The following is a 115,343-nucleotide window of genomic DNA, read 5'->3' on the forward strand; positions in this document are numbered from 1 at the left end:
TATGCGCGCTATCGTACTTCCCGTTAACATAACGGGTGTACCCATACGGCGTCGTCAAAATCCCCTCGATGGGCTTCACGAATGGCCCGCTGAACAGAAACTCCGGCTCGGACTTGCTGCGCGCCAGATCGATCTTCTTCTGATCGGCTGCAATCCGCGCCGTATCCTGCTTCATGCTCTCCATCTCAGACGTGACCTTCAGATACTGGGTTTCGAACTTCTTCGGCACGATGGTCAGCGTCTGATCGCCGATCGGATACTTGCCCGGCTTCGCACTCATCGAAATCGGCAAGTAGGTGAAATACCCCGCTCCGTATGGCTGGAGCGTGTACGTTTTGTTCAGCCAGGTAATGGTCCCTGGCTCAGCGGAGCGCACAAGCACCGCATCTCCGGGTGCCGCGCTTTCCGGCACGAGCTTCCATTTGGCGCTCATGATCCCTTTGGCCGCTTCCTTCGTAGCGTAAAGTTCCCTTTCCTTGGCAAGCTGCTGTAAATGGCTCTTCTCTTTGAGGATGGCTTCCTTGACCTCCGGGGTCATACCATCCACCCAAGTCTGTCCCCCGTCTGCGGTAACGAGCAGCGGATTCTTCGCATCCTTGCTGCTCGCGGGCAGCGCCCAGCCAATACGGGGCGTCAGGAACTGCGTTTGCTTCACTGGAAACGTTGCAGCTCCTAAAGTAACTGTCGGCATAGGGCTGGAACCAGACGAACCGACCCCGCCTTCCGCAACCGGCTCTAAACTTAAAAGCTCCGCTATAGAGCTATCAACCGCTGTTTCGGCAGCCGCTGCGTCACCTGTCGCAGGCTGCCACTGGCCTCCGCCATCTTCCGTGGCAGCGACACCGTCGGCATACTTCACCCAGCCATGGTCCAGATCCACCATGCGGAACTCTAAGGCCTCTCTGGGCGGAGGCGTCGGCGCCGGTGTTGCTGCGGCCGGCATATCTTTCACAGCCTTCCATGAAGAGAAGGAACCGAACGGAGATTTGCCTATTGCTACCACAGCACAAGCCGCGAGCAGACATGCGCCAACCAAGAGCGGCCAGCGGCGTTTTTTTGATTTCACAGCATCTATTCCTCCCTCGCTTGCGATGGGCTAGTCTTCCAATACGACTCCATAATAACATAAAAAAACCGAAGACAGCAGTGTCTCCGGGCTTTTGTTCTACTATATTTGCACGCCTTTTTTGAGCGTTTTCTGATCACTGCTCGTGTTATTAACTAAAGGAAGTAACTTGACGCTTCGAACCATGGTGGACTGACACAAGTGACAAGTCGGAACGTGATCGAATGTAAAATTATCTCGCATCCAGCCTTTACAGCCTTCTTGTTCACAAGACCATATCGTCACATTTTCTAGAGGCATCTCTTCAAAGGACTTTTTTCTGGAATACATGATGAACCTCCTCAGCGTTTTACTTAAGTTACACTTCAATAGCTAAATTGAAAAAGACTGCCATTACACAAGTAAAGGCAGTCTTTTAAATTATATTACAGTTTTACAACGTTTTCTGCTTGTGGTCCGCGGTTGCCTTGAACAACGCTGAACTCAACTTGTTGGCCTTCATCCAAAGTTTTGAAGCCGTCGCCTTGAATAGCGGAGAAGTGAACGAATACATCGTTGCCGCCTTCAACTTCGATGAAACCGAAACCTTTTTCTGCGTTAAACCATTTTACTGTACCAGTAGCCATGAGAAATACCTCCAAAAATTATTAACATGTTTTTTATTCTTCAAAGAGAAAAAATTCACACATTGCAAAAGGTTCACTAACAAAAATGAAAACCCTTTACAATATGTGAATTCAGGTTCTTTTTGTCGATTGGATTCATCATAACATATCGCATTTGAAAACGCAAACTATTTCCAATTCTTACATGCTGATGAAATCGCTTTCCCACAAGTTAATAAAAAACTCCCTTGCGGGAGTTATTCATGGCGATCCTCGCCAAATAAGACGCCTTGTATTTCATTGTTAACTTCTACGTTAAGCCTCGTCTTGAAATAATCAACGACAGCATCGACGGCTTTTTCGGCTTGGAATTCCGATATACCCGCTTCTTTAGCAACATGATCTCGAACGATATGCTTCATATGAGCCCTCTCCTCTTCAAATAGAAATTACAACAGGATTCATTATCTGCAAACAGCAGGCGGGTTATTCAGGTAAAACTACCCCAACTTTAGTCTAGGTACGTACTTAGTCCCGGGACCGTTTGCCGCTTAAACTATGGACTCTATACTGAATGTATCGTAAGCACTTAGGAGGGTTTTCATTTTGTACAGCATAAGTATTGAAACCATATTGTTAGCATCTTTGCTGCTCGTCATTTTCACTTGGATCGGGAGCGTCAAAGCTTCCCGACTGCTTTATAGCCGCACTATCGAACGCATGCACCGCAAAACACGCAAACTGCTGTTCTGGTCATGGTTTCCTGTCATTCCGGCCGCTGCTATTCTAGGCGCTATTGCTTGGATGCAGCAAACGATGTCCCCTGCCTTTTGGATCGATCATGTGCTTATTCAAGCTCCGCTGGTCCTTCTGCCTCTGCTAATCATCTGGCTTGTATCTGTGCCTAAACTGTTCAAACTGCGCGCACTTACAAAGCCAATGCCAGAAGAAAGCGATGCAGTAATCCCCACGGATGCTAGTGTGCATCAGAGAGCCGCCAGTCCCGGACTCATCCTTCCTTTTCAAATGATGGCGCTAGCCGCTTTGACTTCGTTTTATTTCGCCTTAGTTCCGGCGCTGCCTTTCAAATGGCTCGATATTTCCGTTCCGCTAGCGGTCTTCGTACTGGCAACGGCAGGACTTTGGTTAAGACACCGGATTCGCTTCCAGCAAGTAAGCAAGATGGAAACTTATGCAGCTCCTGCCTTTTGGAAACGCAGCTTAGCCATGCTCACTGTATTCGCTGTGCTGGGGGCATCAGGCTATTACCTCTTTACGTATGCAATGGACAAAAGCGAGCTGCCAGCCGAAATTGACATGGCAAGCGGAACGCATGATTATGGCGGGACGCTCATCGACATGAGCCTGCATAACCACAGCGCGATGGCAGAGGCGGCCAGCTCCCCGAGCCAAATAATCTCTGTCGCCGACCTGACAGGTCTGCGCAAAGGGACGCCCGATCGTCGTTTCACACTGACCGCTCAGAAGAAAACCGTCACGCTGAGCTCTGGCAAAACCGTCGATGCCTGGACATACAACGGGCAAATTCCCGGCCCGGAGCTCCGCATGAAAGAGGGAGAGCTGATCGAGGTTACGCTCCTCAACCAAGATATCGAGCAGGGCGTTACGGCGGATTGGCATGGTCTGGATGTGCCGAACGCAGAGGACGGCGTTGCCGGAGCCACGCAACATGCGGTCATGCCCGGCGAATCGTATACGTACCGCTTCCGCGCCGAACAGGCCGGCACATTCTGGTACCATTCGCACCAGGACTCCCGCGAGGCCGTCAGTATGGGACTTTTCGGGGTGCTGATCGTGGAGCCAAAAACGGAACCTTTACAGCCGGTGAAAGACATCACCGTCATGACGCATCGTTGGCAGGGCGCTGCGATAGCAATCGGCGCATCCGACCAACTCGAATGCATGACGATCGCCCCAGGAACGCCTGTCCGTATGCGGTTGATTAACACGGACGATTGGGTGAATCAAACCTATACGCTCGTTGGTACGCATTTCGAAGTGGCGGCCATTGACGGAAGGGATCTGAATAAACCGGATGTGTTGACCAATACCCGCGTGGTCGTGCCTACCGGCGGCCGTTACGATATTACCTTCGTGATGCCGGAGCGTCCCGTATACCTTCATATAGGAGAGAATGGCAACGGCGGCATTCTAATGTCCTCCGATGGCAGCGGGGACCTTCCGGAGATTGGGCAGACCGTTCCCTTTAATCCCTTAACTTACGGAAGCCCAGCGGCAACCGCTTTTAACGCTCACAGCCGCTTTGACAGGGAGTTTACTTTAATTTTGGATAATAAACTCGGCATTTTTAACCGCAACTTCGGTTTCCTCTACACATTGAACGGGGAAGTATTTCCGGATACACCGATGTTTATGATGAAGGAAGGGGATCTTGTCAAAACGACCATCCTGAACCGCGGGGATGTCGCGTATCCGATGCACTTGCAAGGGCATCATGTGCTTGTCCTGTCGCGCAACGGCAAACCTTCAACCGGGAGCCCTTGGTGGTCGGATACGCTGGACGTCCAGCCTGGTGAGACGTATGAGGTCGCCTTCGTCGCCGATAATCCGGGATTATGGATAGATCCAGTAAAAAGAGGGAGGGCATGTAGGGTTTGTGTCACTTTATATAACATATTGTTGACAAACGAGAGAAATCCGTTTACGCTATAGGAAAGCAGGAACAACAAAAACCGAATACACTCTTTCGTATAACCTTAATAATCGGATTAAGGGTCTCTACTTAGAAACCGTAAATTTCTAGCTACGAAAAATGTGCGCCTTTGCATATTTTTCATGGCTAGTTTTTTTGCGTTCCCAGCTTCATATAATAATAAAGAAGCAGGAGGTTTATGCCCATGGCGACGATTCTTATTAAAAACGCAGAAATAGTAACGATGAACCGTGACGGGGAAATTTACATCGGAGACATGCTCATTGAAGACGACAGGATTAAGGCCATCGGTCCTAACTTGCATGTGGATACGGCGAAGGTGGATAAGGTCATTGATGCCACGAACCGTACGGTTATTCCGGGCTTCGTGCAAACCCATATTCATTTGTGCCAAACGTTGTTTCGCGGCAAAGGGGACGACCTGGAGCTGATGGATTGGCTGAAACAGCGGATCTGGCCCTTGGAAGCCTCCCATGACGAGGAATCCATCTATTATTCCGCCTTGCTCGGGATCGGCGAGTTGATTCAAAGCGGTACGACGACCATCGTGGATATGGAGACGGTGCACCATACCGACTTTGCCTTTCAAGCCATCGCATCGAGCGGAATCCGCGCCTTATCCGGCAAAGTGATGATGGATAAGGGCGATGAGGTCCCGTTCCCTCTGCAAGAGAAAACGTCCGAATCGCTTCAGCAAAGCGTAGATTTGCTTGAGAAATGGAACGGTCACGACGGCGGCCGAATCCAATACGCGTTTTCTCCGCGATTCGTCATCTCGTGTACGGAGGAGCTGCTGCGCGAGGTTCGCAGCTTGTCCGAGCAGTATCAAGTGAAGGTGCATACGCACGCTTCCGAGAATCTCGGCGAGATCGAGATTGTGCAAGCCGAGACCGGCATGCGCAATGTCGTTTATCTCGACCATCTGGGCTTAGCGAATGAGCGCCTCATTCTGGCTCATTGCATTTGGCTGGATGACGAGGAGAAGCGCATCATCCATGAGCGCGGCGTCCATGTCAGCCACTGCCCCGGCTCCAACCTGAAGCTGGCTTCGGGTATCGCCGAGACGCCTGACATGCTGAAGCTCGACATTTCCGTCTCGCTGGGCGCAGATGGCGCGCCGTGCAATAACAATCTCGACATGTTCAACGAGATGCGTTTGGCGGCGCTCATTCAGAAGCCCGTGCACGGACCGACGGCGATGAACGCGCAGACGGTCTTCCGTATGGCGACCATCGGCGGCGCCCGCGCGGTCGGTATGGAGAAAGAGATCGGGAGTCTGGAAGTCGGCAAGAAAGCCGACCTGGCGATCCTCGATCTGATCAACTTCCACACGTATCCGTCCTTCGACGTGGACCCGATTTCGCGCATCGTATACTCTGCGACACGCGCCGATGTGGAAACGACGATCATTAACGGCCGGATCGTCATGGAGAACCGCATCATGCGGACCATCGACAAGGACATCGTCCTGCCGGAAGCGAACCGCTCGATACAGCGGTTGCTGAAGCGTGCCAACTTGCGTTAACAGACACAGGCGTGTTAACCAACCGGCGTTCGAATGCTGGTTGGTTGGCACGCCTTTTTTTGGGCATACTCCGCCTATTGCCGCCGCAACCTCATGTAAGCAATGCACCCCATTATTTACCCCACAGCAGCTTCCCAGCCTCCAGCTTCGTAAGCTTCGCAACATCCCGCGCTGCATCCTGCTTCTGAACAGCTTCCTTCTGCGTTTGGGTAGCCGGTTCATTCCGGATGATCGCATCTAAGTTATCGTAAGCCACTTTCTTGATCAATGCAGGATCGCCGATAGCATCCAAAACACGGTACATCGCCTCGATAGCCGCTTCTTCGCTGGCAAGGCCATAACCGGAATCAGTGCTTAGCATAAACTTGTCCGGGAATTGCCGGATAACGGGCAGAAAATCCTCGATCCGATTCGCGCTTTCCAAATTGAACACGGTAAACCCGGCAAAAAAGTCCATATAAATATTATCATGCTTCTCTAGTAATCTTTTGATATTCTCAGGTGAGTTATAGGCGTTGGCATGGCCGAAAATAAAGATCGTTTTCGGATGGGCAGACAACGCTTCTTCCAATTTATCTATGACGAAGCCATTCGGAGGATCCATATGGAGCAGAATCGGCGCCTGAAACTCAGCACACAGGTCATAAATTTGCGGGAGAAAGCCGTCCATGGGGTCCTTCGCCTTCCATTCTACCTTCGACACGACCGGAGAGTTATAGGAAGCTGCGGCGATTTCGCCAAGTCCAAAATAGCCTTGTTCGAGATTTTCCCTTACGACCTGAAGACTGGATGGATCATGCAGATCAAAGCCGGAAAAGTAAGGAACGAAGAAGTCAGGGCTGTCCGTATAGGCTTTCCATGCATAGGCATCGGTTCGAATCGCGCTCGACTCCGAAACATCCCCAAAGAGAATAACGCGATCCACCGCGTCCTTTTTCCACATACTTGGCATGTCCAAATACCTGAAATCACTCGCATCATGGTTATGCGCATCGGCGAGCGGTACTGAGCCATACTGCCTGAGCAGATCGTCAAAGCTTTTTCTCGCAGACGCTGTTACCGCGACCTCTGCCACTTCGGCTGTCGCCGCCGGAGATGGCAAAACTTGCGCCGACCTGCTTGTCCTGTCCCAGTAATCAAAGGAACCCAAACTCCAAATCCCAACTCCAATACACACGCATGCCACGCTTACAATCGCGACACTTCTTGCCCTCATTTTCGGCATCCCAAACACTCCCTTGTTCATTCCCCTTCATCTTTAACCTCCCAAATTATACCACATCTCCCACAATGTAAAATATATACAACGAGCTGATCCGAGATTTGTGACGGCTGTAAACAAGTTCCCATTTTCAGTTTCAGCCATATACTATTGCAAACATTTATGAACAGGGAAGGGGACTCCTATGACTCACGTCTCAAAACCTCTTTTACAAACCGACGCTCAGGTGAGACTGGCCGGGGGAGCCAATCTGCCCGAACAAGGTATCCGGCTCTTGCAAACCCACAATCCGCGAGTGCTCAAGATTGTACCCATGACTGCTCAAGTTGGCGATATCCGCGTCAATTCGGCGACAGACCGCGTTTATTACGTTCATAGCGACAATCAAGTAGGCGTTCTGGACGGTAACACTAACCATGTGATGGGCAATGTACAGACAGGTGACGGCACCGCATTCCTGGCAGTGAACCCACGCACCAATCGGGTCTATGCGACTAACTTCCGCGCTGCCACCGTCTCCGTGATCAACGGAATCACGAATCGCCTGATCACGAACGTGTCTGTCGGCAAGCACCCTTTCGGCATCGCCATCCATCGCGGAAGCAACCGCATTTATGCTGCCGATACGAACGGAACCATCAGCGTTATCGACGGCCGCACGAACCGTATCCTTCAAACTTTAAAGGTTGGCGGATCGCCGGCTCTTGTCGCCATTAATGAACGAACGAATCGCATCTTTGTCACAAATGTAGGCAACGATTCCGTTCATGTCATCAATGGCTCTACGATGCGCTTGATCAAGACAATCAAAGTCGGAAACAACCCTATTATTACACCGGCTGTCCTTCCACAGACAAATCGGGTCTTCGTGGCTAACAACCTCAGCCGCTTTGCTTCGGTTATATCGGGCACCACCCTTGGGAGAAGCACCCCCATTCAACTCGGAAGGCTTCAAAGCGATATTGCCGTAAACCCTCTCACGAATCACATCTATATAACGAGCGCTCAACAGACGAGTAAGGGCAAGCTGTACATTATAAATGGACAAACGAACAAGGTTATTGCTTCCATATCGATTCCTACTTTCTCTTCACTCCTCGTCAACCCATTGACGAACCGCTATTATGTCGGAGATACGGAGACCCGCGATTTGTTCGTCTATAGCGGGCTAACGAATACGCTGCTTGCTAAGCTGCGCACCGGGCGTTCCGCCGGGAACATGGCTTTGAATACGCGAAGTAACAGGATCTATGTCGGAAACGAAAAATCGATTACGGTCGTTCAGGATTCGCGTTAACAAATAAGCCTCCAAAAACCCACATCACGTGGGCTCTTGGAGGCTTATTTTTTTATTCGACAGAAAATAAATATTTCGAATATTCACTCTATAAATAACGTTTCAATTCAAAAGTGCTCGTCAAAATCAATTAAACTGTCGGTAATCATTTTTCAAGACATTTGGATAGGCTAAGTCAAACAGCTCATTCATTATAAATAAATGATCTATTTCAAATACCTTATTGCGGTCGCGACATTATTGTACATCACTGCTGTCCTCCTCATAATTATCAGACAAAAAATGAATAAACCCCTAAGTAGACCCACGAAACAAGAGATCTCCCAATTTCATTATATTAGATTAAAAATTCAATTTATTTAAAACTAGTAATAAATCCCAAAAAACTTTAAAAAAACGCAAAATCAATGCAATAATTAAGGGCAAAAAGAGGGAGGAACACAAGCAAACCCTGGCTGTAAGCCGACCAAACCGAGCCGCGGACCACTGGTTGGTGTGAGATAGGTGCCAATCTGTGCAGGGCATGGGCATCCATATGGGTTATTTTCTCCATTGTTCGATTGTGAATGAATTGTGTTCATTACTCTCATTCTTCAGGTGACTGATACCTTCTATACTAAGCATAAAGGTGTTTTTGACATGAAAGGCGGTTATTCCCGATGAAAGCTGAACCACAAAAAGTCCAATCCCGTAAAATAACAGCGCCCTTCACTCTGAAAGGCCGCTGGGAATCACCACTAGCCGGGTATCTGTTTATTTCCCCTTGGCTCCTTGGCTTCCTGCTGCTGACGCTCTGGCCAATGGTGCAATCGATGTACTACTCTTTTACCAAATATACGCTGTTAGACGCGCCGGAATGGATCGGCTTGCGCAATTATGAGCGCATTTTCGCAGATGACGAGATTTTTCGCCAATCTCTGAAAATAACGATTCTTTTTGTCGTATTATCTGTTCCCCTCAAACTTTTCAGCGCGCTTATGGTCGCCATGATACTCAATAAGAAAATCAAAGGAATCTCGATATATCGAACGTTCATCTATTTGCCGTCTTTGATTGGCAGCAGTATCGCGGTCGCGATTCTATGGCAAAATATATTTGGCATAGAAGGCTTCATCAACAGATTTCTAGTCATGCTGGGTTTTAGCGGCAGCAGTTGGATCAGCAATCCCAAAACGGCTCTAGGCACATTGATTATCCTGGTCGCTTGGCAATTCGGCTCGTCCATGGTCATTTTCCTTGCCGGCCTCAAACAAATCCCAACCGAATTATACGAAGCATCCTCCGTTGACGGCGCTTCGAAACTGAGACAATTTTTCCGCATTACCTTGCCCATGCTGTCCCCTGTGCTGCTGTTTAATCTCGTGTTGCAAACCATCGGCTCTTTCCAAATGTTTACTCAGGCCTTCATCATTACCAAAGGCGGCCCTATCAACTCGACGTTTATGTACGCTTTGTACCTCTATGAGCGCGCCTTTTCCCGCTATGAGATGGGTTATGCATCGGCGCTGGCCTGGATTCTGCTCGTGGTCATCGGAATCGTAACAGCGTTAATTTTCGCCTCATCCCGCTATTGGGTATTCTACGAAACAGAAGGAGCGAAAGGTAAATGAGAAACCCATTGATCTCTATCCGCACGTTAAGAACTCATTCCCTCTTGGCCTTATTTAGCTTAATCATGATCTATCCCATGCTGTGGTGGTTTGGGGCTGCCTTTAAATCCAACGCGGAAATGAGCTCACCCTCCTTTTGGCCGACCAAGTGGTTGTGGAGCAACTTCAGCGATGGCTGGGTCGCGATTCCTAAGTTTACTTTTACTCATTTCTATTTAAATACGTTTGAGCTCATTGCCGGAGTGCTTGTCACATCCATCCTCTCCTGCAGCTTCGTGGCTTTCGGCTTCGCGCGGTTGGATTTTCCGCTGAAAAATTTCTGGTTTTCGATCCTTATGGTTACGCTTATGCTGCCTAGCCAAGTGACTTTGGTGCCGCAATACATCATGTTTAATGCCTGGGGTTGGGTGAATACCTACCTGCCCTTCTATGTTCCTCATGCCTTAGCTGGCGGTATCGGAGGACCTTTCTTCATCTTCCTGCTCGTTCAATTTATCCGCGGTATTCCGCGGGAGCTCGACGAATCGGCCAAAATGGACGGCTGCAGCTGGCTCGGCATCTACTGGCGCATCATCCTCCCGCTTACGAAACCAGCCCTGGTCACAGTCGCAATCTACTGTTTCCTCTGGAATTGGGACGACTTCTTCGGACATTTGCTGTATATTAACTCGGTTGATAAATACACGGTCGGACTTGCCCTAAAGCTGTTCGTGGATAGTCAATCTGCGCTTCCATGGGGACAATTGCTGGCGATGTCGCTGGTCTCCATCGTTCCTTCTCTCATCATCTTCTTTATGGCGCAGCGCCATTTTGTCGATGGCATTGCCTCGGGTGCTGTGAAAGGCTAAAATGAATTAACTATGTAAAAGGTTGCGAAATTGGCAGCCTTTTTCCAGTTTAACAGACGCTTATGAGGGGGATCAGCTTTGTTTACTATGTTCAAGCGAGTCCGCATCGGCCGGCTGTTCTTCGGCAGCTTCGCCGCATTCATCGCCGTGCTTCTGCTCGTCACCTCATGGATTAGTTACAGCCTCACGTCGCGTGAACTGGCAGACAATACCGCCAATTATCAGCAGGATCTATTAAACGAGTTAAATAAACGTCTAGTCATTCAGTTGAACTCGATAGAGCAAATGTCTCTGGCCGCTTATCGGAACATCGATATCATCGGGTATGATCAATTGGAAAGTGACTTATTTGAGCGCAATCGCCGAAAGACGGATTTAGAGAAATTGCTTGCCGGCATTACCTACAGCACCATGATGGTTCAATCGGTTTATTTGTATACAGAACATCCTTTTGCACCGGATTCACAAGGCCCCATTCAGGTCTTCAATTTGGAAAAAGTACGGGAAGAAGACTGGTTCCCGGAAATTCAGAATAACGATTCCGCTTGGATCAAAGAACGCACGATTCAGACGATGAAAGGCCAGATGCCTGTCATCGGCTTTGCTAGGAAGCTTTACAATAACTCCGGCATTTACTACGGAATGCTTCTGCTCAATGTGAAATCATCCGAAATTCAAAATCTGATTCGCGGCGAAACGGAAGGCCGAAGCCGGTTATTATTTGATGCAGGCGGCAGGGAAATTGCTGCGATCGGGGACTCCAACCTGCAAGAGAGCGAGCTGGAGAAATTAAAATTAGTTAGCGAGAAGTCTGGAAGCGCCCGTCTGTCAGCCAATAAACAGAGCGATTCCCTCCTGGTTTGGAGCAAATCGCCTTCCAACTGGATGCTGGTTGAGGTTACGCCTTGGAAGAACATCATTAACGGGAGTATTCAATTAGCCTTGATCCTGCTAACCGTCGGGCTTTCCGCAATTATTATCGGCTTTTTCGTGACGTATTTTATTTCCAGGCAGTTTACCAAGCCTATCAAATTACTTCTTGCCTTCATGGGCAAGCTTCCCGACCGGGGTTTTACCACGGACTTGCCGAAAGACTACACCAATGAGTTCGGAAACCTGTTTAACGGCTACCGCAAGCAGATGGAACGTATTGAAGAGCTGATGGATTCCTTGAAGGCTCAGCATAAACGCCAGCGTGAAGCGGAAATTCAAGCGCTGCAAGCGATGATCAATCCCCATTTTCTCTATAATACGCTGGATCAATTGAACTGGTTGGCCATAGATTCGGGTCAAGACAAGATCTCCAAGATTCTTTCCTTAATGGGCAAAATGTTCCGCATCGGCCTGTCCAACGGGGAGACGCTCATTCCGATCGCCGACGAGATCACGCATGTCGAATGCTATTTGCAAATTCAACAAATCCGCTGGGGAGATCGATTATCGTTCACCCTGAACGTCGACGAATCCGCAAGAGACCTTTTTATACCGAGATTAACGCTGCAGCCTTTTATTGAAAATGCCATTATTCACGGCTTCCATGGCAGGAAAACAGGGGAGATCCGAGTGAGTGTACAACTGGTCAATCAAGACATCCAATTCTACATTTGGGATAACGGCGTCGGGCTGCGTCCGGACTGGAATCAACCGAAAGTTAGGAAAACAGGCGGCTACGGCGTACGCAATGTGAAGGAACGAATTGATGCCTATTTCGGCCCGCCCTACGGCGTTCAAATGGCCAAATCTGAGGGCGGGGGTACCGTAGTCACGGTTCTGCTGCCGCAAATTCAATACAAAGAACAGGTGGAGGAGCGGTATTATGTGGAAAATACTGATCATTGACGACGACTTTCAAGTGCTCGAAGGGATGAAGAAAGCGATCCCCTGGGAAGCGATCGACGCCGAATTCGTAGGGGAGGCCAGCGATGGCGCCGAAGGGCTGGAGATGATCGGCCGAACTAAGCCGGATATCGTCATTACGGACATTTATATGCCTGTCATGAACGGCCTTGAAATGATTGAAAGACTGCGGGAAGCGAACTTTCCCGGCGAATTGATTATCCTCAGCGGATACACCGATTTCCAATATGCCCGCCAGGCTTTGCGGCTGCAGGTCAGCGATTATTTATCCAAACCGGTTACCGTAGATGAGCTGCGGACTGTTCTGGAGAAAGTCATTAAAGAACTGGAAGCGAAAGAGCTTATTAAGATGGAACAAGAAGAAATCAAAAAAAGGCTGATGCTCTATGAGCCCTTCGGCCAACAGGAATGGCTGAAGTCAGTGATTACCGGCACTTTCCAGAAGTGGGCTGCCGCTCTGAATCCTCCTCCTTCCGAGCAGCAGTACTGGCTTCACCGCAATCACCTTGTCATGGGCATTGAGCTGATGAGCACGATTCGCACGGCGAATCTATCGCTGATCGACTGGAACTTATTCCGTTTTGCGTTGGCTAACATTATACAAGAAATTTTGACGGAAGATTGGCCTGAATCGGACTTCATTGAGCTTCACAGCCACCATGCAGCGATTATGTTTCATATCGAGCGTTCGGAACCTATGGACACAGCCCTCGCCCGGATCAAAACAATTGGCGACCGTATTGCGGTCTGTATCCTTACGTATCTTCAGCTCAACATCCGGATCGGATTAGGTCAAATAAAGGCCGCTTGGCAAGAAATATCGGATTCCACGGAGGAAGCGTTTCTGGATTTGCTGCAGATGACCATTATCCCTTCGCCAGGCAAGCCGTCCTCCTTGCCATCGAATCTGGCGATCCGGCCCATAAAATTTTACCAAGAGCTTGCGGAAGCCATTGTCTATTCGAAAGAAGAAACCGCGGCGCAAATTGTAGACGCCTATATTCGCCAACTGCAAATAATGCCATCGATTACGCCGGCATACTTGCAGTATTTATGTACGGAGCTATGGACCATCTTCGCCTATTCCTTGTACAGCGTTGGCATTGTGCTGGATGAGCTTTTTCCAGAGGCGCACCTGCCGTCCGAAATTAGTCAGATCCAAACGCCTGCCCAATTGCAGGAGTGGCTGCGCGCCAAAATTCATATCATCGCAACGAGCCGGCACTGGAGCGAGAACTCAAAGCATAAGGAAGCCGTGGATTTCATGATTCAATACGCCCATGACCACTATGCCGAAGAGGTTTCCTTGGAAGATATGTCGAAGCAGCTGTACTTGTCCCGGAACTATCTAAATCAAATTTTCAAAAAGGCGACCGGCGAAACATTCACCAACTATTTGATCCAGGTACGGATGAAAAAAGCGCAGGCCCTGCTGGCCGAAGGCAAGCATCTCATCTATGAGATCGCCGAAAAAGTCGGCTACAAGAACGTTCCTTACTTCAGCTCCATTTTCAAAAAGTATACGGGCATGAGTCCTAGCGAAGTCGGTAAAAGCGGATAGCTCCCATTTAGGCTGCTTGACATCCGATTTGTGATCAAAAGTGAAAGAAGTGTGTTCATTACTCTCCTTCTTCATTGTTTCCGTTACTCCTATAATGAAATTGTAGAGATGATGAGGTAGCGAAAGGGGATTATCTATGAAAGTGCAGATGAGACAATGGAGCATGCTCGGTATGACTGCCATGATAGCGCTGTCTTTAAGCGCATGCGGTTCAGGAAATACACCAAGTACGACACCAAGCAGCACAGCTGCTGCAACCAAAGCGCCAGCCACTGCAAGCACTCAGCCCGTTAAGCTTCGTATTGTATGGTGGGGTTCGCAAGCAAGGCATGACGCTACACTGAAAGCGCTGGATGCTTATACGAAAAAACATCCGAATGTGACCTTTGAACCGGAATTTTCGGGTTTTGACGGCTATGCAGACAAACTGGCTACCCAAGCAGCTGCCAAAAATGCCCCTGATATCATCCAAATGGATCCGGCTTGGCTTTCCGAGTACGCGGGCAGAAACCAGCTTGCCGACTTATCCCAAGGCATCCGCACGGAAGATATTGATAAATCGCTCGTAGACTCAGGCAAGTTCAAAGATAAACTGTACGCTATTCCTCTAGGCAATAACGCAACCGGTATGATTTACAACAAGAATGCCGTAGATAAACTTGGTATCACCCCGCCCAAAAACAACTGGACATGGGATGAGTATTTCCAATTCGGTAAAGATGCCAAAGCCAAGCTGGATAAAGATAAATACGTTTTAATGGACTATACTTATGATTATACGACATATTCCGCTTATCAAATCAGTCAAGGCAAAGGCTATCCGATCACCGTTGACGGCAAATTCAATATCGACAAAGACACCTATTTAACTTTTGTTAAAAAATATACCGAACTTCGCACGGCCGGCGTCGTCCCTCCCGCAGAAATCGCGTCCACGGATAAAGAGTCCGACGCGAAGCTGGATTTGATGAATAATGACAACGTGCTTATGAAACGTACCTTCGCCGCTCTTCTGCCTGGGTATGAAGGTGTTAAGCCCGGCGTTTATTCGCTAGTGAATCAGCCTAAAGGAACACAGTCCAGCGGCTGGCTGAAGCCTTCCATGTTCTGGTCCGTGAGCGCAGATTCCAAGTATGCCGAAGAGTCCAAGAAATTCATCGACTGGTTCGTGAATGACAGCGAAGCGGCCGATATTCTGACGACGACAAGAGGCGTGCCGGTTTCCAAGAAAATGCTCGAATATTTAACGCCGAAGCTTACCCCTGCAGATAAAATGCAAATTGAGCTCATTAAGACGGTTGCTCCCGACGCTCAACCTTTTAATCCCGGAGCTAAAGGTTGGAGCAACTATACCGCTAAGGATTTCAAAACGATCGGCGAAAAAGTCATGTTCAACAAAATTACGCCGGAAGCGGCTTATGACGAGCTAGTGAAAAAAGCCAAAGAGTATCAATAAACTTTCATAGGAATGCAAGGGCTGTCCCCTAAGTAGATAAATCTACTTGCGGGCAGCCCTTTTTAGCGTTTGATATGCTGAAAGCATGCGGTAAGCCGCTCTTGAGGGCGACGGTGCGCAGCGCCTGCTGCTTGCCGCGGCGCATCAGGCGCTTCCAGAACGGCCTCTGCGGCCTCTGCGGCCTCTGCTCTCTCCTCCGTGTCGAGCACCCGCAGCCTCCTCATCTACGGCCTACATCCCTCTCTCATCGATCAGGCGTAGTGAGAGGGAACTATGATCCGCTATGTTGCGTTGAAACGCAGATTTGGCCTATCTTGGGGAACTATGGTCCTTTATTTTCCTGATTCAGGTTATATACCTGCTCGCGCGGGCACAATAAGACCCTGTAGTTCCCCCTGCATGCAAAAAGCAGCAGATTTAACAAAAATAAGGCCCTGTAGTTCCCATTCGCACATTGGGGGGCGCGGGCTGAAGTGTGGTTCGTGGATGCGGAATGTCGACGCGGGATTGCAGCACCCTCAGCAACAAAAACGCAAAAAAAGAACGACCCTTAACATAATGTTAAGAGTCGCTCTCCGAACTGCTATCTATGCAAGCTAAAGCTTACAGCTTTACAACGTTCTCAGCTTGTGGTCCGCGGTTGCCTTGAACAACGTTGAACTCAACTTGTTGACCTTCGTCCAAAGTTTTGAAGCCGTCGCCTTGAATTGCGGAGAAGTGTACGAATACATCGTTGCCGCCTTCAACTTCGATAAAGCCAAATCCTTTTTCTGCGTTAAACCATTTAACTGTTCCTACTGCCATGGGTAATACCTCCAAAGTTTTAATTAACATGTCTTTTTTCTTGTTTCGAACAAAAAAATTACACATTGGAAAAGGTTTCACAAACTAAAATGATAACCCTTTGCAATAAGCAATTCAGGTTTTATCCCAAAGACTATTAATACTGTACCACACAAATTTGGGTAATGCAATTATCCTTCGGAGGCATTTCTTACTAAGGATAAGAGTTCCTCTTTATCCTCTAATTTCAAGGCAATTGTTAGCGCCATTACGACATCTTTCGACGGTTGAATTCGACCGTTTTCGATACCATTCAGGATGGAATAACTGACGCCAGCTTTCTCGCCAAGCTTGCGAAGCGTCAGATTTTGCTGTTGTCTCAACTCTTTCAGCCTTGTGTGAAACATTTAGCCCATTCCCCCTTCGTCTACTTCCCCTGCTGCCGGCGAATTTCTGCTCTAATTTTGTCGAATGGGTCCTGCCAGTCGGGCGGCTTGATCGTTTTGCCAAGTTCGTTCTTATGGACTAGACCGTCCGGCCATACCTTGGACATGTTCGCGTGATGCACAATGTCAAAAATCGGCCCCGGCTCGACCCCTAACTCGACCAAGGTGCCCAGAACGAAATATAGCTCATCGATCATCGCATCCACTTCGTCTTCCAGCGTCGTTGCTTCTTTAAACTCGTCCAGCTCCTCTTGCATCCAAGCCAAACGGGCTGCCTTGCGGCTCTCGGACAAGCGCTGCGGGGTCGTACCTACCGGGTGCTCAAAAATCTCGTGAAACTTCTTCACATCGTCGAATGCATTCTTCAAGGTCATTTCGTTGTTCCTGCTCCCTTACGTAAGTTTACTTCTATATACCATTAAAGAGAGCCAACGGTCAATTACAAACGACGACCTGAGATGAACCGACTTCCCCAGTAGCCTGTATTTATATCACTAATGACGACACCGGAGCTCGTTGTGTTGCTGATGAACTTGCCATTGCCGATATAGATGCCGACATGATTAACGGTTCCTGGTTTTGACGTACTGAACAGGACGAGATCGCCTTTGCGCAGGCTCGATTTGGTTTTAACCGCTGTTCCAACCTTGGCTTGGGCTTTCGAACCCCATGGAATATCGATGCCGTTTTTCTTAAATACCAGCTGTGTAAAAGATGAGCAGTCCAAGATTAAACGCTTCGTATCCCTTACGCCGAACTTGTAACGAACTTTACCGATATAGGATTTCGCTGTGCTCACAATTTGATCGGATTTGCTGGCGCTCACAGCACTATAGGCTGTAGATGCCGCGGTATCCGCAGCCGCATGAGCAGATTGCGGCTCAAGGAGCATCGTACCGGAAGTTAATAAGGAAAAGGCCAGGCTGATCCCCACTAACGATTTGCTAAGGCGGTTCTTTTTCACTAGTTGCATGATTGGATATCCTCCTTCATGGATCGTGGTGTTGGGCTTATTTGGCCCTGTATCCACCATATCACATAGGAACTGCCCGGTATTTACCAGCAGAAAAGGATATCCAAGCGGCGTCTAGCTTTATCCGCAATAATTAGAATTCGATGAGAATTTTCTTTGCCTTTCTTCCTTGACAGCAAATTATACCGAGTTAGGTGTCTGTTCCAGACGGTACTCGGACGGCGTCACGCCATACTTTTTGCGGAATACCTGGGAGAAATGACGCATGTCCTGATAGCCAATCCGGTCGGCGACATCCGCCAGCTTCAGCTTAGGATTCATCAGGAGCTGCTTCGCCTGTTCCAGGCGGAGATGGGTGACATATTCCTTGAACCCCTGCCCCGTCTTCTGCTTGAACAACTGACTGAAGTAAACCGGGTTCAGGTAAACGATCGCCGCGACCTTCTCCAGCGACAGGTCGTCATGATAATGCGTGCGAATATATTGCAGCGCGACGTCGACAGAGCGGTCGCTGCCGCTCGCATGATGTTCGTAGACCTGCGTCGTAGAAGCTTGACGCATGCGCTGCACTTCCGCCGGCACCGCCTCGATGCGGTCAATCTTCTCCGAGCTCATAATCTGAAAGGGCACCTTCAGATATTTGACGAGGTGGCTGCGCAGCTCATCGACGAGCGCAGGCAAGAGAGCTGCGTCCGGCAAGGTGACGAGGCCGAGCAGGCTTTTGCCGTCGTGCACCGTCACGAAGCCTTTGCCGTAGCGCTCGGTCAACTCGAGCAGGACGTTCTCGATAATGAAATTTTCGAGATAAACGGCCTTGTCGCTCTCCATTTTCACCATGATGAGGTGGAAATACGGGTGCTGCTCCATGAAAGGGTCCATATCGATGCGGCCGGTATCCAGCCCCTGCGCAAAGCGGTGGAAGACGGCTTCCTGCAAATATTTCCGATTCGCCTTCAGGAGCTCTGCCTCTTCGATCAACTCGGTTTCATGAGCGATTTCATCGCCGAGCTTTCGAATCATCTCGCTCAGCACCTCTTTGCCGATAGGCTTCAGCAAATAATCCTTTGCTCCAAGCCGCACAGCCTCCTGTGCATACGAGAATTCGGAATACGCCGAAATGACCACCCATTTCACATGCGGGTGCCGGCTGCGGGACAGATTCATCAGCTCCAGACCGGTCATGCCCGGCATCAGAATGTCGGTTAGGACGATTTGAATGCGCTGACTCCTCAGCAAGGCGATCGCCTGCTCGGCATTCGCCGCGAGATGAACCCCATGTTCGGGGAACCGGGTCTGCAGCGTGCGCTGAATGCCCTCACGAATGACGGTTTCGTCATCCACAATGAGAATGTCCATGGTTTTACTCTCCTCTCCGAGGAAGCGGCATCGCGATGATGACGGTCGTTCCTTCCCCCTGCTTACTATGAATGCGGAGTCCATACATGTCTCCGAACATGAGCACGATGCGGCGGTGCACATTGGTAAGCCCGATGCCTCGTCTTGTTCGGCCGGTTGGATCTGACGCCTGCAAGGCATTCTGGGCCTGTTCGGTTCGCAAAGAAGTCATCGCTCCTTCGATGTCCGTTGCGTCCTTAATGAGCTGCTCCTGCATGCTCGCAAGCGTGCTCTCCTCGATGCCAACGCCGTTATCCTCAATGACAATCCGCAGCTCCTGCTCGCCAAGCTCCGTGTAGACGCGAAGCACACCGGGCCGGTTGAGCGGCTCCAGCCCATATTTCACAGCATTCTCAATGATGGGCTGAAGCGTCATTTTCGGCAGAACAACATCCAGACACTCCGGCGCAACGTCCAGAACGGTGCTGACCCTGCCTTCCAGGCGGTTCTCGATGATCGTCATGTAATGACGCATTTGATCCAGCTCTTGGCGCAGCGTTGTCTTCGAGGCTTCCTGCCAGTCACTGCTGTAGCGGAACATGTGGGACAAGGCTAAGATAACTTTGCCCAGCCGGTCGTTCTCGCGCTCATCCAGCATCCAATAAATCATATCCAGCGTGTTATAAAGAAAATGCGGGTTCACCTGGGACTGCAGCGCCTGCAGCTCTGCATTCTTCTCACTCACCGTGGCAAGGGTCATACGCTCGATAAGCTCATCCATCCGGTTCACCATCCGGTTAAAAGAAGAAACTAACGAATTGATTTCTTCAAACGATTTGACCGTGACGGAGCCTTTGAAATTCCCCATCTCCACCTGCTTCATCTCACGGATCAGCAGCTTGAGCGGCGAGGCAATATTGCGGGAAATAATGCTCGCCAGCACCAAAGATAAGAAGACAAGCGCCAAAATGACCAAGTACAGATATTCCCTTGTTTTCACAACCTCGCCATTAATATCCCCTTTAGGAGTCAAGCCGAACACGGTCCAGTCAGCCATTTTCGCCTTGGCCGAAACAATCAACTGATCGGTCCGGTCATCGACGATAATCTCATTGCTTCGGGGGCGCGGCAGCCCTCCGAAAGATGGCGGACTGCCTTTTTCCCCCGCCGTAGTAGCAATCATGTGATCTTCCCGGTCGACAATGTACACCTGGCTGTTCGGAGAGATCCTCACGTTCGAAAGCGCGGCAAGAATCGGCTGCGGGTTCGTTTCGATAACCAAAACGCCAATCACCCGGTGGTCCGTTAAATCGTACAGCTTGCGCCCAAACACAAACAAGGGATCGCGCTGAAACCGGTTGATCATCGAGCCCTGAGACAGGCCGAGCCAAACCATTTCTCCCGATGATTCCTGCAGCTTGTGGTACCACTCTGTGCTGGCATAATTCGTTTCTATGACACTATCGAAGCCTCGTTCATAATTATAGTTTTTCCCCGCGTTCGTGATGACATGAATGCCTACGATATCGTCCCGGGAATAATAGGCGGCGCCCAAAATGTTCGTAATGGTCCGTTCATTAATAATGTTAACCGCTTCGTCCTTGCTTGTGTCCCGGTCATGGATTAGCCTTAGCATCTCATAATTGCTGTTCAGCGACTTCGAAATGCTGTCATAACCTTGAAGCAGCAAATCAAAGAGGCCGACGGTTTGAGAAATATTTTTCTCCGCCAAATCGCTGATTTTACTATGAATGATGTCCGTTGTTTTCTTGTAATAGACGACGCTCACCAATGTTGAAAGGATCAGCATGCTCGAGATAAAAAGCAGAAACAGCCGGTTATGTATGGAATGAAAGCCCCGTGTCACGTGAGAATTCGGTCCCCTTTCCTTAGTCGTTTCAGGCTATCATACCACAGGCCGCCTTCCAAACAGCAAAAAGCGAGAGGTGAAGTTAACCCTTCACCGCTCCCGCTACCATCCCTTTTGTAATTTTATCGGCTAATAAGAAATAAATGATAATGACCGGCAGCGCGCCCAGTACCAGAAACGCCCCGATAGCCCCGTAGTTGACGGAATATTGGCTGACGAAGCTGTTCACGCCGAAGGGCAGCGTTTTGAGCCGCTCGGACGAAATGAACGTCGCCGCGAGAATGTACTCGTTCCAAATATTAATGAACGTCAAAATACAAACCGTCATCATCGGAGGAACGGAAATCGGCAGAACAATGCTGCGGAAAATCCGGATAACCCCCGCGCCGTCCATGACTGCGGACTCTTCGATCTCAGACGGAATCGACTTCATGAACCCGCTCAGAATAAAGACCGCAATCGGCGTCTGAAACGCGATATAAGGCAATATGATCGACAAATGCGTGTTCAGCACATGCAGGTTTTTGAAAATAATCATGAGCGGCAGCAGCGTCGCTTGCAGCGGCACCATCATCCCGATCAGGAAGATCACCATGACGAGCTGGCCGTATTTCCAGCGGAATCTGGCGATTGCGAACGAAGCCAATGAAGCCAGCAGCAGGACGCATACCATTGTCACCGACGTTACGAACAAACTGTTTTTCAAATATTGAAAATAGTGGCCTGCGCCAATCGCATCCGTGAAGTTCTTCCACATGAGCGTGTGAGGCAGCGCGAAAAATTTGCCCGACAGAATCTCTTCATTGCTTTTGAGCGAGTAAATAAACAACCAGAGCAGCGGATATACTTGCGTAACCACGAGTAGAGACAGGAACGCGATTACAATGATTTTTAAGATAGAGAGGCTTTTGCGTCTCCGTATTGTGACAGGTTTAGCCGAAGCTATTTCCCCAGCATGATTCATGGTGACACTCCCCTCCTTCATGAAAATCTTCTCTCTAAGCGGTTAAAAATAAAGTTGATAATGACGGTAGCAACGAGGCACAGGCCGACCAAGAAAGCGGCAATCGCGCTTCCGTATCCATATTTCATGGAGAGGAAAGACATGTTGTACATATGTGTCGAGATGACGTCCGTCGCGTGCGCCGGGCCGCCAGCGGTCATGACCATGACCATGTCGAATGCTTGCAGCGAGCCGATGAAGGCGAGGACAATCGATATTTTGAAAATCGGAATGTTCATAGGGAAAGTAATGTGCCAGTCGGCCTTAAGGCCCTCGGCTCCGTCAATCCTGGCCGCCTCATAAATATCCGCGGGGATGTTCTGAATGCCGGTAAACTGGATTAAAGTGTGGTACCCCAGGTACTGCCACAGGGCCACGAAGTAAAGGGAATACATCGCAATCTTCGGATCCGTCAGCCATGATCTCGTCCAACTATGAAGATTCAGCATGTCGAGAACCTGGTTCAGCATCCCCCCCATTGCCGCAGGGTTATAGATTGTTTTCCACAACTGGCCGATAATAACGACCGACAAAATGACCGGTAGGAAGTAAGCTGAAACGAGAAAATTCGGTTTTTTGATAAAACGGTTCAACAGAATGGCCACAGCCAAAGCAATTGGAATTTCAGCCATTGAAAATACAGCAAACATCAGCGTCCGTTTCACAGACGGCCAGAAAACGGGGTCTGCAAAAAGCAGCGTATGAAAATTTTTCAAACCAACAAATGTGGAATCGCCGATACCGTTCCAATCGAGCAATCCGCTGTACATCGATACGAGAATCGGAACGAAAACGAGACCGACATAGATCAGCAAACACGGCAGTACAAACATGGCAATCGTCCACTTGGAGACTCTTAACACATTCACTTGGCTCGCCTCCTTCATGGGATATACCAATCGGAACTTACCCTTTTGCCACTTGCGGCGCTTAGGATAAATTCCGATTTGGCTGCTAATTCATCTTATTTTTTGTTTGTGTCGTATGCAGTTTGGTGTTCTTTGGCAACTTCAGCAGGATCTTTCTTCTGCACGAAGAGGTTTTGGATGCTTGTTAAGTGGCCTTGTGCTGTTCCCGGGTTCATCGTGTTATCGAACGCAAGGTCGCCGCCTTTTACTTGTTTGAACATGCCCAGTACTTCCATAGCCATATCGGAGTATCCTGCGGCTTTGAAGTCGCCGTCAACTTTTTGCGCGATACCTACTGCGCCTTTAACCGCGAAAGCTTCTTTTGGGAAGTTCAGCATGAAGTAGTTCAAGAAATCTTTGGTTTCTTTCAAATGTTTGCTGTTAGCAGAAATAGCGAACGCGCTTCCCGGAGCAAGCATGAACTCGTCAGGGTTGCCTTTGCCTTTAACTGTCGGGAACTTGAATACGCCGACTTTACCGTTAACGGAAGAAGTCTCGATACCGCCTGTGGCCCATGAGCCCATGTAGTACATAGCGGCTTTGCCTGTTTTGAATAAGTTTTCACCTGCGTTGTAGTCAAAAGAAGTTGCGCCTTCTTGGAAAGCACCCGCTTGAACCAAGTCTTGGAAGGAGCTTACCGCATCTGTGAATGCCGGATCTGCGAAAGTTTTCTTGCCGTCAACAACCGCCTGCAGGAAGCCAGGGCCGCCATTCGTGCGAAGCAGGACGTTCATGAATAAGAAGGATCCTGTCCAGGAATCTTTTTCACCGATGGCCATTGGCTGAATGCCTTTGCCTTTCAGCGTTTTGACAGCTGCGACCATTTCTTCGAATGTTTTCGGCACTTCTACGCCGGCTTGCTTAAACAAGTCTTTATTGTAATAAACGAGACCGATGTTGTTGCCGTCAGGTAATGCGTAAAGGTTGTTGTTGAATGTGTACCAGTTCAAAATGCCTTCTTGGAACGTTCCTTTCAACCCATTTTGCTCAACCATATCGTTCAGCGGCGCGAAAAGTCCTGCATCTACGAAAGGCTTCATTTGCGCGGATGGATTCACGATCGTGATATCCGGAACTTCTTTGGAAGCTGCTTGCGTTTTGAGTTTCAGCTTTTGTTGATCCGTGTTCAGGGAATCAAGCTCGATTTTGATGTTCGGGTTTTTCGTTTGGTAGTCGTTTACGATCTTTTTCAGCATGCCGTTTTTCGGATCTGTCGGATCCGGATATATGTTTTGGAACGTGATCGTGATGTTTTCTTTCTTCTCTGTCGTGCTTCCGCCGCTCGGTGTCGTCGTTGCGGTCGCGCCCTGTGACGGTGTGCTTGTGCTTGTGGTTTTGCTGCTGGTGGCCGAGCCGCATGCTGTTAAGGAGATAGCCAGTAAACTTGCTGCCGCTACTTGAAGTGCTTTATATTTTTTTACCAATGTAAATCCCCCTCGTTTGTTTGATGAACTTGATGCCCTTATTATCGCTCGAAATTGGCAGCCCTTACAATGTGTGAACTTTAGGAATCATGTTAAGTTTTTATAGGTTGTTGTGATTGGGCAATGATCAGCAACTAACAGCACAACAATGTATGGTGCATTCAGATTAACAGGAAAAACTACCACTAATTCGATTAGCATAGGAGTTTTCACTAATTTAAATGGAATTTCTCCCGTTAATTTCCAGATTGATTTACTTACGCACGGAAGTATAGCAATTTAACTGGAGTTTTTCCTGTTAATTGGCTCCACCAATCAAAATTCACTCGAATAACGGGAGAATTTCCCTCTAAATTTTCCATAACGCGACAAAAGGCTTACAAAAAAAAGACCGACCCACCCGCCAAACCGGCGAAGGAGAGTCGATCTAATCAATAAGTGCAGCTTGCCTAAAATCTAGTAAGCCTTAGGCACCTCAACACGGTGCGTAATGCCGTCTTCCGTGAAGTAAATATGCGTGTCGAACCCTTGATCGTCCATGAAATAGGACACATACTTCGGCTCGCCATGCTTAATAGGCACGAGGAGCGTAGCGATCCGGTGGCTGCGCGCCGGCTTGGTCGTTGCCTTGAGATGCCAGTGCAGCGGCAAGCCTTCGATCTCAGCCAGGTCTACGTCCTGGAAGCCTTCATGCTGCGTCAGCTCCAACTCACCGGAGGAGCAATAGACGAAGCGGCCGTCCATATCGGCTTTGCGTCCTTGAACTTTGAAGGCTTGCCCGTTCAGCTTCATTTCGTATAGCGTCTGGAACAGCCAATCCACCGTGCCCGTCTGCGCCAGGTCGATGTGATCCACGACGACGACGTATGTGCCGAAGAAATACAGCTCGCGAACGTAGCGGTCAAGATACGGCACGTACTCCTTATACGCAGCGGTGGCATTACTGCGGGAGTAGCTGTAGCCCTTACGCTGCTCAGCCACTTCGACGAAGCCGCTCGCGGCCATGTTCAGCACTTTGTTTTTCTCGGCGTATTGTCCAAGTCCATCGATCAAAATATTGTTCGTCGATCGCGTCTGCCTGCGCCAGTTCATATGCATCGTGGAGCTGAACGCCACGTAATAACCGCTCTCAATGGCAAGCGGCTCGCCGTATGCGTGCAGCAGGAAGCCGTTTTGATCGCCGTGGCTGTGGCTCACGGAGCCGTATTTGCTGCTCTTCGTTAGCAGCATGATATGACGCTCGGGATCCGCCATATTGGAGTGGAACGCCACCCAGCCGATGTCGCGGAACCATTTGACCTGCTCGATATTTGCATCGGTTGGAGCGATAGCTTCCACCTGCGGATAATCATGGCGGTACACCATCTCGTCAAAACGGAAATCCCACCAGCCGTAGTTGTAAAATTTCATTTCGGAATCGGTATCCGTCTCCCGCACCCGCTCGAAATACCATTGGTACAAGCCATTTCCGGTCACCCCGGCGAACTGGCGGATGTTAAATCCTGTTTTCAAACTCACGGGATCTCCCAGCGTGGACTGATCGCCAAAGCTTGCGCGAAGCGTATCCGGGCTGAACGCGTACAGCGGGAAATCGCCTGTTTTTGTAAAAAACGGCCGTTTGTAAAAGTTAATGCCCGTATATTTTTTCAGCAAGTTCATCGCTTCCGTAACAAAAGCCATCCCCGTCGTCCAATACATCGGACCTTCCGCCCAGCCTCCATCCGGTCCGCCCCAAGGCGAATAGATGCCTGCATAGTATTCAAGTGTATAGTCCAGCCACTCACGCGCTTCCGGCTCTTCCTCTAACAATGCGATGCAGCTAGGTACCAGGACGCTGGACAACGAACGAACGGCATGGCTGTCGAACGGCACGTGATGGATTTTGGAATGATCGATAACGTGTGTAGCGATTTGACGCGCACGGGCCAGCAGAACCTCTCGCACCAGCTTCCGCTCAAGCTCCGTTAACTGACCGTGCAACCAGTCATAGCCCCATGCGATAGCGCCGGTCATCCGGAAGGATGCCTCATCGTTGTAATCGCGGCATGTTGGGCCGTTAACGTCCCAGGAGCAGACATGCAGCAGCCAGGTTTTGGCGCGACCGAGCAAATTGGCGTCAGCCAAAATCGTTCCCGCCACCGCCAGATGACGGATCGCATACAGTACCTCTTGCGTGTCCATGTACATTTGGCGCCACAGCTTCGCAACCCGCTTATTGTCCGGGTATGGCAGAGGCTCTGCCATTAACTCCCGGTCGATCCACGGCTTAACGGACTTCTCATAAAATACGTCGAAGCCGCAATACGTCGGATCGGCCGCCAGTTCCTTACGGAAAGCCGCAAGCTCCGCAGATTGCAGCCACAAACGGGGGTGCTGCAGCGATGCCTCGGCGTATCTGCGCGCCCGGCTAGGCAGCGGAGTTTCCGGCAGGTCAGCCGGGACTTCGAAGCGCCTCACCTTACTCCAAGCGGTATGTTCGCCATTCTCTCCAAGCAGCGCGTAGCGCCAGAAATAAGCTCCCGGTTTTAGGGCGTCATCGGGCGTATATAGATTATAGGGAATCGGCTTAATGGTTTGCGTGTCAGCCTCGTCAAATACGTCCGACTGCGAAATTTGCAGTACGTAACGGTCATTCTCCAATTGGGCGGGAATCCACGTGAAACGTGGCGGGTTTTCCAAGAGTACAGTTTGCTCGTTCGGTTCGTATTGTACAGTTAATACGCCGCTTTGCGGTTCGTATAATGGCAACAGGGTTGTCATATCGATTCTCCCTTCTCTATATGAAAATCAAACCTTTATCTTCCGTTAATTGAATATGGGCTGCGCTTTCCGGCTGACCGGGCACCGAAACCACAATTTCCTGCGGAGAAACGCGGGTGAGCTCGGCACTGCTGCCTGCACGGTATACATGGATGAAATCAGCGATGCGCTCATGGCGACGATGCAGGATCGCCGTAAGAGGTTGGCTAGGGTCCACAGAGTCCCCTGGCGTATGAACCGCAAGCAGCTCGTAGCCCGGCTCTGCCAACGCCGTGTGGAACACAGCGGCATCAGTCCCAAGCTGGTAAGACAAGTGCAGCTGCTCTGCATCCGCCGCGAACCCGCCGATAATCGGCAATTTCCGCTCGGCAGCGATTGAGGCCTGCTGCTCTTGAATCCGCAGCAGGCAGACACCCTCCCGATCGACCACTCCGTCAGCGATCGGCTGAACGGCAGGATGCATCCACCACTCGATGCTCCGAGACTCCTCCCCGGTCAGCTCAACCCGGAACCAATCCAGGAGCCACTCTCCCGTGAGCAGCAGATGACGATTCATCGTGCAGCCTTCGTAGGCCCCCGTCGTTTGCATCCAGGCGTAGACGGAGTTCTCGTCCGCCTCATAGCGGACGCAGCGCCCTTCATGCGGCGCTTGGGAGAAGCCGTCCAGCGACACCGTATTGTGGCTGGCGGTTTCGGCAAACCACGATTTCCGCATCGGCGAGCCGTAAGGCACCATCCCGAAATCGGGGGTTAGGGTTTGCGCAGGGTGCATCAAAGTCAGATGCAGCTTGTCGTAATGACCATGGGAACCGCCATGCTCGCCGAAATCAGCGAGGAACGACAGCGGGTTCCCGGGCACTCGGCCGATGACGAAGCCGGCATGGGGCCAGAGCCGCGAAGCGCGCGGCTCTGGCGGAACCGACGTGCGGTCAGCAGTGCCGTAGAGCAGCGCCTCGAGCTGCTCGCCTCCGGCAGCGTCCAGCTGCCGGTAGGCTTCGCGCAGCACCGGCGCGAGGCCGGCAATGCCGTAGATCGCGAGCCCCTGCTCCGCGATCTCGGCGATCTCGCGGGCGTAGGGAGCCCTCGCGAGCGGCCCGTCATGCAGGGCGGGCAGCGCGCCCCGGTCGTCGGCAAGATCGGCCAGCGCCTCCAGCATGCCGCGCATCGATTGGCCGTCAGTGCCTGTGACGGCGTAAAGGTCCATGCCGAAGCGCTGCGCCATCTCCGCGGAGATCAAGTACGCCCGAAGCACGAAAACGTGGTAATACGTGCTTCCCTCGAATTCAAGCTGATCGGGTTTCACGCCGATCGACAAGTGATGCTTGAAGCCGCCTTGGCCTTCAATCAGCGCCTCCAGCGCCGCTTGCTCATCTCGCGCGGCGTAAACGCATGACAATGACGCGTTCAGCCAAGCGGTGTAATTGTTCTCTGCATTGTTCCGCTCATGAATGAGAATGTGCCGGTATTCTTCCATGCTCCCGGCAAGCAAGCCCAAAAAGACGTCGATAGCCGCCTGCTCCTCCGCCTCGAACACAACGCCTTTATCACGCAATAACAGATAAGCGCGAATCAGTGTCGTAGACCAGATCGCCTCTGTGAGCGCCTGATGGAAAGCGCGCCCCTTCAGCATCCAGCTTTGCGCTTCCGGATGCACGGGGTAGAGCGGGAACTGCTCGGCGTATTCGACGAGCAGTTTTTTGCTGAGCTGCGCGTAGGAAGCATCGCCAAGCGCCGCATACACAGCGGCTGCCTGCAGAGCTGCGCGCGCCAACGATTGGTGCTTGAACACGAGCCAAGCACCGCGGTAAGCCTCGCCTTCGATTTGGCAGCCGTGCGGGCAGGCAAATTCGAAGGCATCTGCCCGCTCGTCGTCGAACACCAGTTCGGTATGATGGTGCGGACAAACATACTGGTGCCACCAGCCACCAGGTTCTTTAGGAATAAACAGGCTGCCTGCTTGCTGCAGCCTGTCGATTTCCTCTTTTAATATGCGTGCTATACGGTCCGGTCTCAGTACGGTGCTCATCGCATCATCATCCCGCCGTTGATTTCAATCGTTTCACCTGTTACATAAGCAGCCAAGTCGGAAGCAAGGTAAAGCACTGCTCCAGCTACATCGTCCGGCGTTCCTTCACGCTGCAGCGGAATGCCGTTAATCGTTGCTGTCCGAGCTGCGTCAGTCGTAAACGTTGCGTGGAACATCGTATTGCCGATAAAGCCGGGAGATACGTTATTCACGGTAATGCCGCTTGCCGCAACTTCTTTCGCCAAGCCCTTGGAGTATGTAAGAACGGCTGCTTTGCTTGCTGCATAGACGCTTGATCCCGGACCGCCGCCATTGTGCGCAGCAACGGATGTCATGTTGACGATGCGGCCATAGCCTTTCGCTTTCATGCCGGCAAGCACTCTTTTGCTCATGAACACGGTGCTTTTCAAATTAACGTCCATAATGCGGTGGTACATCTCTTCAAACATTTCGGAATTCGGTACGCGCTGTACCAGATGACCGGCATTGTTGACCAAAATATCAATCGTGCCGCCTAGTGCCTGCTCCACTTCACTAACGAGTCTGTCGATCTGCTCCAAATCAGTCACATCCGCTTGCACCAGCACAGCTTCTCCGCCTGCCGCTTGAATCGCTGCGACAACTTCTTGTCCTTGTGCTACATTGTTCAAGCAGTTCACGCCAACTTTCGCTCCATTGCTTGCTAAAGCTATGGCGATTGCGCGTCCAATTCCCGCGTTAGATCCTGTTACCAGTGCAATTTTCCCCGTTAAATCGATGTTCATATGAATTCCTCCCATGTCTGTGTTTTAGGTGTATATCCTCACGCCTCAACCCCGCATCTTCGGCCGCGCCGTTTCCGGCATCGTCATCATCAGACAAGTGCCGCGCCCCCACTCGCTGTCAACAGACAGCCCGTAAGCCTCGCCAAACACCATCTGAATTCGCCGATGGACGTTCATGAGCCCAATACCGCCGCGTTGTGAGGCGCCGTTCTCTTCCGGCTCCGCCAAACGGTTCTGCTCCAGCTTCTTCCGCAGCTCGGCAAGCCGCTCCGGCTTCATGCCGATGCCGTTGTCCTCTACGAACACTTGGAATAAGCCATTTTCCTTCTTGGCATTAATACGAATGAAATGATGCGGCTCCACGCCATCCGGAAACGCATGCTGAAAAATATTTTCAATCAGCGGCTGCAGCGTCAGCCGGACCATTTTCTCCAACAGCAGGCTCGGCGGAATCGCTACATCGATTTCAAACTCTTTGCCCGTTCGGTGCTGCAAAACAATCATATAGTTGCGAACATGGTTCAGCTCATTGGCTACTGTAATTTCTTCTAAATTGGTCTGAACGGAGTAACGAAGCATGAAAGCCATGGCCTCGACCATTTCGGTAATTTCCGTGGAGTCCTGCACAATGGCATAACAATTGATCGTTTCGAGCGTGTTATATAAAAAGTGAGGATTGATCTGAAGCTGCAGGGACTGATATTCCGCCCTCTGCCGCTCCAGCTTCGTCTCCCCTAACTCTAAAGCATTCTTTTGCTGCTCCAGCTCCGCCTCGTAAACCCGCCCAATCATATCGGACAGACGCGTCACCATTAGGTTGTAGCTATGAATAAGTCCGCCGATTTCGTCCGTTCGGCCCGTCTCGTCGATATACTGCCAGTTTCCTTTTTCCGTTTCCCTCATACTGTCTTTCAGCCAACGGATCGGCGCAATAATCGAACGGCCGAAACGGGACGCCAGCCATAAGGCAATGGCAAGTGTAATCAACCCCACACTGATGGTTGTCGTTCGAATGGTATTGACCGGACGCCGCAGCTCCTCAACCGGCATGGAAGCAACCAGATTCCAATCGGAGTAACCGGATTTGCGTGATACAAACATTCGCTCTTCGCCGTTATATTTGTAGGTGAATGTCTGGTTGCCGCTCTGCAGCACGCGCGAGGCCAATTCATCCTGCGGCTTGCGCTCGCTCATGGAACGCGGATAGATGTAGTTCCCGGTATCATCTACGATGAAGAAGAAGCCTTTTTTCCCCAGACTCACCCGATCCCATGTCTTCGCCAGCTCATCCAGCTTGATCTCGATCGCGACGACTCCACGGTTCGTATCCCCGTAAGAAGGTCCTCTCACTTTGCGGGCCATCGTCACGACGGAACCCTGATCGACTTCGCGAATGCTCATATTCAGCAGCGCGATTTTGCCGTCAGCCGGCGTCATTTTCATCAAATAATCATACTTTTCTTTCACCAGCACGGGATCGAAGTTGAGCACATTCTGATTATCATAAATAACCGATCGTCCATGCTGGCCGACCGCATAAATCATGTTCAATTGTTTATATAACGTAATAACGGAGACCACTGAAATACGTGCGAATTCCTTGATCTTTTCGCTGTACACATAAAACTCATACGAATCGTTAGGTTCAATTTCCATAAAAGCCCGCACATCCGGGTTGGAAGTAAACGCATTGCTCAAGAGCTCATAAGCCTGCAAATAGCTGTCTGTCTGATAGTTGGCGCTGTCGATCATTTGCTCCATATACTGCTTGACCTGGCCATCCAGCGCCCTGGAAGACTGAACATAAGAGAACGCCCCGACAGATACGAGCGAAAGCACGATCACAATCAGAAAGTTCGAAAAGATTTGGCGTGACAGTGTCTTGCCTCTCATGAACGAATCCCCATCTGCTGGCGGTACTCCGAAGGAAGGCATCCTTCATACTTCTTGAATGTTTTCGTAAAATGGGGATGATCGGCGTAACCGACTTCTCCGGAAATGTCCGTGATGCGCCACTGCGGCTGCTCCAGCAGCTTTTTCGCCTTTTCCATGCGTCTGCGCGTGCGGTATTGCACGAACGTCTCCGACGTATTTTGCTTGAATAATTGGCTAAAATACGAAGGATTGAGCCCGATGAATTCTGCCACTTCCTCTAGAGAAACTTCCTCAGCGAGGTGTGATTCAATGTACTGCTTCGCTTCCTCTACAGGGTCTTTCAGCTTCCCTTTGCGCTTAAGCTTCAGCTCATCCAAATGGCCATACACCGCTGTTGTGAAACGGAGCCATGCCTCCTCTTCGGTGGCAGCGCCGTTTAAGGCAAGCTCGCCCTGAATCAGATAAACGTCCCGCACATTTAAACGTTGGTGCAGCAGCGTATGAATCTCCTGCAAAATATCGTGAATCCGGTTCAGCTTCAGCTTGTAATCTCTGAGCTCAACGTAAATTTCTTCTAATAAGCGGTCTAATTCCGCTTGCTGCAGCATCCAGACCGCATGTTCCATCCGGCTTGCCCACTGCTCCAGCTTCGTTACAGCGACGAACGTTTCGGAACTTACTTTGGATTTGTTGCGGATCATCTTCTCCAATACGTTCTGGAAGCCTTTGATGTTCACCGGCTTTAACAAATACTCTTTGACACCATAGGAAACACATTTCTGGGCATATTCGAAATCGCTGTACCCGGAAATCACGACAACTTGGATGTCCGCATCCATTTCCGCAACGCGGGCACACAGTTCCAGGCCGTCCATTTTGGGCATGCGTATATCTGTAAACAGGAAATCGGGTCGATCCTCCTGAATCCGCTGCAATGCGACGACACCATTCTCAGCCGTTCGCAGGCTTTCGATCGGCAGCTCCGATTGTTCGACTAGTTTTTGCAATCCTTTGCGTATCATCGGTTCGTCATCGACAATGAGTATGCGGTACATGAGGCGGCGCTCCCTTCTTTACCCTTCTGAAATGCCCACTCCCCACGCGCTGGTGTGCTCGTGAGGAGTCGGTCATGCTCAATGGCTTGAGCTTATTTACGCGGCATCGACACCGTTGTACCGGAATCTTTGCTGTTGAATTTTTCTGTAGCTTCCTTGATCACTTCGTTGCCGCCTTTGGACTTCCACTCTTCCAAAACTTTCGGCCAATCGGAGATCGGCTCTTTGCCGTACACCATTTTAACCATGTGCTGAAGAATAACCGGAGGCGCTTGGTCGGACAGCGGTGAAATGTCAGGGTTTTTCATTAAGGAATCCAGACGCGGCTCGAAGCTGATGCCATCGCGTCCTTCGTTTTTCAAAGTTGTGTCGTATACGTTCATTAATTTCTTGCCGTCTTCTGTCATACTAAGTGTGCCTTTATTATAAGTTGTATCTTGAACCAACCACAAGAAGGATTGACGGTAACGCTCTTCATCTACGCCCGCAGCATCTGTTGGCGCTTTGTACTCGATTTTGCCGTCTACCGTTTTGTACGTGTCGCCTTCGATACCGAATGTGAAGAATTTCTCCGCTTCGTCGGACATCATCCAATCGTAGAACTTAATGATTTGCGCAGCATTTTTCACATTTTTGTTGATGAAGTAAGCGCGCGGAACAGGTCCGTACAAGTAGTGACCGCCTTTACCGTCCGGTCCTGTAGGAGCTGCAATAATCTCGATCGAGCCGTTTGGCACCGTCGTTTTCAGCTGTGTTTCCCATTGCAGCACTTCATTCGCATTCATAGACCACATGCCTGCTTTACCGGCAAGGATCGTGTTTTTGAATACGGTTGCGTTGATCGTTGCAAATTCCTTGTTGATTAAGCCTTCGTCAAACATCGTTTTATACGTTTGCAGCGCTTTAGTCATATTCTCCGTATTGAAGAATTTTGGCACAATTTGGTCGCCAGACTTCTCAAACATGGACAGATATGGATATGCGTCATAAGCTCCGAAGAAGGAATCCGAATACTTGAAGTTTTCCCGACCCATGTAAGGGTTTTCTACGCCCATTTCTTTGAACTTGCGAAGCACGGCCATGTACTCGTCAACCGTCTTCGGAACGCCTAGTCCGGCTTTATCCAGCAAGTCCTTACGAACGAAGATCGCACGGCGGGACGGGTTCGACAAATACTCAGGAATAGCGTAAATTTTACCGTTGTACGTTACGTTATCCCATGCCTCTTTCGGCACTTTTTTGAGCAAATTCGGACCGTACTGCTTCAGCAAATCGTCCAGCGGCATGAATACGCCAGCTTTCACAGAACCTGCCATTTCTTTTCCGTTCACACCGCCGCTGCCTTGTACCACATCAGGAATATCGTTGGTTGCGAACATTTGGATCATTTTTTGTTCATATTCTTTGTGCGGAACAAGCACGATATTCATATCGGTGTTCGTGAGTTCTTCAAGCTTCTTCACCCATTTATCTTGGTTGATATCAGGCGATTTCTCTACGTGACCGAATGCCAAAGTACGTAGGGAGATGGAGAACTTTGTTTTTTCTGCCGGCTTTGCGCTAGCTGCGCCAGCTGCCGCGCTGGATGCCGGTTGTTCGGCAGGCTTCGAAGAGCAAGCAGCCAACATGCTGGCCAACAACACTGCAGCCATTGTCGTGGGAATCCATTTTTTCATTTCTACCCCTCTTTTCGTTTCACTAAAATATGACGCTTTCACAAACTCATTGTAAAAGCGTTTACAATTTGTCGATATGGACTGTCTTTAGTTTGATTTGTCTTTTTTTTAGAATTCTGTAAAAACTCGTTATCCCATACAGGATTTCTCAACGAATTTTACCTTATGATTTAACCGATCCAACCATCATCCCTTTGACAAAGTGCCGCTGCAAGAACGGATAGATCAGAATAATCGGGATTGTCGCAATAATGATTGTCGCCATTTTGATGCCTTCCGGATCCATGTGGGCCAGTCCGCTAAATTGTGACGAGTTCGGATCGATGGAGATATCTTCGGATACAATGAGCTGGCGCAGCTTCACTTGCAGCGGCCATAGCGCTGGTTTATTGATATAGTAGAGCGCGTTTTGATACGCATTCCAGTGGGCCACGGCATAGAAAATCCCAAGGGATGCCATAACCGGCTTGGACAGCGGAAGCACGATGTTCCAAATCATTCTGAGCTCGGAACAGCCGTCGATACGGCCGGAATCGATCAGTTCGCTCGGAATTTGCAAGAAGAACGACCTCATCACGAAAAAGTTGAATGCGCTGATCGCACCTGGAATCATAAGTGCCCAAAGCGAGTTCGTCAAATGCAAATTCTTCATCAAAATAAAGTTAGGAATCAGTGGAGCTGTGAACACCATCGTTATCAGAACCATAATCACGACAGCATTGCGTCCGGCATACTCAGGGCGCGACACCGGATAAGCCAGTGAAGCCGTTGCAATTAAATTGATAAGCGTACCCACTACTGTAATATACACAGTTACTCCGAAGGAACGCCAGATTGCTGCGTCGCTGAACACGTATTGATAGTTAATCGGCGTAAATTGAACGGGCCAGAACAATACATTACCATTCACAATAGCTTGAGAGGAACTGAACGATTGAGCCAGCACGTTTAAGAACGGCAGGAGCATCGCCAGCGATAAGAGAGTCAGAAAAAGGACATTAAAGATGTTAAAAACTTGCCAGCCGGCTGTCGGCTTGCGATTCATAAAGCGTTCACCTCCGTCTTAGTACAAGCTTTCACCCGTTGTTTTTTTGCTTAAAATGTTACCTGTAACAATAAAGATAACACCCACTAATGCTTTGAAAAGCCCGATCGCTGTCGTATAGCTGAACTGCTGGCCCAACAAGCCTGCGGTGTAAATGTAGGTATCTAGAATTTCACCGTTTTCTTTATTCAACGGATTCAAGAACACGTAGACGCGCTCAAAGCCGAAATCCAAAAATTTCCCAATATGCAACAGGAACAAAATCATAATGGTTGGCAGCAGCGATGGAAGCGTAATCGAAATCGTTTGTCTCCAACGGTTCGCCCCATCCACTTCCGCTGCTTCATATAAATCCGGATTAATTCCCGCAAGGGCAGCCAAATAAATAATCGTGCCGTAACCGGAATCCCGCCAAATTCCCGACGAGATAAGAACTGTGCGGATCCAGGATTCTTCACCTAAGAAATAAACCGGCTCAAAGCCCAGCCAAGTGATGAATTGGTTCACCGCTCCCGTAGAAGGAGAGAGAATACCAATCGCAATCCCGCTCACAATAACCCAAGACAAGAAGTGAGGCATATAGACAACTGTCTGCAGAACGCGCTTGTACAACACAACACGCAACTCGTTAAGCAAGAGAGCAAGAATGATCGGCGCAGGGAACGCCAGCACTAGATCGTATATGCCGATTAAAACGGTATTTTTCAAAATTTTAAGGAAATCATAATGGGCAAACATACGGGCAAAATGCTCTAATCCCACCCATTTGCTTCCGGTAAAGCCGTCAAAAATGTTATAGTCCTGAAAGGCAATAACCGACCCTAATAACGGCACATACTTAAAAACGATAAAATATAAAATCCCCGGCAATGATATTAAATACAGTGCCCTATACTTCCAAAACGTTCGCAGAAAGGAATTTCCCTTTTTTGCCTGCGCACGCTGATTCATCTGTTTCACTGCTTGCGCGCCTACCGCCATCTTCTGGCCCCCCTTACTAATCTTCGTCGATGTTATATCCCTATGGTACCTTCCTAAAGCGCTTGCAACAATGGAATGTCTTTTCACCAACTTGTGTTTTTTTTAGGTGGGTAAGCGCACGGGTGGGGTGGGTGGATTCTATATTGCGCCAAAGGTGTAGGTTTATGGGGGGCTATATGTTGCTTGAAGCGTGCGGGTTGATGGGGGGACTATATGTTGCTTGAAGCGTGTGGGTTGATAGGGGGACTGTATGTTGCTTGAAGCGTGTGGGTTGATAGGGGGACTGTATGTTGCTTGAAGCGTGCGGGTTGATAGGGGGACTGTATGTTGCTTGAAGCGTGCGGGTTGATAGGGGGACTGTATGTTGCTTGAAGCGTGCGGGTTGATAGGGGTGGATCTATATGTTGCTTGAAGTGGGCAGGTTGATGGGGATTGGGCTCCATTTTGCATGATGTGCCAAGTTGATGGGGTTTGATCTAAGTTGCATGAAAGCCGCAGGTTGATGGGTGATTGGACTCTATATTGCACTTTGTGCAACGCTTTGGCCGATATTAAGCCTCCGCCCTGCTCTATGTTGTATAAAATGCAATGATTTGTTCTGAAATGGGCCTTTTTCTGGATATTTGAGTAAAATGGTTGCACTTTGTACAATGAAACACAAGATTGCGAGGTACAAGACGCCTCTATGTTGTACAAAGTACAATGAAGATTCGCCATGATGAGATTAAATCATATTTTAATTCAAAACCTACATCCCCTCCCCGCAGCCTTGAGTTTCATTGGATGATTTCCAATGAAAGCCCCCTTTATTAACACAAATCCCATAATTCATTGGATAGATTCCAACGAAACACTGTAAAATTGCCTCATTTAGGTGTAAAATCGCACATCTCAGTGGATTTGCTCCAATGAACCGCACGCTGAAGCCGCTCAATCCGTCTTTTCATTGGATTTCATCCAATGAAGGGTGAGCTCCCATCCCTCACTAGCTTAGCTCCTCCAACCCTCAAACAAACCAAAAAAAGCCAACAGCTAAAGTAGAACTCCACTTTAACTGCCAGCTCTTCAACCATTTAATCGATTTCCAACGTTTTAACGAGACTCGGTTTCGCTTTGAAAGGCTTCATATCCTTGAAGCGGATGAACTTCTTCGTATCCTCGCACCATATGCGGAACTTGAGTGACTCTAGGCTGGTGATCAGCGTAATGGTTTGCACATTGCGCAGCACAGCGCTTTTGTTATGAACCTTTTCCAAATAATAATTCGGAACCCGCGGGCTTAGATGATGAATATGGTGAAAGCCGATGTTGCCGGTAATCCAGTGCAGCACTTTAGGCAGCTTGTAAAAAGAACTGCCATGCATCGCGGCTTTCACGTAATCCCACTCTTCTTCATTCTCAAAGTAGGTTTCTTCATAGTTATGTTGAACGTAGAAAAGCCAAATTCCCAACATGCCTGAGACAAAAAACATAGGACCTTGAATAAGAAGAACGGACTGCCAACCAATCGCCCAGCAAAGCAAGGCTAAACTTCCCACAATGCCTACATTCGTGATGTACGTATTCACACGTTCTTTCATTCCCGCACGCTTGCGGTTAAAACGGTAATCGATCAGAAAGATGAAGACCGGCCCAACAATAAACATGATCACCGGATTACGGTACAGCCTATACAGAATTCTTCTCTTCAACGACGAGTCTTGATATTCGTCAACCGTCAGTGTCCAAATGTCACCTACACCTCTGCGGTCCAAATTACCGCTGGATGCGTGGTGAATAGAGTGCGTATGGCGCCACTGATGATAAGGAACAAATGTCAGAATTCCTGTCAGCGTACCTACTATTTCATTAGCCCATTTATTTCTGAAAAAAGATTTATGACAGCAGTCGTGGAAAATGATAAAAATACGCACCAAAAATCCAGCGGCGATAATATCGATTGCAAGCGTAAGCCAGACGGAAACGGAAAGGCTTAAATACGCGAAATACCAAAGTGCGAAAAAAGGAACCACCGTGTTAATAATTTGCCAAATACTATGCTTCATATGCGGTCTCTCGTAAGGTGCGATGTCAGAACGCCAACCGCTCTTATCTTCATTTTTCATTCCGTTTAGAACTCCTTCTCTCCACATCGTGTCGGATCTAATTTGTTGTCACCTGTTGTAGTACGTTGCAGATTAAATTAAGTTCCCTCCTGCGGAAAGAAATATTACACCGCACTCTCATCATACGGTTGAAAACGCTTTTTGTAAAATGCAATATAAGTCAATCGTATTTACATAGCCGGTCTGTTGTGTAGAATGGATACACAAGGAAGATGCCTAATCATGAACGAATGAGTTAGGCAAAATGCTGCCGGAAAGGAACTTTCCCATGAACATCCTAATTATTGAAGACGATTCCAGCATCCAAATGCTGCTCAAATTAAGCCTTGAAGTTGAAGGCTTCCATCCTATGGTAGCCGGCACCATCGCTTCCGGTCTCGACGCGCTCGCTGCTCAGCCTATCGATTTAATCCTGCTCGATCTGATGCTGCCCGATCAGTCCGGCTTTGAGCTTTTGAAAACGCTTCAGCAATCCTACAAAGAAATTCCTGTCATCGTGCTGACGGCGAAGAACGAAATGAACGACAAAATACTGGGCTTTCAGCTCGGCGCTGACGATTATTTGACCAAGCCCTTTGAGACGAGGGAGCTTATCCTGCGAATTCGCGCGGTCATGCGCCGAATAACACCGGATACAACGGCGCAAGCGGCCGATGTCCTGCAAGCTGGCGTCATTGAAATGGACCGCACCGAGCGATCTTTGAAAGTGGCCGGCCAACTGATCAAAACGACGAGCAAGGAGTTCGATTTCCTCTGGCTGCTGTGCAAAAATCCGAAGAAAGTGTTCACGCGGGAGCACATTCTGGATCAGGTGTGGGGATTCGAGTACTACGGTCAAACGCGTTCCGTCGATATGATGGTGAATCGGCTGCGCGAGAAAATCAAACCCTACGATCATGTGCTGGCCACGGTTCACGGGATGGGCTACAAGCTGGAGGTTTAAGCCATGAAGCTGCGCAATAAGCTGTTCATTCAGCACACGATTACGATCATCATGCTGCTGGCCGCGATGTATGTGGTCGTGAACTACACGCTGAGCAAAAGTATGATTGAGCGGGATACGCAGACGCTGGGTCAATATTACGACCTGCACCGCATCGAGGCGCTCAAAATAGTGAACGATAAGAAAATCAGCATCGAACAGCTTTTTTCCGGGACGTATGCCCCGCTTATCGCCTCTCATCTGGCCGCCAACAGCAACTTCCAAGTGCAGCTGTTTGACCCGGAAGGCACGATTATTGGTGACAGCGGGAACAAAGAGGACTTGATGAAGCGGAGCGATATCGACGCCGCACTCGCAGGGCAAACCGCGACCGTCATTACGGAAGGCGAGAACAGCAAAATACTCATCTATGCCTCGCCCTTCCTGTACGAAGGCAAGATTGTAGGCGGGTTCCGCTACTTGCTTGATCTGAACAAACATGAGGAGACCCTTTCCGCCATGCGGACTTGGTTTATTGCCGTCGCACTAGGCTGCCTGCTCGTTGCCCTGCTTGCCAGCTATTCGTTCTCCTTCTTCATCATGCAGCCGCTGCATGCCTTGCAGCAAGCCTTAAAGCTGGTGACCGTCGGGGATTTCAGCCGGAAAATTACGGTCCGCAGCCAAGATGAGGTGCGGGAACTGGCCGATGACTTCAATCAAATGTCAGAAGCGCTGCAAGAGCATATCGAGCTGCTCCATTATGAGCAGAGCAAGCAGAAAAAGTTTTACGATAATGTGACCCATGAACTCAAAACGCCGCTAACGTCCATCATCGGTTTCTCCGATCTCATTGATAAAATGGAGCGCATCGACGATATTCGAACATGCAATGTTTACATCCGTAAAGAAAGCACACGACTGCTGCAAATGGTCGAAGAGCTGCTGCAATCCTCCCTCAAAGGCGACGAGGCTTGGCGGGTGCAGGTCGAACGGGCGGATTTGGCCGCGATCCTGACGGATAGCCTGCGCATTCTGGAGCCTACGCTGCACAAATCTGCGATTACGACTGCTGTGCATGTGGAACCTTGCGAGGTGTACATGGATCCGAAAAGAACGCAGCAGGTCTTGTTCAACGTCATCGAGAATGCGATCAAGCACAGCGAATGCACGCAGCTGAACGTGCGGCTGGAACAGCAGGAATATCAATGTCTCGTGCGCATTACCGATAACGGCAAAGGCATGGGCGAGGATGAAGCAAGCACGCTGTTTCTTCCGTCCGGCCGGAAAGCGGAACGTCCGGTATCGGCCCATTCGCACGGGCTCGGACTGCTGCTCTGCAAGCAATTGATGGAGCTGCAGGGCGGCGACATCACCGTACACAGCCGCGAGGGAAGCGGTACGGAAGTCATTTTGAGCTTCCAAATGGAGCCTGTTCATGCACAAAGTCTGTTACAAAATTGATACAAATCGATGATTTTTCTGAGATAAAAGGAGAGTAATCTACATGCAAGAGGAGAAGAAAGGGCTTTCATGGTTGCGTCTTATCTTATTGCAAATCGTGATCGGTTGTACGTTGATCGGCATTTTTGCCTATGTTTTCAGAATCGGCGTCGACGAGGTACATACGGTTACGAAGGATCCAAACAGCCGCGACATGTTCGACGGCGTTCCCATGAGCATGAATGTCACGTACCCGGGCATCGGAACCATCACGATTGATGATCCCAAAGAGCTGATCGCGTGGAAAGCATCGTTCACCCGTTTATTGAACGGAGGCGGGCAGCCCACTCGTGCAAACGCTTCACGGCTGCTGCTGACAGGCTCAATGGCTTACTTGGATCAGGAGGATGTACCCTTCCAAATCGGGACCAGCGGCTTTCGCTTCGGCAGTGATATGGTGAATTCGCTGGAAATTAGCGCGGAGATCCGCAAGCTGCAAAATATGCTGATCGACAAAACGCTCACCGCAGAAACCGTCGGCAGCGTGATCGCGAACCCGGCCCATCAAGTATTCCGTTTGCAGGACGGCGTTCTCACCGCGTTACTGGGTGCCGATCGGGCTGCGCTAACGGCACAGATGCGAACGGCGGTCCGGCTGATCGATTTCAGCCACTTTGACTTCATGGCGGAGCGCCCGAGCGCCCACTATGTCGTGCAGTTAACGGACGAAGCCGCGAGCGGGAAGCATTGGCTGCATGTCGATCTCTATGACAACGCTTACTTCATCGTGTTTGATTTGCTGGATGAAACCAACCATAAAGCCTATTTCAAATTAAGTGACGCCTCCTAACCTATCGAGGGGATGGTTGATGAAATGGCTAGAAAAAAAAGTAACAGCTCCGTTCTAATCTTATCCGCTATTGTTGTCGTGCTTATAGCAGGATTCTTCCTGTACAAGTCCGGTGTTTTCGGCGGGAAAGCGAAAGGCAAAATTACCGTGTATTCCATTTTCCAAGAAGAAGAAGCGCGCAAGATCTTGGATAAATTCAAGGCAGAGACCGGAATCGACTATGATGTTCTTCGCCTGCCGAGCGGTGAAGCCGTGACGCGTGTGCAGAACGAGATGGGCAAACCGCAGGCCGACTTCCTGATGGGCGGTCCGGCGGATTCGCATGAAGTATTGAAAAAAGCCGGCGCTCTTGAGAGCTACATCTCCACGAACGCCAAAGATATTCCGGACAATATGAAGGATAAAGAAGGCTTTTGGACCGGTTTTTACCTGAATCCGATTGCTATTGGCATCAACGAGCAGCGCTGGAAAGAGAAATACGCTAGTGCTCCTTATCCGCAGACGTTCCAAGAGCTGCTTGATCCGAAATTCAAAGGCGAAATCGGCATGTCCGACCCGGCAACTTCCGGTACTGCCTATACGGCTGTAGCCTCCCTTGCGCAAGTGTGGGGCAAAGATAAAATGCTGGATTATGTGGCGAAACTGCTTCCGAACCTGAAAGAGAGACCGAAATCCGGTATCGAGCCGATTCAGAAAGCGGCCAAAGGCGAGTACACGATCGGCATCACCTTCCTGGGCGACCAACTGAAAATGAAAAATCAGGGCAGCCCGATTATTTCCATCGTTCCGGAAGCAGCAGGCTATGAAGTTGGCGGACTTGCCATTGTCAAAGGCGGCGCAAACACCGCTGGCGCCAAGAAACTTATGGATTTCATGCTAACGAATGAACCGGGACTTCTTTACACCGAATCGGCTTTCGCAAGCTCCGTGAAACCTACCGTACCGATCCCTAAAGGCGGTATCGACATCAAAACAACGAAATACAATACGACCTACAGTCTGTGGAAAGCTGCCGAGCAGCGCAAAGAGCTACAGGACGCGCTCAAGAACCTCAAATAAGAAAGCGTTTCCAGGGCATTGGAATCCGTAGGCTCTACGGACCAATGCCCGCCTAAACAATGAATGTGGAAGGCGGTCGTGAGCCCCTTATGATCATAGAAAAAAAAGGCATGGGCACCTCGGTCAGCAAGCTGGTGAAAGATCCCTCCTCGCTGATTCTCGTACTCATCAGTTTCGCCGTTCTCTGTCTCTTCGTCATTTATCCGCTCATTTACGTCATTGCCCTTCCGGGAGCGACGGATTGGACGACGTTTTTCAGCAAAAGCCGCTATGGCACCGCCCTGCTGAACACAGTCGTCAGCTCCTCCCTCTCGGCGCTAACCGCTACGGTTTGCGGTTTTATTTATGCCTATTCGATTCATTACAGCAACATTGTGGGGAAAAAGTTTTTCCGCTTTATCGCTTTTCTCCCGATTCTCGCGCCGTCCGTTATGACGGGCCTTGCCTTCCTGCTGCTATTCGGCAGAGGCGGCATGGTATCGCAAACGCTCAAAGCCTGGTTTAACGTCGAGCTCGACTTATACGGCTTGCCCGGTCTCTGGATCGTTCAGACGATCTCGTATTTCCCATTAGCCTACATGACCATTACCGGCGTCCTGCGCTCCATTTCGCCCAACCTGGAAATTGCCGCCCAGAACCTAGGCGCACGCGGCTTCAAGCTTTTCCGCACCATCACGTTCAAATTAGCGCTCCCCGGTGTTATCAACGCCTTCCTGCTTGTGGCGATCAATTGCTTTGCCGACTTCGGCAATCCCAAGCTGATCGGGGGCAATTACTCCCTTTTGGCTGTTGAAATTTACGGAGAAATCATTAATAACGAACCGGGACTCGCGTCCGTCATGGGCGTCGTTCTGGTGATTCCCGCCCTGTTGGTTTTCGTTATTCAAAGCAAGCTGCTGTCCAAGGGCTCCTATTCCACCATTACCGGAAAGCCCGTTTCCGGCTTAAACCGGGTGAAGACGTCCCGCAATACGGACATCCTTCTGTTTATTTTCAACAGCATCATGGCGCTCTTCATCCTGTCGATGTTCGCCATCACCATCTTGTTCGCTTTCACGAAAAACTTCGGGCGGGACAACACATTTACACTGAGTCATATGGCTAAAATGGTGTTCAACCCCTCCAGCCCCGCTGTTCTCAACAGCTTGGTGCTGTCGCTCATCGCTTCAATTCTAGCCGTCGGTTTCGCCCTCGTGCTGGCTTATGTCGTCGTACGCAAGCCTTTTCCGGGCAAAAAAATGCTCGATTTCACCGCCGTCCTGCCGATCGCTCTTCCGGGCACCTTCGTGGGTCTAGCCTTGATCGTCGCTTTCAGCAACGGACCGATTATGCTGCAAGGCTCCGCCGTCTTGATTATCGTGGCCATGCTGCTGAAACAGATGCCCGTCGGGTACCGGGGGCTCACCGCTTCCTTCAAGCAGGTGGACAAATCTATCGAGGAAGCCGCAACGAATCTCGGTGCGGACAGCCGCCGCACGCTGACGACCATCGTGTTTCCGATGCTGCAAAAGACCATTGTCGCCAACTTCGTCTACGCATTTATGAAAAATATGAACACCTTAAGCACCATCGTCTTTCTGATTACGCCCAAATGGGTCGTGGCCGCCGTATCGATCTTCAACTATGCAGAGACCGGAACCTACTACTGGGCTGCCGCTGTTGCCGTCGGTTTGATGGGAACAACACTGGCTACGCTCGGTGTGATGAAGCTCATTTTCCGCTCGAAAGTGAAAATATTTGATTTCTAAACAAGGAGTGAGTGATGATGAGTTCACAAGTTTTGTTGGATTTAAAAAATGTCAGTAAAGTGTTCGGCAGCAATCACGTACTCAAACAGATCGATTTGCAAATCGAACGCGGTAAATTCATTACCTTCCTCGGACCGAGCGGATGCGGAAAAACGACACTGCTGCGCTCCATTGCAGGCTTTTATACGATAGATGAGGGTGAGATTAAAATTGACGGGCAGCTCGTCAACGATCTGCCTCCCTACAAACGCGGAACGCCAATGGTGTTCCAGGAGTATGCTCTGTTCCCGCACATGACCGTGTTCGATAATGTCGCATACGGACTGGACATCCAGAAACGCCCAGAAGCGGAAGTGCAAGAACGCGTGAAGACCGCTATGGCCAAGGTGAAGCTTACAGGCCTGGAAGAGCGCTATCCGCACGAGATGTCTGGGGGGCAGCAGCAGCGGGTGGCGATGGCTCGCGCCCTGGTCATGAACTCGCCGATCATTCTGCTGGATGAGCCGCTCAGTAATTTGGATGCGAAGCTGCGCGAAGAAGTTCGCGTGGAATTGCGAAGCATTCAGCAAGAGCTTGGTCTTACGGTGATCTACGTTACCCATGACCAGCTGGAAGCCTTGTCGATGTCCGACTCCATCGTTGTCTTTAATAAAGGCGCGATTGATCAGTACGGCACGCCGCATGAGATTTACTATAAGCCTCGCACGCCTTATGTGGCCGACTTTATCGGTACGACCAATTTCGTCGATGCCGTTGTCCGCGAGTTTGCGAATGGCAAAGCTACCGTTGATTATGGCATTAGCGGCCTCACAGCGAGCGTGACGACGGATGAAGCCGTGGCGCCTGGTGAAAAAGTGCTGCTCAGCATTCGTCCTGAATCGATGCGAATCAATGCACCGGAGGCCGGGAGCTTCCTCGTTAAAGGGTTCGTGAAATCCTCGATGTTCCTCGGCGAGAAAGAGCGGTATTTTATTCTGGATGATAATATGAAAGAATGGATTGTCGATGCGTATGACATCGGGTTAACCAGATATCAAGGGAATGTCACGATCCGTGCAGCCGAAGATAAAATTCATCTGATTAAGATTAGACAATAGGACACACAGACAACAGACAACTAGCATGGGCTGAAAAGGGAACTTTGGTTTCCTTTTTTGGCTGTTCAGGAGGGATTTGCATCATGTGGAAAAAAGGGCTGCTCATCCTCATCGTAGGAATTGGAATCTTCCTTGGCTTTCGCGTGCTCGAGGAAAAGAAAAGCAACCAGCCGCTCAAAGTTTACGTGATCTTTCAGGAAGATGCCGGACGTATTCTGATGGAAACGTTCAAGAAAAAAACGGACCAGCCGTACGATATCATCCGGATGTCGAGCGGCGAAGCCAGCTACCATCTGCTGACACTGGGCAAAACCGGGATCGACGTGGTGCTCGGCGGCCCTGCCGATCTGCATGAGCAGCTTAAAAACAAAAGCAAATCCCTCCGCTACTCATCGGCAGCTGCAGGAGGAATTTCCGCCAAATATAAGGATGCCGACGGCTACTGGACCGGCATGTACATGGGGGCGCTGGCCATTGGCGTGAATCAAACCGTCTGGCAGCAGGACCCCCAACTGAAGAATCTGCCGCTTCCACAGCGATATGAGGATCTGCTGCGCCCCGAGCTCAAGGGCAAGATCGAGATTCCCGATCCGGAGACGTCGGGAACCGGTTATACGCTGCTCGCTTCGCTTGCGCAGCAGCGCGGAGACAGCGAAGCGATCGCTCTGATGCAGGCGCTGAAGAAGCAAAGCGCCTCCATGACGTTCGCGGGCAACACGAGCGCGCAGCATTTGGCGGAAGGCGAGATGGCGGCGGCCGTCTCCTTCTTAAGCGATCAGCTGCGCTTCAAAAATTCGGGCTACAACATCTCCTCCTTCATCCCGCCGCAAGCCGGGTGGGAGATCGGCGCCGTGTCGATCCTGAAGGGTGGCAACAACCTGGCGGCCGCCAAGCAGTTGGTTGATTTTATGCTGTCCCGCGAGGTGCAGACCGACTATATGAACACCGCCTTCTCCTTTCCCGTGGCGCCGGACATTCCGGTGAACCCGCTTCTTGCGCCGGTGAAGCTGGAGAATCTGCTTGCCACGTACCGCTTTGATCTTGCGGCGCAGCAGCATGAGAAGCTGCTGGCCGCTTGGCGCGCGGCGGAGTAACGGCGGAGTAACGCGGCTTGGCGAGTTCCGGTGCAGCAGCACGAGTAACTGCTGGCCGGATGGCGCGCGGCGGAAAAACGGCAAAGTAGCGGCGGCTTAGCAAGCTGTGGCGCAGCTGCACGGGAAGCTGCTGGCCGGATGGCGCCCCGGAGGAGTAACGGCAAAGTTACGGCGGCTTGGCGAGTCTGAACTGTCGTTCGTGCGTTGGACACTTCGAGTGGCCTTGCGGAACGCAGTTCAGTGATGCCTTGGATGCAACCATTTGAGTGCCTAGAGTGTGTTCTCTGCCCAGGCTCATCTCTATGTTGTACTTTGTGCAACAATATGGCTGTTAATCGAGCAACATGCTCCTCTATGTTGCAGTTTGTACAACGATTTGGGTTGAAATGGGGGATTTCTTCGTCATTTCGACTCAAATGGTTGTATTTTGTACAACGTAGGCGGGATCGCTGAGTAAAAAGCGCTTCTATGTTGTATAAAATACAACGAAGACTAGACCTTGATGTGGCCAATGTGTTGTGGCGAAGATGGAAGCCGTCCACTATTTGAAGCGGACCGCACTTACTTACTCCTTCTTACTTACTCACTCTCACTTGCTCCCTCTCACTTACTCTCTCTCACTTACTCTCTCTCACTTACTCCCTCTCACTTACTCCCTCTCACTTACTCCCTCTCACTTACTCTCCTCTCACTTACTCTCCTCTCACTTACTCTCCTCTCACTTACTCTCCTCTCACTTACTCTCTCTCACTTACTCTCTCTCACTTACTCTCTCTCACCTACTCCCTCACACTTACTCCCTTCTCACTTACTCTCTCTTACTTACTCCCTCTCACTTACTCTCCCTCACTTACTCTCCCTCACTTACTCTCCCTCACTTACTCTCCCTCACTTACTCCCTCTCACTTACTCTCCCTCACTTACTCCCTCTCACTTACTCTCCCTCACTTACTCCCTCTCACTTACCTCTCTTCTCTTACCCCGGCTCCTCTCTTACTCTTACTCTTACTCTTACTCTTACTCTTACTCTCCCCTCGGCCGCTCCTTCATCCTTTTCTCCTCCCCCATAATCTCATTGGATGAACTCCAATGAAAACACCTTTAAACAGCTCAAATCCCATGTTTCATTGGATGGATTCCAATTAGACACTCCAAAATCAACTCATTTTGCCTCTATTCTGAGGATCTGGGTGGATTTACTCCAATGAGAAGTCTGTTTAGACCAGCTAAATCCCCTTTTCGTTGGATTTCATCCAACTGAAATGAGAATTTCCCCCATAAGGTGCCACACAACTGATTTCTTCCAATGAGCCGTAACTCCTAAACTCCACTCAACACATCTCTCCCTTCCATTTCCCTCCTCCCCCCCTCACTTCTTCTCCTTCTCGCGCCAAATTACAATCAATCAAAAAAGCTGGCAGCCCAAGCAGAATTCCTGCTTAAAGCTGACAGCTCTTTCTCTTTCTTTCTCTCAGCCGCCCTAATAACTGGCGGGTAGATGAGGCCTTTTACACATGAACAGGACTAGCTTCTTGCCTCTTCGCGGCTTCCAGTCTGCTTGAACCCACGAACAAGGCAGTAACGAAACCGATGATCCCTACGCAAATGCTAAGGATGAACCCGTGGTTGATGGCGGTTGCCAACGCCCCTTGCAGGAACTGCCGGATTTCCGGCGGAATCGTCCCGCCTGCGCGCATCAGCAGCTCGGGATTCGCCAAGGTGCTGATTTTGTCCGCGGGAATGCCGGCCTTAGCCGCACCGTCCGTAATCAGGTGACTCAAGTTATTATTGACAATGGTCGCCATGATCGACGCGCCCATGATTCCCCCGATGCTGCGCCAGAAGCCAACGATGGAGGAGCTGACGCCCAAGTATTTGGGATCGACGTTCGCGGCAATCGCACTTTGCGCAACGCTCATTAACGGACCGACAGCACCAAAACCAAGCAGAATCATAAGACCAATCATATACCCGCTAGAAGTACTCGGACCCACCATCATCAGCAGTGACGCAACGGCAATCGTCATGAGCATACTGACCATCAGCAGCGGACGGAAGGCGAATTTGGATTGCAAAAAGCCGAACAGAATAGCACCGCAAATGAGGGAGGCCATCATCGGCGTCAGCACGCCGTTCGAGTTGGAATGCCCCAGCACCGCAACGGTGAAAATAGGCAGATAGGTGATCGCGGAAAACATCAGCACGCCTTGGCAGAAGACGATGATGCTGGTTCCGAGCACCATTTTGTTCTTGAAGATGCTAAGCGGGAGAACCGGTTCGGCAGCACGCTTTTCAACCATTATAAACAAAACCCCGAAAATCGCCGATACAACGAACAAGCCAATTTCCTGCCAGGAACTCCAGGCATAGTCCTTGCCGCCCCATTCGAGCGCCAACATGAGCGAAACGGTCGTTATGATGAGAAATGCCGTACCGAGATAATCGATTTTCGGCTTATGTTCCGAGCGCGTTTCTTTCAACGCAACGATCAGAACGAGCATGGAAGCCAAACCGATCGGCACATTAATGTAGAAATTCCATCTCCATCCCAAATGCTCGGCAATAAAACTGCCCAGCTGCGGTCCCGCTACGGAAGAAAGACCGAAAATCGCGCCGAATACCCCGGACATTTTGGCAGCATCCTTCGGATCATTAAAGATCGTATAGATGATTGTAAAACTGATTGGAAACAGCGCGCCGGAGCCAATCCCCTGGATGACCCTGAACCAGATCAGCTGATCTACGCTTTGTGCGACCCCACATAAGGCCGAGCCGATTAGAAACATGCCAATCCCAATCAGGTAAAACATTTTTCTGCCGAATAAATCCGACATTTTTCCAAAGACTAGCATGGTACTCGTAGCCGCCAACATATAAGCCGTGAACACCCAGCTAATTTTATCAAACACGTTAAAGTCCTGGCTTAACTTGTTAATACACGATGCCACAATCGTATTATCCAAAGACGACATCAATAAGCCGAGCGCCATGGCCAAAATAATCAAATTCTTATTTGAACCTGAACCGTTCATGTTAATTCCTCTCCTCATTCTTTATATTTCGAAGTAGGATCAACCCTTCCTGGATTGCCTCCAACTTGGCTTCATACGCCTTCATGCCCATTTGAATACAGATGACCTGAGAAGGCTGCATCTCATCTTTGTACAACGTACCCGTAGCTTTCAATTGATTTAATTCCTCGGTCGTATGGGTTTGCGCCATCTCCAGCCACTCGGCTACCTTGTCATTGCCAACATGTTCGCCAAAAAACAGTCTCATCAGGAAATCCGACTTCACACTTTCCGACTCAATTGGACTATATAGGTAGTCATTGAATTTTTTTCTTCCTTTCTCTGTAATGGTGTACACATTTTTGTTCGGTTTACCATCCTGCAGGACACTTTCCTTCGTCAGCAATTCTTCCTTCTCCATCCGGTGAAGCGTTGGATAAATCGTTCCGTAACTTGAGCTATAGAAGTAGGAAAATAATGTTTCGAATTGTTGTTTAATTTCATATCCGGTTAACGAACGATCCATTAGCGTGCCTAAAATGACGTCCTGACTGTTCATGGTGAAATCTCCTCCATTACTAACGCAGTTTTATATTTCGATTGTTAATATATCATATTGATATATGACGTGTCTATATATGAAAAGCTGATTTTCGAAAAAAAAAACTGCCCAAAGTCATCTCTGACTTCAGACAGCTTATTTCAAAATCCTACCAGAACAGCTCCCCATGCCCTAACAGGCGGGATAAGCCTTCCACAAAATAATAATCGCCATAAATGAGCGGCACATCTATATTCTTGCCTTCCGGGTAATGGCTCGTGCCATGAAGGATAAGCCCTTCCTCCGTCCCTGAATCCCATGCGCCATAGTTCGTATAGAGCGAGTGCAAGATCCGCTCACCCGCTTGGCGGTACAGGCTGCTCTCTTGACCGCTCACCTGCTCAGCGATCAGCAGCAAACCGCAGGCTGCGCAAGCGCCAGCCGACGTATCACGGTAGGCCGTAATCCCCTCCGGCAAACGGAAATCCCAATGCGGCACGCTATCCTCCGGCAAGTTGGCCATGAAAAAGTGCGCTGCGCGCTTAGCGGCATGCAGGTAACGCTCATCTCCCGTATGGAGATGGCTGAGCGCCATGCCGTAAATCGCCCACGCCGTGCCGCGCGACCAACCGGAATCAGGGGCGAAGCCCTGTCCGCCTTTCACTTCGAGCTTCTCGCCCGTATGCGGATCGAAGACCACGATATGGTTCACAGAACCATCCGGGCGAATGAAGTGCTCCAGCGCCATATCGGCATGCCGAACGGCGATATGCTTGTAACGCGGGTCTCCCGTTGTTCGGGAGGCCCAGTGCAGCAGCGGCAGGTTCATCATGCAATCGATGATGGCCCAGCCGGCATTGTCCTCCCCTTCGCGCCACGGGTTCCAAGCGCGAATGTAGTTGCCCTGCACGTTGAAGCGTGCAGCGAGCAAGTTCGCCGCGAGCAAGCTGCGGCGTTTGGAATCCTCCGCGCCTAACAGCTTATAGCGCGCAACGCTCGTCAGTGTCCACATGAAGCCGATATCATGGTCTAAGCGGTAGTAATCCGCGATGACTTGATCGAGCTGCTCTTCACAGGACTCTGCCAGCAGCTTCAGCTGCTCGTTTTGCGTGTCGCGGTACAACAGCCACAGCAATCCCGGCCAGAAACCAGCCGTCCACCAAGAGGCTGGCTCCAGCTGGTACTCGCCTTTTACACTGGCATGCGGGAAGCGGTCTCCGATTCTTTGGCTTGTTCTCGCTACTTTGTGAACGGTCTTTTCCCAAGCTTCCTGAGCCCAATCTAATGAAGTACTCATGTCATCACTTCCTAATGGATTTATTTTATTGAAATGCAAACCGAAACGGCGCAGATACACTCAGGTCTGACTCGGACAGCACGCCTGGCTTCAACTTGAAATCAAGCGCATAGCAGGTTTCCGGCTGATCAAAATGATTCACGTGATGAAGAGCCTCGACCGCCCAATCAAAAAGATCAGGATTATAGGAGATGTAAACCCGCGCTTCTTCGGACGCCGCTATCACAATCCGCCCATCCTCCCCTAGCTGCGGGTGATGCCATGCCATGAAGCGCTCCACCAGCGTCGCCGGCGCTTGTACGAACTCGAAGCTGTCCGTTACCTCTAGGGTCGGTGGCTCCGTTTTGCGCCAGGTGAAGTGCCGCACCAGTTTGTTAAGCTTTTTCGTGCCGTAGGCACTGGAGATTTCTAAAGCCAACACATCCTGTTCATCGTTACTGCTATAATCCAGCAGCTCTGCCCGATGCTCCTCGCCAGCTACCTGATACAAACCGTCAATGATGGGGACAGAGTGACTCTGCGATCCGTTGCACAAAATTTCATAGCGCTCCGGCCCAAAATATTTCCGCGAATACTGCCCGCTCCCCAGATCGGGAAGCAGAGTTTCGCCCTGCGCGTACAGGATGAAATGTCCGATATCATTATGGTTATGCGGTTCATTATTATGCCCGCCTTTGGCCGCGAAAACATAAGCACCCTGCTCCTGCAGCTGCCTGGACACCAGCCACTGCGCGTCCGGTAAATAGTACGCCGCTGTTTGCCAAGCACTTCCCTCGACGTCATCTAATGACCAAAGCAGATTCCTTAGAGCAGGCGCCCACCGGCTGCAGTGGTCATCGCGAAAACCAGCGCGAAGCGACAGCTCCGGGTGCTCGACCTCGGGATACAGCCGCTTCAAATAGCCGCTTAATCCCATAAAAATCCCCGCCTCCCCTTGCGAGTCGGAGAAGTTCACAACCTTCCTCCCGTGGAGGAAGCTTTTTTGCTGGAACAAGGCCACTTGCCGCACCTTGTCCGATTGGAACCAATTCACGGCGCCGCCGGTGCGCCGTAGGATCAAGTCAGCGGCATAGGTGAAGTAACCGAAGCCGTACTGCCAGTACATGTACCCTTCGGTACATGCTCCGTCTTCTTCGAAGCCGCTTAAGTACGAAGCGAGCGCGGGAAAAGCTCGCTCCAGCACCGCGGCGAGCTCGTCCTCATCCTGCAGCGTGTAGATCGCTGCAGCGGCAATGGAGCCACCGCAGACGGAGGCCCAATTGTGGGTCGCGGTCTCCCAGCCGCTGGGAGCCTGCGTCACAAATGGCCGCAGAATGCGGCGCAGCACTTCTTCGCGGATGCGAACGCGAAGAAGCTGGGGCAGCGACGCGCCGAGGAGCGCGCTGATTTCGCTTAGCGCGAAGGCGGTCTCCGCCGCGAAAAGATCGATCGTGAACGACTCCGCCGAGCGGTTCACAAGCCCTTCCGCCGCGTATTGCTCCTGCGGGGCGGACCTCATTTCCGGTCCATCCAAAATATGCGCGGGCAAGCACCACGTATACTCGTCCACAATGGACCCTATTGTATCTGAAAGCGCATCCATATACTTACTATCCGCGCCTTCCAACCAAGCCAATAAACCGAATGTCGTCAACCGATTTCGGCGGCGAAAATAAACAAGCTCGTATTCCCTCCGAGAGCCCGTTGTGGAAAACAAACGGAACAAGGAATAAGTTAGCTCCGGCATCGTTTCCTGCAGCAGCTTGTCCCCTTCTTCCCGAATCTCCTCGATAAGCCGTTTGCTTTCCTTACCTTGCAGCAAGCGCGCTTTCACCTGCAAGGGCGTTTCATCCGGAAAGAGCAGCTGTGAAGGATCTTTTGGAGCAGCTAGCAGCGCTGCTTTTACATTTTCCAAGGTTAAGTTGTCTACAATTACTTTCGGCATAGTACGACCCACTTTCCCATCATGACTTCGTGATTTTTACCATTACAAGTTATATATCTTTCATTATAAAGAATTAATGATGGATCGTTAGCCTGTTATTTTGACTTTTTTCACTCAAATCTTGACCTGCCGGGCTCAATGGGTACTAAACTAAACTTTACTGTGCTGATCGATCCGCTCCACAATATAGCTTATCTCCGTATCGCCAACCACAACGTTAACTATCTATACCGCCAAAAGTCGCTCATAACGCGCCCCTACACAAGCTAAGATATCGAGGGGATGTTGATCCCCGCCTCTATTACTGATTTGCTCAACTCGTCCTCCAATTCCACGCGCTAATGGGGAACTACAGGGCTCTATTTCCATGAAAAGGTACAACTTTCACAGAAATGGGGAACTATGGTCCGTTATTTCCTCATATTGGGCAAAATCCCGCCCTATTCAGCGAAATAAGGCCCTGTAGTTCCCCACAGTAAGCGAAAACTCCGTGTATCGCCAATATAGCGGACTCCAGTTCCCTCCGTGATAGAACTTTCACGCACAAAACACCAATTCCACCTCCCGAGACGGCCTTTTCGGCGCTCTCAGCTGCATCTAGCTGCTTTTCACACTGCGAGACAGCCTTTTTGGCACTCTCATCTGACTTCCCCCTGGCTATTCCCTACCCCAGAGCCAAAAAAGGCCCGCTCTCTAGTAGAAAAACCACTAGGAGCAAGCCTTTTGTGTTACGGTCGATTATTCCCCGCCGAGAGCGGTTCAATTAATTTCAAAAGCTCGATGACATCAGCTTTGTCGAACGTTCCGTTGCCATCCATGTCATAGCCGGATAGAGTCGCAGCCAGAACACTGGAGATATCCCATACTTTGTCCCCATTTTGATAAAAGAGGGACACGATATGTTTCGTTGAAGCTGTACCGTCCAAGCTTACTTGTTTCAGCTGGAATCGGTTAAGTCCCTCCGCCAATTGAACAGGTGCGCTCTGCCCATTAGTCAGTTCGATGGCTGAGCCAAGTTCGCCATTCTGCGGATTCACCCGCGTCAGTTGGATGCCTGTGCCCGCCTCTGCGGAAATTGGACGGAACGTAAAGCTCGGGCTAGCCCCATTTACGACAGCCGAGATCCACGGCGTGGACGTTGGCAGCATTTTTCCATAGTCTTCGCTCGCTAGGAAAAGTTGTGTGAAAGCAGGTTGTACAACAACTGTCACCTCTTGCGATTCCGTGCCATCCGTGATGCCTTCCCTTTGGTACAGGGCTGTGAATCGATGCGTACCGGAGCTAAGGTCCGACAAGCTTATTTCTGCGTTTCCATACACATCTGTCGTTACTCTCGCGCGCTCAGCGCCATTCTCTCTTAACGAGATATATCCCGGTTGAGTCAAGTCGCCGATCAAGTCCCCTACGGATACCGAGAATTTAATGGTCTCTCCTAGCTGAAAGGTTGCGCTCGGGTGATTCAGAATAAGTACGGTCCCTTGCGTATTAGGCTTCACCGCTTGCGTGATAGGCTGCGATTTGTTCGCCTCATGCAGCAGGTCAGGCACGTAAGCGGCCTGAATGGAGTAGGTACCCGGCAGCAGCGCTGCTGTCGTGATGGAAGCAAAGCCTGCCGAGTCCAGATTCATAGTTGTGTCAGGCAAATTCCCTCCCGTAAACACGATATGGCCGACAGGAATTTGCGGCTCTTCATTCGTATTGGTCACATGAGCCGTAAATGTAATTGGGCTTCCGTAATAAACAGCTTCCGTTACGGACGCAGTCATCTTAACAGTAACTGGGATCGGTTTAATGCGCAGAGAGCTGCTGGTTGATACCCCCGCGAGGTGTTCGTTATCGCCCGAGTAACGGGCAACGATCGCATGCGTACCAATATCAAGCTGCTGCGTATCCCAAGTGGCTGTTCCATTCGTCAGCAGCAGCTCGCTCGGCCAATGGCTGAAGCTGCCTGTGCTCGAGAGAGCTACCGTCCCCATCGGGACGAAACCGCCGCTTCCTGCATTCACTACCTGCACGGTCACAGTCACAGCGTGTCCATAGACGCTCTCTCCCGTTTGCGGTGTCAGAGAGAGCTGAACCGTAACCGGCGCTTTCGAAACCGGCTGGGTGATTGGCGATGAGGCACCTGCCAAATGGTTGCCGTCACCGCTATATTCCGCTGTAATGGAGAGATCGCCCACTGGAAGGTTCGGAACGGTAAGCACCGCGGTGCCATTGCTATCCAAAGTTACAGGCGAAAGCAGGGCGATACCGTTATTTTTAAAAGTAACGGTCCCCGTAGGTAGGATGCCGGCATTCGAAGTATTTCCAACCTTAGCCGTAAAGGTTGCCGCTTCGCCCACGACGATCCCACCCGATGACTGTACGGTTGTTGCCGTACTTGCTTTATTGATAATGACTGCGGCCGATGCATGCTCCGACGCTGAGTGCTGAATGTCGGGGTTGTAGTAAGCTTCCACCGTCCAGGCCCCCACAGTCAAGGCATCTGTCGTATAAACGGCCTGTCCGTTCCCATCCAGAGGGATCTCGGCCACTTGTTGATCATGAATTTTGAAGATGACTGAACCTGTTGGTCGGACGGTATCCTGAACGGCATCCGTATTCGAAACCTGCACCGTAAAGTTCAAAAGATGCCCATAGGCAGCTTCCGCCTCAGAAGGAGAAAGCGCAATAACGGTTGGAATCGCCTCAACGGTGAAAGGCTTCTCTGGCGAATCTCCGGTTAAATAGGTATCGTCCCCATTGTAGTGCGCCGTTAGCCGGTGTACCCCTACTTGAAGATCCGACGTGTTCCATGTTACGGTTCCGCTGCTATCTAAAGCAAGATTATGAGCCAAAACAACAGGCTCTCCTCCTCTGGTTTCGATAAGGGATATTGTTCCGCCTGGAATAGTTCCCGCGCTCCCGTTCACCTGCACTTGAAACACGGCACTGTGCCTGTAGTAACTTGTTCCAGAAGGCAGGGACAGCTGAACTTCTGTCTGAGCTTTCGCAACAGGCTGTGTAACTTCGGATGATACGCTCGCAAAATGGTTATCATCTCCGGAATATTCCGCCTTGATGAATCGATCGCCGGCCTGCAAGCCGGGAACGGTAATCGTAACGGCGCCATTGCTATCCAGCGCTCTGGATGGGCTAATGATTTCGCCGTCTTTTTTGAACGTAACGGTTCCCGTCGGTTTCATGCTGTTGTTCGTGGTATTTACGACATTTGCCTTTAATACGGCCGTTCCGCCTACGACGATAGAAATTGGCGGCTCTATAACAACAGCCGTTGCCGCTTTATTGACGGTGTGCCCTGCAACAGCCGGTGGACTGATCGCATGGTTCTCGTCTCCGCTGTACTCAGCTTTGAATGCGTGGGATCCTGTCGCTAAGCTCCCAGGCAACGTCCATACCGCTGTACCTCCGCTTAACGGCGTTGTCCCCAGTGCGGTTGTGCCGTCTTTGAACGTTACGGTACCGCCTGGCGCAATCGGGCTTCCATTGGTATTCGCCACGGTTGCCGTTAAAGTCAGAGAAGTGCCATAAGAGGAAGAATCCCCCGTCCCGCCTGTAACCGTCAAGGTTGCAGAAGTAGGAATTGGGTTAATTACCACCGGTGCAGAGCTTGAACTATTGGCAACATGCGTAAGGCTTCCGCCATAATGGGCCGTAATCGAATGAGATCCCACGTTTAAAATGGGAGTCGTCAACGTCGCTATCCCCGAACTTAACGTCCCTGTGCCAAGAACTGTCGAACCCTCCTTAAACGTTACGGTACCTGTCGGTCCCAAAAGGCTCGGCAGGCCATTCGCCACAGTTGCCGTCAGCGTTACGGAATTCCCGTAAGTCGTGGAACCGGGACTAGCGGCAACCGTCACTTCGGTCGGTATTCCCAGGACGAATTGCGATAAGCTGCTTGACGTACTCGGGGAATGCTGGACATCGCCATTGTAAGTCGCGGTAACCGAATAACCGTTAACGGGCAGTACCGACGTCGTAAATGCAGCGACACCGCTTCCGTTTACCATCTCGGTTCCCAGCACATTGCTGCCTTCCTGGAAGGTGACCGTCCCGCTTGACGCGGCGGGGCTGCCATTTGAATTTGTAACGGTGGCCGCGAAGGTGACCGGTTCGCCAACGTAAATGAGTCCGGCATTCGAGCTCAGGCTGGTATTCGTTTGAATTTTATCAACCTTATGTATAAAAGTTGTCGATTTTGAATCGTGCAAACCATCACCTGCATAAAGAGCCGTAATCGTATGTGTCCCTACTCCCAAATTGGAAACAGACACAGAGGCATGTGCATTGAAATTCTCCAGCTGCTCCCAGGTTCTCGTGGTAGGCACATTGTCTTGGCCGATTAAAGTAACTGTTTTGGCGATGTTATCTACCTTGATATCTGTCACATAACGATTACCTGAAAATTCCCATGATTTCTTCAAGCTGTTATTCGCGTCAAAGGCATACAAATACACTTTTAAATTATTATCCGTATCGCTATATGCCCAATAAGTCAGCCCGCCCCATTGAATAACGGGACAGTTGGAACAAGTGAATTTCTTGCCGGCTAGTTCGGGAGCACTTCCCGAGCTCTTCAAAACAACCGTCGGCTCCGAAGCTGCCAGTACCTGCGGTACCCCAATCGGTGTTTCGCCATCGTAGAATATGACGCTCCCTATTGGCACCGTCCCCCCGGGTGCGCTATCCGTAACCACCGATGTAAATTGCACCGGTTGGCCATAGCTGGATGAAGCCGGACCTGTGATCACTTGTCCGACTGTCGTCAGCGCATAGGCTGCCGGCTGGTACAGGTTCACCAGCAACGCGACCGAAAAAACCACGCCAATCCATCGCAGCTTATAAACATTCATCCGTTTCATGATCCATTCCTCCGCTTTATAGTAACTCTAGTAAGTATACTAGATTTATCGGGTTTTGGGATACAAAATGAATACAAAAAAGCCACATGTCCCCGTCTAATCAACAGGTACAAATGGCTTTTCATTTCCCCCTCAAACAGGGCGCTCGATCTCAAACTGTTCTCCCAATTTGGCATAGGAGTTGCCTGCCAACCTGCTAACCGGTTTCAGCTTTTGCGCATCGATATGACCGTTCTCATACAAGGCATCGGCGATGTGAAAGTGGACCACTCTGCCGATTAATAAATCGGCAGAGGGAGCGCCCTCGGTCCCGCCAAGCGGTATCGCCTGCTCCAGGACACACTCCATCCGGATGCTCGCCTCGGCGATACCGGGAACGGCTATCTTCGTGCTTTCGACAGGCGTTAGGCCCGACAAAGCCACTTCGCTCTCATCAGGGGGCAATGCGGCTGCCGCTTGATTGATTTGGCTGATATACGATTCGTCCGATATATGAACGACGAATTCCCCTCTGTCCATGGCATTGCGTGAAGTGTCCTTGCGCTTGCCCTGCTTTCTTTGTACCGATACAGCAACCATCGGCGGGTCTGCCGTCACAATCGTAAAGTAACTGAAGGGAGCGGCATTGAGCACTCCCTCGGCGGAAAGGGAAGTGACAAACGCAATCGGTCTGGGAATAATGCTGCCGATCAGCAGCTTGTAATTCTCCCGCTCGGTTTGATTCGAAGGGTCGATCGCGATCACCCTGCATCACCCGCTTTGCTTGTTATTTTATGCTGAAGCTAGATTCGCCTTAAACCAAGTCCCGGCTGCTTCAACTTCTGTACGCGTCAATTGGTGCCCCGCGCGCTCCCATTGCACGGTTACCTCGGCTCCCGCCTCACGGAGCAGCTGCTGCAGCTCTTCAGTCTCCTCCGGCGAGCATATCGGATCGTTGCTGCCCGCTCCAATGAAGATCGGCGTGCCGGATAGGTCCGGAAGCTGAATGCCGCGCCGCGGCACCATCGGATGGTGAAGGATTGCGCCACGCAGCGCATCCGGGTAGTGGAACAAGAGGCTGCCCGCAATATTGGCGCCGTTGGAGTAGCCGACAGCCACTACATTCCGGCGGTCAAAACCATGCTCCGCAGCAGCATCATCCAAGAAGTCGTTCAGTTCCTTCGTGCGGAAGATGAGATCCTCCTCATCGAAGACTCCTTCCGCCAGCCTGCGGAAAAACCGCGGCATCCCATTTTCGAGCACGTTGCCTCTAATGCTTAATACGGATGAGCCCGGGGAAATAGCCTGTGCCAGCGGGAGAAGGTCGCGCTCGGTGCCGCCGGTTCCGTGCAAAAGCACGAGCACCGGTGCTGTCAGATCCGTACCCTGTTGGAAAATATGTCTCATTGTTCGCTTCCCTCCAATTCACGCACCGCGATCGGCGGCAGATTGCGCTCGATTTGAGCACGGTTCGCTTCGAACCATTCCGGCAGCATGATCTGTTCGCCAAGCGCCTCAGGCGCCTCGTCTCTGGCAAAGCCCGGAGGATCTGTCGCAATTTCGAACAGGATGCCGCCTTCTTCACGGAAATAGATCGCATTGAAATATTGGCGGTCGACAATTGGCGTAGGATGGTAGCCGCTGTTTTGGACATGGTTTCTCCAAAGCTCATGCTCGGCATCATCTTTGGCACGCCATGCGATATGATGGACAGTACCCGCTCCGCCTGCGCCATATGGCATTGGCGTCACTTGAATGTCGATGATGTTCCCAATATCGCCAAAAGATTTGAACCGGGCATAAGCACCCTCTTGCCCTACTTTCTCAAGCCCCATCACCTGCTCAAGCAGTTGGGACGTTTTGTCAGGGGCGGTACTGTAGAGAATCGCGCCACCGAAGCCTTTGATGGCTTTATCGGCGGGAATGCCGCCGAAAGCCCATGTGCTAAGCGGGCCTTGCTCACGCTCGACGATTTCCAATTTGAGACCGTCGCGGTCTTCGAATTGCAGATAGGTCTCGTGGAATCTTTCCGTTTTTTCAAAGGAAATGCCGAATTTCGTCAGGCGTTCCTCCCAGAAGGCAAGGCTGCCAGCAGGCACCGCATAAGTGGTGATACCCACTTGGCCGCCTCCGATACGCCCTTTGCGGGAACCGGCCCATGGGAAGAACGTGATGATCGTTCCCGGGCTGCCGTGCTCGTCGCCAAAGTATAGATGATACACTTCCGGCGCGTCGAAGTTGATTGTTTTTTTGACCAGGCGCAATCCAAGAATACCGGCATAGAAATCTACAGTTCCTTGTGCATTTTGAACGAAAGCTGTTATATGGTGAATACCTGCGGTTTGTTGTTTTGTCATGGAAATACACTCCTTTAAATCGTTAGTTTTAGTTATGTCCTTACCTGAGCAGAAAGAATCTTAGAATAATAATGCATCAATGGAGTAAGCGCCTGCGCCTGTTAACGCTACGCCCACAACGACTACTAGCAGCAAAAGATTGTATTCATAGCCGCCGGCTGTGTTCCAGTAACCGTTCTTGCCGTGAACTTTGACAATCGCCATAACCATCGTCATCGCTATCAGCAAGGAAGCAAAAACCGTGCCCAGCCCCGCGGCAAACAATAACCCCCCTGCGAATTCCATCAGACCGGCCATGACCGCCATCGCAACCCCAGGCTTAATGCCGATGGACTCCATCCAGCCGCCTGTTCCTTTTGGACCGTAGCCCCCGAACCAACCAAACAATTTCTGCGAACCATGGGCCATGAAACTGATCCCGACAACTAGACGAATTAGCAATAATCCTAATGCGATACTCATGAAAATCATCCTCCATTTCAATTTTAAGAATCTTTATTTTAAGATATTTGATAAAAGTGAAAGTAGTTGCACCTCCGAAAAAGGACAAACTACTTATCTATTTGAAATTTTCCTGAGCAAACTTGCCGAGCTTCTTCAACAATTGGCTGGCGACCGTCTTCTCTTCTTCCGTAAGGCCGGCCACAGCTTTCTCAATTACTTCTGTGTGCTGAGGAAATACTTCTTCGATGAACTGCTTGCCTTTATCCGTAATTTCCGCAAAAATGAGTCTGCGATCCTCGGTTGACGTCCGGCGGACGACATATTCTTTCTTCTCCAACTTATCGACGACATAGGTGATATTTCCGCTGCTCATCAGCACTTTAGAGCCGATTTGTTGAATGGCTTGCGCTCCCTTATGGTACAGCAGCTCAAGTACCCCAAATTCGGTCCGGTTCAAACCATGCTTGCGGATGTCGCGGTCGCCGTGAGCGTTGACCCATTCGCTTGCTCTAGAGAGTGCAATATAGAGATCCAAAGAATCGTTTCGCGTTTCGGCCATCAGGTCCACCTCATTTCTTATGTTAAATTTGTTTGTGTTCGATGTCTTGATTTAAAGATACTTTATTTTAAGATAAATGTCAACGGGCATTTTGAAAAAAGTGAAAAGTTTACTTAGTGCGCCGGCGTTCGGCCTTTTCATGGTTCAGTGACCGTTAATTTGCGGCATGATGATGAAAGGTTAACGGACTTTAGAGCCGTTATTGTCTGATTTGATGGCTGTTTTGGGCCAGGTAGACGGTAGATGTAAAGGTAGATGGCACACTACATCAGCCAGCGGCAGCGCACATCCCTCTCCCATCAGGAAGAGGGAATGCTCTTTCTCGCCAATCCTAACCCACCATAGCTGATTCGCCTTTCTGCAGCTGATACATTTTCGCGTAACGGCCGCCCAGCGCCATCAATGCCTCATGATTGCCGCGCTCTGCGATCTCGCCGCGATGCAGGACGAGAATCTGGTCCGCGTCGCGAATCGTGGACAACCTGTGCGCGATGACGAGCGTCGTGCGCCCTTCGCTGACAACTTTCAGCGCCTGCTGGATCAGGCCCTCCGTCTCGCTGTCAATGCTCGCTGTGGCTTCGTCCAGAATGAGAATGGACGGATCGAAAGCTAGCGCCCGAGCGAAGGAGATGAGCTGCCGCTGCCCCGAGGACAGCGTGCTTCCCCGTTCCACGACCTGCTCATCGTAGCCGTTCGGCAGCTGTTCGATGAAGGAGGCCGCGCCGACGTCTTTCAGCGCGCTTTTCACACGATCCAAGGAGATCTCCTCATTATACAGGCTCACATTGAACTTAATATCCCCAGCAAACAAGAACGGATCCTGGAGCACTATCCCCATATGTTTCCGCAGCGCCTGCTTCGACATGGACCGAATGTCCTGACCATCGATCGTAATGCTGCCCTCATTGGGTTCGTAGAAACCGAGCAGCAGGTTCATGATGGAGCTTTTGCCCGAGCCGGTATGACCGACCAATGCGATCGTTTCCCCTTTTCGCGCCTCGAATGAAATCTGCTTTAGCACATTTTCCCCTTCTTTATAGGCAAAGGTCACCTGATCGAACTTCACGATCCCCTCCGGACGGCTTACCTTATCTGTCTTCTCAACGTCCTGTCCTTCCATGTCCATAATGGCGAACACTTTATCCGCGGATACGAAGGCTCTCTGCGCATTCGTCAGCTGATCGAAGATCCCGATAATCGGCTGAAAAACACGCCCCAGATAGTCAATAAACGCATAAAACACCCCGAAGGAAATAACCGCTTGCAGCGATTCACGGCCGAAATACCAAATAACCATCGCCGTCACTAAGCTCCCGATCGTACCCACAATATTACGGGAAGACAGGGAGAAAACACGGAACTGCTTCAATTGATTCACATAGCGGTCTTGGTTCAACACTTCAAATTCGTCCAGCGTCACTTTCTCACGGCGAAAAGCTTGAATAATCGGCATGACAACGATCGATTCGTTGATCATCGCGTTCATATCGCTTAGCCGCGCACGCATGATGGTGATAAATACCTTCGAGTATTTCAAATGAATCTTCATAATCAAAACGAAAATCGGCGGCAGCACCAGGCAATATACGGCCAAATGCCAGTCCAAGATAAACAAGGCTACGAAGATACCAATTAACTGCATCGTACTGACAACGAACGTGGCCATGAAGCTCATAAAAAGGTCGCGCACCGCCTCGGTATCGTTGGCAATTCTCGATACCACCTGACCGATCGGCGTATTATCGAAATAACGCAGCGCGATGCGTTGAATGTGTCCCATTAAGTCCATGCGCATGTTTTTGATGATTTGCAAGGCTGTGGACTGGAATAAGTAGGCTTGCGTATAGTTGCAAATGCTTGCTATAAGCAGCAGACCCATATATAGACCAAGCAGCTTAAGTACAGAGGAAATCTGGCTTGCTCCAACGGAAAGGTGCTGGTCGATGATCGTTTTGGTGATGTAAGGTCCGGCCAACTCGGCGCTGACTGCGCAGCATAAGATGAGCAGCGCGCCGATAATCCTAAATTTATAGACGAGCGCATACGAGATAAGCCTTCTCGTGGTTGATGGTTTATTCATCCTGTCCCCTCCTTTCTCCGCTATTCATCCAAGCTCGCTTCCATCTGCTGACGGTCCCATTGTTCCCGGTACCAACCGCCATACAGCATGAGCTGTTCATGTGTTCCTTCTTCAATGACCCGCCCGTCATCTAAGACGAGAATCCAGTTCGCATGGCTTACGGCCGATAACCGGTGGGTCGTAATGAACGTCGTTTTGCCCGCCCGCTCCTTGCGGATGTTTTGGATGATGCGGCTTTCCGTCCGGGCATCTACCGCGGATAGCGAGTCATCCAACAGGAGCACCTCGGAGTCGATAAGCAGCGCTCTGGCAATCGCCAGACGCTGCTTCTGCCCGCCGGACAGCATGACGCCGTTTTCGCCGACGATGGTAGCCAGGCCCTCGGGCATCTGCTCGATATCCTGGGCGAAAGAAGCCATCTCCACCGCCCATGCAATCTCCTCCGGCGAAGCGTCGTGCTTGCCCAGCGCGATATTGTCGCGAATGGACTTCGACAGCAGCAGATGCTCCTGCGGGACATATGCAACCCAGCTTTTCACTCGATCTAGCGCAATTTGTTCAATCGGCACATCCGAGATGAACAGCTTCCCGGGTTCGATCGGGTATTGCCTCAGCAGTTGCTTCAGCAGCGTACTTTTGCCGCTTCCCGTGCGGCCTACAATGCCTAGTGTTTGTCCGCGCTCCAACTCGAAGGAGACATGCGCTAAGCTGGGGTGATTGGCGGTCGGATACGTAAAGCTGAGATCCTTCATCTCGATCCGCTCAGGCACATTTACCGCAACAGGCTTCGCGGCGTCCACGATATCGGCCTTCTGCGTCAGCGCTGTATCCAACCGGTCGGCTGAGGCGCTTCCGCGCTGCAGCACATTGATAAACTCGCCGAAGGAAATCATCGGCCAAATCAGCATGCCGAGGTAAATGTTGAACGAAATGAGCTGGCCCAGCGAAATCTCGTTTTGGAACACCAAGTAAGAGCCGTATCCGATTCCGATGGAATAACTCAATCCTACGATGAGCGAAGTCAGCGGTTGAAAGAGCGCATTTAACATGGAGACGCGTTTATTCTTGTTCATTACGTCGGAGGTCACTCGATCAAAAGCCGTCAGATCATGCTCTTCCTGCACATACGAACGAATAACCCGAATGCCGGAGATCGACTCCAGCGCATGATCGTTCATTTTGCCGAAAGAAGCTTGTGCCGCGAGGAAGCGCACTCTCACCTTTTGACCCAGTTTACTGATCACAAAAGCCAAAAAAGGCAGCGGAATCAGCGCCGCAATCATTAATTTAAAAGATATAAGGGAAATCATCGTCACGATAACGACGGATGCACCGACTAAGGTATGCACCAGGGTCATCACCCCGTACCCGGAGGTTTGACCGATCGCCAACACGTCATTCGTGGCCAAGGCCATTAACTGTCCCGTGCTGTTGCGCTGGAAGAACGCCGGCGTCATTTTCGTCAAATGAGCAAGCAAACGGCCGCGGAGCACCTTCTCCACAAGCGCTGAGTTACCGAATAACGTCGTAATCCACACATAAGCCATAATGTACAAAAGCAACGCAAGTCCTATGAGCAGCAGGACCGTCTGATTGAGCGTAGAAACCGTCAAGTTTCCACTGCGAATATGATCGATTGTATTTCCTATCATTTTAGGCGGGATCGTCGCCAGTAAATTCACACCAATCATTAACCCGATTGCCAGGACATAATATTTCCATCTCTCTTTGAAAAACCACCGCAGCTTGATGATAAAAGACATTAATTCCACCCCTTCCATTTTCGCACATAGATTGATTCTATAGTTTCAGCCTGTTGAAGTCTATGAGGAAGTTCGATTTAATCAAATTTTCCTGAACATGCAACATTACGGAAACTTCTTTCGTTTATAAGGACAGACTAAACATAAACCCTACATACAGAAAGGAAGTACATCTATGAAACCTGTTATGAAAAAAAGCTTAGCGATTTTGTCCCTCTCTGCCATGATGACTGCTGGTACGGCTTATGCCGCACCCAACAATAACGTTCAAATTCTTCCTATTAACGCTCAAATTGAGAATTCGGTTGCTGTTCAAGTTGATGGAGTTTCCATATCTGAAAATGGATTTTTGAAAGCCGGCACAACAGAGGCCATGCTGCCGCTTCGTGCCGTAACGGAAAGCCTTGGCTTCACCCTTGCCTGGAATCCGGAAACCTATTCGGTCGATTTGACCAAAGGCAATCTGTTTACAACCGTTAAAACCGGCGAAGACCGCTATACGATTAATAAAATGCTTACAACACTCGGCACAGCTCCCGAATTGGTGGACAGCAAGCTTTATGTGCCTGCTTCTTTCGTGAGCAAAGTGCTTCACGGATCGGTTGCATCCAAAGGCAGCACCATCTCGATCTCCATGAAGGAAGAGGCGAAAAAACTGCAAGCAACTGGCGTTATCACATCCATTCGTACGGACGGCGACAATGCGCAGATTCATATCCAAGGCGTCGGCACCGACGGCATCGTCTTCAATGTAGGCAAAGATACGGTCTACCAAATGTTGGACGGCACTAAGCTTAGTCTTGCCGATCTGCACGTAGGCTTAACCGTTTCGGGTGAGCATTCCATGGTCATGACGATGAGTCTGCCGCCGCAAACGCCAACGTCCAAAGTGACTGTGCTTGATGCGAAAACACAAGCGGGTATGATCGGAACTGCAGGTGTCATTGAAGAAATACGCAGCGAGAACAAGGATGATCTGAGCATCCGCATCAAAGGCGAGGGCTTAACGGAAACAGCGCCGGGCGAAGTGGTTCTGCACCTTACCAAAGATACGGCTATCGTTGACAAAAACGGGGACAAAATCGAGATATCTGCACTCGTGAAAGGCGCGAACGTAATCGGATTCTACGGACCTGCCCTGACGAAAAGCCTGCCGCCTATCGGTACAGCGTGGAAAATCGTTGTAGCTGAGAAGGAAGAATAATTAAGTAATTATTGAAAAAGCTGAAACCTTCCATACCCATTGGGAGGTTTCTTTGTTCATCGTGGTTTCTCACACTGTCCAAACGAGTTGTTTTTTGATACAATAACTGAAAATTCATTCGAATAAGGGGACTTATATGGAATACATTAGCACACGCGGAAAAGTAGAACCCCTCGGTTTTATCGATGCCATCCTGATGGGATTGGCGAACGACGGCGGTTTGCTTGTTCCAAAAACGATCCCGCAGCTATCCGCAGACACGCTCCAGAAATGGCAAAAGCTCTCCTACCCGGAGCTGGCGCTTGAAATTTTCACTTTATTTATCGAAAATGAAATTCCGCGCGCTGAGCTGAAGCAGCTCGTTGACGACAGCTATGCCACGTTCCGCGATGAAGCTGTAACGCCTGTCAAACGCCTGAACGATGGCACGTATGTGCTCGAATTGTTCCACGGCCCGACCTTTGCGTTCAAGGACATTGCACTGCAATTCCTGGGCAATCTGTACGCGTACGTTTCCCGCAAAACGAACTCCATCATTCACATTCTCGGCGCGACTTCCGGCGACACCGGGGCTTCGGCGATTGAGGGCGTGCGCGGCAAAGAAGGCATCCGCATCTGTATTCTTCACCCTCACCAGAAGGTGAGCCGGGTGCAGGAGCTGCAGATGACGACCGTTGACAGCGAGAACGTACTGAATCTCTCCGTTGACGGCACCTTCGATGACTGCCAGCGCATCATCAAGGAGCTGTTCGCTGACGTTGAGTTTAAGCACCGCTACCACCTGCGCGCGATTAACTCCATCAATATCGCCCGCATTTTGGCGCAAACGGTGTATTACTTCTATGCTTACTTCCAAATCACGGCCAACGATCCCGGGGCGAAGATCAACTTTAGCGTGCCGACGGGTAACTTCGGCGATATTTTTGCCGGTTATCTCGCTCAGAAGATGGGTCTGCCGATTCATAAGCTTATTCTGGCGACGAATGAAAACAACATCCTTGAGCGTTTCGTGAAGGAAGGCGTGTACCAGCCGGGAGCTTTCCGCGGCACCTACAGCCCTTCCATGGACATTCAAGTAGCCAGCAACTTCGAGCGCTATCTGTTCTACCTCTACGGCGAAGATGCAGAAGCGGTTACTGCGCTGATGGCACAGTTCAAAGCCGAAGGCCGCATTGTGATCCCTGCCGATAAGCTGCAAGCCGTGCAAGCGGATTTCGCCGCGTATGGCGTGCAGAACGAGGAGTGCCTGGATACGATCAGCTCCTACTATAAGGAGTATGGCTATTTGCTTGATCCGCACACGGCGTGCGGCGTAGCGGCTGCGGACCGCATCGCGGCTGACGGCGAAGTGACGGTTGCTCTATCCACCGCTCATCCGGCGAAATTCGATGAGTCCATCCGTCTGCGCGGCATCGAGCAAACGTACCCGCAGCAGATTCAGGCGCTGTTCGACAAGCCGCAATTCCAAACGGTTGTCGGCGGTTCGAACGATGAGATCAAGGATCAACTCGTGAAGTTTTTCTAAGTAAATAGAAACAGGGCTGTCTCCGAAGGTTTAGAAAGACATTCGGAGCAGCCCTTTTTTGCGTTTGCCTAGCAAACAGCGTCAGATGATCCGCGCCTTTAGCTCGGTTTATCGTGTATGGTGTGCTCTTGGGTCGTTTTCATTTCATAAAAGAGGGAGGAAGCCCACGGTCAAGACCACAAACTTACAACTGGCAAATGCAAAAATCAGTCTTCAGACCGATATCGTCCTCCACCTTAGCAGGAAGACAGACCCGCGGGGCCGTGATATGCTGGTAGCAATGATTAAGCGAATAGGAGTGAATATTTAGTGAATATGAGTCGCAGCGCATTTCTCGGTCCTATCTTGATTCTTTTAGGCATCTTCATGTTTCTAAAAGGGGAAGTCACGTTCAGTACCGGTACGATCTTCGAGTATTTTTGGCCAACCTTATTCGTCATTCCGGTAGGTGTGTTCTTTCATTGGTTGTACTTCTTCATCCTGCAGCGCAGGGGCGTTGGGGTGCTGGTGCCCGGCGGCATTCTGTTGACGACAGGCGTCGTTTGCCAAATCTCCATGCTCTTCGACATTTGGCATCTGATGTGGCCCGGCTTTATGCTGGCCGTCGCTGCCGGCTTGTTCGAATTGTATTGGTTCGGCGGGCGCAATAAATGGCTGCTCATTCCGATCAACATTTTGACCGTCATGTCCGTTCTGTTCTTTGCCATTTTCTCGATCGGCTCCCTCTTCTCCGGCATTTTCCACAACCAACCGATCTTCGCCGTCGTGCTCATTGTGGCCGGTCTTGCCTTGATGTTTATGCGCGGCCGGGAGACAAGCAAATACTAACTGCAAATAATACAGGTGAAGGAATCCTATGCCTCATCGCGCTCAGGACACAGCAGCCGTTATCTTCACGAAAAGCTTCGATTCTCTCTGTTAACGGACACCCGAGACTTTATTTGCCGATTTCAGGGCAAAATTCGTTACCAAGTGAACAAGTAAAAGCGCTGATGTCCGTTACATGTTCGAAGAGGTCCTTTCCATCGAATAAGGTCCTCCCTGTCCGTCAGTTAGGACGAAGAATAGGCTAATGCCCATTACGTCTGCTCGACCGGCTGACCAAACAGTCTTCCGTCCACAATATGGAAACTTCATTCCCTTATTTAAGCAAATTGCCGAATTTCATGGGTTGGTGGGGAACTACAGGCTCTTATTCAACCTCCATCGTCCAAACAAGTGACAAAATGGCGAAATAGCGGACCCTAGTTCCCTCTCCCTCGCCCAATCGGCTGCTTTCAACAGAATAGCGGCCTGTAGTTCCCCTGGCGTGTTAAAAAAGAACCTTCCAACCCACAAGACGTGGAATGGAAGGTTCTCTTCTTTATTGGGCAACCAAGTTATCCTCGGTGGATTTCTTAATCTGCTTGCTTCGTAATTGTCCGCAAGCCGCGTCAATGTCCGTGCCGTGCTCCAAGCGGACGCTGCAGGAGATGCCTTGCTTTTTCAGCGTGTCATAGAAAGCCCGCACCGACTCCCGCTCGCTTCGTTGATACTGGCTATGCTCATCCACCGGATTGTACGGGATGAGATTCACGTTGGCGAGCTGGCGGATATGCTGAATCAGCTCCGCTAACTGAAGAGCATGCTCCCGGCCGTCATTCACGTCTTTCAGCAAAATATACTCGATCGTAATTCTCCGGTTCGTTTTCTCCAAATAGTATTCAATCGAGTCCATCAACTTCTCAATCGGAATGGCTTTGTTGATTTTCATGATCCGCGTACGAAGTTCGTTTGTCGGGGCATGCAAGGAAATCGCGAGGTTCGTCCGCAAATCGGAGTCCGCGAATTCTCTAATTTTATCAGCCAGACCGCTCGTGGACACGGTAATATGTCTCGCAGCGATATCGAGCCCTTTCTGATCCTTGACGACGCGGATGAAATCCACCATGTTTTTGAAATTATCGAAAGGTTCTCCAATCCCCATCACGACAATATGGCTGACATGCTCGTCAGCGCCCTTGCTGTCCAAATGAAGCTGAACCTTCATAATTTGTTCCACGATTTCCGCGGCGGTGAGATCCCGGCTCTTGGCCAGTAGCCCGCTCGCGCAGAAGCTGCACCCGATATTGCAGCCAACCTGTGTCGTTACACAAACGGACAGGCCGTATTTATGCCGCATCAGCACCGTTTCAATCAAATTTCCGTCCATCAGTTTGAACAGAAATTTAATCGTCCCGTCCGCCGACTCTTGTTTTAAATGCTCCGTTAAGGTTTGGATGGCAAAATGCTCTTCCAACACCTGCAGGCAGTCTTGTTTCACATCCGTCATCTCCGAGAAAGCGGTGACCCGCTTCCGGTACAGCCAATCCCAAACAAGCAAAGCCCGAGACTTTTTGAACCCTTTCTCAGCGAGCCAAGCAACCAATTGGTCAAACGTTAATCCATAAATGGACCCTTTATTCATTTGTTTTCCTCTTTTCAAGACTTTCACGTACAGTCCAAGTTCTACTAAGCAGCCGAAGCCTACCATCTAGTTATTATTGTGCCAAAAATCGTGCGTGAACACAAGAGGAGTGAGCTTCCAGCGCCGGATTGAAGAATTTACAATGAATTCATAAGAAATCGAACATATGTTCTTTATTTTTTAGGCGTTTTATGGTAATAATAAGAGGTACACATTTTTAACATGTTTCTACTAAAATGAGCCCTAGGAGCTGATCGATGATGACAGTACGTTTAGACCCTTATCTAGTCATGGAAGGAAATGGGAAAGAAGCCATCCAATTTTATGAGAAGGCTTTAGGTGCCCAATTGGTCTTCACACAAACGTTTGGCGAAATGCCGGCAAATCCCGAGTTCCCTCTGCCTGAGGAAGCGAAAGAGCTTATCGGCCATGCGATGCTGATGGTCGGCGAAACCCGTCTGATGCTATCCGACGCATTCCCGGGACAGCCCGTTCAGAAAGGCGAGAATGTCACCATTTGCATCTCGATTAAAGAAATCGAGAAAGCCAGAGAGATCTACCATGCTCTGGAGGATGGCGGACGCGTGATTATGCCATTGACAGAAACGCATTTTAGCCCTGGGTATGGCCAGGTAGTCGATAAGTTCGGCGTTACATTCCACATTTTCACGGATCTACCAACGAACAATTAATACAATAAGAGTGGGTTGTCCCAACCGTAGATTTATCTACTTGGGGGCAGCCCCTTCTTTTTTTGGGGAAGATAGTCCCATTTGATTACATCAAGTTTGAGGCGTATGATAGGAGCTTAGGTTTTTTCTACACCTTTACTACATCAAAGGAGAACATACGACATCATGAAGGAATTATCCCGTTCTAAAACGATTGGCCTTATCGCATTTTTGGTTGTTGTCTGGGGAATCTCCTGGCCAATCTACAAAATTGCGCTAGCTTACACACCGCCGCTTCTGTTCGCTGGCATGCGCACGCTTATTGGTGGCTTACTGTTAGCTTGTCTATATATCCCGAAGTGGAAGCAAATCCGATGGAAAGCTAATTGGCCGGTCTATTTGCTTTCATCAGTGTTCAACGTCATCCTGTTCTACGCCTTGCAGACTATTGGCTTGCTCTATATGCCTTCAGGGTTATTTTCGGTCATTGTATATCTGCAACCTGTGCTTGTAGGCATCTTGGCTTGGATCTGGCTCGGGGAAGCCATGAACGCCCTCAAAATTCTCGGGCTGCTCATCGGATTTCTCGGGGTTGCCGCAGTTAGCGCCGGAGGCTTATCCGGTCATGTCGCTATCCTCGGTATCGTACTGGCACTTATCACATCGCTGGCCTGGTCAATTGGCACGGTCTATGTGAAAAAAGTCAGTCACCGCGTAGACTCCATCTGGCTCGTGGCCTTTCAATGCATGCTAGGCGGCATTGTTCTCACGACCTTGGGCTCCAGCACAGAGCAGTGGTCCGCTATTACGTGGAACACTCCTTATCTCGTAGGCCTTATTTTCGGGGCGGTATTCGGAATTGCTGCTTCTTGGGTCGTCTATTTCACACTCGTTCATTCCGGAGATGCCAGCAAGGTTGCCTCCTATACATTCCTAGTCCCCTTGATATCCGTAATTAGCGGAACCTTGTTCTTGCACGAGCCGTTCTCCGTGTATTTACTCCTTGGGCTTGTCTTAATTGCGATCAGCATTTATATGGTCAACCGCAAAGCGAAGCCGGGCTTGCCGCAAGGCAAAGCGAACCGCAAGAACATCGTCACTACGCAGTAACATTCGGCGCTCAAGGATTTTCTTATCTACTCATAAAAAGCCTTCCATCCGTCTCTACAAATCGGATGAAAGGCTTTTTTTTTACGGAAACCATGTAACATGCTTATCGAACGATCTTCTCAAGCATCTTCATAGGAGGGGCCGGTATCTCTTCAGGTACGGGTACAGGCGCGGGCTGTTCATGAAACTGTTTATTCGCATACATTTTCTTAATTTGACCGTAAAAGCTTGTCGTTCGTATGTAGGCAGTAATCCTGCAAATCATTTGCATATACATCGTATCTTCAATTCCGGAAGAGATATTGAAAAGCGTATTCAAGCTGCCAATGGCTTGGTCTCTAGTAATGATTCCGCTTTCTAAATCCCTCAAAACCCTCTCAATGTCACTCTTCACGAACCAAACTGCTCTGCTCTTCATATTCTTATCTATCAACCATGGCACCTCCTAGATGTATGTACTCAAATAGTACAACACCCGGCTTGTAATATCTGTCGAAGTGAGGAGAGCAAGATTATAGTATTTTTCGGGAATTCCGAGGAAAATTGTCGTCTATTGTTAGGAGAAATTTGTAAACTTGGGTCCTCCCTGTAATTTTCTCAGAAATTGCATGGTGCGCTCGTTATTTGACAATTCAAACACCTGCTCCGGCGTCCCTCCATTAGCTGAACATTTGCTTCACTAATTCCCGGTTGCGTTCTTTGAAAACTTCATTATGCGAGGAAACCATAGCAATCTTATTAGCTTCTGGCTGTATGTACAGTTTCGCTTTATTGACCGCGTTCGCCGCATCGTGGAATGCACCGGCAATCAGATGGACCTTCCCCTCATGATGGAGAATATCTCCGGCTGCATAAATGCCCTCAATGGAAGATTCGCTCGCCGCGCTGCCTTTAATATAATAATCGTCTACGATGTCGATTTTCACTTCGCTGTTTTGAAGCAGGGTCATATCCCGCTCGTAGCCGTGATTAATGATTACTTCATCGATGCTCAAGTACGACATTTCTCCCGTTTCATTGTTTTCAATCTGGACATGTTCGATCGTTTCGTGATTTGTGCCGGCAATTAATTTGGAGATCGAGGAATTAAATATACAAGTGACTGAGCTTTCCAAGAGCTGCTTCACTTGGGCTTCATGACCGGAGAGCGCTTCTTTGCGATAGGTTAAATAGACCTTGCCCGCAACAGGCTCTAACTCATTGGCCCAATCCACGGCTGAATTTCCCCCGCCTGAAATGATGACGGTTTTATCCTTAAAGCGCTCCAAGGACTTCACGGTATAATTCAAATTGGATACCTCGTACCGCTGCGCGCCTTCGATTTCCAGCTTTTTCGGATTAAGAATGCCTCCGCCTACCGCGACAATGACGGTTTTCGACCAATGCTTCGTACCGGAAGCGGTAAGCAGTTCGAAGATCCCTTCTTCATTGCGCCTGATCGACTCCACTTTCTCACCGAGAACGACTTCCGGCTGAAACGTTAAGCCTTGTTCGACAAGCTTCTCAATGAGTTTGGCGCCTGGAAGCGGCGTATGGCCGCCAACGTCCCAGATCATCTTTTCCGGATACACATGCACTTTCCCGCCTAGCTGCGGCTGGTATTCAATAATCTTCGTTTTCATTTCTCTTAAACCGCTATAGAAAGCAGAGTAAAGTCCTGCCGGACCTCCCCCGATGACAGTCACATCAAATATTTCTTTAGAATCCATACACGTTCACTCCTTCTCACGATCATGCGATTGATTATCATTATCAATTAAATATACGTCTTAATTTTTCTTTTTACAACAAATAATTATTGACAACCTCATGTTGTTGCCTTAAAGTATGTTTAGTCCTTTAAGTGATAATGATTATCACTATCGACGATGTCATGGAGGTGTAACATGGTTCGCCTGTATATAGATGAACTCAACATTGGCTATGGGGAACGCGCGATTGTCAAAAATCTCAGTGCCGCCATACCCGACAAGAAAATAACGACGATCATCGGCGCGAATGGCTGCGGCAAGTCCACTTTGCTGAAAGCGACAACCCGGATTATTCCTCACCAGTCCGGACGCATTGTTCTGGACGGGGCGCTTATTTCCAAAGAAAACACGAAGGTGCTGGCCAAGAAGATGGCGATCCTTCCTCAAACGCCTGAAAGCGCCAGCGGACTAACCGTTGGTGAATTAGTTTCATATGGCCGTTTCCCTTATCAAACCGGCTTTGGCCGGTTAACGAAACAGGATTATGAGGCCATTGACTGGGCGCTTGAGGTGACGGGAACCCAAGACTTCAAGTACAGACCTGTCGATTCCTTATCGGGCGGTCAACGGCAGCGCGTTTGGATTGCCATGGCCATTGCTCAGGAAACGGACATTATTTTCCTGGATGAGCCTACGACCTATCTGGATTTGGCACATCAATTAGAAGTGCTCGAGCTGCTGCAAAAATTGAACCGGGAACAAGGCCGGACGATCGTCATGGTTCTCCACGACTTGAATCAAGCCGCCCGTTTCGCTGACTATATCATCGCAATGAAGGACGGCGAGATCGTCAAAGCCGGAGACTGCGAGGAAGTCATGCAGCCGGATGTTCTCAAGCAAGTTTTCCAGATTGATGCCGAGATCGGTAGAGATCCCCGTACCAATAAGCCTATGTGTATCACGTACAACTTACTAAAAGGAGATTATTCAAGTGAAAAAAATACTCATTCCATTCCTGCTCTTCATCCTAGTGCTAGCTACTAGTGCATGCGGTTCTGCAGCGCCTAAAAAAGATGAAGCAGCAAGCACGCCGGCTGCAACGGGAGCAGCAACGGCCTCGACCGGTTCCAAAACGATCTCTTACCAGTCCGAGAGCGGACCCATTGAAGTACCTGCCAATCCGCAGCGTGTCATTGTCCTCTCCTCTTTCGCAGGAAACGTAATGTCATTGGGTGTGAACCTTGCCGGTGTGGATTCATGGTCGAAAATGAACCCCAACTTCGACAAATCGTTAAAAGATGTGAAAGAAGTTTCGGATGAAAGCTTAGAAAAAATCATTGAATTAAAACCTGATCTCATCATCGGTCTTTCCAACACCAAAAACGTTGAGAAATTAAAGCAAATCGCTCCAACGGTTACATACACGTACGGAAAAGTCGACTATTTAACCCAACACATTGAAATCGGTAAACTTTTGAACAAAGAAAAAGAAGCAAGAGCTTGGGTTGACGACTTTAAAAAGCGCGCGCAGCAAGCAGGCACAGACATTAAAGCCAAAATCGGCGCGGATAAAACCATTTCCGTTATCGAAAGCTTTGATAAACAGCTTTACGTTTTCGGCGACAACTGGGGTCGCGGAACCGAAATTCTGTATCAAGAAATGAAATTGCCTATGCCTACAAAAGTGAAGGAAATGGCTTTGAAAGAAGGCTACTATGCGCTGTCTACAGAAGTTCTTCCGCAATTCATGGGCGATTACGTGATTTTCAGTAAAAATCCGGATGCCGACAACTCCTTCCAGCAAACAGAGACGTACAAAAATACGCCGGCTGCAAAAAACGGTCACGTTTATGAAGCTAACGCTAAAGTCTTCTATTTCAATGATCCGGTAACGTTGGATTACCAACTAGATTTCTTCATCAAAAACTTGCTTAAATAACATCGCAAAGGAGCCTTCTCGGATGAAGCAGTCCATTTCATTTGGTTATAAATTTGCTCTCGGGCTCCTTGTGTTTGTGGGAATGTTTGTTGTCGCTATGGTGTTCGGAGCAGCAGATGCTACCGTCTCCGATGTCTGGCTGGCACTAACTTCACACACGGCAAGCGATACGATTACAATCATCCGTGAAATTCGATTACCCCGCGAAATCGCGGGGATTTTCGTTGGAGCGGCTCTTGGCGTATCCGGTGCCATTATGCAAGGAATTACTCGAAATCCGCTGGCGGACCCCGGTTTGCTGGGGTTAACGGCAGGGGCCAACGCAGCGTTAGCCTTTACAATTGCTTTATTCCCATCAACAAGCTATTTGGGCATCATGCTCGCTTGCTTCCTGGGAGCGGCCATCGGGGCGCTTCTGGTTTTCGGCATCGGCGCAGTGAAAAAGGGCGGCTTCTCGCCTATCCGCATTGTGCTCGCAGGAGCTGCGGTATCTGCCTTTTTGTATGCCGTTTCCGATGGTCTTGGCCTTTATTTCAAAATTTCAAAAGATGTTTCCATGTGGACATCGGGTGGATTAATCGGCACCTCATGGAGCCAATTGAAAGTGATCGTCCCCTTTATTGCGGGCGGTTCGCTGATCGCCCTCTTTCTCTCCAGACAGCTGACCATTCTGAGCTTAAGCGAAGAGGTTGCTGTGGGATTAGGGCAGAAAACAGCGCAAATCAAAGCGGTGCTTTTCTTTATCATCATTTTGCTGGCGGGTGCTTCCGTTGCCCTTGTCGGCAATATGGCCTTCATCGGCTTGATGATTCCGCATATCGTCCGTGCCATCGTGGGCACCGATTATCGGTTCATTATCCCGATGTCCGCGGTGTTCGGCGGTACGTTCATGCTGCTCGCCGATACGCTTGGGCGCACCATTCACTCGCCTTATGAAACGCCTGTGGCTGCTATTGTCGCGATGCTGGGCTTACCCTTCTTCCTGTATATCGTGCGCAAAGGAGGCAAAGCTTTCCCATGATTCATCCATCCCTGCTCAGAAAACAACGCTTACTCCTAGTCGGCGCGCTGGCTCTGATTCTCGTTACGATTGTGATCGGTATGGGACTAGGCTACTCGTCGCTGTCCTATAACAGATTGCTCCCTACCCTTCTCGGTCAGGGAACTTTCAAAGAAGAATTCGTGCTCTTCTCGATTCGCTTGCCGCGCATTTTGATCACCTTGCTGGCCGGTATGGCGCTTGCCCTATCCGGTGCGATTCTGCAGGGCATTACACGAAATGATTTAGCGGACCCCGGCATTATCGGGATTAACTCCGGTGCGGGTGTGGCCGTGGCTGTATTCTTTCTCTTTTTTCCAGTTAAAGCGGGCTCCTTTGTTTATTTTCTTCCGCTGGTCGCTTTTGCCGGGGCTTTGCTGACCGCTGCCTGTATCTATCTGCTTTCCTATCGTCGAAAAGAGGGCCTTCAACCTGTCCGGTTAGTGCTGATGGGGATTGGTTTCTCGATGGCGCTGTCCGGCATCATGATCGTGGTGATCTCGTCTGCGGAACGTGCGAAGGTGGACTTTATTGCAAAATGGCTGGCCGGCAACATTTGGGGAGCCGATTGGCCTTTCATCTGGGCGCTGCTGCCGTGGATCGTCGTGCTCATTCCGTTCACTTTGTACAAGGCAAGTCGATTAAACCTTCTTGGGCTTAGCGAGCCTGTCGCTATCGGAGTCGGCGTATCGGTCGAAAAGGAGCGTGTCGTGCTGCTTATCGCCGCCGTAGCGCTTGCCGCATCGGCCGTTTCAGTTACGGGAGGCATCAGCTTTATCGGGCTTATGGCTCCGCACATCGCAAAAGCTTTGGTCGGACCTCGGAATCAGTTATTCATTCCTGTGGCTATTCTCATCGGTGGATGGCTCTTGCTTCTGGCAGACACCGTCGGACGCAATCTGCTCGACCCGGATGGAATCGCGGCTGGCATTATGGTTGCATTGATCGGAGCGCCGTATTTTATGTATTTATTGTTGCGAAAAGCATGACCTTGGCGGGAAGCATAAGATCATTAAAACCGTTGCTCGTCGCATAAGGTGCCTTAAAAAAAGACCGTCTAGGTTCTTAAAGAACCCCGACGGTCTTTTTCTTTAATCGGATTTAACTGGAAAAACTACCGTCATTCCTAGTAGTATGAGAATCTTTGCATCATTAAAGGGAATTTCTCCCGTTAATTGCTTCTTCCGGCCATTTGACTAATTGGCAATTTGACTCCATGCAGGGTACTCATCCAAGTATCCATACTGGTGCAGCTCCGTCAGCGCCCGGCGTATGCTGCTCTCTTCCTCACCCGATTCGCTGGATAGGTCCAGAAGATCGTTTATGTCAATCGTAGGATGCTCTTTGCAAAAAGCAAGCAAGCCCTTGGCTGCCCACGAGAGCCGATCGTCCTGGAAATCGCCGACCATCCGGCGAAACATTTTCTGGGAAATAATTTTCATTTCGACGAGGTTTTGCATGGCTTTGGTAGCCTGCTTAAGGTTCATCCGGCCAAGCCTTGCGAGATCAACCAGCTCGGGGATGTTCGACTCTGAGGAAAAGCATTTCAATAGGATGACCATCATTTGCGTATAAATATCCATCCCTGGATAGCGAAATAGGTCATCCGTTACTGTAAAATGACGCGTTGCTTCTCTCGCCTGTTCGTTGTCCATTCGATGTCCTCCTTATCTTGAATCATGGAGTTCGCCTATTCAGGCTCATTTCCATGATCCGAGGCGGGCGCCAGATTACCTGAATCTAGCCGGGATCGCCGGAGTATTATGTGTCCAGCCAAACATCTTCCGTTCCCTTTCCTGCCTTAATTTGGATCTATATACCTATTCGCAATAGGAAGGCGGATTGGGTGGGTATTTAGACTCCCCATGGTGGATAAAAGCTAACATGAAAAGAACCCAGCGATGAAAGCATCGCTGAGTTCTTTTCAGTGCTAGTGCGTGTAGCTTACTACCCTCCGCTACAAACCTAATACGCGCCGTTCTTCCTCCGTAAACATCCTGGAGCGCGTCAGAAACCGCCGGCCCTCGGGGCCCTCGAGCGAAAACATCCCGCCCCTGCCGGGAACCACGTCGATGATCAACATCGTGTTCTTCCAATAATCGTACTGCGGCTTACTCATATAAAAGGGGGCGCCGCCTATGTCACCCAACCAAACGTCGCTGTCGCCGATTAGAAACTCCCCCTGCGCGTAGCACATGGGAGAGCTTCCGTCACAGCAGCCGCCGGATTGGTGAAACATAACGGGGCCATGTTTGGCCTTTACCGTTTCAATTAGCTCTAGAGCGGCATCCGTAGCAATAACCTTGCTCACTTCTGTCATCACGAGGCTCTCTTAGAAGAAACCGAGGGCATCGGGGCTGTAGCTCACGAGCAGATTTTTGGTCTGCTGGTAATGCGACAGCATCATTTTGTGCGTCTCACGGCCGATGCCCGAGCTCTTATAGCCGCCGAAGGCAGCGTGTGCCGGGTAGGCATGATAGCAGTTGGTCCATACGCGACCGGCCTCAATACTGCGGCCCATTCGGTAGGCCGTGTTCATGTCGCGCGTCCAAACGCCTGCGCCAAGACCATAGAGCGTGTCGTTGGCAATGGCCAATGCTTCTTCCTGGTTTTTGAACGTCGTCACCGAAAGCACCGGTCCGAAAATCTCCTCTTGGAAGATTCTCATTTTATTGTGCCCCTTCAGCACGGTTGGCTGAATGTAATAACCTTCGGAAAGCTCCCCTTCCACTTTCGCCCTGTCTCCGCCTATCAGGCATTCCGCGCCTTCCTGCGTGCCGATGCTGATATAGCTCATAATTTTCTCAACTTGCTCGGTTGAAGCCTGCGCCCCAATCATGGTCGCTGTATCAAGAGGATTGCCCTGCGTGATGGCAGCGACCCGCTTCAAGGCTCTTTCCATGAATTGATCGTAAATCGACTCCTGAATCAATGCACGGGAAGGGCTGGTGCACACTTCCCCTTGATTGAGGGCGAACATCGCGAAACCTTCAAGCGCTTTGTTGAAGAAAGCGTCATCCCGGGCAAGCACATCCTCAAAGAAGATGTTCGGGGACTTGCCGCCCAGCTCCAAGGTGACCGGAATTAAATTTTGCGAAGCATATTGCATAATTAAGCGGCCCGTCGTCGTTTCGCCGGTAAAGGCAATCTTCGAGATTCGGCTGCTCGAGGCAAGCGGCTTGCCCGCTTCAAGCCCGAAGCCGTTTACGACATTGACGATGCCTGGCGGCAGTATATCTTGAATGAGCTCAAGCAGTACCAGAATGGAAGCCGGCGTTTGCTCTGCGGGCTTCAGGACGACCGCATTGCCGGCGGCGAGCGCCGGAGCAAGCTTCCAGGTTGCCATGAGCAGCGGGAAGTTCCACGGAATAATCTGGCCGACGACGCCGAGCGGCTCATGGAAATGATAAGCCACCATATTGTTGTCCAATTGGCTGAGTGTACCTTCTTGGGCGCGAATGCTGCCTGCGAAGTAGCGGAAATGATCAATCGCCAGCAGCAGATCGGCTGCGAGCGTTTCCCGAACCGGCTTGCCGTTGTCCCAGGTCTCGGCAACCGCCAGCATTTCCAAATTCGCTTCCATGCGGTCAGCGATTTTATTTAAAACCGCCGCACGCACGGCAACCGAAGCACGCCCCCATGCATCCTTCGCAGCATGTGCCGCATCTAAAGCTAGCTCGATATCCTCCGAGGTAGAGCGTGGAATCTCGCAGAAAACGCGATTATTGACAGGCGACGGATTATCGAAGTATTGGCCCTTAACAGGCGCGACCCACTCTCCGCCAATAAAGTTTTCATACCGTTTTTTGAAAGTTACTCGGGATCCGTTTTGTCCAGGTTGTGCATAAATCATGAAGCTCAGCCTCCTTAAAATGGATTACATAAATAGATAAGCAATAATCGTGCCAACAGGCGAAATCCCGTTACACAAGGGAGCTGGGCCGTGTACATAATGATAGCTGTTCCACTTTGGTACAACGAATGTGTTCCATTTTGGGACATTCTTTCTTCAGCTCTCCATTAATAAAAGCAACTATGGTATGATCGGGTAAGATACCGATTGCAATGGAGGTGTACCTTTTGCTATCCGTGGAAAACAACTTTTTATCAGAAGCAGCGGCAGCATCGTGGAAGCGCTGCCACGAATTTGGTTTAATGCCCACCGACCCCATTGACGATGACATTCTATCCGGAAATCACATGCAATCTCTCCTGAAGCAAAATAAGCAAACGATACAGTTCACCGAGCAAATCTTCGAACACCTGCACGCCGACATCAAGCGGTCCGGCCAGATGGCGCTGCTGATCGATGCGGAAGGTACCATCATTCACACGGCCGGAGATATCGATTTCTCCCGCAGGGCGCTAGCAGTTCAACTGCAAGTAGGCGCCAATTGGGCCGAAAACCGCAAAGGAACGAATGCCATCGGCGTCGCCCTTGCCGAAAGAAAGCCTGTACGCGTGCATGCCGAAGAGCATTATTTTAACTCTAACCACTTCTTAACCTGCGCCTCTGCCCCCGTCTTCAACACAATCGGCGAGCTCATCGGGATCGTCAATATTAGCGGCAAGCAAGAACATTACCACGCCTATACCTATACGCTTGCCTGTTTGGCTGCCCAATCTCTGCAGAACAAAATATTGCTGGAAGAATCGAAGAAAGAACACCTCATTACCCTAAGAGAGCTGGAGCACTCCTCCTTGCATCACCCTTTGCCGCTGCTCTCGCTCAGCCGGGATAACCGCATCCTTCGGGCGAATCACGCCGCTATGCGCATCTTGGGCAGCGATGCGATCGGCAAAGCATTTCCGAAGCTGGATGGCTTTGCCGTCGAAACCATCCATAATGAGCATCAGAAGCTGTGGCAGTCCGTCTCAATTCGGAGAACAACGGGAGATGGCCAGCATCTGTATGCGTTCAAGGATATTGTCGGCGCATGCCCGACCTTCGTGCAGAAGAAAGAGCTGGCTCAGAGGGCTGCGGGCTCCGACTTTCCGGTCCTGCTATTGGGCGAAAGCGGCGTCGGAAAGGAATTGTTCGCGCAATCCATCCATACCGCAAGCGCCCGGTCGGCAGAGCCGTTCATTGCGATTAACTGCAGCGCCATTCCGGACAGCCTGGTCGAGAGCGAATTGTTCGGCTATGCCCGCGGTGCCTTCACAGGCGCAAATAAGGATGGCAGTATCGGGAAATTTGAGGCTGCACATAAAGGCACTATTTTCCTCGATGAGATCGGCGATATGCCTCTTCGAGCGCAAGCTGCGTTATTGCGCGTACTCCAGGAGGGAATCATCACCCCTGTTGGCAGCGCGAAGAGCAAAGCGGTTAACCTCCGCGTTATTGCGGCAACGAATAAGGATTTGGCCGCAGAGGTAAAGGCCGGCACCTTCCGGGCCGATCTTTACTACCGGCTGAAAGGCATCCCCATTACCCTGCCTGCCTTACGGGAAAGGAGCGATCTCCTGACCCTGGCCCTTCATTTACTCCAGAAGCATGCTCCGCACAGCGCCGTCTTCACGGAAGCCGCCAAGCACAAACTGCTGGCGTACAGCTGGCCGGGCAATATCAGAGAGCTAAGCGGCATTCTGATGCAAGCCGTCTTTCTCGCCGGGGATCGGCCGATTGACGCGGAGCATCTAATGTTCGAAACTGCGGATGAAAGCGACCGCGAAGCATCCGGCAGCGATCGTCCGCTCACGCTGAAGGAAGCGGAAATACGGGCCATCCGTATGGCGCTGACGGCCTCGGAATGGAATCTCAGCAAGGCGGCCGCCAGATTGAAGATCGGGCGAACGACCTTGTACCGTAAGATTGAGGAATACGGGATCACGTAAAAGAATGAGGCTGTCCCACAAGTCATAGAAATGACTGGGGATAGCCTCATTTTTTTCATTACATCTTCTTTTTTCTCAGACCCTTACCAAACCACAATTCTTCCAATCGCTCCCATGGTATTCCCAAAATTATCCTATCCGGTTTATACTTACCCTGTAGAGAGATTTAAAAGTAATCATGAGCAAGGAGGATCATCCATTATTTTAATCGCAAAATTTATGGGGAAAATTCCAAGATCGAGCTTTTTTATCGTATTGTTTCTACTTATTCTTGATATTTGCCTACCTTTTGCAGTTCCGATAGATGAGATCTATCATTACAGATTATCTTACAAATTAATTTTAGATAATCGGAACGATTTTAAAGTTGCACTCGATAAGATCAAAAGAGATATTGATCGAAAAAAATTAAAGGATTACATCATTATTTTAGGCGATTCCGTATTTTATGGCAGTCCGGGGAAGTCGGACGATACATTCAATGCTTTCATTCAAAAAGAACTTGCCGGCGGAAAAACACAGCAGATATACAATTTATCTTTACCGGCTTCACAGATCGGCGATATATACGCGATGCTGCTCATGCTGGATGATTACGGCATTTCCACTGATCGTCTGATTTTCAACGTGCGATATGCGAGTTTTGTCTCACGTGATACGGATGAAACGGCCTTATTTTGGTGGATGGATGAGCTTCGTTCTATGGATGTGCGGGCTTATCAACGCCTGCTGCCAAGTTCATCTAATGGAGCGCCGCCTGCTAAACCTTATCAACAAGTTAAAAACGGGATTGAAAACGTTATTTTGCCTCACTTCCGTTTATTTTCTTACAAAGATTATTTAAATCAAACTGTTCAAGATGAATGGAATCGGAAAACAAACGGGGTAGTTGCGAGCGATGAGCTCGGACCTTCAGAACCTTGGTATGAGAAAGATATACAAGGCTACTTGGAACAGCCGGAAATTAAAAAATCTTTTTCGGACGCCCCTCTCGATTTAACCGAGAGAAATGTAGACGTTTACTTTCTTAACAAAATAATCGAGCATCAAAAATCGAAAGATACCTTGCTTGTCATGACCGGAACTAATCATAGCTTAATGAAAGATTTAACAGGAAAAAAAGGATACCAAGAAAACTTAAAAACATTAAACGATTTTCTCGTTTCTCAGCCCATAGACTTTCTCAATCTCGAGGACAGCATCCCCGATCAACTATTTACGGACCACACGCATTTTATGCCTGAGGGGTATCATGTACTTGCACGGTTGGTATGGGATGCTTTCCAATCAGAGGAGCGGCATAAATTATGATGTTTAACACACCAGAGTTTGCTTTTCTGCTAATAGCTACTATGATCTTATTTTATGCTGTTCCGAAGGCTCGCCTCTCCCTATTAACGGTTGCTAATATCCTTTTTTATGCTGTTGTGGGTGTAAAGTATTTACTTCTCTTTGGTGTCGTTTCTGCGATTGTGTTTATTTGCGCCAAATGCATGAAGGGAAAAAATAGCATTTTCTTTCTATGGCTGGGTGTCATCCTATCTCTTTCCAACCTTATTTTCTTTAAATACACTGCTTTTTTCTTAAAATCATTAGAACGTGTTCTTTCTATATCCTTTTTTTCGCTCGATGAGAAATGGTTAAACCTAGCGCTGCCTTTAGGCATTTCATTCTACACATTTGAACTTATCGCTTATTTAGTCGATGTGCATAGAGGAAAAATTGAGCCTGAAAACTCTATATTTCGATTTTGGATGTTTATCATGTTTTTTGCACATATGATTGCGGGACCCATCATGAGAGGAGCAGAGTTCTTCCCTCAAATAAAACGACTAGCTGAAATACGCTTTAATTTAGAGAATATGAGAATCGGTGTCTTCTTTATTAGTCTTGGACTCATAAAAAAAGTGTTCATATCAGATTATCTAGCTCCATATTGCGACAGTTTCTTTGCTCATCCTGGGTGGCTCAATGGGGCTGAAGGATGGACGGCAGCTTTTCTTTACGCATTTCAAATCTATTTTGATTTCTCAGGTTACAGCGATATGGCAGTAGGCATAGGTCATTTATTCGGCTTGCATTTAGCCACGAATTTCCTTACTCCTTATCTGAGTGGAAATGCAACTGAATTTTGGCGGCGATGGCATATTACGCTATCTAGTTGGATCAGGGATTACATCTACATCTCACTTGGAGGATCCCGTTTCGGCAAGCTTCGTCAATATGCTAGTCTTTTTGCAGCGATGTCACTATCAGGGCTTTGGCATGGAAGTAAATGGACTTTTGTAGCTTGGGGGATGTATCAGGGCGGGCTATTGATCGGACATAAACTTTGGGTATTGCTGCTCGATCGGATTGGCCTAAAAGACCGGGATAACTTTTGGATATATAAAGTTTTTTCGATTTGCGTTTTTTTTACATTAACTTGTTTGGGCTGGGTGCTATTTCGAGTAGAAAGTTTAACCGATGCCCTAGTATTGATGAGAAAAATGCTAACATTTCCTGAGGCGTTATTTTTCCCGGCATGGGTCAGACATTTTTGGCTAATCATTTTGTTTTTAGTCATCTTACACGTGTTAGAGTATTTGCTTATTAAAAATTACAAACAAGTTTCGAGTATTTGGCTTAAGTGGCTTCCTTCTCCCCTGCGAGGGGCAATTTATACACTTTTTATAGTCGTCCTTGTACTCATGTATAAGCATGAGCAGAGCACATTTATATATTTTCAATTTTAACTGAAGCAAGCCTAGATTACTTCTTTGTAACTATAGAACTAAAAAGTGCGTACTATCCATTTGCGTTTGGGAAGTTCATAATAACATTTACCCACTGGTGACATCATACTGAGGGGATTGATTCATGCTTACGAGGAGGAAACAACGATTATGACAGCAAGCGATTTAAAATCCACAACAACCTTGCACAACGGCATCCAGATGCCTTGGTTTGGGCTGGGTGTTTTCAAAGTAGAAGAAGGATCCGAGGTCATTAGCTCGGTTAAAGCGGCGATCCGTAACGGCTACCGCAGCATTGACACTGCAGCCGTCTATGCCAATGAAACAGGCGTCGGACAAGCCATCGCCGAGGCGCTTCAAGAAAATGGTCTCGCCAGAGAGGAGCTCTTCGTAACCTCCAAGGTATGGAACGCCGATCTTGGTTATGAGTCGACAATTGCCGCCTATGAGGCTAGCTTAGCCAAGCTGGGACTGGATTATTTGGATCTGTATCTCATTCACTGGCCGGTGAAAGGGAAGTATAAAGAAGCATGGCGGGCTTTGGAAACTCTGTACAAAGAGGGCCGCGTGAAAGCAATCGGCGTCAGCAATTTCCATATCCATCATCTTGAAGATGTGCTGAAAGACGCGGAAATCAAGCCTATGGTCAACCAAGTGGAGCTTCACCCGCTGCTGTCGCAGCAAGAGCTTCTAAGCTACTGCAAAGAGCAGAACATTCAATTGGAAGCATGGTCTCCGCTCATGCAGGGCCAACTGCTCGATCATCCTGTTCTTGGCGAGATCGCTTCTACACATGGCAAATCGGTCGCACAAGTGATTCTCCGTTGGGATCTACAGCACGGTATCGTGACGATCCCCAAATCGATCAAAGAGCATCGTATTGTCGAGAATGCCAACGTTTTCGACTTCACGTTAACCAATGAGGAGATGGCTCGTATCGATGCATTGAACGAGAATCGCCGCGTCGGACCCGATCCGGACAACTTTGATTTTTAAGCGGCAAAAAAGCACGGCTCCCTCCAAAGAGGAAGCGGTGCTTTCTTCTTGTTCAACGTAAGCCGGCAGCCAGCTTAATCCGCATTGTGCAGGGCTTCAATCGCAGCCCCTCTCTCTTTGAGGAAGAAGATGGACTTGCCTTGATTGCATTCGTAGATAAAGTCCCTCAAGCTTTTGCTGTCGTACACGTCAAAATCCCCAACAATCGCAACTTTCACCTGGTAATTCGTAAATTTCTGCAAAATTTCACCCGCAAGCCGGGTTTTGAGCTCGAAGAAATCTTCCGTGATGTTTGATTTGTTTATCACAATTTTATGGCATTCTTCCGTATAACGAACAGAAGCCATTAAGTCCAATGCCCCCTGCACGTCGCTGATGAGGATGTCATTGCTTTCCACAATAGCGACTTTAGAGTTGTTTTTGATATCAACCGATATGTTCATTTTTTCCTCCGCTTTGTACTTGTCTTATTCCATAATGGCCTTAGCGGCTGCATCTAAGGCATCGATCACCTTATCGCACCATTGATCGAATTCCTGGTCTTCTCTTTGCAGCTCAGGATGAGCTAGAATATGGGCAACCGTCGCCTTAAGCCCTTGATCAAACCGGGTTGTGGCAACGAATTCGGGAACGAGCCTCTTCAGCTTCGCATTGTCAAAAACGACGGAATTCGACTTGTCTCCAAGCAAGCCGCCTCTATAATTCTCTTTGCTGCATGCCGCCAAAAATTCAGATGAAACATGGACCGCCTGGAGCTTAACCCCTAGCGCGCCGGCGATGGTTTCATAAATTTGATTCCAGGTCAGCGTCTCATCGGAAGTGATCTGTACGGACTCCCCAATGGCATGAAGATTGCCCATGAGACCAATAAAACCCTTAGCAAAATCGCTATTGTGCGTCATCGTCCACAGCGAAGTCCCGTCTCCGTGAATGATCACAGGTTTGTTCTCCAGCATGCGTTTGGCAACCTGCCAGCTGCCCTTGCTTCCATGCACGCCAAGAGGTATGGATCGTTCATCGTAGGTGTGGCTCGGCCTAACGATCGTAATAGGAAAGCCATGATCGCGATACTGCTTGATCAGATATTCCTCACAGGCAATTTTGTTCCTCGAGTATTCCCAATACGGATTGGATAACGGCGTTCCCTCCGTAATTCTATAGTCGGACAGCGGCGTTTGGTACCCAGAAGCTGAGCTTATGAACATGAACTGTTTCGTTTTGCCTTGAAATAAGCGGTAGTCTCTCTCCAACTGAGACGGTTCAAACGCGATGAAATCTGCAACAACATCGAACTCCAAGTGTTCAATTAGTCTGGCGACATGTTCTTCATCCCGGATATCTGCCGTCAGCAGATTGGCCCCTGCCGGTAAGGATTCGTTTCTTGTGCCCCTATTGAGCAGATAAAGTTCGCATCCGCTTTCCAGCAGCTGCTTCGTAATTGCCGAACTAATTGTTCCTGTTCCTCCAATAAATAGTGCTTTCATCATTCCACCTCCGCTAATCTTAAACACAACTATTATTCATTCGCCATAAAAGGTCTCGAAACCTCCTGCACCGGTCAGCTGGCCCCATTTCGGAAGACCGATCGCCAGACCGACAAAGCAAAAGACCAGAAAAAGCTGAACGCTTTACTGGTCTTTGCGTTAAATCTTTTTAACAAATTCGGATTTTAATTTCATCGCGCCGAAACTGTCGATTTTACAATCAATGTCGTGATCGCCTTCAATTAATCGGATGTTTTTGACTTTGGTACCTATTTTAATGACCGATGAGCTTCCCTTTACTTTCAAATCTTTAATGACAGTGACGGAATCCCCATCGTTTAGGACATTTCCATTCGCGTCTCTAACAATTTTGACATCCTCTTTGTTTTCGGCGTCCGTATTTCCGCTCCATTCATGCGCGCATTCCGGGCAAATCAAGAGACTTCCATCTTCGTAGGTGTATTCAGATTGACACTTCGGGCAGTTCGGCAAATTCGACATAATTGATTGACTCCATTCCGTATGGTTAGTTCTAAATGATTCCTCCTAGTGATTTAAGCACATTTTCAAGCGAAATGAAAACTCAAAGACAAGAATAATTTCCCATGAATCAGTGAAAGTTACTGTTATTGACTAAAGGAGGATGTATACCGTTCAATGGATATGGACAATCAAGACATGACGTTAACGAATCGGCAAGGCCACCCCATCTCAGATAATCAAAACATTCGGACTGTCGGAAACCGCGGGCCATCCACACTGGAAAACTACCACTACATCGAAAAAATTTCCCACTTCGACCGGGAACGCATCCCCGAGCGGGTTGTGCATGCCCGCGGTGCCGGGGCTCATGGCTATTTTGAAGCTTACGGGAAAGTCGGCAATGAACCGATTGCCACCTACACGCGTGCCAAGCTGTTTCAAGAGGCCGGCAAGCAAACGCCCGTCTTTGTCCGCTTCTCTACAGTCGTTCATGGCGGCCATTCCCCGGAAACGCTGCGCGATCCGCGCGGCTTCGCCACGAAATTTTACACGGAGGATGGGAATTGGGACCTGGTCGGCAACAACCTGAAAATTTTCTTTATTCGCGATCCGCTCAAATTTCCTGACATGGTCCATGCCTTCAAGCCTGATCCTGTCACCAACCTGTCCAACCCGGAGAGGATGTTCGATTTCGTTTCTAATTCCCCTGAGGCTACGCACATGATCACCTTCCTCTTCTCTCCGTGGGGCATTCCGGCCAACTACCGGCAAATGCAGGGCTCAGGTGTAAATACGTACAAGTGGGTCAACCAAGCAGGTAAAGCCGTTCTGGTCAAATACCACTGGCAGCCGCTGAAGCAAGGCATGAAAAACCTGACACAGCAGGAAGCCGAGCATATTCAAGCCAAGAACACCTCGCATGCTACGCAGGACTTGTATGAAGCTATAGAGCGCGGGAATTACCCGGAATGGGAACTTTGCGTGCAAATTTTGAGCGATGACGAGCATCCCGAACTCGACTTTGATCCGCTGGATCCTACCAAGTTGTGGGATCACGAGCAATTTCCTTTTCTACCTGTGGGCAAAATGGTGCTAAACCGAAACCCCGAAAACTATTTCGCCGAGGTGGAACAGGCGGCTTTCGGTACGGGGGTTCTTGTAGACGGGTTGGATTTCTCGGACGATAAGCTTCTTCAGGGCCGAACCTTCTCTTACTCCGACACCCAACGCCACCGGGTAGGCACCAACTATTTGCAGCTGCCGATCAACGCGCCCAAAACCCGGGTCGCCACGAACCAACGGGACGGACAGATGGCTTTTGTCGTCGACAGAGCTTCCGGGCAGAACCCGCATGTCAACTACGAGCCGTCTTCGCTGGGCGGACTCGTAGAATCGGCGCCTTCCGGCAAGGAGCATGAGCCGGCCTACCAGGCGAAGCTTGTCCGTGAGAAGTTGAGCCGCACCAACGATTTCGGGCAAGCGGGAGATACCTACCGCAGCTTTGAGGAATGGGAACGCGAGGATCTGATCTTGAACCTGGCCGAGGCGCTCAAAGTGTGCAAGCCGCATATCCAGGAGAAGATGATCGCACATTTCACGAATGCGGATCAAGACTATGGCAAGCGAGTTTCAGATGCGCTCTCCCGCGCTAAGGCCGAGGCTGCCCATTTGGGTTCATCTTCTGCCAAAGAAGGAGCCGAACTGGTGGAGCACTCCGGACAGCGTACGGATGGATATTAGGACAAAAGGCACCCCGAGGGGTGCCTTTTGTCCTGCCTAAAAGTGCCTGCAACTAACCATATTCATGCCTTCTGTTTCAACAATCTCATCGGCGCGAAAAAAGCTTCCTCTACATCGTCAGCAGCCAATGGCCGGCTATAATAATAGCCTTGAATCTTTTTGCAATCATTATCCATTAAAATATCCAGCTGTTCCTTCGTCTCGATGCCTTCCGCAATGACATCCATATTCAAATGCTGCGCCATCGAAATAATCGTCGCGACAATGGCTTTATCGTTATTGTTCTCCGTAATATCGCGGATAAACGAACGATCGATTTTGAGCTTATGAATCGGCAGAAGCTTGAGATAGCTCAAGGAACTATAGCCGGTCCCGAAGTCATCGAGGCTGATTCGAATGCCGGATTCCGTCAATTCGTTTAAAATACTGCTTGAAACGGACGCATCCATCATCATGCTTTCCGTAATCTCTAATTCCAAATATTGCGGCTCAAGACCGGTTTCTTCAAGGATTTCCTTGATGTATGCGGCCAAATTGGATTGATGGAACTGCTGAGAGGATAAATTGACGGAAACAGGAATCTGTGGTCCTCCTGCGTGATGCCATTCTTTCATTTGCCGGCAAGCTTCTCTCAGCACCCATGTGCCCAGTTCATAAATGATGCCTGTCTCTTCCGCGATCGGAATGAACACGCCTGGAGAAATCGTGCCTTTCGTCGGGTGATTCCAGCGAACCAAGGCCTCGACCCCGATCATTTGCCCGTCTCCGGCTCGAATTTGCGGTTGATAATTCAAGAATAGCTGCTTGCGTGAGATCGCTTGCCGCAAGTCGACTTCCAGCTCGATTTTCTCCTGTAACTGCTCATTCAATTCCCCTGTATAGAATTGGTACCCGTTCTTTCCGTTTTTCTTTACTTCGTACATCGCGGTGTCCGCATTCTTAAGCAACTGCACCGCATCTGTCCCGTCAGCAGGATATACGGCAATGCCTATGCTTGCCGTGACATAGAAATCGTTCTCTTTCAGACGATACGGTGTGCCAATAGCTTTAATAATCCGCTCAGCCAAGTCCGAAACCTCATCGTTCTCATAACGGCTATCGCACAAAAGCGTGAACTCATCGCCGCCCAAGCGAGCTAAGGTCACATTCATACCGTTCATGCACTGAAGGATACGCTCACACATTTCCTGTAGAAATTGGTCACCATATGTGTGTCCCAACGAATCATTAATTAATTTAAAGCGATCCAGGTCCATCACCATAACAGAGAACCTTGTGGCATTGCTAGCTACCATCTGGGCCAGCGCTTCATTGAACATTCGCCGGTTGGGCAAACCTGTTAGCTCATCGTGAAAGGCAAGGTGTTGAATCTTTTCTTTGGACTGTTTTTCTTCCGTGATGTCTTTGGCAATGATATAACTGCCGACAACTTGTCCATCGAGGATAACCGGTGCGTTAATTACGCTTACCTCTACGCGGTGCCCTTGCTGGTGGATAAGGGCGGTTTGGTAGGTTTGCCTATCTCCGTCTCTCGATTTGACAAACAGTTCCAACGTACGCTCCTGCTCTTCCGGGACGATAAAGGGTAAGAGGTTATCTATCGTCTGATTGTCAAACCAATCGCCGCTTAGCCCTGTGAGTCTGGTTGCCGCTGAATTAAACCCAATAATACGAGACTGTTTATCTATCGAAATAATGCCATCCTGATTATTTTCAAATAACGATTTATACCATTTTTCATGCTCCTGGATCTCGGAGTCTTTGCGGGACAATCGGTTGGAAATATAGATCCCGAACAGGGATAGGCCTAGTGTGAACAGGGTACCGCACGCGATCACATACGCCAAGAGCTTCTGATCCAGCAGCATGCCTTTGGGTACGGCTAACGTGTCTCCCATTTGAAATTGGGCTGCATACATGCCAGTATAATGCATGCCTACAACGGCAGCTCCCATGATCAAGCCGCTGATTAACTTTTTCCACACTCGGCTCGGCTCTGTTCCCTTACGGAAATAGAAAGCCAGCCACAACGCCGCAATAGAGGCCACGATAGCAATGAGTATCGATAGCGAGAAATACAGCGGTTTATATGTAATGTTAATTTCCATGGCAGCCATTCCAATATAGTGCATAGCCGAAATGCCGGTTGCAAGCAGCAGCGCTCCTCCAAGCAAGAGACGCAGTGTTAATTGACTTCGGCCTACCATGAATAAGGCGAAGAAGGAAGCCACGACAACAACGACTACGGAACCGATGACGGTTACCAAGTTATAAGGGACTGAAACATCTAACGAAAAAGCGAGCATTCCGACAAAATGCATGGACCAAACGCCCAATCCCATCGCGATCGCTCCGAATAAGAGCCATGCGCGGCGCACCCCTCCTGTGGAAGTGCTGATTCTTCCCACTAAATCAAGAACGGTATAGGATGCAACTACCGCAACAACATAAGAAAATGCAACTAAAACCATATCGTAAGAGCCATGCAAATGGTGCACCGTTACACCTCATTTCAATGATTATGTATTGGATTTTTCCATAATATATATATTACTTGATTTATTGAGAGATAAATAGCTTCAATCGATGCAAAAAAGGGCTAACTGACGAACAGTTAACCCTTTCGACACACCTGTTTGCACTCAAAACAGAAGATTATTTATTCCTTTTTAAGTTACGCTTAAGGATCGTAGGATACAATTTTTTCTAACTACTATCTTGATTAAAAAGGAAAATGAAAAATGATGCGTGTCGAAAGTTTATTTTCCTCTTTCCCTTCCATCTACACGGAGCGTTTAGTCTTGCGACAAATGGCTGCCGCTGATGCTGAGGACATCTATGAATTTTACTCCGACCCTCTTGTCACCAAGCATTTAGATTGGAATGGTCCAACTTCTATCGAAGATACCAGGATGTTGATTAACTCGTGGAACCATGCCTTTGAGGAAAGAAGAATTATTCCTTGGGGAATTTCTTTGAATAGTCAAAAGCCGATGCCAATCATCGGAACCGTTATTCTTATGCCGATTAGAGGCCATTTCGAAGATGATCACCGTTTTCCGTTGACTGTCGGATATGACTTAAAATCTGAATTTTGGAGCAAAGGCATCATGTCTGAAGCCATGCAGGCCGTTATTAACTATAGCAAAACTCATATTAGTCCCCATAGAATTCAAGCGGAAGTCTACCCTGAGAATGTTGCCTCGTTGAAGCTGTTAAAGAAGTTGGGTTTCCAAGAAGAAGGGGTACTTCGGCAGTATTTGATGCACGAGGTTACGAAAACTTTCCTTGACGTCGTTTTACTTGCGTTATTAATAAATTGACGTTCATCACAGCAGTTGCCTACCCCTGTTCTTTTCCATTATGATACTCCATAAAGAATTGGCTTCTACAAAGGGGATTGAAATGGGAATGACGACTGGACTTTCTTACTTTCTAATGTTATCTGATGCGGTCATAATCACCGATAAGAATCATAGAATTATGGATATTAATCCTAGCTACGAAGAAATTACGGGATACCGGCGCGAAATGATTATCGGGCACCAAGCCGGCATTTTGAAATCAGGATTAACACCCAAAAATACCTACGATCAGATGAAAAAGGAATTAACCAATAATCAGGCCTGGTCGGGTGTGTTCATAAACAGAAAACAAAACAAGGACCTCTGGCACTCAAACATTACGATAACACCTATAGAGCTGGACGGAGAGAGCTATTATATCGGTATATTTAGAGATTTGGGCGATATCAGCGAAGGCATCTATGTCTCCGAAACCCGCAAATCAAAGATACAGAATGAAATTCTTAGAGTGCTGGCTCTTTCCTGTGAGATTCGAGATCCCGAGATTGAAAATCATCTTTTTCGTGTCCAGCAATTAACAGCTTCCTTACTTCGAGAATACAATGAAGCGCATCATTCGAAACTATCTGACGACTATATTCAGCATGTCATTAATGCCAGCATTATGCATGATATCGGCAAATCGGGCATCCCCGAGGGTATCCTGTATAAACCGGGGAAATTAACATTTTACGAACGGAATATCATTGAAACCCATCCGCTCATTGGCGTGGATATTTTAAATAAAATATCGCACGAGTTAAATGATGATCTTTTTCGACAGGAACTGGATATATCGAAGTCTATTGTTGAATTCCACCATGAGAAGTGGGACGGCTCCGGATATCCCCATCGCTTGAAAGGAAATGAAATTCCGTTCGAAGCCCAGGTTGTATCCCTCGTAGATGTATATGATGCCCTGACAAGCAGGAGAGCGTATAAAGAAGCCTGGCCGGAGGAGAAAGTGCTAGACTACTTAATCGAACAAAAGGGCAGCTCATTTAATCCCGATTTGGTCGATATTTTTGTCGCAATGATTCGAAAATCGAAATAAAAAAAGCCCCTTTACAAGGGCTTTTCTTCGTTTCACGCTTGTGCCAAAAATTGATTGAAATCAGCTATGCTCGGGTTGGCCATATAGTGACCGCCCTCCACTTGGATGGTCTGTCCTGTGATGAATTTCGATTCGTCGGAAGCCAGAAACAGAACCGTATGCCCAATGTCATCAGCTTCGCCATGATAAGGCAGAGCATTATATTTGGCGAAAATGTCAAGAACGGCAGGCGGCATACTTTGCTTGGCTGCAGGTGTCAGAATGAGCCCAGGGGCCACTCCGTTGCAGCGGATTTTATCTTTGCCGTATTGCGCGGCGATGTACCGTGTAAGGTTCACAACGGCGGCTTTGGAAGCGCCATAGGCGGACCGTACGGAGTCTCCCGCGAACGCAGCCATGGATGCCGTATTAATAATAGAACCTCCGCCAGCCTTCCTCATATGCGGAATAGCAAACCGGCTTCCTAAGAGAACACTCTTCGTGTTCACATTCATTATGCGGTCCCATTCATCCAAATCCATATTTACCACGTCGAGATCTTTTCTCAAATTTGTTACACCCACGTTGTTGAACAGAACTTTAAGGGTACCGTACTGTTTAACCGTAAAATCAACCGCTTCTTCGATCGAAGCCTCTTGTGAGGCATCTAAGAATATGCCGACCGCTTCTCCGCCTTCGCTTTTAATCTTTGCCGCCGCTTCTTGCGCAGAATCGACATTGAAATCAGCAATAACGACTTTAGCGCCTTCTCTTGCCATCAAAGTGGCCGATGATAAGCCGATGCCGGAAGCTCCTCCAGTTATTAACGCTACTTTACCTTCCACTCGTCCCATATCGATCTCTCCCTTTGTTGATCTGATTGGCCTGTCTATTATCTCATTATTTCGCTGTGACGCCGCCATCAACAGGCAGTTCAACGCCTGTAATATAGGCAGACTCGTCAGAAGCCAGGAACAGAACGGCTTCCGCCACTTCGGAGGCACGTCCGACTCTTGGCAATGCAGTCTGAGATAAGAACCATTGCAGCATCTGCTTGTTATTCACAAATTCAGAGCTCATCGGCGTTTCAATGAAGCCGGGGTGAACCGAATTGACGCGGATGTGATCCTTGCCAAAATCCACAGCCGCGGCTTTGCTTAGCATACGGACTCCGCCTTTGGAAGCCGTATAGGCACCCGCCCCGCTGCTCCCGGTCAGCCCCGCTATGGAAGAAATGTTAACGATTGATCCCCCATTGTTTGCTTGCATGTGCGGAATAACGTGCTTCATTCCAAGGAAAACGCTAGTCAGGTTAATGTTCATTACTTTATTCCATTGTTCAATCGTGGTATCAAGCAAACCGACAGCCAGAGAGATACCGGCATTGTTGACCAAGACGTCAACTTTGCCATAGGTCCCAACTGCACCTTCCACAACCTTGATCCAATCCTCTTCTGAAACGACATTGTGCGCGTAAGCCGAAGCTTGGCCTCCAGCAGCTTCAATTTCCTTGACAACGGCTTGTACCGCGGCCTCATTAATGTCTGTTACCACAACTTTGGCGCCTTCTTTCGCAAACAAAATCGCTTCTTCACGCCCCATACCACTGCCTGCTCCAGTAATGATGGCCACTTTATTCGTAAGACGAGTCATAGTTATGTCTCCTTTGTGTGAATTCTATTTTTAAATCTTAAAGTCGAATGCCTCGGGATAATGATAGTATAACTATCATCATAATATAGATTATATCACCATGGTATTCCGAACTCAACTCCAGCTTGCTTAAAAGGTACCCGATCGATATAATACAAATAATTGAAATACCTAATTTGAAAGGCACGAACCTCTCATGGATCCCAAAACAAGATACGAGAAAGAACGATCTGACGGAAAGCAGCAGCGGCTGAGCATCATTCTCGAAGCCGCGGAGCGCGTCTTTACTTTAAAGGGAATCGAAAAAACCACGATGCAGGACATTGCCAGTGACGCGAATATCGGCATCGCAACTCTGTTTCGGTACTTTCCCAAAAAAGAAAAACTCATCGTCGCGGTTGCTACCAAGCTGCTGGAACCGATGCTCGATCGTTTTCAATATGTCGCGGATTTGCCTCTAACCTGTCTCGAAAAGCTTGAAAGCTTGTTCGATTTCTTTATCGTAGATCATAATAATGTGAGCATAAAATTTATGGTCGATTTTGAAAGTTATGCGTCTCATTCTTCGGAGCCGTTGGAGGATATTCTCAACTTCAACTCTTTGAATCGTAAAATTTCACGCGAATACGCCCGAATTATTCAAAATGGCATCGAGGACGGATCGATTCGTTCCGACCTTCCCGTCCAAGAGACACTAACCACGGTCATCAACACATTTGGCCTCTTTTCCAAAAAATTATCGCTGCAGAAAAATATTCTCCTGCTCGAATCCGATCTGGAGAACGAGCGTCAGCTGGCCATCCTAAAGAAAATATTTATTGATTACCTGAAAGCCTGATGGAAGGGGTATTCCTTGATGACAGATAGTAGAATGAATCCTAAGGTTGATGGATTTTTAAGAAAGGCCAAAACGTGGAAGGAAGAATATGAGAAGTTGAGAAGTATCGTTCTTGACTGTGAGCTGACCGAGGATTTTAAGTGGATGCATCCTTGTTACACGTTTGAGAATAAAAATATCGTGTTAATACACGGATTTAAAGAGTACTGTGCGCTTCTGTTTCACAAAGGTGCCTTGCTGCATGATGCCCATGGCATTCTAATCCAACAAACAGAGAATGTACAATCGGCGCGCCAGATCCGGTTTACCAATGTTGGAGAAATAGCTGCGATGGAAAGCATTTTGAAAGCCTATATTTATGAAGCTATTGAAGTTGAAAAAGCCGGTTTGGAAGTGGAATTCAAAAAGCATACTGAATTCGCCATTGCTGAAGAATTCCAAAATAAATTGGATGAAATCCCCGCCTTGAAAACGGCTTTTGAAGCGTTGACGCCCGGACGGCAAAGAGCCTACCTTCTTCATTTCTCTGGGCCCAAACAATCCAAAACTCGAGCGTCCAGAGTTGAAAAATATATGCAGCAAATTCTCAGTGGAAAGGGATTAAACGATTAATATAATGAAAAGAGCGCTAGCCCGAAGGTTAACGCTCTTTAAGACATTAATTAATAAAACCAGCATATTTAAGCAGTCTTGTTAGCATGGCAACCGCTTGTGCCCGGCTGGCATTTGCTGAAGGGACGAATGTCTCATCTGTCATACCTGTAATGATTTTTGCATCAACAGATTGTGCTACCGCCAATTGTGCCCAACTGCTAATGGATCCGTTATCTTGAAATTTAGCTAAAATATCATTTTGCTTATCAGAAACGCGGCTTGCCTTTCCTGCTGCAGTAATAGCTCGTGATACCATAACAGCCATTTGTTCACGAGTAATTACATCGTTGGGTTTAAAGCTGTTATCTTTAAAACCGTCAACCAGCTTTGCTTTAACAGCTGCGCTGATGGCACCGGCAAACCAATCACTGGATTTTACATCGGTGAAGGTAGTTGGCTCTGCATCTAACGATATACCCAAAGAGCGAACTAATAAGGCAGCGAATTCCGCTCTTGTAATGCTGCTGTCAGGGGAAAAGCTGGTATCCGTCGCACCTTTTACGATTAGCTTGGAAGCAAGCAGCTCAACATCCGCTTTTGCCCAATGCTTGCTAATATCAGTGAACGTTTTAGTTGAACTAAGGACGGTATAGACACTGTTTCCGTTCCGCTTGATTGTAACCTTTATAGTGCCATCTTCTTGCTTTACAAAGACTGCAGGTACGAAAGAAAACGGGTCTGCTGACGGATTGTACAAGACGACTGTTGCATGAGTGTCATCAACAGGATTCACCAATTCTATATTCCGGTCCACATAAGTCGATCCGTAATTATTTAACTCCATTGTCTTCCCATTTCCTGTTGCAGTAACGGAAAAATCAATTGCACTTCCTAATTGGGTAGCCGTAATATCCCGCGCATTTGCTTTGATTTTAGCATTTATATCAGCAGCTACCGGAATGATGCTTACTTGGATACTTATCTTATCTGCTGTAGTGCCTAGGCTTTGCGCGATAGCTGCAAAGTCAATGACACTAAGGGGTAATGAATACTCCCCATCATTGGTTTGAAATGAAACGATTGTATTTGGCGCAGTCATCGCAGCGTCAGCTAATATAGATGACGAAACATGAAACACAACTTCTTCGCCAACAGCATTATCAAAAGGAATCGAAACAATAGGAGCATCTCCATGATTATCCTGTTTGGCTGCTTTGGATAAAGCATCAGCCAGAGCTGAATCGTCTTGAGTAACCGTTGTCCTTACATGACCATCGGCTGCTGCTGTGGATTTTGCAACATTTTTACTAGTGTTGACCTGAACGGATTCCGCATTCGTTCGTGCTGGAGTGACTGGCTTACCGGGTGCTTTAATAGTTCCATTAGGACCACTGCCACCACTATTGCCATTGCCGCCACTATTGCCACCGCCGCCGTTATTGCCGCCACCGCCAGGAATATCTGCCGCTTTGACTACCAGATCCTTTGTATCCACTTGGTCGGCTTGTCCAGCGATAACCTTATAGGTTCCAACTGACTCACTACTGGCTAAAGTGAATGAACTGGAAAACTCCCCACTGCTTACCTGAACAATATCGTAATACAGAGTGCTGTTTGCCGGACGCAGTACTTGAATAATCACTTCATTCAGCGTGGATGTACCGGAGATAACCACAGAACCGCCGGGTTGAATAGATGCTACTGAGTTCAATGTAACCGCTGCGCCGCTTGCAAACACCCCTGCAGGCAAGAGCGATAAACAAAGTGCGGCAAGCATCGTTAAACTTAACTTGCGTAAGTTCACTTTTTTATTCCTCACTTTCGTGCTACTTATTTTTCTAATTGTTATTATTACTTTCGGTTTTACTGATGGCCTGATCCAGTTCCAGCTGCGTCTTTACGGTAGCCAGGTTTACTCCGAGATTCGTTGAATCGTTGCTATACTTACTAACGATATAAGCTTTAACCTTAAAATTAGGATTCGTAGCAGCATCGCTTACATTGAAGTTGGCAGAGTATGTACCTGTATCAACCCGTAAATTCGCTGCAACAATACTGATCGGTGTCAAACCATTGAATAACTCGAAAACGACGGATTGATTGCCAATCGTGCTATTATTATTTCTAGCATTGTTAACCAAATTGATCGTTGCTGTAATTCCATTCTTTGCGGTCACCACCGGCGCTGTCATATAAAATATTTCAGATGGCTGGTAGGCTCTGCCCTCGAAATATTTGGTGCTGTAACCTTCAGCATCTACTGAAATATAGTAATAATGACCTTTTTGGAATACCCCATTGCTAATAGTAAGCTTGCCTTCGGTTAGGGTGTAATCGTTGCTTTCCAAGTTCAATTGTCTATCCGTTTCCAGGTCATCATCGGATACTCTGACGACTTTAACTTTGCTTCTCCATTCCGCATTGTCCTCGAATATGAAATCACTTGCGACATTGCTGAATACGTATCCTGTAATGTCAGGAGTGTTGTAGGCAACTTCCTCATCCAATGCTTCATTCCGTTTAGAATCGTATAAGTCGCTAACCACGTTCTCAGTAATTTTGATTTGTACTGAACCTACCTTTTTGGCATCGTGGAAGAATACGGTTATTCTATTTCCTTGAACCATAACAACATCCAGCGCACCCAAAGCTGTGTAGCTAGAACCATGGTCCGTAGAAATGGTTATTTTCTCTTTTAAATGGGATACCCCATCGACAACGGTCTGGTCTACTAGATCTGTGTTGGAATTAAACTGCAAACTCATCCAACGACCATTATGCGAAAAGTAGCCGTTGTTAAGATTAAGAACTGTATCTTGAGGGTTCATCCAATTAGCGTAAACATAATCCGTGTTTACATTTCCGGCTGTATCCTTAAAATGATTAGGGTAGAAAGTAAAATGATAATAGGGATAGCCTGTCAATGACGTTGCGAAATGAATGGTTGCAACGTGACCCGAGAAGGTTAACGTAGCATCTGAAGGTAAGCCGTTGAACCATTGATTAGGGCGATACCACTGTACACTTTGTAGAAATTGCGCGTCAGTATCATAAGCATTTTGTACATCTTCATCAAAAACAATATTCAAATCCTGTGCATTAGAAATATAGGCATACAAATACTTTGGAGGTGTCGTATCTGCCGGGATTGGGTAATCACCGCCAACGTTGGCTTGAATCAAAGCGGTTAATCTGTCCGCCGTTTCAACATTTCCATAACGATTCGCAATCATTCCTCCACCAATCACAATTTGATTGTTCGCCCCTGATAAGGCCTCTTTGAAATGGATCTGCAGCTTTGCGGAATTAATGGATACCGTGTCTCCTGCGACCAAACCTTTCCATTCCGAATTGGTGCCTCTGATGACATATATCCGATTTCTTAGTGAATCCTCTGTACGATCAACAACAGCCTCGTTAAAGGTAATGGTTACATCATGATTATCACTGCTAATTTCCGTGCTTAGGATAACTGGAGGACTGACAGGTAAATTCATTTCTCCATTGGCGTTACCTGCTGAGTCTTTTATAGTGCCGCTTGCAATTTTAATAATCGTATTCGTGCCCAGGATGACTTTCATATCGTTATAAAAATTTAAATAAATGGTTCTCGAACCATTTTGACGAAAATTGCCCTGATGCGCCGAAACGGGTACAAAATTCACTCCATCCGCCGCAACACTGATGTTACTTTTCAAAAACGTTTCGATTTGTTCGCTATCTGCGTCAACAGGGGCATTAATCGAAAAATCTTCATCAAAACTCAAATATACATCCCCGCCATTTCGGGACTCAGCGCCTGTAAAAGCAGGAGGGGTAATATCCTTCGCGGCGATACCCGAGACTGTCACATCGGCATTCGAGGTCACAAGGTCCTCATTCCTGATGGAGCCGGCTTTAACCTTAATGGCGTTGGCCGTACCTGTAAGTTCAGCACCTAACGTAATGACCAACGCGCCCTCCGTAGTCATATGGATGACATTGTTTCCATTATCCGCTGAAAGATCAACGAACGAACCGGAAACGGAACGCTTAATTTGAATATTCGACTTTAAATCAGCTAAATCAATCGTTGGAGCTGCATATGTGTTAAATGTAACAGTTACCGTCGTATTGTTATTACTTACATCGGCTGTTGCCGAAGTTAACGGATCAGCCGTTACGGGTGAAGCATAACCCTCAACAGGTGAAATCGTAAAAACCATCATGAAGGTCATCACGATTGCCATTACTTTTGATACAATTCCCATAAAGCTCGGCTTACTTTTTAGATCATTACTTACCATGTAAATTCCTCACTCCTATTTGTATTAGGTATAAAATCAAGCTAAAGACAAGTATATCTCCCCCCAATGATGGCAAAATGACAAACTTCGACAAAAAAAAGAGCCCTACCTGTCAGGACTCTGTCTCATTTTCTTCCTATATGACAAATCCAGACCCGAAAGAAGCTGTGCGTATAACTCAGAAGCTTCACGAGAAGGTTTGATTCCGATTTCTTTATGCAATGTTTCTTCATATTGCAAATATTGCCGGGTCAAAGCCTCTGTGTTCTCCTGCACAGCGAATGCCTTCATAAGCAGCATAAAGGCTTCTTCATCCAGCTCGTTATGCACTCTGAGCTTCATTAATAGTCGGATCGCGGCATTCGTCTCGCCCCTGTTTAATAAGGCAGCACATAATTTCTGGGTAAAAGAAGTATACAGAAGCGATAGGCGTTCGGCTTCGTTCCATGACCAAGCAAAGGCACGATCTCCAAACAAATCACCCGTATATAGCCGTTCAAGCTCAATCGCCTGCTCGATAGTTGTCTCATCAATCACGGATAATTGTCTGCAGCCCTCTTCGAACGCTAGAAAATCTACTTTTACCTGGCTAATACTGAGCGCGTAATGGTTGCTGTCCGAATACAAACTTTCCTTTACTCCAAACGAATCCAACACCTTGCGCAGTTGATAGACGGTCGTATTCAAATAAATCTCGGCATTCTTTTGCGGCATGCCGCCAAACATATCTTCAATCAGCCTCGCTCTTGAGACACGCCTCCCTTTATGGATAAGCAGATATCCAAAAAGCTCCGCACTTTTGCTTGATTTCCATTTGGCCCTCGTCCCCTGTGTGCTTTGAATGTCGATTTCACCTAAGCAGTTGAATTTGACTTCATTGGACTTAGGCTCCTGCTCCGCTTGCTGCAAACGCTCTGGGCGCTTTTCTGCAAGTGCCCTTTGGATCGTATTGAAAAGTCGTTCTTGTGCAACGGGTTTCACGATATAGTCAAAAGCGTAGACATCGAAAGCAAACAGCGCGTATTCTTTATGGGATGTTATAAAAACGATTTTCGTTTCTTTGCCGCTCTCCCTTACCCGTTGGGCAAACTCCAAACCATTCTCCCGTGGCATACTAATATCTACAAAGATCATATCCACATCATGCTTCGTTAAATAGGTGAATGCCGCTGCCGTCTCCGAGAAGCTTGCCACGACTTCGACAGCGCTGACCTTGGCAAGCATCCTCTTCATAATCAGATGCATCGCTTTTTCATCATCGATTATAATAGCCTTCATCTTCCTTCTCCTTTCACGCTGTCTGGCCGTACGAGTGAAGCTTCAGCAGGAGTAGGGATAGAGAAGTAAAAGGTACTCCCCTGCACAGATGTGCGGTCAAACCAAATTTCTCCCCCGTTTAGGCGAACGAATTCTCTGCATAAGGTAAGTCCCAGACCGACACCCTGCTCTCCGGCTGTTCCGGTCAAGGAAATCGGATAAGTTTCTTTTAACAATGTGCCAGCTTGCTCTGAAGGAATTCCTTCTCCTGTATCGCTTACAGACACAATCATTTTATCCTCTGTGCGGTTTGCTTTTAACCGGATGCTGCCCCCGGCGTCTGTAAATTTAATCGCATTCGACAGCAGGTTTCGAATAATCAAATCAAGCATTTCCTTGTCGGCATACACAAACGTATCCTTGGGTATTTCGGATACCAATTGAATATGCTTACTCTCGCTGCGAACCTGCAATAACTGCAAATGGCTCTGGACCACATGAGCCAGGTCCCATTCGACAGGATTAAAAACCATGCCTTCCCTTTGGCTCCGAAACCAGTCTAACAAACTTTCTACCAGTGTAAACGTGTTCTTGATTTGCTGGCCCATCTCGTGCAGGATTTCCCGATGATCCTCGCCGCCATCCTGGTTCTCCTCCTCCATAAGCTCCATTAAGTTGACGAGCACGGCCAAGGGATCACGAATATCATGAGCAACTACGTTAAACATCTTGTCCTTGAACGTATTGAGTTCACTCAACTGTCTAGCATTATCAAGCAGTCTTTGTTCTGAACGAACCGTTTCCGTTACATTGCTTAATAGAAGCATTTTACCTACGGGCTTTTGATGGGTATCGCTAATATAAGACATATGAACATGATAAAATTGGGTATCCATTTGACTTGAAATTTGGACTCTGCCTTCCCTGGATGGGCTTTCTACTACTTTCTCAAGCAGCTCGGGATATTGGTCAAACACTTGAACCACAGACTGCCCAATCCATTTAGGACTGATGCCTTCAATGACTTTAATTGCCGACTGGTTAAAACTAGTTAGCGTATGATCCATATCAAATACCATAACGGCATCCTGCATCGTTGCAAACACCTTTTGCAGCACCAAAGGGGCTAATCTCAACATATTAAATTGATAAATGCCCCACAAATAGAATATGCCCGAGATCACAAATCCAAATGGAGATATATCAATGGGGTAGGACAACCCGCATAAATAAACCAACGTAAAACCGTAAGGTCCCCAAGATCCTATGATCATCATGGCTATTTGTTTTTTCATCCGAGGTGTCGCTCTACGAAACATTTGAATCATTAAAATCGTGCCTATTATAAAAAAAGCATAGTTATAGGCGACATGAAGCTTATATAAAGGTCCTTTAACTAAGGCAACCAGCGGGAACCCTTCCGATTCATCCAACGTCATACTCTTGTAAAACAAATGATGCCACTCATTCGTATAATGAGCTGCAAATGTAATCGTCGGAATCACCAACAGCAGCGCAACAACCCACCAACGAACCCAGGATTGTCGGCCTGTATACTGAAGCACCATAATAACCCAAAGAGCAGTGCCGAAAGGAATACCGATATATTCAATTCGCAGCCAAAATCGGATTTGATCCAAATTCGGGCTGATCATTTCGAAAGCATAGCCAAATGTATAGAATGAACTAGCCAATATACCCAAGCCATAGCTTTTGACGATTGGCAGTTCTCTTTTTTTCCAGCAGAAATAGCATATGATGAGTGAGCAGCAGGTTGCTGCTAGCAGGATTACTGATAAATATAAGTTGTAGCTCATGGTGAATCCCCCATACAGGAATGAATCCTTCATTTTCCATCTTCTATGTAAAGATTACATGCCCTTGATTTAAGTCAATGACCGTCATACTCCTCCTGATTAAAATGAAAATAAAAATGTTTACAGGAGGCTATCTTATGGCTATTTCAGTAAAAGAACAATCCAATCAGCGAACATCTGCTTTAATTGCCGGCATTTCACTTATTGTCATGACACTTGCCGCATTTTTCTCCTATGGCTTTGTCCATGTTTAGTACAGAATAGCTTTTATCCCATCATAAAAGAGACAAATACCGACATTTCTCGTCCTATTTTAGAACTATTATCGCAATATAAACATCCCCCGAATGGGGGATGCCTTAGTGCCTGTGTACGGTTGGTTTTTTCAATATGGGGGATAATTGTAATAAAGTCTTACATGTTATCGAATGGGGTGGGTTAAAGATGATTTATATTTATAATGATTTCGGTGGAACACATACTACCTCTCTAGCCGCCGCTTATCATCTGAAGAAGTTAGACGAAACTCGCGAGCCCTCGAAGAGTGACATATTGAATACTCACAATTTTAATAAATTGGTGTATAAGGACAGAGGAAAGCTGTACTTCCACGGGAAGGATGAGGATGGGAATAAGGTATATACTATGGGCCGAGGCAGGTCAAAAATTTTAGTTCCCGGTATATTTAATCTGATCGATATGTTGATTGAAGAAAAGGCACTCGACGAAAAAATTATTTTATCGAATACGTCTCCGACCGTACCTTTCACGATGACATGCGGAGGGATGCTTTCGCGATGGTTAAAGATTGATTTTCTAGGCGTGCCTTTATTGGTTATAGGGGCCAAACAAGCATATCAAGACATTATTCATCTCGTTCACCATACCAAGCAAGCCGCAAAAACCTCAAGTTCACAATTAATTATGCTGGATAATAAAGAATTCAAATAATGGTTAAGATCAAGCTGCAAGCTGGCACCGATACTCCATCGGTGTCAGCTTGTTTGCTCTATAGAGAAGACTCGTTACTTACCGATTATTCCGCTTTTGTACAGGCACCCACACTTCCACTTCCGCGTCTACCGGATTTCCATTCAGCAGAACTTCCGCGACTGGAGTACCGGAATACTCCCACTCAAAGGTATCGGTTAAGATGGTGCCAAATGCCTGATCCTCCAGCTTATCAAAAGCCAGACGCGACAAACCGCCGCTGCCCGATAGAATCAAATACTCGCTCTCCGGGAACCATACTTCTTCGGCAGAAGCCGGCAAAGCCTGAGAAGATTGGACGCCTGGGTAATAACACACGGTTTCACCCTCCTTGGCTACAACAGCGTAGCCATACGGACCTTCTGCCAAGGGTCGGAGTGCTGCCATTTGTCCGTTGTCAATCGCACTTTTAAAAAACGTTGTTTTTTGGCTAGAAAAATGTGGCGAGTGGATGCTTGTCCCACCTGTCAAAACCGTTTTGAATCCGATGATTCGAAAAGGTCCTTTTTTCTCTACTTTAAAATTGTTCATGTTCAACTGCCTCCCAATCTGTTGATCTTACCTACATCTGTATCGTAGCATGTCAAATATGACAACAGTGTGGCATACTTAAAGTGGAGGTGCGGCATGAAAATCGATCGTTTGATTGCGCTGATTGTCATTCTATTGGAACATGAGGTCATAAGCGCTAGAGAACTGGCTCAAAAACTTGAAATTAGCAGAAGAACCATCTACCGCGATATTGATACGTTAACACTTGCTGGGCTTCCCATCTTCACCCAACAAGGAGCAACAGGCGGCGTTGGCCTCATGAAATCGTATAAAGTAGACAAGAAGTTGTTCACACGCAACGACATTCAAACGCTAGTGACCAGCTTGAAGAGCTATAAGAAACTTTTTAACCATAAAGAGATCGTCCATGTGCTGGAGAAATTGAGCGCCATCGCTCATGACGGCGGAACTTCGATACCGGAAGGAAAGTTTGTTGTGGATTTATCATTAAATCAGGGGAATGAATCGTTGCGCTCTCTGCTAAGTTACGTAGAAACAGCCTTGAATGAAGAACGATATTTGACCTTTGATTACGTTGATACGGCAGGCCATGTTAGCTCCAGAAAGATCGAACCTTATCGGGTTGTTTTCAAAGAAAGCAGTTGGTATCTGCAAGGCTACTGTGTTGAAAAAATGGATTATCGGATATTCAAACTAGCTCGTATGAGCAAGCTGCAAGTTTTGCAAGCAACATTTACGCCGAGAGACTTCTCCCCGCTGCCGATGGATGGGGCGGATTGGATGAATCAAAATTGGATTTCGGTTACGATCCGTATTCACCTATCCATGATGGATAAAGTGATCGAACGATTTGGCGAAAGACATGTAATAAGCGTAGAGGGAGATACTTGCTTAGCAGCGTATCCCATCATTCACAATGAATTTGGCTACGACACGCTGCTCAGGTTTGGAGATAAATGTGAAATTGTAGGACCCTCTGAGGTGCGGGATGGTTTCAGGGACTATGTTCGTAGAATTCTGGCTAAGTACTCGTCGGTTTAACTATGGAAGAACAAGTATAAGTTCATGCCATATGAACTAACTGTTTTCTCGCTGGGTCCCAGCGCCATGTTAATTCACCATGCAGCCGCAGACCGCCATACCACTCATTCATTCCCTTCAGTTTCACCCAGTCCTTTACTCCCGCGGCTACTTCCAGCCCTAGTTCCGTTAATGAAATTTCACAATTTTCAAAGGATGGGGTAGTTTGCTTGCGATAATCAGGAAAAGTATGAGGCCCCCGTATCTCTAATAGGGCACTCGGTCGTTCCGACATCCCCCTTAATCGATACCAAAATTCCAAATCACCCATTCCAAGCAGACTTAAGCGGCTCCCGACCTCTTGAAACAGCTCGCGCGGGGTATTTACCCCATGCTGGATAAGATCCACGATTGTCTGCTCAACAATTCCCAGCCCATTCATTATGGAGGGCAGGCGGGATACATGCATGTCAAGTGCCGCGTGAGCGAAGGTCAGCGCCGATGTGTCTTGATGCAAAATCTCAACATGTCGTTCTATGTCGGGGGAGGCATACGCCTCCCAAATTGCACTGCCCGTCTCAAGCTCCTTCTGTCCGATCCTCTGCCACGTACCCGACAATGCTTCCAACTGCTTGGTTGTCAGCTGACCCAGTCCTCGAAACAAATCAATTCCCGGATAGTCGCCGACACACAGTAAATTCAGCTTTGTACGTCCTTGTGCCCGTTTTGAAAACCAATGCAACAAATAACTTAGCATAAGCTGGTCAAACAAATCATGCTCGAACCATAGCACAACCTCATCGTATTTGTGGAAGTTCTCCAGAATCTGTTCTTGCGACTTACACTTTGTCACATAGTCATCTCTCGGAATGCCCATGGTTCTCTCCAAATACTCCGCTCTTGCCGACCTTTGGCCGGGCTCGCCCATTTCAACGAATACCGGACCTACCGGATACACTTCTCGCCAGACCAGGATATCTCCGCGAATATTTCCCTGCCTCAACTTATCGCCGACATGATCTCCGTTTACTATATGGAGCATGGATACTCCTCCTTCGTATAGATCGTTGAACATGAATGCATTAACGAATTTGAAGCTTTGCTTGCAGATCAAGCAAACCAACAAAGCCTCTATTCCACCGAACAGAATAGAGGCCCTTTTGCTTACTTAGTATTGTCCTTTGATGACAAAAAACGAACCTCGAATGGTTCCGGCTAGTTTAGACTTCTGCCTAGCGAACTTGAACTTCCCTTCTAACTCCTTGGGTACTTCCATCCCCTCAGAAAGCTTGAAACCAACGGCCCGCTTCTTAGGGTCATCAACCGTATACATGACATTGATCCCAAGACCATCCTCATAGAAGACGTAGGTAAATAGGATATTTTCCACTTGAAAACGCGACGTCTCTAAAGGTTTGGCCGCAAACGCAATGTCACGCTCTTGCAAAACGCGGTTCACATAATCAAGATTCTCCTGACTTTCGCTAGCTGGAACAACCGTAAATTCATGTTTATATTTGGTCATAAAGTAACGGGCTTCGTTGGCACGTAACCCAGCAAGTGCTTCTGCTACAGGTGAAGATTCTAAACCTACCGTAGACACATTTTTAAAATCAACGATATAAGACATTTCCATCCCTCGTTTTCTCTCATTATTTTCAAAAAAAGAAATTTATTTTTCTCCATCTACCAAATATTATACCAAAAATGGTTCAATATAAACGTTCACATTTGGATATGATGAAACTCGTTGTTTTTCTGCATTGAACGCGGAAAAAATAAAAAGGAGCTGCTCGTGCAGCTCCTTAGTCTTTTCGTATGTACCTGTTTATTCAAGCACCTACGTTATACTCTTTCAACCAATTCGATAATAACTCCGTCTGGATCTCGGAAGATTACCCATTTACGAGCATTAATTACCGTAGTGAGAGAGTCTGGTACAATATTGATCGGAGAGAAGAATTCGATTCCCTTCGACTCCAGTTCTTGTTTGGTTTGTTCCAGATCCTTTACATAGAAGCCGAAGTGCGTCGTTGTAAAAGAATGTAACGGAAGCGGTGCATCTACAGGAGATTTCGGCGATTCGAACTCCATTAATTGGATGACGTTAGCTTCCGATTTTAAGTACGCCACACGCAGTCGCGTATCTGGAACGCCGAGGCCTTGAGAAATTTCCTCTCCTTCAAAAGCGTCGGTCGGTCCAACGATCATTTCCAGTCCCAAGATATCACGGTAAAAAGAGACGGCTTTCTCCAAACTAGAGACTACGATGCCTACATGATAAAATCCTTGTAACTCCATTATAATACCTCCTAGTAATATCAATGATCCGACCTTTATTATACCTGCATATTTATAGAATGGGAATCTTTACCTCATAAATTCTATCATTCTTCAGGTACGGCTTAGTTCTGAATGGCTTTGCACCGGGCGCCGCTCGGACTGCCGGTATGCCTTCGGCGTCATCCCTTTCCATTTCTTAAACACCTTGTTGAAATAACTCTGGTCGTTAAAGTTCAGCCATGCGGCGATGTCGGTGATCGGATAGTCGGTTAGCGTGAGCAGCCTCTTCGCTTCCTCGATCCGTTCGCGTTGGACATGCTCGGAAATCGACAGACCAACCTCCTTCTTGAACAGGCTCGATAAGTAGTTCGGGCTGAGATTAGTGCGCTCTGCGAGCTGATCGAGCGTAATGTCTCCGTACAGATGGTTGGCGATCTCGTGCAGACAATCCTGCACGGCAGGCGAGTAATGACCACGGCGGACTTCCGCCACGCGGTCAACAAAGTCAAACAGCGCCTCCATGATGACAGCGTTGACCGCCTGCAGCGTATCCTTCTCCTCCAACTGCTGAATATAGAAATCACTCAGCGTAAAAGCATCTTCCTCGTGCATACCTCCTTCAATCGCCGAGCGACAAATGAGTGCGATTCCCGTAATCATCAGATTCTTCTCGCTGCGAAGCCGACTCCGCTTGGCCAACACACCGAGCTCGTCTTCGCCGATGATCGATTCCATAACAAAAGTCTTAATTCGTTCCCTATCTCCTGTGCGCACGTAGTGCAGCATAACACGCTCATGCGACAAGTTAGCGTGAAGCATGCCGCTGCGGCGGCTTCGAGACAGCTCGGCATCCGGTTCTTGCTTCTTCACAACCGGCTCCTGCAGCAGCACGCCGTCGGCCAGAAGATTCGCTGAAGGGTCGACAATCTTCCGGCGAATCGCATAGTAGATCATCAGACTCACCGCCCGGGCACGCTCCGGGGCTACCAAAGGGACAGCTTCATACAAATCTAGAAGCTGCTTCCTGTTGCTCGCATGGAGCTGATTCATCGCCTCGCTATCCCGCGGCGTCTCGTGCAAGTATGGGCCAACAACGAGCGTACCCGCAAGTCGGTCTTCATCGAGCGCGTTCACAAAGAAATATTGAAGCCGGGAACGGGTAAAATGGACCGGCTGCTCCGCAGCATAAAGCGCATAAGCGTAACCGGCAAGTTGATCGCGTATCGAAGCAAAGTACGGGCTCGCGTGAAGCGCACGATTAGCGTATTCCGATTCGATTTTCCGACCAGGATGTATGATAAAGACTGGCAGTTGAAGAGCATCATTGAGAAGCCGGCCAAAGACAGCCAGCTCCGACAGCTTATTCATGCGTACCTCCATAGGATTCCATCCGTGTTAACAATAGTATGTTAAAAAAGTACTACAAATCGTTGATTAATACAATTAACCGCTGTGCAAGCGTATTACACTAAGGATGCAGAGAATGTCTGCTACAATTATGGAAAGGGATGAATCACTATGTTGAATAATAAAATCGCTATCGTTACTGGCGCAGGAAGCGGCATCGGACGTGCAAGCAGCTTAAAAATGGCAGGCTACGGCTCGAAGATCGTCGCCGTCGATTATAACCAGACCTCCGGCGAGGAGACGGTTCGGCTTATTCAGGAGCAAGGCGGTGAAGCGATCTTCGTACAGGCTGACGTATCGAAAAGCGAGGATGTTCAGCGTTATGTGAAGGCTGCGGTTGATACCTACGGCCGCATCGATATTTTCTTCAATAATGCCGGTGTTGTACAGAAGTTCTCGAAGTTCGCTGACATTGACGAGAACGAGTTCGATCGGATTATGAACGTAAATGTTCGGGGCGTCTTCCTCGGTATGAAATATGTTTTAAAAGTGATGGAGGAGCAAGAAAGCGGAACGATCATTAACACCGCTTCGACGGCGGGGGTGAAGAGCGAGCACAGCGCTTCCGCTTATTCCGCTAGCAAGCATGCGGTTGTCGGCCTAACGAAGGGCGCGGCGATTGAATATGTGAAGAAAGGCATCCGTGTCAACGGCATTTGCCCGGGCGGCGTCGAAACAGCTCTTACGAAAGGCGTAGAGCAGGCTTTCATGTCTGGCGGCTACGTACCAGAGGAAGTCGGCAATATGCGTATGGGCCGCTATGCGCAGCCAGACGAGCTGGCGGAAGTCGTCGCATTCCTTGCTTCCGATCGCGCCAGCTACATGACAGGTTCCATCGTACTGGTTGACGGCGGGTTGACGCTCTAAATTGTTCCTTTTCTTCACCAACATTGTTTAACAAATCAAAATGCCCGTTTCAAGCCACTGAGGTGGCTTAGAACGGGCACTTCGTTATTTTCCAGGCATCGTAATTCTATTTAAGCATTTGATACACTTGTTCGACATCCTTATCCCCGCGGCCAGACAGATTAACAATAATAATTTGATCCTGCCCCATCGTCGGCGCCAGCTTCTTCGCGTATGCAATCGCATGCGCGCTCTCTAGGGCAGGGATAATCCCCTCCGTGCGAGACAGTTCCTGGAAGGATGCCAGCACTTCCTCATTAGTGACAGTTGCATATTCAGCCCGGCCCGTCACCTTCATGTGGCTATGCTCCGGCCCAATGCCCGGATAGTCAAGCCCCGCGGCGATCGAATAAGTCTTCTTCGGCTGACCTTCTTCGTCCAGCAGCACTAAACACTTGAAGCCGTGAATGATGCTCGGGACGCCTTGAGTTAAAGACGGCGCTTGATCGGGCTCGACGCCAATCAAGCGAACAGTTGGCTCGTCGATGTAGTGAGCGAATGCACCAATCGCATTGCTGCCACCGCCTGTGCAGGCCACTACCGCATCCGGCAGCCGGCCTTCTTTCTCTATAATCTGCCGCTTCGATTCTTCGCTAATAATGGCCTGAAAGTGCTTGACCATCGTCGGAAACGGATGCGGACCAACTGCGGAACCGAGCAAATAAAACGTATTTTTATAATTACGAACCAGATCGTCCAGCGCCTCATCTACTGCATCCTTCAATCGTCCTTGGCCTTTATTAACCGGTACAACCGTCGCGCCAAGCAGCTCCATCCGGAACACATTAAGCGCCTGCCGGCGCGTATCTTCAGCTCCCATGTAGATGACACATTGCATATTAAACATAGCGCAGGCCGTTGCCGTAGCAACACCGTGCTGTCCGGCACCGGTCTCAGCGATGATCCGCTTGGCACCCATCCGCTTAGCTAGTAAAATCTGGCCAATCGCATTATTGATCTTATGTGCTCCGGTATGATTAAGATCCTCGCGCTTTAAGTATATCTTCGGTCCTCCCCAAGCTTTGGTCAGCCGCTCCGCATACGTCAGCGGATTCTCGCGGCCGACATATTCGCTCAGGTAATAGCGAAGCTCCTCCTTAAACTCCGGGTCGTCTCTTAACTTGTAAAATTGCTCACTCAAATAACTCAACACTTCCTGCAATTCCGGCGGGACAAAGCTGCCGCCAAACTCTCCAAAATATCCCTCTTGCTGCAATTGTTGCTCCATTAGTAAGCGCCTCCATTACTCAATAGGAATCGACATCCACACCTATCCATCTTACCATAAATCACAGCGGAACCCATCCATATTTATCCAAAATAATCTTAACCAATCTATCAGCCAAAAGGATATTGCAAAATAGAGCCTCATTTTGATTGAGGCTCTATTTCCAAAAGAAAAGTGATTCAACTAAAATATAATTCCGATAATAATAGCAGATAAAACGCTTACAAGTGTGGCGCCATATAACAGCTTCAATCCAAATCTAGCAACAATATTCCCTTGTTTTTCATTCAACCCTTTCACTGCACCCACGATTGTACCAATGGAACCAAAGTTAGCAAATGAGATTAGAAAAACGGAGACAATCGCTGTCGTACGTCCGCTTAAACCGTCTTTGATCTTAACAAAGTCAAGCATAGCAACAAATTCATTCGAAACAAGCTTTGTCGCCATAATACTACCCGCGCTAACGGCTTCATGCCATGGCACACCGATAAGAAAGGCAATGGGTGCAAAGACATACCCTAAAATTCCTTGAAACGAGATACCGAATATGCCACTGAAGACCCCGTTAATTAAAGCAATGATCCCAACAAAACCAACTAACATTACCCCAACTACGATGGCTACTTTAAAGCCGTCCATAATATATTCGCCCAGCATCTCAAAAAACGTTTGTTTTTCCTCTTCCTGAACATCAATAATATCTTCTTCTGACTTAACTTCGTACGGATTAATGATAGATGAAACGATAAAGCCGCCAAAAAGGTTTAATATTAATGCAGCCACTACATACCTAGGTTCTAGCATTGTCATATATGAACCAACAATTGACATGGACACCGTCGACATTGCAGACGCACATAATGTATACAAGCGATGCTTTGGCAATGATCCAAGTTGGTTTTTCACAGAAATAAATACTTCATTTTGTCCTACAATTGCAGCTGCAACCGCATTATAAGATTCCAATTTCCCCATGCCATTTATTTTACTTAGTACCAAACCAATATATTTGATAATGAACGGCAATATTTTGTAATGCTGCAAAATCCCTATTAATGCTGACATAAAAACAATTGGCATCAAAACATAAAGGAAAAATGTGTAGGCTCCTTCATTGGCAATCCCGCCAAAAACAAAGTTAGTACCTTCATTGGCATATTGAAGTAATTTTGCAAAACTATCAGCAAAACCTTTTATTAAAAATTCGCCTATGCTTGTTTTTAGTATAAGCAGTCCCAAAGCAATCTGAATAGCAATCATTACAATGATTGGACGATACTTAATATTGCTCTTATTGTTGCTTGCAAGCCATGCTAGTAATAGAACAATAATCAGACCGGCAACAGAAACTAAATAATGCATCTCTATCCCTCCATGACTGTGTTAAGAGCTATTTCGACCATTTCATAAAAGGATTGTTCACTCTCTTTATGAGTTAAGTGTTCCTGTGTTAATAACTGACTGCCTACTGT

At 48.7% G+C, this 115,343-nt stretch carries 96 protein-coding genes and 1 riboswitch (2 of these 97 running past the window's edge); of the genes, 36 read left to right on the top strand and 60 right to left on the bottom strand.

Annotation, left to right across the window (positions count from 1 at the left end):
* The 4 genes from GC097_RS21930 to GC097_RS21945 all read right to left on the bottom strand — a co-directional run.
* On the bottom strand, positions 1-1,066 hold the 5' portion of the coding sequence (locus GC097_RS21930) for a M23 family metallopeptidase (RefSeq protein ID WP_312875717.1). It extends 341 nt beyond the left edge of the window; 1,066 of the gene's 1,407 nt are visible here — the first part of the coding sequence; it begins with the start codon at positions 1,064-1,066; its stop codon lies off the left edge, out of view.
* A gap of 102 nt (positions 1,067-1,168) precedes the next feature.
* The gene (locus GC097_RS21935; RefSeq protein ID WP_171685428.1) at positions 1,169-1,396 is read right to left on the bottom strand and encodes a cold-shock protein; all 228 of its coding nucleotides are present in this window, start codon (positions 1,394-1,396) and stop codon (positions 1,169-1,171) included.
* A 95-nt stretch (positions 1,397-1,491) separates the two neighbouring features.
* Entirely contained in the window at positions 1,492-1,692 is a 201-nt protein-coding gene (locus tag GC097_RS21940) for a cold-shock protein (protein ID WP_079415431.1), read from the bottom strand.
* A gap of 236 nt (positions 1,693-1,928) precedes the next feature.
* Entirely contained in the window at positions 1,929-2,093 is a 165-nt protein-coding gene (locus GC097_RS21945; RefSeq protein WP_171685429.1) for an HU family DNA-binding protein, read from the bottom strand.
* Between the two features lie 184 nt (positions 2,094-2,277).
* On the opposite strand from GC097_RS21945, the gene GC097_RS21950 reads away from it, so the two are divergent.
* Positions 2,278-4,365, top strand: a complete 2,088-nt coding sequence (locus tag GC097_RS21950; RefSeq protein ID WP_171685430.1) for a multicopper oxidase family protein — start codon at positions 2,278-2,280, stop codon at positions 4,363-4,365.
* A 14-nt stretch (positions 4,366-4,379) separates the two neighbouring features.
* A riboswitch (purine riboswitch) is annotated at positions 4,380-4,479 on the top strand.
* A gap of 71 nt (positions 4,480-4,550) precedes the next feature.
* Complete coding sequence (locus GC097_RS21955) at positions 4,551-5,891, top strand: 5'-deoxyadenosine deaminase (RefSeq protein WP_171685431.1); 1,341 nt, start codon at positions 4,551-4,553, stop codon at positions 5,889-5,891.
* 112 nt (positions 5,892-6,003) lie between these two features.
* Here GC097_RS21955 and GC097_RS21960 read toward each other — a convergent pair whose 3' ends face one another.
* Complete coding sequence (locus tag GC097_RS21960) at positions 6,004-7,116, bottom strand: amidohydrolase family protein (protein WP_246294394.1); 1,113 nt, start codon at positions 7,114-7,116, stop codon at positions 6,004-6,006.
* 181 nt (positions 7,117-7,297) lie between these two features.
* Here GC097_RS21960 and GC097_RS21965 point away from each other — a divergent pair, with 181 nt between their 5' ends.
* The 6 genes from GC097_RS21965 (at position 7,298) to GC097_RS21990 (ending at position 15,742) form a co-directional block, all read left to right on the top strand.
* Complete coding sequence (locus GC097_RS21965; protein ID WP_171685432.1) at positions 7,298-8,410, top strand: YncE family protein; 1,113 nt, start codon at positions 7,298-7,300, stop codon at positions 8,408-8,410.
* Between the two features lie 659 nt (positions 8,411-9,069).
* A complete protein-coding gene (locus GC097_RS21970) occupies positions 9,070-10,020 on the top strand; it encodes a carbohydrate ABC transporter permease (RefSeq protein WP_171685433.1) in 951 nt (316 codons plus the stop codon).
* Positions 10,017-10,868 (top strand): carbohydrate ABC transporter permease, encoded by an 852-nt coding sequence (locus tag GC097_RS21975; protein ID WP_171685434.1) that lies wholly within the window; start codon positions 10,017-10,019, stop codon positions 10,866-10,868. Before GC097_RS21970 ends, GC097_RS21975 begins: the two co-directional genes overlap by 4 nt.
* Positions 10,869-10,955: 87 nt before the next feature.
* Positions 10,956-12,707 (top strand): sensor histidine kinase, encoded by a 1,752-nt coding sequence (locus GC097_RS21980; RefSeq protein WP_246294407.1) that lies wholly within the window; start codon positions 10,956-10,958, stop codon positions 12,705-12,707.
* Positions 12,685-14,286, top strand: coding sequence for a response regulator transcription factor (locus GC097_RS21985; RefSeq protein WP_171685436.1), 1,602 nt, complete (start codon positions 12,685-12,687; stop codon positions 14,284-14,286). Before GC097_RS21980 ends, GC097_RS21985 begins: the two co-directional genes overlap by 23 nt.
* A gap of 136 nt (positions 14,287-14,422) precedes the next feature.
* Positions 14,423-15,742 (top strand): ABC transporter substrate-binding protein, encoded by a 1,320-nt coding sequence (locus GC097_RS21990; RefSeq protein ID WP_246294395.1) that lies wholly within the window; start codon positions 14,423-14,425, stop codon positions 15,740-15,742.
* A 62-nt stretch (positions 15,743-15,804) separates the two neighbouring features.
* On the opposite strand, the gene GC097_RS21995 is transcribed toward GC097_RS21990, so the two are convergent.
* From GC097_RS21995 to desA, 19 genes are all read right to left on the bottom strand, one after another.
* Positions 15,805-15,951 (bottom strand): hypothetical protein, encoded by a 147-nt coding sequence (locus GC097_RS21995; protein ID WP_171685437.1) that lies wholly within the window; start codon positions 15,949-15,951, stop codon positions 15,805-15,807.
* A gap of 394 nt (positions 15,952-16,345) precedes the next feature.
* Positions 16,346-16,546, bottom strand: coding sequence for a cold-shock protein (locus tag GC097_RS22000; RefSeq protein ID WP_145665196.1), 201 nt, complete (start codon positions 16,544-16,546; stop codon positions 16,346-16,348).
* Between the two features lie 170 nt (positions 16,547-16,716).
* The gene (locus GC097_RS22005) at positions 16,717-16,932 is read right to left on the bottom strand and encodes a helix-turn-helix domain-containing protein (RefSeq protein ID WP_171685438.1); all 216 of its coding nucleotides are present in this window, start codon (positions 16,930-16,932) and stop codon (positions 16,717-16,719) included.
* 20 nt (positions 16,933-16,952) lie between these two features.
* Positions 16,953-17,345: a pyrophosphohydrolase domain-containing protein gene (locus GC097_RS22010; RefSeq protein WP_171685439.1), complete on the bottom strand. Its 393-nt coding sequence runs from the start codon at positions 17,343-17,345 to the stop codon at positions 16,953-16,955.
* A gap of 65 nt (positions 17,346-17,410) precedes the next feature.
* Positions 17,411-17,944, bottom strand: a complete 534-nt coding sequence (locus GC097_RS22015) for a C40 family peptidase (RefSeq protein ID WP_171685440.1) — start codon at positions 17,942-17,944, stop codon at positions 17,411-17,413.
* Positions 17,945-18,124: 180 nt separating this feature from the next.
* Positions 18,125-19,300, bottom strand: a complete 1,176-nt coding sequence (locus GC097_RS22020) for a response regulator (protein ID WP_171685441.1) — start codon at positions 19,298-19,300, stop codon at positions 18,125-18,127.
* Between the two features lie 4 nt (positions 19,301-19,304).
* Positions 19,305-21,146 (bottom strand): sensor histidine kinase, encoded by a 1,842-nt coding sequence (locus GC097_RS22025; RefSeq protein WP_171685442.1) that lies wholly within the window; start codon positions 21,144-21,146, stop codon positions 19,305-19,307.
* An 85-nt stretch (positions 21,147-21,231) separates the two neighbouring features.
* Complete coding sequence (locus tag GC097_RS22030; protein WP_171685443.1) at positions 21,232-22,113, bottom strand: carbohydrate ABC transporter permease; 882 nt, start codon at positions 22,111-22,113, stop codon at positions 21,232-21,234.
* Between the two features lie 17 nt (positions 22,114-22,130).
* Entirely contained in the window at positions 22,131-23,021 is an 891-nt protein-coding gene (locus GC097_RS22035; protein WP_171685444.1) for a carbohydrate ABC transporter permease, read from the bottom strand.
* 95 nt (positions 23,022-23,116) lie between these two features.
* The gene (locus tag GC097_RS22040; RefSeq protein ID WP_171685445.1) at positions 23,117-24,484 is read right to left on the bottom strand and encodes an extracellular solute-binding protein; all 1,368 of its coding nucleotides are present in this window, start codon (positions 24,482-24,484) and stop codon (positions 23,117-23,119) included.
* 456 nt (positions 24,485-24,940) lie between these two features.
* Positions 24,941-27,244: a DUF4962 domain-containing protein gene (locus GC097_RS22045; protein WP_171685446.1), complete on the bottom strand. Its 2,304-nt coding sequence runs from the start codon at positions 27,242-27,244 to the stop codon at positions 24,941-24,943.
* A gap of 16 nt (positions 27,245-27,260) precedes the next feature.
* The gene (locus tag GC097_RS22050) at positions 27,261-29,270 is read right to left on the bottom strand and encodes a heparinase II/III domain-containing protein (protein ID WP_171685447.1); all 2,010 of its coding nucleotides are present in this window, start codon (positions 29,268-29,270) and stop codon (positions 27,261-27,263) included.
* Positions 29,267-30,034 carry an SDR family NAD(P)-dependent oxidoreductase gene (locus GC097_RS22055; RefSeq protein WP_171685448.1) on the bottom strand — a complete coding sequence of 256 codons (768 nt, stop codon included), beginning with the start codon at positions 30,032-30,034 and terminating at the stop codon, positions 29,267-29,269. The genes GC097_RS22050 and GC097_RS22055 overlap by 4 nt, the downstream gene beginning before the upstream one ends.
* 45 nt (positions 30,035-30,079) lie before the next feature.
* Positions 30,080-31,927 carry a cache domain-containing sensor histidine kinase gene (locus GC097_RS22060; RefSeq protein WP_171685449.1) on the bottom strand — a complete coding sequence of 616 codons (1,848 nt, stop codon included), beginning with the start codon at positions 31,925-31,927 and terminating at the stop codon, positions 30,080-30,082.
* Positions 31,924-32,964: a response regulator gene (locus tag GC097_RS22065; RefSeq protein ID WP_171685450.1), complete on the bottom strand. Its 1,041-nt coding sequence runs from the start codon at positions 32,962-32,964 to the stop codon at positions 31,924-31,926. The genes GC097_RS22060 and GC097_RS22065 overlap by 4 nt, the downstream gene beginning before the upstream one ends.
* Before the next feature lie 92 nt (positions 32,965-33,056).
* Positions 33,057-34,640 (bottom strand): extracellular solute-binding protein, encoded by a 1,584-nt coding sequence (locus GC097_RS22070; RefSeq protein WP_171685451.1) that lies wholly within the window; start codon positions 34,638-34,640, stop codon positions 33,057-33,059.
* A gap of 163 nt (positions 34,641-34,803) precedes the next feature.
* A complete protein-coding gene (locus GC097_RS22075) occupies positions 34,804-35,685 on the bottom strand; it encodes a carbohydrate ABC transporter permease (RefSeq protein WP_171685452.1) in 882 nt (293 codons plus the stop codon).
* A gap of 18 nt (positions 35,686-35,703) precedes the next feature.
* Entirely contained in the window at positions 35,704-36,636 is a 933-nt protein-coding gene (locus GC097_RS22080; RefSeq protein ID WP_246294409.1) for an ABC transporter permease, read from the bottom strand.
* Positions 36,637-37,739: 1,103 nt separating this feature from the next.
* Positions 37,740-38,771, bottom strand: coding sequence for a Delta(5) desaturase DesA (gene desA / locus GC097_RS22085; protein WP_171685454.1), 1,032 nt, complete (start codon positions 38,769-38,771; stop codon positions 37,740-37,742).
* A gap of 268 nt (positions 38,772-39,039) precedes the next feature.
* On the opposite strand from desA, the gene GC097_RS22090 reads away from it, so the two are divergent.
* From GC097_RS22090 to GC097_RS22120, 7 genes are all read left to right on the top strand, one after another.
* The gene (locus tag GC097_RS22090; RefSeq protein ID WP_171685455.1) at positions 39,040-39,714 is read left to right on the top strand and encodes a response regulator transcription factor; all 675 of its coding nucleotides are present in this window, start codon (positions 39,040-39,042) and stop codon (positions 39,712-39,714) included.
* A 3-nt stretch (positions 39,715-39,717) separates the two neighbouring features.
* Positions 39,718-41,154, top strand: coding sequence for a HAMP domain-containing sensor histidine kinase (locus GC097_RS22095; RefSeq protein WP_171685456.1), 1,437 nt, complete (start codon positions 39,718-39,720; stop codon positions 41,152-41,154).
* Positions 41,155-41,197: 43 nt separating this feature from the next.
* Positions 41,198-41,983 carry a DUF3919 family protein gene (locus GC097_RS22100; RefSeq protein WP_171685457.1) on the top strand — a complete coding sequence of 262 codons (786 nt, stop codon included), beginning with the start codon at positions 41,198-41,200 and terminating at the stop codon, positions 41,981-41,983.
* Positions 41,984-42,007: 24 nt separating this feature from the next.
* Positions 42,008-43,042, top strand: a complete 1,035-nt coding sequence (locus GC097_RS22105; RefSeq protein WP_171685458.1) for an ABC transporter substrate-binding protein — start codon at positions 42,008-42,010, stop codon at positions 43,040-43,042.
* Positions 43,043-43,131: 89 nt separating this feature from the next.
* Entirely contained in the window at positions 43,132-44,790 is a 1,659-nt protein-coding gene (locus tag GC097_RS22110) for an ABC transporter permease (RefSeq protein WP_171685459.1), read from the top strand.
* Positions 44,791-44,807: 17 nt separating this feature from the next.
* On the top strand, positions 44,808-45,887 hold the full coding sequence (locus GC097_RS22115; protein WP_216625852.1) for an ABC transporter ATP-binding protein: 1,080 nt from the start codon (positions 44,808-44,810) through the stop codon (positions 45,885-45,887).
* An 83-nt stretch (positions 45,888-45,970) separates the two neighbouring features.
* A complete protein-coding gene (locus tag GC097_RS22120) occupies positions 45,971-46,981 on the top strand; it encodes an extracellular solute-binding protein (protein WP_171685461.1) in 1,011 nt (336 codons plus the stop codon).
* A gap of 1,508 nt (positions 46,982-48,489) precedes the next feature.
* Here GC097_RS22120 and GC097_RS22125 read toward each other — a convergent pair.
* The 12 genes from GC097_RS22125 to GC097_RS22180 form a co-directional block, all read right to left on the bottom strand.
* Complete coding sequence (locus GC097_RS22125) at positions 48,490-50,013, bottom strand: DHA2 family efflux MFS transporter permease subunit (protein ID WP_171685462.1); 1,524 nt, start codon at positions 50,011-50,013, stop codon at positions 48,490-48,492.
* Position 50,014: 1 nt separating this feature from the next.
* Entirely contained in the window at positions 50,015-50,551 is a 537-nt protein-coding gene (locus GC097_RS22130; protein ID WP_171685463.1) for a PadR family transcriptional regulator, read from the bottom strand.
* A gap of 151 nt (positions 50,552-50,702) precedes the next feature.
* Entirely contained in the window at positions 50,703-51,830 is a 1,128-nt protein-coding gene (locus GC097_RS22135) for a glycoside hydrolase family 88 protein (protein ID WP_171685464.1), read from the bottom strand.
* Positions 51,831-51,855: 25 nt separating this feature from the next.
* Complete coding sequence (locus GC097_RS22140) at positions 51,856-53,754, bottom strand: heparinase II/III domain-containing protein (RefSeq protein ID WP_171685465.1); 1,899 nt, start codon at positions 53,752-53,754, stop codon at positions 51,856-51,858.
* Positions 53,755-54,482: 728 nt separating this feature from the next.
* Positions 54,483-58,619, bottom strand: coding sequence for an Ig-like domain-containing protein (locus tag GC097_RS22145; protein ID WP_171685466.1), 4,137 nt, complete (start codon positions 58,617-58,619; stop codon positions 54,483-54,485).
* Positions 58,620-58,751: 132 nt separating this feature from the next.
* A complete protein-coding gene (locus tag GC097_RS22150) occupies positions 58,752-59,363 on the bottom strand; it encodes a flavin reductase family protein (RefSeq protein WP_171685467.1) in 612 nt (203 codons plus the stop codon).
* Between the two features lie 27 nt (positions 59,364-59,390).
* Positions 59,391-60,005 (bottom strand): alpha/beta hydrolase, encoded by a 615-nt coding sequence (locus tag GC097_RS22155; RefSeq protein ID WP_171685468.1) that lies wholly within the window; start codon positions 60,003-60,005, stop codon positions 59,391-59,393.
* Positions 60,002-60,955 (bottom strand): ring-cleaving dioxygenase, encoded by a 954-nt coding sequence (locus tag GC097_RS22160; RefSeq protein WP_171685469.1) that lies wholly within the window; start codon positions 60,953-60,955, stop codon positions 60,002-60,004. The genes GC097_RS22155 and GC097_RS22160 overlap by 4 nt, the downstream gene beginning before the upstream one ends.
* Before the next feature lie 60 nt (positions 60,956-61,015).
* A complete protein-coding gene (locus GC097_RS22165) occupies positions 61,016-61,417 on the bottom strand; it encodes a DoxX family protein (protein ID WP_171685470.1) in 402 nt (133 codons plus the stop codon).
* Between the two features lie 97 nt (positions 61,418-61,514).
* Positions 61,515-61,958, bottom strand: coding sequence for a MarR family winged helix-turn-helix transcriptional regulator (locus GC097_RS22170; protein WP_171685471.1), 444 nt, complete (start codon positions 61,956-61,958; stop codon positions 61,515-61,517).
* Positions 61,959-62,289: 331 nt separating this feature from the next.
* On the bottom strand, positions 62,290-64,038 hold the full coding sequence (locus GC097_RS22175; RefSeq protein WP_171685472.1) for an ABC transporter ATP-binding protein: 1,749 nt from the start codon (positions 64,036-64,038) through the stop codon (positions 62,290-62,292).
* Between the two features lie 20 nt (positions 64,039-64,058).
* Positions 64,059-65,801 (bottom strand): ABC transporter ATP-binding protein, encoded by a 1,743-nt coding sequence (locus tag GC097_RS22180; protein ID WP_171685473.1) that lies wholly within the window; start codon positions 65,799-65,801, stop codon positions 64,059-64,061.
* 187 nt (positions 65,802-65,988) lie between these two features.
* On the opposite strand from GC097_RS22180, the gene GC097_RS22185 reads away from it, so the two are divergent.
* The 3 genes from GC097_RS22185 (at position 65,989) to GC097_RS22195 (ending at position 69,358) form a co-directional block, all read left to right on the top strand.
* Positions 65,989-67,005 carry a copper amine oxidase N-terminal domain-containing protein gene (locus GC097_RS22185; RefSeq protein WP_246294396.1) on the top strand — a complete coding sequence of 339 codons (1,017 nt, stop codon included), beginning with the start codon at positions 65,989-65,991 and terminating at the stop codon, positions 67,003-67,005.
* Positions 67,006-67,141: 136 nt separating this feature from the next.
* On the top strand, positions 67,142-68,530 hold the full coding sequence (gene thrC, locus GC097_RS22190) for a threonine synthase (protein WP_171685475.1): 1,389 nt from the start codon (positions 67,142-67,144) through the stop codon (positions 68,528-68,530).
* A gap of 315 nt (positions 68,531-68,845) precedes the next feature.
* Positions 68,846-69,358, top strand: coding sequence for a hypothetical protein (locus GC097_RS22195; protein ID WP_171685597.1), 513 nt, complete (start codon positions 68,846-68,848; stop codon positions 69,356-69,358).
* Between the two features lie 535 nt (positions 69,359-69,893).
* Here GC097_RS22195 and rlmN read toward each other — a convergent pair.
* On the bottom strand, positions 69,894-70,976 hold the full coding sequence (gene rlmN, locus GC097_RS22200) for a dual-specificity RNA methyltransferase RlmN (protein WP_171685476.1): 1,083 nt from the start codon (positions 70,974-70,976) through the stop codon (positions 69,894-69,896).
* A 260-nt stretch (positions 70,977-71,236) separates the two neighbouring features.
* On the opposite strand from rlmN, the gene GC097_RS22205 reads away from it, so the two are divergent.
* Positions 71,237-71,668 carry a VOC family protein gene (locus tag GC097_RS22205; protein ID WP_171685477.1) on the top strand — a complete coding sequence of 144 codons (432 nt, stop codon included), beginning with the start codon at positions 71,237-71,239 and terminating at the stop codon, positions 71,666-71,668.
* 165 nt (positions 71,669-71,833) lie between these two features.
* The gene (locus GC097_RS22210; protein ID WP_171685478.1) at positions 71,834-72,757 is read left to right on the top strand and encodes a DMT family transporter; all 924 of its coding nucleotides are present in this window, start codon (positions 71,834-71,836) and stop codon (positions 72,755-72,757) included.
* Between the two features lie 103 nt (positions 72,758-72,860).
* On the opposite strand, the gene GC097_RS22215 is transcribed toward GC097_RS22210, so the two are convergent.
* Both GC097_RS22215 and GC097_RS22220 read right to left on the bottom strand, forming a co-directional pair.
* Positions 72,861-73,190 (bottom strand): hypothetical protein, encoded by a 330-nt coding sequence (locus tag GC097_RS22215; RefSeq protein ID WP_171685479.1) that lies wholly within the window; start codon positions 73,188-73,190, stop codon positions 72,861-72,863.
* A gap of 226 nt (positions 73,191-73,416) precedes the next feature.
* Complete coding sequence (locus GC097_RS22220; RefSeq protein ID WP_171685480.1) at positions 73,417-74,466, bottom strand: NAD(P)/FAD-dependent oxidoreductase; 1,050 nt, start codon at positions 74,464-74,466, stop codon at positions 73,417-73,419.
* 177 nt (positions 74,467-74,643) lie between these two features.
* Here GC097_RS22220 and GC097_RS22225 point away from each other — a divergent pair, with 177 nt between their 5' ends.
* Genes GC097_RS22225 through GC097_RS22240 form a run of 4 tightly spaced genes read left to right on the top strand, consistent with a single transcriptional unit; the run spans position 74,644 to position 78,415 of the window.
* Complete coding sequence (locus tag GC097_RS22225; protein WP_171685481.1) at positions 74,644-75,492, top strand: ABC transporter ATP-binding protein; 849 nt, start codon at positions 74,644-74,646, stop codon at positions 75,490-75,492.
* Positions 75,440-76,387 carry an iron-hydroxamate ABC transporter substrate-binding protein gene (locus GC097_RS22230; RefSeq protein ID WP_171685482.1) on the top strand — a complete coding sequence of 316 codons (948 nt, stop codon included), beginning with the start codon at positions 75,440-75,442 and terminating at the stop codon, positions 76,385-76,387. The genes GC097_RS22225 and GC097_RS22230 overlap by 53 nt, the downstream gene beginning before the upstream one ends.
* Before the next feature lie 22 nt (positions 76,388-76,409).
* Complete coding sequence (locus GC097_RS22235) at positions 76,410-77,408, top strand: FecCD family ABC transporter permease (RefSeq protein WP_171685483.1); 999 nt, start codon at positions 76,410-76,412, stop codon at positions 77,406-77,408.
* Positions 77,405-78,415, top strand: a complete 1,011-nt coding sequence (locus GC097_RS22240) for a FecCD family ABC transporter permease (RefSeq protein WP_171685484.1) — start codon at positions 77,405-77,407, stop codon at positions 78,413-78,415. The genes GC097_RS22235 and GC097_RS22240 overlap by 4 nt, the downstream gene beginning before the upstream one ends.
* Before the next feature lie 207 nt (positions 78,416-78,622).
* Here the strand turns inward: GC097_RS22240 and GC097_RS22245 are convergent, their stop codons facing one another.
* From GC097_RS22245 to adh, 3 genes are all read right to left on the bottom strand, one after another.
* The gene (locus GC097_RS22245; RefSeq protein ID WP_171685485.1) at positions 78,623-79,081 is read right to left on the bottom strand and encodes a hypothetical protein; all 459 of its coding nucleotides are present in this window, start codon (positions 79,079-79,081) and stop codon (positions 78,623-78,625) included.
* A 302-nt stretch (positions 79,082-79,383) separates the two neighbouring features.
* Positions 79,384-79,746, bottom strand: a complete 363-nt coding sequence (locus tag GC097_RS22250; protein WP_171685486.1) for a DUF779 domain-containing protein — start codon at positions 79,744-79,746, stop codon at positions 79,384-79,386.
* A 12-nt stretch (positions 79,747-79,758) separates the two neighbouring features.
* Positions 79,759-81,279 carry an aldehyde dehydrogenase gene (gene adh / locus GC097_RS22255; RefSeq protein ID WP_171685487.1) on the bottom strand — a complete coding sequence of 507 codons (1,521 nt, stop codon included), beginning with the start codon at positions 81,277-81,279 and terminating at the stop codon, positions 79,759-79,761.
* A 236-nt stretch (positions 81,280-81,515) separates the two neighbouring features.
* Between adh and GC097_RS22260 the strand changes: the two genes are divergently transcribed.
* From GC097_RS22260 to pgoN, 4 genes are all read left to right on the top strand, one after another.
* Positions 81,516-83,261 (top strand): sigma-54-dependent Fis family transcriptional regulator, encoded by a 1,746-nt coding sequence (locus GC097_RS22260; RefSeq protein ID WP_312875721.1) that lies wholly within the window; start codon positions 81,516-81,518, stop codon positions 83,259-83,261.
* A gap of 30 nt (positions 83,262-83,291) precedes the next feature.
* The gene (locus tag GC097_RS22265) at positions 83,292-84,572 is read left to right on the top strand and encodes a hypothetical protein (protein WP_171685489.1); all 1,281 of its coding nucleotides are present in this window, start codon (positions 83,292-83,294) and stop codon (positions 84,570-84,572) included.
* The gene (locus GC097_RS22270; protein WP_171685490.1) at positions 84,569-85,996 is read left to right on the top strand and encodes an MBOAT family O-acyltransferase; all 1,428 of its coding nucleotides are present in this window, start codon (positions 84,569-84,571) and stop codon (positions 85,994-85,996) included. Before GC097_RS22265 ends, GC097_RS22270 begins: the two co-directional genes overlap by 4 nt.
* A 150-nt stretch (positions 85,997-86,146) precedes the next feature.
* Positions 86,147-86,992, top strand: a complete 846-nt coding sequence (gene pgoN / locus GC097_RS22275) for a glyoxal/methylglyoxal reductase (protein ID WP_171685491.1) — start codon at positions 86,147-86,149, stop codon at positions 86,990-86,992.
* A 74-nt stretch (positions 86,993-87,066) separates the two neighbouring features.
* Here the strand turns inward: pgoN and GC097_RS22280 are convergent, their stop codons facing one another.
* The 3 genes from GC097_RS22280 to GC097_RS22290 form a co-directional block, all read right to left on the bottom strand.
* Entirely contained in the window at positions 87,067-87,435 is a 369-nt protein-coding gene (locus GC097_RS22280) for a DUF4180 domain-containing protein (protein WP_171685492.1), read from the bottom strand.
* Positions 87,436-87,459: 24 nt separating this feature from the next.
* Entirely contained in the window at positions 87,460-88,476 is a 1,017-nt protein-coding gene (locus GC097_RS22285; RefSeq protein ID WP_171685493.1) for an SDR family oxidoreductase, read from the bottom strand.
* A 159-nt stretch (positions 88,477-88,635) separates the two neighbouring features.
* A complete protein-coding gene (locus tag GC097_RS22290) occupies positions 88,636-88,977 on the bottom strand; it encodes a zinc ribbon domain-containing protein YjdM (protein WP_171685494.1) in 342 nt (113 codons plus the stop codon).
* Positions 88,978-89,133: 156 nt separating this feature from the next.
* Between GC097_RS22290 and GC097_RS22295 the strand changes: the two genes are divergently transcribed.
* The gene (locus GC097_RS22295) at positions 89,134-90,699 is read left to right on the top strand and encodes a catalase (protein ID WP_216625853.1); all 1,566 of its coding nucleotides are present in this window, start codon (positions 89,134-89,136) and stop codon (positions 90,697-90,699) included.
* 62 nt (positions 90,700-90,761) lie between these two features.
* Here GC097_RS22295 and GC097_RS22300 read toward each other — a convergent pair whose 3' ends face one another.
* Positions 90,762-93,197: an EAL domain-containing protein gene (locus GC097_RS22300; protein WP_312875718.1), complete on the bottom strand. Its 2,436-nt coding sequence runs from the start codon at positions 93,195-93,197 to the stop codon at positions 90,762-90,764.
* A 243-nt stretch (positions 93,198-93,440) separates the two neighbouring features.
* Here GC097_RS22300 and GC097_RS22305 point away from each other — a divergent pair, with 243 nt between their 5' ends.
* Positions 93,441-94,022 carry a GNAT family N-acetyltransferase gene (locus GC097_RS22305; RefSeq protein ID WP_171685495.1) on the top strand — a complete coding sequence of 194 codons (582 nt, stop codon included), beginning with the start codon at positions 93,441-93,443 and terminating at the stop codon, positions 94,020-94,022.
* Between the two features lie 82 nt (positions 94,023-94,104).
* Positions 94,105-95,097: an HD domain-containing phosphohydrolase gene (locus GC097_RS22310; protein WP_246294398.1), complete on the top strand. Its 993-nt coding sequence runs from the start codon at positions 94,105-94,107 to the stop codon at positions 95,095-95,097.
* 32 nt (positions 95,098-95,129) lie between these two features.
* On the opposite strand, the gene GC097_RS22315 is transcribed toward GC097_RS22310, so the two are convergent.
* Together GC097_RS22315 and GC097_RS22320 are read right to left on the bottom strand one after the other, a co-directional pair.
* Entirely contained in the window at positions 95,130-95,930 is an 801-nt protein-coding gene (locus GC097_RS22315) for an SDR family NAD(P)-dependent oxidoreductase (protein WP_171685496.1), read from the bottom strand.
* A 46-nt stretch (positions 95,931-95,976) separates the two neighbouring features.
* Positions 95,977-96,729: an SDR family NAD(P)-dependent oxidoreductase gene (locus tag GC097_RS22320; RefSeq protein ID WP_171685497.1), complete on the bottom strand. Its 753-nt coding sequence runs from the start codon at positions 96,727-96,729 to the stop codon at positions 95,977-95,979.
* Between the two features lie 196 nt (positions 96,730-96,925).
* Between GC097_RS22320 and GC097_RS22325 the strand changes: the two genes are divergently transcribed.
* Together GC097_RS22325 and GC097_RS22330 are read left to right on the top strand one after the other, a co-directional pair.
* Positions 96,926-97,567: a TetR/AcrR family transcriptional regulator gene (locus GC097_RS22325; RefSeq protein WP_171685498.1), complete on the top strand. Its 642-nt coding sequence runs from the start codon at positions 96,926-96,928 to the stop codon at positions 97,565-97,567.
* Positions 97,568-97,585: 18 nt separating this feature from the next.
* A complete protein-coding gene (locus GC097_RS22330) occupies positions 97,586-98,179 on the top strand; it encodes a YdeI/OmpD-associated family protein (RefSeq protein ID WP_171685499.1) in 594 nt (197 codons plus the stop codon).
* Positions 98,180-98,225: 46 nt separating this feature from the next.
* Here the strand turns inward: GC097_RS22330 and GC097_RS35055 are convergent, their stop codons facing one another.
* The 4 genes from GC097_RS35055 to GC097_RS22350 form a co-directional block, all read right to left on the bottom strand.
* Positions 98,226-99,980 carry an S-layer homology domain-containing protein gene (locus tag GC097_RS35055; protein ID WP_171685500.1) on the bottom strand — a complete coding sequence of 585 codons (1,755 nt, stop codon included), beginning with the start codon at positions 99,978-99,980 and terminating at the stop codon, positions 98,226-98,228.
* 19 nt (positions 99,981-99,999) lie between these two features.
* On the bottom strand, positions 100,000-102,447 hold the full coding sequence (locus GC097_RS22340; RefSeq protein ID WP_171685501.1) for a hemoblobin-interacting domain-containing protein: 2,448 nt from the start codon (positions 102,445-102,447) through the stop codon (positions 100,000-100,002).
* A gap of 105 nt (positions 102,448-102,552) precedes the next feature.
* Complete coding sequence (locus GC097_RS22345) at positions 102,553-103,725, bottom strand: response regulator (RefSeq protein ID WP_171685502.1); 1,173 nt, start codon at positions 103,723-103,725, stop codon at positions 102,553-102,555.
* Positions 103,722-105,521 carry a sensor histidine kinase gene (locus GC097_RS22350; RefSeq protein ID WP_171685503.1) on the bottom strand — a complete coding sequence of 600 codons (1,800 nt, stop codon included), beginning with the start codon at positions 105,519-105,521 and terminating at the stop codon, positions 103,722-103,724. The genes GC097_RS22345 and GC097_RS22350 overlap by 4 nt, the downstream gene beginning before the upstream one ends.
* Positions 105,522-105,965: 444 nt before the next feature.
* On the opposite strand from GC097_RS22350, the gene GC097_RS22360 reads away from it, so the two are divergent.
* Positions 105,966-106,472, top strand: a complete 507-nt coding sequence (locus GC097_RS22360) for a DUF3189 family protein (protein ID WP_171685504.1) — start codon at positions 105,966-105,968, stop codon at positions 106,470-106,472.
* A gap of 78 nt (positions 106,473-106,550) precedes the next feature.
* On the opposite strand, the gene GC097_RS22365 is transcribed toward GC097_RS22360, so the two are convergent.
* Entirely contained in the window at positions 106,551-107,042 is a 492-nt protein-coding gene (locus tag GC097_RS22365) for an effector binding domain-containing protein (RefSeq protein ID WP_171685505.1), read from the bottom strand.
* Between the two features lie 96 nt (positions 107,043-107,138).
* Here GC097_RS22365 and GC097_RS22370 point away from each other — a divergent pair, with 96 nt between their 5' ends.
* On the top strand, positions 107,139-108,065 hold the full coding sequence (locus GC097_RS22370) for a helix-turn-helix transcriptional regulator (RefSeq protein WP_171685506.1): 927 nt from the start codon (positions 107,139-107,141) through the stop codon (positions 108,063-108,065).
* A gap of 22 nt (positions 108,066-108,087) precedes the next feature.
* Here the strand turns inward: GC097_RS22370 and GC097_RS22375 are convergent, their stop codons facing one another.
* The 4 genes from GC097_RS22375 to GC097_RS22390 form a co-directional block, all read right to left on the bottom strand.
* The gene (locus GC097_RS22375) at positions 108,088-109,086 is read right to left on the bottom strand and encodes a DUF1835 domain-containing protein (RefSeq protein ID WP_171685507.1); all 999 of its coding nucleotides are present in this window, start codon (positions 109,084-109,086) and stop codon (positions 108,088-108,090) included.
* A gap of 126 nt (positions 109,087-109,212) precedes the next feature.
* Positions 109,213-109,674, bottom strand: coding sequence for a DUF8821 family protein (locus GC097_RS22380; RefSeq protein ID WP_171685508.1), 462 nt, complete (start codon positions 109,672-109,674; stop codon positions 109,213-109,215).
* 215 nt (positions 109,675-109,889) lie between these two features.
* Positions 109,890-110,345, bottom strand: a complete 456-nt coding sequence (locus tag GC097_RS22385; RefSeq protein WP_171685509.1) for a VOC family protein — start codon at positions 110,343-110,345, stop codon at positions 109,890-109,892.
* Between the two features lie 93 nt (positions 110,346-110,438).
* Positions 110,439-111,695, bottom strand: a complete 1,257-nt coding sequence (locus GC097_RS22390; RefSeq protein ID WP_171685510.1) for a helix-turn-helix domain-containing protein — start codon at positions 111,693-111,695, stop codon at positions 110,439-110,441.
* A 150-nt stretch (positions 111,696-111,845) separates the two neighbouring features.
* Here GC097_RS22390 and GC097_RS22395 point away from each other — a divergent pair, with 150 nt between their 5' ends.
* A complete protein-coding gene (locus GC097_RS22395; protein ID WP_171685511.1) occupies positions 111,846-112,601 on the top strand; it encodes an SDR family NAD(P)-dependent oxidoreductase in 756 nt (251 codons plus the stop codon).
* Positions 112,602-112,707: 106 nt separating this feature from the next.
* Here GC097_RS22395 and trpB read toward each other — a convergent pair whose 3' ends face one another.
* From trpB to deoD, 3 genes are all read right to left on the bottom strand, one after another.
* Positions 112,708-113,868: a tryptophan synthase subunit beta gene (gene trpB, locus GC097_RS22400; RefSeq protein WP_171685512.1), complete on the bottom strand. Its 1,161-nt coding sequence runs from the start codon at positions 113,866-113,868 to the stop codon at positions 112,708-112,710.
* Between the two features lie 183 nt (positions 113,869-114,051).
* Positions 114,052-115,233: a NupC/NupG family nucleoside CNT transporter gene (locus GC097_RS22405; protein ID WP_171685513.1), complete on the bottom strand. Its 1,182-nt coding sequence runs from the start codon at positions 115,231-115,233 to the stop codon at positions 114,052-114,054.
* 2 nt (positions 115,234-115,235) lie between these two features.
* Positions 115,236-115,343, bottom strand: partial view of a purine-nucleoside phosphorylase gene (deoD, locus tag GC097_RS22410; protein WP_171685514.1) — the 3' portion only. The gene runs 600 nt beyond the window's last position; 108 of the gene's 708 nt are visible here — the last part of the coding sequence; its start codon lies off the right edge, out of view — the gene reads right to left on this strand; the stop codon is at positions 115,236-115,238.

The sequence above is a fragment of the Paenibacillus planticolens genome, assembly GCF_013141725.1.
Lineage (GTDB): Bacteria > Bacillota > Bacilli > Paenibacillales > NBRC-103111 > Paenibacillus_E > Paenibacillus_E planticolens.

Bases quoted from the DNA above. Each gene is read 5' to 3' on its own strand.
- GC097_RS22065 (WP_171685450.1), bottom strand. From the start codon at position 32,964: ATGTACCGCATACTCATTGTCGATGACGAACCGATGATACGCAAAGGA.
- trpB (WP_171685512.1), bottom strand. From the start codon at position 113,868: ATGGAGCAACAATTGCAGCAAGAGGGATATTTTGGAGAGTTTGGCGGC.
- GC097_RS22265 (WP_171685489.1), top strand. From the start codon at position 83,292: ATGACTGGGGATAGCCTCATTTTTTTCATTACATCTTCTTTTTTCTCA.
- GC097_RS21940 (WP_079415431.1), bottom strand. From the start codon at position 1,692: ATGGCTACTGGTACAGTAAAATGGTTTAACGCAGAAAAAGGTTTCGGT.
- GC097_RS22235 (WP_171685483.1), top strand. From the start codon at position 76,410: ATGAAGCAGTCCATTTCATTTGGTTATAAATTTGCTCTCGGGCTCCTT.
- GC097_RS22340 (WP_171685501.1), bottom strand. From the start codon at position 102,447: ATGGTAAGTAATGATCTAAAAAGTAAGCCGAGCTTTATGGGAATTGTA.
- GC097_RS22070 (WP_171685451.1), bottom strand. From the start codon at position 34,640: ATGAAAAAATGGATTCCCACGACAATGGCTGCAGTGTTGTTGGCCAGC.
- GC097_RS22205 (WP_171685477.1), top strand. From the start codon at position 71,237: ATGACAGTACGTTTAGACCCTTATCTAGTCATGGAAGGAAATGGGAAA.
- GC097_RS22380 (WP_171685508.1), bottom strand. From the start codon at position 109,674: ATGTCTTATATCGTTGATTTTAAAAATGTGTCTACGGTAGGTTTAGAA.
- GC097_RS22345 (WP_171685502.1), bottom strand. From the start codon at position 103,725: ATGAAGGCTATTATAATCGATGATGAAAAAGCGATGCATCTGATTATG.
- GC097_RS22130 (WP_171685463.1), bottom strand. From the start codon at position 50,551: ATGAACAGTCAGGACGTCATTTTAGGCACGCTAATGGATCGTTCGTTA.
- GC097_RS22195 (WP_171685597.1), top strand. From the start codon at position 68,846: ATGAGTCGCAGCGCATTTCTCGGTCCTATCTTGATTCTTTTAGGCATC.
- GC097_RS22310 (WP_246294398.1), top strand. From the start codon at position 94,105: ATGGGAATGACGACTGGACTTTCTTACTTTCTAATGTTATCTGATGCG.
- GC097_RS22365 (WP_171685505.1), bottom strand. From the start codon at position 107,042: ATGAACAATTTTAAAGTAGAGAAAAAAGGACCTTTTCGAATCATCGGA.
- GC097_RS22320 (WP_171685497.1), bottom strand. From the start codon at position 96,729: ATGACTCGTCTTACGAATAAAGTGGCCATCATTACTGGAGCAGGCAGT.
- GC097_RS22115 (WP_216625852.1), top strand. From the start codon at position 44,808: ATGAGTTCACAAGTTTTGTTGGATTTAAAAAATGTCAGTAAAGTGTTC.
- GC097_RS22360 (WP_171685504.1), top strand. From the start codon at position 105,966: ATGATTTATATTTATAATGATTTCGGTGGAACACATACTACCTCTCTA.
- GC097_RS22160 (WP_171685469.1), bottom strand. From the start codon at position 60,955: ATGACAAAACAACAAACCGCAGGTATTCACCATATAACAGCTTTCGTT.
- GC097_RS22290 (WP_171685494.1), bottom strand. From the start codon at position 88,977: ATGTCGAATTTGCCGAACTGCCCGAAGTGTCAATCTGAATACACCTAC.
- GC097_RS22285 (WP_171685493.1), bottom strand. From the start codon at position 88,476: ATGAAAGCACTATTTATTGGAGGAACAGGAACAATTAGTTCGGCAATT.
- rlmN (WP_171685476.1), bottom strand. From the start codon at position 70,976: ATGAATAAAGGGTCCATTTATGGATTAACGTTTGACCAATTGGTTGCT.
- desA (WP_171685454.1), bottom strand. From the start codon at position 38,771: ATGAAAAATGAAGATAAGAGCGGTTGGCGTTCTGACATCGCACCTTAC.
- GC097_RS21935 (WP_171685428.1), bottom strand. From the start codon at position 1,396: ATGTATTCCAGAAAAAAGTCCTTTGAAGAGATGCCTCTAGAAAATGTG.
- GC097_RS22120 (WP_171685461.1), top strand. From the start codon at position 45,971: ATGTGGAAAAAAGGGCTGCTCATCCTCATCGTAGGAATTGGAATCTTC.
- GC097_RS22110 (WP_171685459.1), top strand. From the start codon at position 43,132: ATGATCATAGAAAAAAAAGGCATGGGCACCTCGGTCAGCAAGCTGGTG.
- GC097_RS22135 (WP_171685464.1), bottom strand. From the start codon at position 51,830: ATGAGTACTTCATTAGATTGGGCTCAGGAAGCTTGGGAAAAGACCGTT.
- GC097_RS22055 (WP_171685448.1), bottom strand. From the start codon at position 30,034: ATGAACATCGATTTAACGGGGAAAATTGCACTGGTAACAGGATCTAAC.
- GC097_RS22175 (WP_171685472.1), bottom strand. From the start codon at position 64,038: ATGAATAAACCATCAACCACGAGAAGGCTTATCTCGTATGCGCTCGTC.
- GC097_RS21960 (WP_246294394.1), bottom strand. From the start codon at position 7,116: ATGCCGAAAATGAGGGCAAGAAGTGTCGCGATTGTAAGCGTGGCATGC.
- GC097_RS22325 (WP_171685498.1), top strand. From the start codon at position 96,926: ATGGATCCCAAAACAAGATACGAGAAAGAACGATCTGACGGAAAGCAG.
- GC097_RS21975 (WP_171685434.1), top strand. From the start codon at position 10,017: ATGAGAAACCCATTGATCTCTATCCGCACGTTAAGAACTCATTCCCTC.
- GC097_RS22100 (WP_171685457.1), top strand. From the start codon at position 41,198: ATGCAAGAGGAGAAGAAAGGGCTTTCATGGTTGCGTCTTATCTTATTG.
- GC097_RS22280 (WP_171685492.1), bottom strand. From the start codon at position 87,435: ATGAACATATCGGTTGATATCAAAAACAACTCTAAAGTCGCTATTGTG.
- thrC (WP_171685475.1), top strand. From the start codon at position 67,142: ATGGAATACATTAGCACACGCGGAAAAGTAGAACCCCTCGGTTTTATC.
- GC097_RS22155 (WP_171685468.1), bottom strand. From the start codon at position 60,005: ATGAGACATATTTTCCAACAGGGTACGGATCTGACAGCACCGGTGCTC.
- GC097_RS22350 (WP_171685503.1), bottom strand. From the start codon at position 105,521: ATGAGCTACAACTTATATTTATCAGTAATCCTGCTAGCAGCAACCTGC.
- GC097_RS22005 (WP_171685438.1), bottom strand. From the start codon at position 16,932: ATGTTTCACACAAGGCTGAAAGAGTTGAGACAACAGCAAAATCTGACG.
- GC097_RS22395 (WP_171685511.1), top strand. From the start codon at position 111,846: ATGTTGAATAATAAAATCGCTATCGTTACTGGCGCAGGAAGCGGCATC.
- GC097_RS22090 (WP_171685455.1), top strand. From the start codon at position 39,040: ATGAACATCCTAATTATTGAAGACGATTCCAGCATCCAAATGCTGCTC.
- GC097_RS22250 (WP_171685486.1), bottom strand. From the start codon at position 79,746: ATGACAGAAGTGAGCAAGGTTATTGCTACGGATGCCGCTCTAGAGCTA.
- GC097_RS22030 (WP_171685443.1), bottom strand. From the start codon at position 22,113: ATGAATCATGCTGGGGAAATAGCTTCGGCTAAACCTGTCACAATACGG.
- GC097_RS22010 (WP_171685439.1), bottom strand. From the start codon at position 17,345: ATGACCTTGAAGAATGCATTCGACGATGTGAAGAAGTTTCACGAGATT.
- adh (WP_171685487.1), bottom strand. From the start codon at position 81,279: ATGATTTATGCACAACCTGGACAAAACGGATCCCGAGTAACTTTCAAA.
- GC097_RS22060 (WP_171685449.1), bottom strand. From the start codon at position 31,927: ATGAGAGGCAAGACACTGTCACGCCAAATCTTTTCGAACTTTCTGATT.
- GC097_RS22180 (WP_171685473.1), bottom strand. From the start codon at position 65,801: ATGTCTTTTATCATCAAGCTGCGGTGGTTTTTCAAAGAGAGATGGAAA.
- GC097_RS22240 (WP_171685484.1), top strand. From the start codon at position 77,405: ATGATTCATCCATCCCTGCTCAGAAAACAACGCTTACTCCTAGTCGGC.
- GC097_RS22015 (WP_171685440.1), bottom strand. From the start codon at position 17,944: ATGCAACTAGTGAAAAAGAACCGCCTTAGCAAATCGTTAGTGGGGATC.
- pgoN (WP_171685491.1), top strand. From the start codon at position 86,147: ATGACAGCAAGCGATTTAAAATCCACAACAACCTTGCACAACGGCATC.
- GC097_RS22370 (WP_171685506.1), top strand. From the start codon at position 107,139: ATGAAAATCGATCGTTTGATTGCGCTGATTGTCATTCTATTGGAACAT.
- GC097_RS22095 (WP_171685456.1), top strand. From the start codon at position 39,718: ATGAAGCTGCGCAATAAGCTGTTCATTCAGCACACGATTACGATCATC.
- GC097_RS22125 (WP_171685462.1), bottom strand. From the start codon at position 50,013: ATGAACGGTTCAGGTTCAAATAAGAATTTGATTATTTTGGCCATGGCG.
- GC097_RS22305 (WP_171685495.1), top strand. From the start codon at position 93,441: ATGATGCGTGTCGAAAGTTTATTTTCCTCTTTCCCTTCCATCTACACG.
- GC097_RS22105 (WP_171685458.1), top strand. From the start codon at position 42,008: ATGGCTAGAAAAAAAAGTAACAGCTCCGTTCTAATCTTATCCGCTATT.
- GC097_RS22225 (WP_171685481.1), top strand. From the start codon at position 74,644: ATGGTTCGCCTGTATATAGATGAACTCAACATTGGCTATGGGGAACGC.
- GC097_RS22270 (WP_171685490.1), top strand. From the start codon at position 84,569: ATGATGTTTAACACACCAGAGTTTGCTTTTCTGCTAATAGCTACTATG.
- GC097_RS22390 (WP_171685510.1), bottom strand. From the start codon at position 111,695: ATGAATAAGCTGTCGGAGCTGGCTGTCTTTGGCCGGCTTCTCAATGAT.
- GC097_RS22145 (WP_171685466.1), bottom strand. From the start codon at position 58,619: ATGAAACGGATGAATGTTTATAAGCTGCGATGGATTGGCGTGGTTTTT.
- GC097_RS21990 (WP_246294395.1), top strand. From the start codon at position 14,423: ATGAAAGTGCAGATGAGACAATGGAGCATGCTCGGTATGACTGCCATG.
- GC097_RS21965 (WP_171685432.1), top strand. From the start codon at position 7,298: ATGACTCACGTCTCAAAACCTCTTTTACAAACCGACGCTCAGGTGAGA.
- GC097_RS22245 (WP_171685485.1), bottom strand. From the start codon at position 79,081: ATGGACAACGAACAGGCGAGAGAAGCAACGCGTCATTTTACAGTAACG.
- GC097_RS22170 (WP_171685471.1), bottom strand. From the start codon at position 61,958: ATGGCCGAAACGCGAAACGATTCTTTGGATCTCTATATTGCACTCTCT.
- GC097_RS21985 (WP_171685436.1), top strand. From the start codon at position 12,685: ATGTGGAAAATACTGATCATTGACGACGACTTTCAAGTGCTCGAAGGG.
- GC097_RS22050 (WP_171685447.1), bottom strand. From the start codon at position 29,270: ATGAGCACCGTACTGAGACCGGACCGTATAGCACGCATATTAAAAGAG.
- GC097_RS22080 (WP_246294409.1), bottom strand. From the start codon at position 36,636: ATGAATCAGCGTGCGCAGGCAAAAAAGGGAAATTCCTTTCTGCGAACG.
- GC097_RS21980 (WP_246294407.1), top strand. From the start codon at position 10,956: ATGTTCAAGCGAGTCCGCATCGGCCGGCTGTTCTTCGGCAGCTTCGCC.
- GC097_RS22020 (WP_171685441.1), bottom strand. From the start codon at position 19,300: ATGGACATTCTCATTGTGGATGACGAAACCGTCATTCGTGAGGGCATT.
- GC097_RS22045 (WP_171685446.1), bottom strand. From the start codon at position 27,244: ATGACAACCCTGTTGCCATTATACGAACCGCAAAGCGGCGTATTAACT.
- GC097_RS22315 (WP_171685496.1), bottom strand. From the start codon at position 95,930: ATGGGACGAGTGGAAGGTAAAGTAGCGTTAATAACTGGAGGAGCTTCC.
- GC097_RS22220 (WP_171685480.1), bottom strand. From the start codon at position 74,466: ATGGATTCTAAAGAAATATTTGATGTGACTGTCATCGGGGGAGGTCCG.
- GC097_RS22385 (WP_171685509.1), bottom strand. From the start codon at position 110,345: ATGGAGTTACAAGGATTTTATCATGTAGGCATCGTAGTCTCTAGTTTG.
- GC097_RS22075 (WP_171685452.1), bottom strand. From the start codon at position 35,685: ATGAATCGCAAGCCGACAGCCGGCTGGCAAGTTTTTAACATCTTTAAT.
- GC097_RS22375 (WP_171685507.1), bottom strand. From the start codon at position 109,086: ATGCTCCATATAGTAAACGGAGATCATGTCGGCGATAAGTTGAGGCAG.
- GC097_RS21955 (WP_171685431.1), top strand. From the start codon at position 4,551: ATGGCGACGATTCTTATTAAAAACGCAGAAATAGTAACGATGAACCGT.
- GC097_RS22405 (WP_171685513.1), bottom strand. From the start codon at position 115,233: ATGCATTATTTAGTTTCTGTTGCCGGTCTGATTATTGTTCTATTACTA.
- GC097_RS22210 (WP_171685478.1), top strand. From the start codon at position 71,834: ATGAAGGAATTATCCCGTTCTAAAACGATTGGCCTTATCGCATTTTTG.
- GC097_RS21970 (WP_171685433.1), top strand. From the start codon at position 9,070: ATGAAAGCTGAACCACAAAAAGTCCAATCCCGTAAAATAACAGCGCCC.
- GC097_RS22330 (WP_171685499.1), top strand. From the start codon at position 97,586: ATGACAGATAGTAGAATGAATCCTAAGGTTGATGGATTTTTAAGAAAG.
- GC097_RS22185 (WP_246294396.1), top strand. From the start codon at position 65,989: ATGAAAAAAAGCTTAGCGATTTTGTCCCTCTCTGCCATGATGACTGCT.
- GC097_RS22295 (WP_216625853.1), top strand. From the start codon at position 89,134: ATGGATATGGACAATCAAGACATGACGTTAACGAATCGGCAAGGCCAC.
- GC097_RS22165 (WP_171685470.1), bottom strand. From the start codon at position 61,417: ATGAGTATCGCATTAGGATTATTGCTAATTCGTCTAGTTGTCGGGATC.
- GC097_RS22140 (WP_171685465.1), bottom strand. From the start codon at position 53,754: ATGCCGAAAGTAATTGTAGACAACTTAACCTTGGAAAATGTAAAAGCA.
- GC097_RS22000 (WP_145665196.1), bottom strand. From the start codon at position 16,546: ATGGCAGTAGGAACAGTTAAATGGTTTAACGCAGAAAAAGGATTTGGC.
- GC097_RS21945 (WP_171685429.1), bottom strand. From the start codon at position 2,093: ATGAAGCATATCGTTCGAGATCATGTTGCTAAAGAAGCGGGTATATCG.